The sequence below is a fragment of the Streptococcus parasanguinis genome (assembly GCF_040908565.1).
Taxonomy (GTDB): domain Bacteria; phylum Bacillota; class Bacilli; order Lactobacillales; family Streptococcaceae; genus Streptococcus; species Streptococcus parasanguinis_AC.
Genome location: NZ_JBDGEA010000002.1, coordinates 11432 through 126774, shown reverse-complemented (window position 1 = coordinate 126774; position 115343 = coordinate 11432). Strand labels below are relative to the sequence as shown.

The 115343-nt window shown below is 43.2% G+C and carries 105 protein-coding genes, 2 tRNA genes, 1 pseudogene and 1 riboswitch (1 of these 109 cut by a window edge); of the genes and pseudogenes, 24 read left to right on the top strand and 84 right to left on the bottom strand.

Translation table 11 applies throughout. The features are described 5' to 3' along the window. The 4 genes from spxB to AB5Y61_RS01715 all read right to left on the bottom strand — a co-directional run. Positions 1-1282: the 5' portion of a pyruvate oxidase gene (gene spxB / locus AB5Y61_RS01730; RefSeq protein ID WP_006148113.1), read on the bottom strand. 494 nt of this gene lie to the left of the window's left edge; the window shows 1282 of its 1776 coding nt (coding positions 1-1282); the start codon lies at positions 1280-1282; its stop codon lies beyond the left edge, outside the window. A gap of 509 nt (positions 1283-1791) precedes the next feature. Beyond that, entirely contained in the window at positions 1792-4014 is a 2223-nt protein-coding gene (locus AB5Y61_RS01725; protein WP_368402855.1) for a heavy metal translocating P-type ATPase, read from the bottom strand. A gap of 10 nt (positions 4015-4024) precedes the next feature. Then, on the bottom strand, positions 4025-4396 hold the full coding sequence (locus tag AB5Y61_RS01720) for a cupredoxin domain-containing protein (RefSeq protein ID WP_009731652.1): 372 nt from the start codon (positions 4394-4396) through the stop codon (positions 4025-4027). 18 nt (positions 4397-4414) lie between these two features. Further along, positions 4415-4810: a CopY/TcrY family copper transport repressor gene (locus tag AB5Y61_RS01715; protein ID WP_368402854.1), complete on the bottom strand. Its 396-nt coding sequence runs from the start codon at positions 4808-4810 to the stop codon at positions 4415-4417. A gap of 325 nt (positions 4811-5135) precedes the next feature. Between AB5Y61_RS01715 and AB5Y61_RS01710 the strand changes: the two are divergent. Further along, positions 5136-5623 (top strand): annotated as a pseudogene (locus tag AB5Y61_RS01710) (hypothetical protein). Positions 5624-5673: 50 nt separating this feature from the next. Then, positions 5674-6312: a TipC family immunity protein gene (locus tag AB5Y61_RS01705; protein WP_368402852.1), complete on the top strand. Its 639-nt coding sequence runs from the start codon at positions 5674-5676 to the stop codon at positions 6310-6312. Between the two features lie 163 nt (positions 6313-6475). Here the strand turns inward: AB5Y61_RS01705 and AB5Y61_RS01700 are convergent, their stop codons facing one another. The 13 genes from AB5Y61_RS01700 to AB5Y61_RS01640 all read right to left on the bottom strand — a co-directional run bounded on the left by AB5Y61_RS01700 (position 6476) and on the right by AB5Y61_RS01640 (position 18874). After that, positions 6476-7108, bottom strand: a complete 633-nt coding sequence (locus AB5Y61_RS01700; RefSeq protein WP_368402850.1) for an SGNH/GDSL hydrolase family protein — start codon at positions 7106-7108, stop codon at positions 6476-6478. Next, positions 7109-7957: a Cof-type HAD-IIB family hydrolase gene (locus tag AB5Y61_RS01695; RefSeq protein WP_368402849.1), complete on the bottom strand. Its 849-nt coding sequence runs from the start codon at positions 7955-7957 to the stop codon at positions 7109-7111. It lies immediately after the preceding gene. A 136-nt stretch (positions 7958-8093) separates the two neighbouring features. Next, positions 8094-8672, bottom strand: a complete 579-nt coding sequence (locus AB5Y61_RS01690) for an HD family hydrolase (protein WP_368402923.1) — start codon at positions 8670-8672, stop codon at positions 8094-8096. Between the two features lie 225 nt (positions 8673-8897). After that, positions 8898-9440 (bottom strand): ClbS/DfsB family four-helix bundle protein, encoded by a 543-nt coding sequence (locus tag AB5Y61_RS01685; protein ID WP_368402848.1) that lies wholly within the window; start codon positions 9438-9440, stop codon positions 8898-8900. Positions 9441-9480: 40 nt separating this feature from the next. Then, positions 9481-10323 carry an AraC family transcriptional regulator gene (locus tag AB5Y61_RS01680; protein ID WP_368402846.1) on the bottom strand — a complete coding sequence of 281 codons (843 nt, stop codon included), beginning with the start codon at positions 10321-10323 and terminating at the stop codon, positions 9481-9483. 148 nt (positions 10324-10471) lie between these two features. Further along, a complete protein-coding gene (locus AB5Y61_RS01675) occupies positions 10472-11194 on the bottom strand; it encodes a DUF554 domain-containing protein (protein ID WP_368402844.1) in 723 nt (240 codons plus the stop codon). Positions 11195-11217: 23 nt separating this feature from the next. Continuing rightward, complete coding sequence (locus AB5Y61_RS01670) at positions 11218-12882, bottom strand: MutS-related protein (RefSeq protein ID WP_368402842.1); 1665 nt, start codon at positions 12880-12882, stop codon at positions 11218-11220. A gap of 3 nt (positions 12883-12885) precedes the next feature. Further along, positions 12886-14229: a CapA family protein gene (locus AB5Y61_RS01665; RefSeq protein WP_368402841.1), complete on the bottom strand. Its 1344-nt coding sequence runs from the start codon at positions 14227-14229 to the stop codon at positions 12886-12888. 193 nt (positions 14230-14422) lie between these two features. After that, on the bottom strand, positions 14423-14626 hold the full coding sequence (locus tag AB5Y61_RS01660) for a hypothetical protein (RefSeq protein WP_118396466.1): 204 nt from the start codon (positions 14624-14626) through the stop codon (positions 14423-14425). Between the two features lie 196 nt (positions 14627-14822). Next, a complete protein-coding gene (locus tag AB5Y61_RS01655; protein WP_368402839.1) occupies positions 14823-15611 on the bottom strand; it encodes an XRE family transcriptional regulator in 789 nt (262 codons plus the stop codon). 482 nt (positions 15612-16093) lie between these two features. Beyond that, positions 16094-17029, bottom strand: coding sequence for a peptide-methionine (R)-S-oxide reductase MsrB (gene msrB, locus AB5Y61_RS01650; RefSeq protein ID WP_368402838.1), 936 nt, complete (start codon positions 17027-17029; stop codon positions 16094-16096). A gap of 275 nt (positions 17030-17304) precedes the next feature. After that, positions 17305-17661, bottom strand: a complete 357-nt coding sequence (locus AB5Y61_RS01645) for a helicase BlpT (RefSeq protein ID WP_314653281.1) — start codon at positions 17659-17661, stop codon at positions 17305-17307. Positions 17662-17938: 277 nt separating this feature from the next. After that, the gene (locus tag AB5Y61_RS01640) at positions 17939-18874 is read right to left on the bottom strand and encodes a dihydroorotate oxidase (protein ID WP_368402836.1); all 936 of its coding nucleotides are present in this window, start codon (positions 18872-18874) and stop codon (positions 17939-17941) included. 299 nt (positions 18875-19173) lie between these two features. On the opposite strand from AB5Y61_RS01640, the gene gdhA reads away from it, so the two are divergent. Both gdhA and AB5Y61_RS01630 read left to right on the top strand, forming a co-directional pair. After that, the gene (gdhA, locus tag AB5Y61_RS01635; RefSeq protein ID WP_368402835.1) at positions 19174-20520 is read left to right on the top strand and encodes an NADP-specific glutamate dehydrogenase; all 1347 of its coding nucleotides are present in this window, start codon (positions 19174-19176) and stop codon (positions 20518-20520) included. Between the two features lie 281 nt (positions 20521-20801). Beyond that, positions 20802-21122, top strand: a complete 321-nt coding sequence (locus AB5Y61_RS01630; protein ID WP_024056290.1) for a hypothetical protein — start codon at positions 20802-20804, stop codon at positions 21120-21122. 40 nt (positions 21123-21162) lie between these two features. On the opposite strand, the gene AB5Y61_RS01625 is transcribed toward AB5Y61_RS01630, so the two are convergent. Further along, entirely contained in the window at positions 21163-22011 is an 849-nt protein-coding gene (locus tag AB5Y61_RS01625; protein ID WP_254732779.1) for a mechanosensitive ion channel family protein, read from the bottom strand. 137 nt (positions 22012-22148) lie between these two features. Between AB5Y61_RS01625 and sstT the strand changes: the two genes are divergently transcribed. Continuing rightward, positions 22149-23366, top strand: coding sequence for a serine/threonine transporter SstT (gene sstT / locus AB5Y61_RS01620; protein ID WP_251457471.1), 1218 nt, complete (start codon positions 22149-22151; stop codon positions 23364-23366). 53 nt (positions 23367-23419) lie between these two features. On the opposite strand, the gene AB5Y61_RS01615 is transcribed toward sstT, so the two are convergent. The 5 genes from AB5Y61_RS01615 to AB5Y61_RS01595 form a co-directional block, all read right to left on the bottom strand. Then, entirely contained in the window at positions 23420-24751 is a 1332-nt protein-coding gene (locus AB5Y61_RS01615; protein WP_368402833.1) for an alanine/glycine:cation symporter family protein, read from the bottom strand. Positions 24752-24852: 101 nt separating this feature from the next. Beyond that, positions 24853-24947: riboswitch (glycine riboswitch) on the bottom strand. Between the two features lie 129 nt (positions 24948-25076). Then, positions 25077-26495, bottom strand: coding sequence for a C69 family dipeptidase (locus tag AB5Y61_RS01610; RefSeq protein WP_368402831.1), 1419 nt, complete (start codon positions 26493-26495; stop codon positions 25077-25079). A 596-nt stretch (positions 26496-27091) separates the two neighbouring features. Further along, complete coding sequence (locus tag AB5Y61_RS01605; RefSeq protein WP_368402830.1) at positions 27092-29431, bottom strand: endonuclease MutS2; 2340 nt, start codon at positions 29429-29431, stop codon at positions 27092-27094. Between the two features lie 73 nt (positions 29432-29504). Further along, the gene (locus AB5Y61_RS01600) at positions 29505-30059 is read right to left on the bottom strand and encodes a CvpA family protein (RefSeq protein WP_368402828.1); all 555 of its coding nucleotides are present in this window, start codon (positions 30057-30059) and stop codon (positions 29505-29507) included. Between the two features lie 10 nt (positions 30060-30069). Further along, a complete protein-coding gene (locus AB5Y61_RS01595) occupies positions 30070-30360 on the bottom strand; it encodes a hypothetical protein (protein ID WP_049471900.1) in 291 nt (96 codons plus the stop codon). A 136-nt stretch (positions 30361-30496) separates the two neighbouring features. On the opposite strand from AB5Y61_RS01595, the gene rnhC reads away from it, so the two are divergent. From rnhC to recD2, 3 genes are all read left to right on the top strand, one after another. Then, a complete protein-coding gene (rnhC, locus tag AB5Y61_RS01590) occupies positions 30497-31393 on the top strand; it encodes a ribonuclease HIII (protein ID WP_368402826.1) in 897 nt (298 codons plus the stop codon). A gap of 3 nt (positions 31394-31396) precedes the next feature. After that, positions 31397-32047, top strand: coding sequence for a signal peptidase I (gene lepB, locus AB5Y61_RS01585; protein ID WP_014713905.1), 651 nt, complete (start codon positions 31397-31399; stop codon positions 32045-32047). 67 nt (positions 32048-32114) lie between these two features. After that, positions 32115-34547, top strand: coding sequence for an SF1B family DNA helicase RecD2 (gene recD2, locus AB5Y61_RS01580; RefSeq protein WP_368402824.1), 2433 nt, complete (start codon positions 32115-32117; stop codon positions 34545-34547). 231 nt (positions 34548-34778) lie between these two features. On the opposite strand, the gene dinB is transcribed toward recD2, so the two are convergent. Beyond that, positions 34779-35885: a DNA polymerase IV gene (dinB, locus tag AB5Y61_RS01575; protein WP_254727495.1), complete on the bottom strand. Its 1107-nt coding sequence runs from the start codon at positions 35883-35885 to the stop codon at positions 34779-34781. A 261-nt stretch (positions 35886-36146) separates the two neighbouring features. Between dinB and pflB the strand changes: the two genes are divergently transcribed. The 3 genes from pflB to AB5Y61_RS01560 all read left to right on the top strand — a co-directional run bounded on the left by pflB (position 36147) and on the right by AB5Y61_RS01560 (position 40109). Further along, positions 36147-38462 carry a formate C-acetyltransferase gene (pflB, locus tag AB5Y61_RS01570; protein ID WP_045759873.1) on the top strand — a complete coding sequence of 772 codons (2316 nt, stop codon included), beginning with the start codon at positions 36147-36149 and terminating at the stop codon, positions 38460-38462. Positions 38463-38878: 416 nt separating this feature from the next. Next, positions 38879-39637, top strand: a complete 759-nt coding sequence (locus AB5Y61_RS01565) for a threonine/serine exporter family protein (protein ID WP_254727498.1) — start codon at positions 38879-38881, stop codon at positions 39635-39637. Positions 39638-39641: 4 nt separating this feature from the next. Beyond that, entirely contained in the window at positions 39642-40109 is a 468-nt protein-coding gene (locus AB5Y61_RS01560; RefSeq protein ID WP_031575574.1) for a threonine/serine exporter family protein, read from the top strand. A 127-nt stretch (positions 40110-40236) separates the two neighbouring features. Here the strand turns inward: AB5Y61_RS01560 and AB5Y61_RS01555 are convergent, their stop codons facing one another. After that, entirely contained in the window at positions 40237-41493 is a 1257-nt protein-coding gene (locus AB5Y61_RS01555) for an MFS transporter (RefSeq protein ID WP_368402821.1), read from the bottom strand. 709 nt (positions 41494-42202) lie between these two features. Here AB5Y61_RS01555 and AB5Y61_RS01550 point away from each other — a divergent pair. The 4 genes from AB5Y61_RS01550 to AB5Y61_RS01535 all read left to right on the top strand — a co-directional run bounded on the left by AB5Y61_RS01550 (position 42203) and on the right by AB5Y61_RS01535 (position 46515). Continuing rightward, entirely contained in the window at positions 42203-42823 is a 621-nt protein-coding gene (locus AB5Y61_RS01550; protein ID WP_368402819.1) for a tetratricopeptide repeat protein, read from the top strand. Positions 42824-43663: 840 nt separating this feature from the next. Next, complete coding sequence (locus AB5Y61_RS01545) at positions 43664-43888, top strand: hypothetical protein (protein ID WP_368402818.1); 225 nt, start codon at positions 43664-43666, stop codon at positions 43886-43888. A gap of 192 nt (positions 43889-44080) precedes the next feature. Then, positions 44081-45253, top strand: a complete 1173-nt coding sequence (locus tag AB5Y61_RS01540; RefSeq protein ID WP_368402816.1) for a hydroxymethylglutaryl-CoA synthase — start codon at positions 44081-44083, stop codon at positions 45251-45253. Next, a complete protein-coding gene (locus tag AB5Y61_RS01535; RefSeq protein ID WP_368402814.1) occupies positions 45253-46515 on the top strand; it encodes a hydroxymethylglutaryl-CoA reductase, degradative in 1263 nt (420 codons plus the stop codon). Before AB5Y61_RS01540 ends, AB5Y61_RS01535 begins: the two co-directional genes overlap by 1 nt. 49 nt (positions 46516-46564) lie before the next feature. On the opposite strand, the gene AB5Y61_RS01530 is transcribed toward AB5Y61_RS01535, so the two are convergent. The 9 genes from AB5Y61_RS01530 to AB5Y61_RS01490 form a co-directional block, all read right to left on the bottom strand. Beyond that, complete coding sequence (locus AB5Y61_RS01530) at positions 46565-47392, bottom strand: PrsW family glutamic-type intramembrane protease (protein WP_368402813.1); 828 nt, start codon at positions 47390-47392, stop codon at positions 46565-46567. Continuing rightward, a complete protein-coding gene (locus tag AB5Y61_RS01525) occupies positions 47385-49046 on the bottom strand; it encodes a C69 family dipeptidase (protein ID WP_368402811.1) in 1662 nt (553 codons plus the stop codon). The genes AB5Y61_RS01530 and AB5Y61_RS01525 overlap by 8 nt, the downstream gene beginning before the upstream one ends. A gap of 165 nt (positions 49047-49211) precedes the next feature. Further along, the gene (fni, locus tag AB5Y61_RS01520) at positions 49212-50216 is read right to left on the bottom strand and encodes a type 2 isopentenyl-diphosphate Delta-isomerase (RefSeq protein WP_368402809.1); all 1005 of its coding nucleotides are present in this window, start codon (positions 50214-50216) and stop codon (positions 49212-49214) included. Next, positions 50213-51220 (bottom strand): phosphomevalonate kinase, encoded by a 1008-nt coding sequence (locus AB5Y61_RS01515; protein WP_368402808.1) that lies wholly within the window; start codon positions 51218-51220, stop codon positions 50213-50215. The genes fni and AB5Y61_RS01515 overlap by 4 nt, the downstream gene beginning before the upstream one ends. After that, on the bottom strand, positions 51210-52160 hold the full coding sequence (gene mvaD / locus AB5Y61_RS01510; RefSeq protein ID WP_368402807.1) for a diphosphomevalonate decarboxylase: 951 nt from the start codon (positions 52158-52160) through the stop codon (positions 51210-51212). Before mvaD ends, AB5Y61_RS01515 begins: the two co-directional genes overlap by 11 nt. Then, a complete protein-coding gene (mvk, locus tag AB5Y61_RS01505; RefSeq protein WP_368402805.1) occupies positions 52142-53020 on the bottom strand; it encodes a mevalonate kinase in 879 nt (292 codons plus the stop codon). Before mvk ends, mvaD begins: the two co-directional genes overlap by 19 nt. 148 nt (positions 53021-53168) lie before the next feature. Next, positions 53169-54110, bottom strand: coding sequence for a serine hydrolase domain-containing protein (locus AB5Y61_RS01500; protein ID WP_368402804.1), 942 nt, complete (start codon positions 54108-54110; stop codon positions 53169-53171). A 10-nt stretch (positions 54111-54120) separates the two neighbouring features. Further along, positions 54121-54888 carry a CppA N-terminal domain-containing protein gene (locus AB5Y61_RS01495; RefSeq protein WP_070675424.1) on the bottom strand — a complete coding sequence of 256 codons (768 nt, stop codon included), beginning with the start codon at positions 54886-54888 and terminating at the stop codon, positions 54121-54123. A 106-nt stretch (positions 54889-54994) separates the two neighbouring features. Next, positions 54995-56272 carry an HdeD family acid-resistance protein gene (locus AB5Y61_RS01490; RefSeq protein WP_023919173.1) on the bottom strand — a complete coding sequence of 426 codons (1278 nt, stop codon included), beginning with the start codon at positions 56270-56272 and terminating at the stop codon, positions 54995-54997. A gap of 101 nt (positions 56273-56373) precedes the next feature. Here AB5Y61_RS01490 and AB5Y61_RS01485 point away from each other — a divergent pair, with 101 nt between their 5' ends. The 3 genes from AB5Y61_RS01485 to AB5Y61_RS01475 all read left to right on the top strand — a co-directional run bounded on the left by AB5Y61_RS01485 (position 56374) and on the right by AB5Y61_RS01475 (position 59908). Further along, complete coding sequence (locus AB5Y61_RS01485; protein ID WP_368402802.1) at positions 56374-58662, top strand: Xaa-Pro dipeptidyl-peptidase; 2289 nt, start codon at positions 56374-56376, stop codon at positions 58660-58662. A 104-nt stretch (positions 58663-58766) separates the two neighbouring features. After that, a complete protein-coding gene (locus tag AB5Y61_RS01480; protein WP_003008835.1) occupies positions 58767-59261 on the top strand; it encodes a DUF536 domain-containing protein in 495 nt (164 codons plus the stop codon). A 53-nt stretch (positions 59262-59314) separates the two neighbouring features. Beyond that, positions 59315-59908 (top strand): 3'-5' exonuclease, encoded by a 594-nt coding sequence (locus AB5Y61_RS01475; RefSeq protein WP_368402800.1) that lies wholly within the window; start codon positions 59315-59317, stop codon positions 59906-59908. A 206-nt stretch (positions 59909-60114) separates the two neighbouring features. Here the strand turns inward: AB5Y61_RS01475 and AB5Y61_RS01470 are convergent, their stop codons facing one another. From AB5Y61_RS01470 to AB5Y61_RS01460, 3 genes are all read right to left on the bottom strand, one after another. Beyond that, a complete protein-coding gene (locus AB5Y61_RS01470; RefSeq protein ID WP_368402798.1) occupies positions 60115-60414 on the bottom strand; it encodes a YbaB/EbfC family nucleoid-associated protein in 300 nt (99 codons plus the stop codon). 180 nt (positions 60415-60594) lie between these two features. Beyond that, positions 60595-61290, bottom strand: coding sequence for an LrgB family protein (locus tag AB5Y61_RS01465; protein WP_368402796.1), 696 nt, complete (start codon positions 61288-61290; stop codon positions 60595-60597). After that, positions 61283-61663, bottom strand: coding sequence for a CidA/LrgA family protein (locus AB5Y61_RS01460; RefSeq protein WP_368402795.1), 381 nt, complete (start codon positions 61661-61663; stop codon positions 61283-61285). The genes AB5Y61_RS01465 and AB5Y61_RS01460 overlap by 8 nt, the downstream gene beginning before the upstream one ends. A gap of 237 nt (positions 61664-61900) precedes the next feature. Here AB5Y61_RS01460 and AB5Y61_RS01455 point away from each other — a divergent pair, with 237 nt between their 5' ends. Beyond that, positions 61901-63073 (top strand): NAD(P)/FAD-dependent oxidoreductase, encoded by a 1173-nt coding sequence (locus AB5Y61_RS01455; RefSeq protein ID WP_368402794.1) that lies wholly within the window; start codon positions 61901-61903, stop codon positions 63071-63073. A gap of 123 nt (positions 63074-63196) precedes the next feature. Next, the gene (gla, locus tag AB5Y61_RS01450; protein WP_254727544.1) at positions 63197-64069 is read left to right on the top strand and encodes an aquaglyceroporin Gla; all 873 of its coding nucleotides are present in this window, start codon (positions 63197-63199) and stop codon (positions 64067-64069) included. Positions 64070-64115: 46 nt separating this feature from the next. Here gla and AB5Y61_RS01445 read toward each other — a convergent pair whose 3' ends face one another. The 9 genes from AB5Y61_RS01445 to tsaB form a co-directional block, all read right to left on the bottom strand. Then, entirely contained in the window at positions 64116-64778 is a 663-nt protein-coding gene (locus AB5Y61_RS01445; protein ID WP_368402792.1) for a hypothetical protein, read from the bottom strand. A 98-nt stretch (positions 64779-64876) separates the two neighbouring features. Next, positions 64877-65203: an AzlD domain-containing protein gene (locus tag AB5Y61_RS01440; protein ID WP_368402790.1), complete on the bottom strand. Its 327-nt coding sequence runs from the start codon at positions 65201-65203 to the stop codon at positions 64877-64879. Further along, positions 65193-65885, bottom strand: coding sequence for an AzlC family ABC transporter permease (locus AB5Y61_RS01435; protein WP_368402788.1), 693 nt, complete (start codon positions 65883-65885; stop codon positions 65193-65195). The genes AB5Y61_RS01440 and AB5Y61_RS01435 overlap by 11 nt, the downstream gene beginning before the upstream one ends. A 109-nt stretch (positions 65886-65994) precedes the next feature. Continuing rightward, the gene (locus AB5Y61_RS01430; protein WP_368402786.1) at positions 65995-66552 is read right to left on the bottom strand and encodes a hypothetical protein; all 558 of its coding nucleotides are present in this window, start codon (positions 66550-66552) and stop codon (positions 65995-65997) included. Positions 66553-66585: 33 nt separating this feature from the next. Further along, the gene (locus tag AB5Y61_RS01425) at positions 66586-67254 is read right to left on the bottom strand and encodes a DUF443 family protein (protein WP_368402784.1); all 669 of its coding nucleotides are present in this window, start codon (positions 67252-67254) and stop codon (positions 66586-66588) included. A gap of 96 nt (positions 67255-67350) precedes the next feature. Continuing rightward, complete coding sequence (locus AB5Y61_RS01420) at positions 67351-68436, bottom strand: hypothetical protein (protein ID WP_368402783.1); 1086 nt, start codon at positions 68434-68436, stop codon at positions 67351-67353. 18 nt (positions 68437-68454) lie between these two features. Continuing rightward, complete coding sequence (gene tsaD, locus AB5Y61_RS01415; RefSeq protein ID WP_368402781.1) at positions 68455-69465, bottom strand: tRNA (adenosine(37)-N6)-threonylcarbamoyltransferase complex transferase subunit TsaD; 1011 nt, start codon at positions 69463-69465, stop codon at positions 68455-68457. Then, positions 69455-69892, bottom strand: a complete 438-nt coding sequence (rimI, locus tag AB5Y61_RS01410) for a ribosomal protein S18-alanine N-acetyltransferase (RefSeq protein WP_368402780.1) — start codon at positions 69890-69892, stop codon at positions 69455-69457. The genes tsaD and rimI overlap by 11 nt, the downstream gene beginning before the upstream one ends. Next, positions 69889-70572, bottom strand: coding sequence for a tRNA (adenosine(37)-N6)-threonylcarbamoyltransferase complex dimerization subunit type 1 TsaB (gene tsaB / locus AB5Y61_RS01405; RefSeq protein ID WP_368402778.1), 684 nt, complete (start codon positions 70570-70572; stop codon positions 69889-69891). Before tsaB ends, rimI begins: the two co-directional genes overlap by 4 nt. A 292-nt stretch (positions 70573-70864) precedes the next feature. Here tsaB and AB5Y61_RS01400 point away from each other — a divergent pair, with 292 nt between their 5' ends. Further along, complete coding sequence (locus AB5Y61_RS01400) at positions 70865-71095, top strand: DNA-directed RNA polymerase subunit epsilon (RefSeq protein WP_031576344.1); 231 nt, start codon at positions 70865-70867, stop codon at positions 71093-71095. 3 nt (positions 71096-71098) lie between these two features. Further along, complete coding sequence (rnjA, locus tag AB5Y61_RS01395; RefSeq protein ID WP_003015245.1) at positions 71099-72781, top strand: ribonuclease J1; 1683 nt, start codon at positions 71099-71101, stop codon at positions 72779-72781. A 102-nt stretch (positions 72782-72883) separates the two neighbouring features. On the opposite strand, the gene glnA is transcribed toward rnjA, so the two are convergent. The 16 genes from glnA to rsgA all read right to left on the bottom strand — a co-directional run bounded on the left by glnA (position 72884) and on the right by rsgA (position 92531). Further along, positions 72884-74230 carry a type I glutamate--ammonia ligase gene (gene glnA / locus AB5Y61_RS01390; protein ID WP_003008870.1) on the bottom strand — a complete coding sequence of 449 codons (1347 nt, stop codon included), beginning with the start codon at positions 74228-74230 and terminating at the stop codon, positions 72884-72886. Positions 74231-74269: 39 nt separating this feature from the next. After that, a complete protein-coding gene (locus AB5Y61_RS01385) occupies positions 74270-74629 on the bottom strand; it encodes a MerR family transcriptional regulator (RefSeq protein WP_014713966.1) in 360 nt (119 codons plus the stop codon). Between the two features lie 67 nt (positions 74630-74696). Then, positions 74697-75230 (bottom strand): aromatic acid exporter family protein, encoded by a 534-nt coding sequence (locus tag AB5Y61_RS01380; protein WP_368402777.1) that lies wholly within the window; start codon positions 75228-75230, stop codon positions 74697-74699. Between the two features lie 265 nt (positions 75231-75495). Beyond that, the gene (locus tag AB5Y61_RS01375; protein ID WP_368402776.1) at positions 75496-76695 is read right to left on the bottom strand and encodes a phosphoglycerate kinase; all 1200 of its coding nucleotides are present in this window, start codon (positions 76693-76695) and stop codon (positions 75496-75498) included. A gap of 203 nt (positions 76696-76898) precedes the next feature. Then, entirely contained in the window at positions 76899-81695 is a 4797-nt protein-coding gene (locus tag AB5Y61_RS01370) for an endo-beta-N-acetylglucosaminidase (RefSeq protein ID WP_368402775.1), read from the bottom strand. A gap of 228 nt (positions 81696-81923) precedes the next feature. Beyond that, entirely contained in the window at positions 81924-82934 is a 1011-nt protein-coding gene (gene gap / locus AB5Y61_RS01365) for a type I glyceraldehyde-3-phosphate dehydrogenase (protein WP_006151032.1), read from the bottom strand. A gap of 288 nt (positions 82935-83222) precedes the next feature. Further along, on the bottom strand, positions 83223-85304 hold the full coding sequence (fusA, locus tag AB5Y61_RS01360; protein WP_368402773.1) for an elongation factor G: 2082 nt from the start codon (positions 85302-85304) through the stop codon (positions 83223-83225). Positions 85305-85549: 245 nt separating this feature from the next. Continuing rightward, positions 85550-86020, bottom strand: a complete 471-nt coding sequence (gene rpsG, locus AB5Y61_RS01355) for a 30S ribosomal protein S7 (protein ID WP_003003105.1) — start codon at positions 86018-86020, stop codon at positions 85550-85552. A gap of 19 nt (positions 86021-86039) precedes the next feature. After that, positions 86040-86453 carry a 30S ribosomal protein S12 gene (gene rpsL / locus AB5Y61_RS01350; RefSeq protein ID WP_001142332.1) on the bottom strand — a complete coding sequence of 138 codons (414 nt, stop codon included), beginning with the start codon at positions 86451-86453 and terminating at the stop codon, positions 86040-86042. Between the two features lie 206 nt (positions 86454-86659). Then, the gene (locus AB5Y61_RS01345) at positions 86660-87196 is read right to left on the bottom strand and encodes a hypothetical protein (RefSeq protein ID WP_368402771.1); all 537 of its coding nucleotides are present in this window, start codon (positions 87194-87196) and stop codon (positions 86660-86662) included. Between the two features lie 22 nt (positions 87197-87218). Next, the gene (purR, locus tag AB5Y61_RS01340; protein WP_368402769.1) at positions 87219-88034 is read right to left on the bottom strand and encodes a pur operon repressor; all 816 of its coding nucleotides are present in this window, start codon (positions 88032-88034) and stop codon (positions 87219-87221) included. A 133-nt stretch (positions 88035-88167) separates the two neighbouring features. Next, complete coding sequence (locus tag AB5Y61_RS01335; RefSeq protein ID WP_368402768.1) at positions 88168-89115, bottom strand: 3'-5' exoribonuclease YhaM family protein; 948 nt, start codon at positions 89113-89115, stop codon at positions 88168-88170. After that, the gene (locus AB5Y61_RS01330) at positions 89102-90352 is read right to left on the bottom strand and encodes a DNA recombination protein RmuC (RefSeq protein WP_368402766.1); all 1251 of its coding nucleotides are present in this window, start codon (positions 90350-90352) and stop codon (positions 89102-89104) included. Before AB5Y61_RS01330 ends, AB5Y61_RS01335 begins: the two co-directional genes overlap by 14 nt. A gap of 1 nt (position 90353) precedes the next feature. After that, positions 90354-90986 carry a thiamine diphosphokinase gene (locus AB5Y61_RS01325; protein WP_368402765.1) on the bottom strand — a complete coding sequence of 211 codons (633 nt, stop codon included), beginning with the start codon at positions 90984-90986 and terminating at the stop codon, positions 90354-90356. Continuing rightward, a complete protein-coding gene (gene rpe / locus AB5Y61_RS01320) occupies positions 90979-91638 on the bottom strand; it encodes a ribulose-phosphate 3-epimerase (RefSeq protein WP_315377180.1) in 660 nt (219 codons plus the stop codon). Before rpe ends, AB5Y61_RS01325 begins: the two co-directional genes overlap by 8 nt. A 14-nt stretch (positions 91639-91652) precedes the next feature. After that, on the bottom strand, positions 91653-92531 hold the full coding sequence (gene rsgA / locus AB5Y61_RS01315) for a ribosome small subunit-dependent GTPase A (protein WP_368402764.1): 879 nt from the start codon (positions 92529-92531) through the stop codon (positions 91653-91655). 198 nt (positions 92532-92729) lie between these two features. On the opposite strand from rsgA, the gene AB5Y61_RS01310 reads away from it, so the two are divergent. Both AB5Y61_RS01310 and AB5Y61_RS01305 read left to right on the top strand, forming a co-directional pair. Next, positions 92730-92812: transfer RNA gene (locus AB5Y61_RS01310), tRNA-Leu, on the top strand. A gap of 4 nt (positions 92813-92816) precedes the next feature. Further along, positions 92817-92905, top strand: a tRNA-Ser gene (locus tag AB5Y61_RS01305). A 43-nt stretch (positions 92906-92948) separates the two neighbouring features. Here AB5Y61_RS01305 and rsmA read toward each other — a convergent pair. From rsmA to AB5Y61_RS01195, 22 genes are all read right to left on the bottom strand, one after another. After that, positions 92949-93824, bottom strand: coding sequence for a 16S rRNA (adenine(1518)-N(6)/adenine(1519)-N(6))-dimethyltransferase RsmA (gene rsmA / locus AB5Y61_RS01300; RefSeq protein WP_368402763.1), 876 nt, complete (start codon positions 93822-93824; stop codon positions 92949-92951). A 63-nt stretch (positions 93825-93887) separates the two neighbouring features. Continuing rightward, positions 93888-94514, bottom strand: a complete 627-nt coding sequence (locus AB5Y61_RS01295) for an immunity protein Imm33 domain-containing protein (protein WP_368402761.1) — start codon at positions 94512-94514, stop codon at positions 93888-93890. A 20-nt stretch (positions 94515-94534) separates the two neighbouring features. Next, entirely contained in the window at positions 94535-95119 is a 585-nt protein-coding gene (gene rnmV / locus AB5Y61_RS01290) for a ribonuclease M5 (protein ID WP_368402922.1), read from the bottom strand. Next, positions 95091-95861: a TatD family hydrolase gene (locus AB5Y61_RS01285; RefSeq protein ID WP_368402759.1), complete on the bottom strand. Its 771-nt coding sequence runs from the start codon at positions 95859-95861 to the stop codon at positions 95091-95093. The genes rnmV and AB5Y61_RS01285 overlap by 29 nt, the downstream gene beginning before the upstream one ends. A 125-nt stretch (positions 95862-95986) precedes the next feature. Further along, positions 95987-96121 (bottom strand): 50S ribosomal protein L34, encoded by a 135-nt coding sequence (rpmH, locus tag AB5Y61_RS01280; RefSeq protein ID WP_003003086.1) that lies wholly within the window; start codon positions 96119-96121, stop codon positions 95987-95989. Between the two features lie 153 nt (positions 96122-96274). Beyond that, the gene (locus tag AB5Y61_RS01275) at positions 96275-96898 is read right to left on the bottom strand and encodes an HI_0552 family protein (RefSeq protein ID WP_368402757.1); all 624 of its coding nucleotides are present in this window, start codon (positions 96896-96898) and stop codon (positions 96275-96277) included. Between the two features lie 78 nt (positions 96899-96976). Continuing rightward, entirely contained in the window at positions 96977-97924 is a 948-nt protein-coding gene (gene jag, locus AB5Y61_RS01270) for an RNA-binding cell elongation regulator Jag/EloR (protein ID WP_368402755.1), read from the bottom strand. 15 nt (positions 97925-97939) lie between these two features. After that, positions 97940-98755, bottom strand: a complete 816-nt coding sequence (locus AB5Y61_RS01265; RefSeq protein ID WP_003015944.1) for a YidC/Oxa1 family membrane protein insertase — start codon at positions 98753-98755, stop codon at positions 97940-97942. A gap of 1 nt (position 98756) precedes the next feature. Beyond that, entirely contained in the window at positions 98757-99098 is a 342-nt protein-coding gene (gene rnpA, locus AB5Y61_RS01260) for a ribonuclease P protein component (RefSeq protein ID WP_003002960.1), read from the bottom strand. Between the two features lie 78 nt (positions 99099-99176). Further along, a complete protein-coding gene (locus tag AB5Y61_RS01255; protein ID WP_368402753.1) occupies positions 99177-99854 on the bottom strand; it encodes a lysostaphin resistance A-like protein in 678 nt (225 codons plus the stop codon). 86 nt (positions 99855-99940) lie between these two features. Then, a complete protein-coding gene (locus AB5Y61_RS01250) occupies positions 99941-100834 on the bottom strand; it encodes a TDT family transporter (protein ID WP_368402752.1) in 894 nt (297 codons plus the stop codon). Between the two features lie 394 nt (positions 100835-101228). Beyond that, positions 101229-101453, bottom strand: a complete 225-nt coding sequence (gene asp5, locus AB5Y61_RS01245) for an accessory Sec system protein Asp5 (RefSeq protein ID WP_368402751.1) — start codon at positions 101451-101453, stop codon at positions 101229-101231. Between the two features lies 1 nt (position 101454). Next, positions 101455-101655 (bottom strand): accessory Sec system protein Asp4, encoded by a 201-nt coding sequence (asp4, locus tag AB5Y61_RS01240; RefSeq protein WP_412180392.1) that lies wholly within the window; start codon positions 101653-101655, stop codon positions 101455-101457. After that, positions 101639-102994, bottom strand: a complete 1356-nt coding sequence (gene gtfB / locus AB5Y61_RS01235; RefSeq protein ID WP_368402750.1) for an accessory Sec system glycosylation chaperone GtfB — start codon at positions 102992-102994, stop codon at positions 101639-101641. The genes asp4 and gtfB overlap by 17 nt, the downstream gene beginning before the upstream one ends. Then, a complete protein-coding gene (gene gtfA, locus AB5Y61_RS01230; RefSeq protein ID WP_368402748.1) occupies positions 102978-104492 on the bottom strand; it encodes an accessory Sec system glycosyltransferase GtfA in 1515 nt (504 codons plus the stop codon). Before gtfA ends, gtfB begins: the two co-directional genes overlap by 17 nt. Positions 104493-104503: 11 nt before the next feature. After that, entirely contained in the window at positions 104504-106888 is a 2385-nt protein-coding gene (gene secA2, locus AB5Y61_RS01225; RefSeq protein WP_368402921.1) for an accessory Sec system translocase SecA2, read from the bottom strand. A gap of 25 nt (positions 106889-106913) precedes the next feature. Continuing rightward, positions 106914-107384 (bottom strand): accessory Sec system protein Asp3, encoded by a 471-nt coding sequence (gene asp3 / locus AB5Y61_RS01220; protein ID WP_223355971.1) that lies wholly within the window; start codon positions 107382-107384, stop codon positions 106914-106916. Continuing rightward, positions 107381-108925 (bottom strand): accessory Sec system protein Asp2, encoded by a 1545-nt coding sequence (gene asp2, locus AB5Y61_RS01215; protein ID WP_368402747.1) that lies wholly within the window; start codon positions 108923-108925, stop codon positions 107381-107383. The genes asp3 and asp2 overlap by 4 nt, the downstream gene beginning before the upstream one ends. Continuing rightward, complete coding sequence (asp1, locus tag AB5Y61_RS01210; RefSeq protein WP_368402745.1) at positions 108918-110507, bottom strand: accessory Sec system protein Asp1; 1590 nt, start codon at positions 110505-110507, stop codon at positions 108918-108920. The genes asp2 and asp1 overlap by 8 nt, the downstream gene beginning before the upstream one ends. A gap of 8 nt (positions 110508-110515) precedes the next feature. Continuing rightward, the gene (gene secY2 / locus AB5Y61_RS01205; protein WP_368402743.1) at positions 110516-111733 is read right to left on the bottom strand and encodes an accessory Sec system protein translocase subunit SecY2; all 1218 of its coding nucleotides are present in this window, start codon (positions 111731-111733) and stop codon (positions 110516-110518) included. A gap of 224 nt (positions 111734-111957) precedes the next feature. Continuing rightward, positions 111958-112962, bottom strand: coding sequence for a sugar transferase (locus AB5Y61_RS01200; protein WP_023919263.1), 1005 nt, complete (start codon positions 112960-112962; stop codon positions 111958-111960). A gap of 196 nt (positions 112963-113158) precedes the next feature. Beyond that, positions 113159-115343 (bottom strand): LPXTG cell wall anchor domain-containing protein (locus AB5Y61_RS01195; RefSeq protein WP_368402741.1); only part of this gene is annotated, 2185 nt, incomplete at its 5' end.

Sequence of the window (115343 nt, the reverse complement as noted above, 5' to 3'; positions counted from 1 at the left end):
TCTTAGCAGCGATACCACCAGGAAGGGCAATACCCATTGTCGCAAAGAGTGGAGATGTACGCCACATGTTCTTAGGTGTCATGTGAAGGTGACGAGTAGATGTTTGAGTAGTGTCACCTACGTCGATTGAGTAGATAGCGTCTTGATCAGCATGTTTGTTGATTGCATTGTAAACTTGATACAATTGCAATTCACCCTCAGTTTTACCTTCGAGTTTGTTCATGTAATCACGCCAGTTTTGGTTGTTCTTCACGTTTGCACGCCACCACGGAGTAGACTCAACTGGGTTTACTTTATCAAGGATAGCTTTAGCTGCTTGACCTGCATCACCAAGGATAGAAGCGTCAAGAGCATGGCGTTTACCAAGTTTGTAAGGGTCGATATCCACTTGGATGAATTTTTCAGTGTTTTTGAAGGCTTCGTATACTTCAGCAAATGGGAAGTTTGAACCAAGGAAAAGAACTGTATCTGCTTCAAAGACCACTTCGTTGGCTGGTTTCCAACCAACACGGTAAGCAGAACCTGTCAATCCTTCGTAGTTCCATTCAAAGGCTTCAAAGTTTTTACCAGTTGTAATGATTGGTGCTTTGATTTTACGTGACAATTCAGTGATCACTTCACCAGCTTTAACACCACCGTAACCAGCATAGATAACTGGACGTTCAGCATTGTTCAAGATTTCAACAGCTTTGTCAATTTCAACTTCGTTCAAAGCAGGAGCGATGAATGAACGCTCATATGAACCTGATCCATAGTATGAGTTTTCGTCGATTTCTTGGAAACCGAAGTTTACTGGGATTTCAACAACAGCTGGGCCTTTTTTAGAAACGGCAGCACGGCAAGCTTCGTCAATAACTTTTGGCAATTGCTCAGCGTAAGCTACACGTTTGTTGTAAACAGCGATACCGTTGTACATTGGGTTTTGGTTCAATTCTTGGAAGGCATCCATGTTCAATTCGTTAACTGGACGTGATCCAAGGATAGCAAGGAATGGAGTGTTATCCATAGCTGCATCGTAAACACCGTTGATCAAGTGAGTTGCACCAGGTCCACCTGAACCAACTGCAACACCGATAGATCCGCCAAATTTAGCTTGCATAACCGCTGCAAGAGCACCTGTTTCTTCGTGGCGAACTTGCAAGAAACGGATATCTTTGTCTTCAGCCAAAGCGTCCATCAATGAGCTAAGTGTTCCTGATGGGATTCCGTAGATAGTGTCTACACCCCATGTTTTCAATACGTTGAGCATTGCTGCAGATGCAGTAATTTTCCCTTGAGTCATTCTAACTCTCCTTTAAATCTATTTTGATCCTTTAAAAATGTAGCATAGCGCTTCTACTCCATCTTTGCGATCAGGTTTCGTTTTGAATTTGAAAATGAGTTTTTTCTGACATTTCTCATGAAAACGATTTACAAAACGATTACAGTATTAATTTATCACAAAGAGATTCACATGTATAAGAATCTGCTCAGAGATGCTCAATCCCTATTACATAACAGATGCTCTTTTTTGAGAAAATTTCACAAACTATAGTAGAATAGGATATTTTATTATAATTTGCATGCACTTCTAAGACTTGTAGCTGTAGGAAATCGAACAAAAAGAGGCTGGGACAAAAGTCCTAGCCTCTTAATTGTTTTTGAATTGTCGAGCAAGACGCAGTGGTTGAGTGGGTTCTACTACGCTGATTTCATCAGCTTTTAAAGCCCTACTCAACTGTGCGGAGGTGAGACGACGAAATCGAATTCTAACGAATGACCGATTTCTGTCCCACTCTCTTTTTATTTCATTTAATCAATTTTCGCAACATTGAGAAGCAGCGAGCTAGTCAAAACAGACAAAGAACTAAGGGCCATAGCAAGACCTGCTAGTTCTGGATTGAGGGTCAATCCCAGTCCTACAAAGACTCCAGCAGCAATTGGAATCCCAAGGATATTGTAGATAGAGGCCCAGAAGAGATTGAGTAAGATCCTGCGGAAGGTCTTTTGACTCATGTCAAAGGCGCGCACAACGCCAAGCAAATCATTTTGCGTGAGCACGATGCCACCGGACTCGATCGCAATATCCGTTCCAGATCCCATAGCGATCCCCACATCCGCGATCGAGAGAGCTGGAGCATCATTGATCCCATCTCCAACAAACGCGACCTTGCTATCTTCTTGCAGTTTTTGGATGGCGCTAGCTTTTTCTTGAGGAAGGACATCAGCAATGACGGTGTCAATTCCCACTTGCTTAGCAATAGCTTGGGCCACCCGTTCATTATCCCCCGTTAACATGACCGTTTTCAAGCCCCGTTCTTTGAGCTTTTTGATAGCTTCTTTTGAGCTGGCCTTCGGAGCATCTTGAATGGCAATCAAGCCAATCACTTGCCCATCCACAGACAAACTGATCACTGTTTTGGCCTGCTCTTGCAACTCTACCATCCGTTTTTCAAGCTCCGGATCCATCGCTGTCCCGTCATGAAGTTTGCCATTTCCCAAGGTCACCAACTGCTGGTCGATCTGACCTTGGACCCCTTTTCCTTTAATCGCTTGGAAGTTTTCCACAGGGGATAACACCAAACCTTTTTCTTCTGCTTGGGATAACACCGCTTGGGCTAGTGGATGTTCTGAAAAAGTTTCAAGACTAGCAGCCAGTGTCAAGACACGCGCTTCATCTCCTACAACATCGGTTACAAGTGGTTGGCCAATGGTAATGGTCCCTGTCTTATCAAACACAACGGTTTGAATCTTTTGCACTTCTTGAAGAACTGTTCCATTTTTAATCAGAACCCCCATCTTGGCACTACGGCCGGTTCCGACCATCAGGGCTGTTGGGGTTGCTAAACCAAGGGCACAAGGACAGGCAATAATGAGGACAGAGACTGCATAGAGCATGGCCTCTTGAAGCGACGCGCCCAGAAGCACGGACCAAACCCAGAAAGTCGCAATGGCCAAAATCGTCACCACTGGAACAAAGATACCTGAAATCTTATCCGTCAAATCTTGAATAGGAGCACGACTGGATTGGGCCATTTTGACAAAGTCCACAATTTGAGATAAGAGGGTCTCACTACCGACTTTTTCAGCCTTAAAGAGAATGGTCCCATTGCTGTTGATAGTGGAGCCGATCACTGCATCACCAACTGATTTTTCCACAGGCAAGCTTTCACCTGTCACCATCGACTCATCAATGGTCGTACTTCCTTCTACAATCGTCCCATCAACCGCGATCTTTTCCCCAGGACGGACCCGAATCAAGTCATCAATTTGGATATCTTCTGCCGCCACCTCGACATAGTTCCCATCACGAAGAACTTGAGCCGTTTTTGCCTGCAAATCCAACAACTTTTCCACAGCCTCGGAGGCATTGTTACGCATCCGTTCTTCAAAGATTTGCCCTAAGAGGATAAAGAAGATGATAAAACCCGCAGCCTCAAAGTATACTGGCTGACCAGTAAAAAGGGCAAATACACTATAGACATAGGCTACCAGGGTTCCAAGAGCTACCAAGGTATCCATATTGGAATGGTGCTTCTTAAATGAGGCCCAGGCACTCTTGATAAAAGGTACTCCTGCTACCAACATGATCGGCGTTGTCGCTAGAAAAGTCCCCCAGCGACTGACTGGATGGGAGACAAATCCTGCCCACATCCCAATCATCAAGATCAATAAAGGAAGGGTAAAGATACTAGTAATCCAAAAGCGATCCCGTAAACTTAAGACACGACGGCGTTTTTCCACAACCGTGTAGGAACCCTTTTGCATCTTCATTCCACATGAAAACTCAAAGTCCCCTGTTTCTGTCGGGGTAAAGGATATCACCTTATCCACACCGACTTCCAAAGGCTCTAAAATCCCCTGATCTTCAAACAAAATTTCCTTGTAACAGCCGGAAGGATTGACCCGATGGAAGGTGATTTCAGCAGGGATCCCTTTTTGAAGTTGAAATTCCTTTGGACTATAGCCTTTTTCTGCTGTAATACGGATCTTTTGCACTCCGTTTTCCACAACTGCTTTTTGTTTTTCTACCATACCTACTCCTTTATTCCACAATCATGTGACCATGCATCATGTTCATTCCACATGAATACCCATATTCGCCCGCTTTTTCTGGCGTAATTTCAATGACATGTTTTTCACCTAAAGGCAAATCTTCATGAACGCCAAAATCTGGAAAGATCACTTGAGCCAGACATGAAGATGGATCCTTGCGATTAAAGATGATCCGGGCTGGAACATTTTTTTTCAGGACAATGGTTTCAGGCGAATAGCCCCCCATGACTTCGACTTCAATTTCTTGATAACCTGATTTCTGACGAGCGTGGCCGCTTACCTTTTCATGCTCTGCAAAGAACCACCAAGCAATAAAAGCAACCAAAAGTAAACAAACAATACTAATTAACAATCCAAACATGGAATTTCCTTCTTTCTATTACATACAATTGCAGCGGACTGTTTCGACAGCCTCTGCTTTCTTTTCTTCCAGGACCTGCTGCAGCTGATTAAGATCTGCAAGCGTAAAGTCACTCGCCTGAATCAAGTTTTCAAGCACCTGGACAATTCTTTTTGAGCAAACCTTGTCTTTCACATCCTCAACCACCAAGTCTAAACTCTGGTCCTGCTTCAACAAAGCCGAGTAGACAAAGGCTTTGCCTGATTTTTCTCTGGTCAGACAGCCTTTCTCCACCAAGCGCGTCAAGAGGGTCTTGATGGTCGACTTTGACCAATCAAAGCGCTCGGACAAGACGACGATCAAATCCGTGCTGGTCTGCTTACCTTCCATCCAGATAATCTTCATGATGCGCCATTCCGCATTAGAAATTTGCATGGTTTCTCCTTTCAAAATCTACATTTGTAAACCTTATGATGCTATTTTACCTCTAAGATTTACATTTGTCAACCAAAAGTTTTAAAAAAAAAAAAAAAATCTTCCTTTGAAGATTTGTCTGGTTGGGATTTTTGCTATATCATTCGTATCTCTTCTACATGGAATTTAGAAGGGATTTTCGGAAGATTCTTGAAGTGAATACAAATATAATTATTTCAAAATGGGACAAATTATGATATAAGTTTATTAATGGAAATTATGGAGATAATCCAGGTGATGCTCAGATGATTCAAGACGGAATTAACGACTACAAGGAGAGGTACAAATGAGCATGAAGAAAAAATCGAATTGGAATTTAGGTTGTAGTTTAGTACTTGTTGTAGTCCTAGCAGCTAGTTTTCTGTTTTATCTATGGGCACAAAAGCTTGGTAAATATACTCTGCAGCCAGGAGAGTCGGTAAACTTCACAGTAAACCCTCGGATACAAGATGTAGAATACTACTCAGAATTAATCTTGAAAAAAAAGATACTAATAGTCTTAAATTATCAGGTTCAGGAGTTTGGTTTGAGATGCATGGCGATATTTTTTATGATGTTGAAGGGCAAAAACTTGTTCGAAACCATCATTCAGAAGATACTGATGAAGAGTTGCCCAATAATCAAAAAGGTATCCATTTAGTTCATGATGGAATTGTTGTCAGTTACCAGGGGGAAAAAGTTTTTAATGTAACCAATAACAAGCACTATACAATAACCATCACCAATGTAGACGACAAGCCAGCTAACTTTGAAGCGCGAGTGGTGGATCGGTAAACTTGAGAGGCCGTAATATGCCCGAAGAATAGATGCGTGAGAGAAGAATGATGAAGAAAAAAAGACTACTACTTATTTCAATTTTTATAGCCTTGTGTTTATCTTTTGGTGGCTTTCAGTACTATAAGCATCAGCGGATTCACAATATTTTTGATGAAATATATTATGAGAAGAGTGATTACCAGAATATTGAATTTTTATGGCGTAAAAGTGTATTTAATAATTTAAATGATGTCCATATTACGGATAATGATTCAAAGGATGTTTATAAACATAGTGTTGAATACACAGCATCATCCTTGCCTAGAAACATTGGGAAATTAGGTTATCAATTTTATTTTTCGAATTATAGAGCACCTGAAGTTTTTATTTTTATGAGAATAAAACTCCCTGAGACAAAAAATACAATAAATGTAAGTTATACATATAGTGTAACAAATAAAAAAATGGAACGCTATATGTGGTATCACGATGAGAATAGCGTGAGATATTATCGCAAGTCTCAAGTGGAAGCATTTCTGGCGAAGCATGGAAAGACTGTTGAAGACATTCGTAAGGAAGCAGATGACGTACTCCGTAATAAAGTCCTGAAAGATTGGACCTCCATCTACTCCAGCCGCTTTAGCACTAAAAATTGGGGCGATGTGACCGTCAAGGATACTTGGAGAGATGATTTATCGAAGAACTAGAAAATAAGTTATTTCTTTCATAACAGAAAAAGCGAGCTTTGTCATGAAGCTCGCTTATTTGTATGCATAAAAAATTGGGTTAACTCTAATTATAGACAAGCCAAAAACCATGTAAACCATGGCTTTTACTGTTAACACTAGTTGCCCGCTACAGACGCTATCCCTATACTATCTCCTGCAGAGCTTGGGCTAGGATGCGATACCCAGCCACACTTAGATGGAGGCCATCTGTCGTATAGGCTTCTGCTAACTGCCCCACTTCATCCAATAAAGACGAATACACATCGACATAGCTGACCTGGTGGTAGGCTTGTGCCAATTCTTGATAAGCCTGATTGAGGGCTTGAATTTTTTCATTGGTCCGCACATAGACCTTTTGTTTGTACCACTCTTCTTGACTCACCGGTAGAACCGAGATCAGGTTGATGTGGGTCAGCGGAAAATCTCTCATAATTGCTTGTAAGACCGTTTCTACGTTGTCCAAGGTTTCCTTTTGAGGAATTTCTTTTCCGATATCATTGGTCCCGATCAAGAGAAAGATCTGATCCACCGCCGTTCCAAAGACATGGGCGTCTAGATGCTTACGAAGGAGATCCGTCTTATAGCCTCGTACACCTCGATTGACCATGTGTTTGGGACTTTGTAATAGTTCATGAATAGGAAAATACTCCATGATAGAATCCCCGACAAAGATCAAACCAGGCTCTTTCAGAGGGGCTTGATTGAGCTCCCGATAGGTTGTTAAAATTTTCTCCTGCTCCTTTAAGAGCCAGTCTTCTAAAAGTTGTACCGCCATCTACTTCTTTCCTTTCACTTGTTCCCAGGGGGTCAATCCTAGATACTCTTCGATCACTTGGTAGACACCACCTTCTTGATGGCTCGGTGCTAGGTGTTTGGCAACAGCCTTGACAGCTTCTTCTGCATTGGCCACCGCATAGGAGTGAGCTGCCATTTCAAGCATTTCGATGTCGTTTCCGCTATCCCCAAAGGCCATGACCTGACTAGCATCGAGCTGCCATTTCTCCATTAATTGAGCCAGTCCCCAAGCCTTGTGAATACCTGCTTGTAAGAGATCCATGCTCCCAAAACCGCTCGAAACCGCCATGAGCTGATCTCCAAAAGCCTGTTGGACTTCCTGACTCACTTGATCAAGACGATCCAAGCCAACCACCAAGCTCATTTTAAGCACCTGGTCAAACAAATCGGCTGTCAATTCCGGAACAAACTTCATTCGCTTGTACAAGGCTTCAATCACCTCCGGCTGCATGAATTTTTCAACTTCCGTAAAGACCGTTCCTTCCTTGACAAAGCCACCATTGACAGCTGATACAACCAACTGATCTGAAATTTCCCGGCCCTTAAAATAAGCAAGGACCGCCTCCACCAATTCCCGATCCCAGAATTTTCCTAGAACCATCTGATCATCCTCAAAAATCCGAGCTCCGTTGGCGACGACCAGGGTCACCCGCTTGACCAAGGGACCCAAGAGCTGGCGCATGTGATGGATTTCATTTCCCGTCGCAATGACAAAGCGAATCCCTTTTTGATCCAAGTGGTCCAACAGCCTTTCCAGACGCGGAAGGTCCACCTCTCCTCGTTCATCTAATAAGGTTCCATCCATATCTGTTGCAATCAACTTAATCATACAATCTAACCTTTTCCCTTTCATAGGGTGCAAACTATCTGTTCCCATTATACCACAGATCAAGTAAGTCAAAACCACCCGTGAAAACAGGTGGTTTACTTTTAGTCTGAAAGTTGCTACTAAAGACCAAGTGATATCATAAATATAATCCCTTTTCTACACTTTCCTGAACCAACTCTTCCGTCAGTTTCCATAACTCTTTGGACTCACTTTTTATAAATTTTTTCTTTTCTAATACCATCTCTGAACGGATATGATCGGGATTGTAGTTTACTTCTGATGCTTCCAAATGATTGATCAGTGGTACCAATGCATCAATCACTCTTGCATATCTTGCCTCAGGACTCTGCCCTTTTTCAAACTCCAACCACGAATTTTTCATATTCAAATAGGTTGCTTCTGGAAGGAGGCTCATTGTTTTTTCTATAGATGCTAACTCTCTATCATGAGAATGAACCTTTTTTTCATCATCAAACACCCAAGTATCTCCAGCATAAATCTCACCTAAATCATGAATCAATAACAGAAACATGACCTTTTCCATATTCAATTTTTCGGGGTAATAATCTTGCAGAACCATCGCAGCTATCGCACCCTGCCAGGAATGCTCGGCACTATTTTCGAACCGTCCATCAAGGGTTCTATTAAACCTTGTTACTGACTTTAATTTCTCGATTTCTTTAATAAATTCAACTGTCTGATTCAAATCACTCATGGCGACTCCAACCTCCCTATTCGAAATTATGACTATCATACCAAAAATCAGGGTTTCCATAAATGAATTCCCGTATTTGCAAAAAGATAATGCCCCTCTTTTTCTAATTCCGAGAATTGATTTGAAATGAAAAAGAATGCTGATAAATCAACATTCTTTTTAAGTATTATTTGCAAAAAACAAGATATTTTGTCTGTTTAGCTACCAAAAAGATACCATATCTGCTTATTTTTTCTTACAATTTTTTTGATGTGCTTTTAATTTCTTCATCGCCCAATCATAATGACTTGAAGTAGCGCTTACAAAATACGAACCAAGTACACTTCCTCCTACCCACTTATAGACATCTTTTGAAAACAATTCTTCGTTTGTAAATCTCTCAGCTAATTCTAAAACATCTTTATGGGATTTATGAAACATTTCTTTTGCATCTTCAAGAGAAGTATTTTGATGTTTTTTCCAAAACTCGACATTCATATCTCCATAAGTTTTCCAATTATATGGAGCTGGAATAAAAGGTTTTGCCACTCCCTTTAAATTTGTATCTACCCAATTCAAAAGAAGTTGGTGCCATTCATATAAATGAATCAAAATATCTCTTAAATTTTTGTCTCTTTTCCAATGAGCCTCTTTCTTTTTTTCATCACTTGAAAAGTCAAGAGGTGTGTTTAATTCTTCGTCAGATAGCTTAGCAATTAATACGTTCAACTTATCATAGTTTTCTTTCGCTGCAATCATTAAATCTTCTTTTGTTCTTGGTCTTGGCATAATATTTCCTCCTACTTTACGCTATATCTCAATATGGTTTTTAAGCTTTAGTTATCGGAATCCAAAGTTCCATTTTGTAGTCTTTGCTGTGCATATCACCTTCATAGTAATATTCAAAGTCAGATTTTCCTGAATGAATATAGCCATGCTCAGGGAAGAATACTTCCATTGCATATTTCCACCCGTTATGAATGCACTCCGGAACACTTCCTACTAATTCTACAACTGCATACTCTGCTTCTTCCACTTCCAAAACATCTAAGCCCATACTTGTGGCTTTATCTACATCATTAACGATATAACCAGCCATATAGTTTATTGTGCTTGGGTTTTCCACATCATGGCAAACGCCAACACTTTGACCGCTTCCCAAACTTGCAAGTTCATCGTGGCTATATTTTTCATATAGCTCATCCCAAATACTCGGACATAATGATGAATTGATGTTTTGTTCATTGATTCCTGCAACTGTAAATGCTTGTTTCTTTTGAATTGTAATGTTCATGCTTCTTCCTCCTCTTACACTTAGTGCTAATTGCACCCGTGAAACTAATTTAAATGGTTTCCCGTTTCTCACCTCTGAAGGAGTAAATCCATGAAAATTCTTAAAAGCTGTTCCAAATGAATCCGATGACTCGTATCCGAATTTGAAAGCAACATCAATAATCTTTTCATCCGTATCTCTTAATATAACGGCTGCTTCCGTTAATCTTCTACTTCTTAAATATTCTGAGAGCGTTGTTTCAGTCAGAATAGAAAACAAGCGACTGAACATTGAATACGAATATCCTGATAACTGAGTTACTTTCTTTTCATCAATCTCATCATCAAGAACTGTTTCAAGGTAATCAATCGTATTGTTAAACGACTTGATAATATTCATTTCGATTCCTCCTTTCTTTCGGTTTATTTTAGTATAGAGGAAGATTTCTTTTCTTACCCTACAATATCCGTACAAGTTTTGTAGGTTTCATTTCATAGAAATTTATACCTTGCTAAATTCAACAAATTCAAATAACACTTTTGTTTTATCAATAAATCCATCGAAAGGTCCAAATAATGGCAATCAACACTGCTGGAAGGAGGTTTGCGACCTTGATTCGTTTGCCCCAGATGAGGTTGATCCCGACACAGAGAATAAGGCTGGAGCCGACCAGTGAGAGATTCGACAGCGCTTGTGGGGTCATGATCGGTGCGATCAAATGGGCCAACAGCGTAATCGTACCCTGAAAGATCACGAGTGGGACCACCGCAAAGATGGCACCCTTTCCTTTCGAAACAGTCAAGACCAGAACAATGACCATATCCAGAATAGCCTTGGCCAACAAGGTCGAAGTGTCCCCTGTCAAGCCATCCTGGACAGCTCCGACTACCGCCATAGCCCCGATACAAATGGTCAAGGCCGTGGTCATAAAGGCATCAACAAAGCTGGAATCGCCTTGGTTGCCCGTCTTTTCCTTCAGCCAGGTTCCCAGGCGCTCAAACCCCTCCTCAATCTTCAAGAGTTCCCCGATTACGGTCCCGATTACTAGACTCAGAATCAACATCATACTGCCGTGACTCTCCACATGACTTCCATGCACCACCAGCATCTTTTCCAAGGTCCCTGCAATACCCAAGACAAAAACAGCAACTCCTGTCACTTTCAGAAGGGTCTCATGAAAATCTTCTGATAAACGTTGACCGATGAGCAGTCCTAAAAGCCCACCAAATACAACTCCTAAGGCATTATAAAAGGTCCCTAAACCGATCATTTACAAACTCCTTCGTGCATTTTTCATTCTTTTTCAATTTCTTTCAAAGACCAGTGTCCCGTCTCTTCATACTGGTCAATCAAGTCCTTGGCTGTTTGCGTAATCAACTCTGGATAATGCAAGCTTTCTAGAGTATTGACCGCATTTTTGGTCACCGCTGACCCTGGCTTGATCTGGTAGTCAAAGACGATCTTGCCATCCACATAGCGACTGTCAAAATGGTAATTATCATTGACTTCACCGGAGGCTGCGACCAGCTCAATATCATGGCTGGAAATCATGTAGAGACAGTTTTGGGCAGCCAACCAGCGGACAATTCCAAGGCCTGATCCGATCCGCTCGATGGTATTGGTCCCCTTAAAGAGCTCGTCAATAAAGAAGTAGTGAAAACCAGGCTTTTTCAGATGCTGAATCATACGCAAAATAGCTTTGCTCTCCGTGATAAAGTAGCTATCTCCAACTTCAATATCATCGCTTACATCCATAGCCGTTAGGACATGACCGTAAGGCAGGGCCAAGCTTTCTCCATAGGCAAGGCCCAGCCCTTGAGCCAGAATAGCATTGATAGCGACGGTCTTCAAATAGGTCGATTTCCCAGACGCATTGTCCCCACTGATGACCATATTTTTTTGAAAATGCACATCATTTGCAATCGGATTAGACAGCAAGGGATGATAGAGCGTCTCGCCTTCAATCCCACCCGTCTCTGTAAAGACTGGCTGACAGACCACTTCTAGATCCCGCTTATGGCGCAAGAGACTAATAGCGACTTCCATCTCCCCTAGCAGATCCAGAAGCTTCTGGGCCTCTTTTTGATAAGCCTTCACCTGATTGTAAATATAAACCTGAGCGATCTGCGGGAGTAAAAAGAGGACATTGAGGTAGAGGAGAATAATTTCCATCTCAGAGGTCCCCGTTGGACTCTGCAAGACACTGGCAAGGATCCGCGTTTTCTTAAAGGGTTTGACTGCCTGCTTGAGCTCTTCTTGTTGTGGCAAGGCTAGATGGCTCAAGCGTTCTGCCGAAGCAAAGATGCGGACCAGGTAGCTAACATTGTCCAGACGGATTTTATTGGACCAATTGCGCAAACTTGAAAAGACGATATTAAAGACCACACTGATCACCAAGAGGGTAATCGCCCCAACCGGCTCAAAGGGGATGGCAAAGAGACAGAGGATTGGAAGACAGGCCAAGGCTATATAGAGGGGCAAACCTGCATAATGCTTGCCAGGTTTTGCGACAATGCTACGCGCCATATTGTGGTTCTTCTTGCCCAGTTGGTTGAAAATGACCTGAACCTTGAGCCGCAAATCGGGATGCTCTTCAAAGAAGGCTTCTAAGTCATGAAGTTGATCCTGAGGCTGGAATTCCAGCAGGCGCATTTTTTGATAGAGAGCTTCTGCCCCAAGGCTCGATTGGGTGTAATTGAGCTGATCAAAGACTGCGTCCAAAGCCAAGTCATGCCAGGTCTGATCATCCACTTGGCTATCGTTCGTCCTTCCCTTAGCTGGATAAGCCAGACTGTCAATCAAACTTTCTTCCGTGTCTTTCTTGCGAAAGAAAGGCGCTCCATCCCAAGCTTTTTTCAGCTTTTGCGCGAGGCGGATGGCCGTCAGAAATTTGGTTGCCCAAATCACCACCATCAATCCTAGAATCCCAAGCGGAATCCAGTTCACATTTCCTTCCATGCTCTATTCCTTTCCATTCTGAGGCCAGTCCAAGTGAACATGTTCCTTCATTTCTCGGTAGGCCGTGTCCACTCTCTCCTTGGTCTCCTCATCCAGCTTGTCGCGGTATTTGCCACCCTGGATAAAATCTTCCAAAATATAGGTCTGGTACTTGTACAACTCATAGCCTTCAGGAGAATAGGTCCCCTTCGGAGTTCGACTAACCCAGGTTGGATGAGCAGTCGCTGTCTTAATCTTTGTCTTGCGGCCGACCTTTTCGATGGTCACATCCATCAAGACTCCTCGCTCTGTCCACTGGGCAGTCTCCACGTCCTCCATGGTTTCCAGACGCTGATTAGAAAGGAAATTCCCCATCGAGTAGATGATGAGCTTGTTTTGACCATCTTTATTGACCACTTCAGCAGGCTCTACAACATGAGGATGTCCGCCAAAGACAATATCAGCTCCCCATGAAATCATCTTATGGTAGAGCTCTTTTTGCTCTTCTGTCGGCTCCAACTGGTACTCGATTCCCATCTGGGGCATGACAATGGTGATATCAGCCTCTTGCTCTGCCTTTTGGATCTCCGCCTTCATCCGCTCTTCATCCAAATCAGACAAGACATCTGCTTGCTCTTCTGGAGTGAGCGTCGTTTCCATCCCATTAAAGCCGTAAGCATAGGCTAGAATAGCAATCTTGATGCCATTCACTTCCTTGATCACCAAGGGAGCTTGCCCTCTCTTTTCATGCGTGTAGACACCGACAGGTGTGATGCCTGCATCTTCAAAGGCCTTAGCTGTCGAATAGACCCCATCTAGGCCTGAATCCAAGATATGGTTGTGTCCCAAATCCATGACATCATAACCAGCATCCTTGATGGCTGGTACGACTTCGCTCGGCGCATTAAAGAGAGGATAACCCGACAAATAGTAATCCGGGTTAATGGTTCCCTCAAAATCGCCCAAGGCCAGATCTGCTTTTTGTAGCCAGGGTTTGACATACTCATAATTTTCATGAAAATCATAGCTTCCGTCTTCTTTTTGTGCACTCATATAGACCAGATCATGATAGAGCTGGTCTCCATTCGCCATGATTCGAGCTGTATGAGGAATCTGATCAGCCGGTGTTTTTGCCTTGTACACAACTTCCGGTCGTTCGGTTGCGGTGATCGGAAAGCCTTGGAACTTTTGCACCCACAAGATGGCATTGGCCACGATAAAAACGATGGACAAGAGCACATAGACAAACTGTTCATTGGTCAGCTGAATCCTTGAAAAGAGACGATCAAAAGCACAATCAAAGGCCACTGACAACTCTTTTCCCATCGTTTTGATGGTCCCTTTCACATTCTCCCACTTCTCTAACATTCCTACCTCTTCTTCATATCCAGTTTCTCCAATGATCCACCAACAAATTGAGCTGTCATTGAAATACTTTCTCTTCATTGTATCACAAATTTTAAGAAGAGAAAAAAGAGAGCAGGACAGAAGCGCCATTGTTTAGAAACGCTTCATCGTCCTACTCTTGCACAGTTGATTGATTCATATAAATGGTCGCAAATCACTTCTTATCGTTTGATTTGGACAAGCTGATCGCAATCATGACAAGACTTAGGAAAAAGGCCGAAAGCAACCCTTTTGTCGTCCGATTCATAAAAGGTTGATGAAATACAAAATGATTATAGGCAGTAAATCCTAATCCAATTAGAGTCACCAAAGCCGAAAGCGCAAAAATTGTTCGCCATAAATTTCTATTTTTCATCATAAACTCCTTTTCTCTAAAACGAATGTTTGGGAAATGAATCAACTAAAAGATCGTCCTACAACATCCAAAATATACCGATTCAACAAACAGTTATATATCCTACTGTAGGAAATAAAGTTTTCTGATATCTTTGCCTTTTTTATGATTTCAGTCTAACATAAAATGAAAAAAGCAACATGACTTAAACGTCGGGTTGCTAAAAATCGTTCTTTTTTTCTTCTAATAATCTTTGTACCAGCACTTCATCATCCAATAATTCAGCAAATGTAATTGCCTTTTCATACAACTCCTCAGATTTCTCCTTGCTCTTTTCCACATGGAGCATATATTTTGCTTTAAACATATAAATAAGAGGTTTGTAATAAACATGTCTCGTCTTATCAATTACATCTTCGAAAGTTTGAATATATTTAAGCGTACATTTTTCTTCCAACTGAGCTAGCAAAACAAGCAATATTTTTTCCAACTGTGTCAGGTATTCCTTGTCCCTATAATCTATGTCAAGCATTACTTTATCAGCCAACTCCTGAAAATACCTTTTATCTTCTAATCCTACAGCACAGCAAAAAAAGTAGAGTTCGATAATTAACAAGTCATTAACCGTATAAATTGTTTTCTTTAAGATTTGTTGAAAGTATTCTTCTAAAAGAGCAAGACCATATCTCACATCAGAACTATTATAAATATCTAGACGCGCTTGAATCACATCTATAAGTAATTGTTCATCCTCTGGAAGACGATCGTAGTAACATTCCCCAATTTCTTCTAAAATCGCTTGTTTCCGCTCAATTCGTTCTCGATCCGCATAGGTCGGACTATCTACCAATTCTTTCTTTAACCTTAGATAATCTTTTGGTATTTCAATTTTGTCAATATCAACAAAATACTGAACTTCGACATTCAGTTTTTTCGCTAAATATATTAATTTGGGTACAGTTGGCATAGCCTGACCATTCTCAATTCGGGCTAATTGCCGAATAGTCAATTCAGTTTCATCATCGCAAATATCTGCTTGTGTAGATTTTCTATCTAGTCGTGTAGATTTTATTTTTTTCCCAATCTCTTTTTTAAATCTTTCATCATCAGTACATCTCTACTAATTAAATCTTATACTAATTTTAACACATATTTTGTTAGAATAACGAAAACCTTTTCATATTTTCCTTAAAAAGCATTCTAACTTGAAAATCATGCTCTTTATTTATAAAAGTGGCTTCTATCTCTCAGAATGTGGATTTTTTTCTTACCTAAGGCAACCCAAGTGGTATTGCAGAAAACATCATCACGATTTTCAACTGATGCAAGCATCTACTGAAACTTTCCGCTGTGAGAAAAGTGCCTGAAACAATGATGTTTCAGGCACTTGGGAGTTTTGAAACCTTAGGTTCAAAACTAAGTCATGGAACTTCTATGAAGTTCGCTGACGTCCGTACTCACCTAAGGAAAGTTTCTAAGATGCTTTTTCTATTATTTCAAAGCTTTTAACAAATATCCATAACCTTCTTGCTCCATCTCTTCTTTTGGAATAAAGCGCAAAGAGGCCGAATTGATGCAATAGCGAAGGCCACCCTGGTCTTTTGGTCCATCGGTGAAGACATGGCCGAGATGGGCATTGCCTGAGCGGGAACGAACTTCGATCCGCTCCATCCCGTGGCTATGGTCCTGGTAATAGTGGACGACGTCTTTGGCAATGGGACGGGAGAAACTTGGCCATCCACAGCCAGACGCAAACTTATCCTTGGCAAAAAAGAGAGGTTCCCCCGTCGTAATATCCACATAAATCCCCTCTTCAAAGGTCTGATCATAGGCATTGTGGAAAGGACGCTCCGTCGCACTTTCTTGAGTGACTTGGTACTGCTCTGCTGTCAGTTTCGCCTTTAGGATTTCTTGATCTGGCTTCTGATAAGCTGCTGGATCAATCAAGGGCTGATCAGCATCTGTCACATCGATATGGCAATAGCCTCCAGGATTCTTCTTGAGGTAGTCTTGGTGGTAGTCCTCAGCTAGGATGTAGTGGCGCAAGGGTTCCAACTCAACCGCGATTTTGCGTCCCAGTTGCTTCTCTTCTTCCGCAAACACTTGGGTGATCACTTCACGATCTGCCTCGTCTGTATAATAGACACCCGTCCGATATTGGCGGCCTCGATCATTTCCCTGTTTGTTAATGGACAAGGGATCAATCACCCGGAAATAGTAGAGCAGAATCGCTCTTAGGGTGATTTTATATGGATCGTAGATGACTTGTACAGTCTCTGCATGATCCGTTTCCTTGATAAGTTGGTAATTGGTCGTTTCTACCTGGCCATTGGCATAGCCCACCGTCGTCTGTTCTACACCGGGGATCCGTGAAAAATATTCCTCTAAACCCCAAAAACAGCCACCTGCTAGATAAATCTCTGCCATCTTTTTTCCTCGCTTTCCGCATTCCCTAAAAGGAACACTTCTTATCTATTAGCTCCATCATAATCCAAGAGCCTCAGATTTTCAAGGATTCTGCATCAAAAATCCCTTCTACTATATGTAAAAGGGATTCAATCCTTCTTATTTTTCAAATAAGAAAAAGAGCGAGTAATAAAAGTTCCAAAACGATAGGCTTAACTGATGTAGAAAATCATGAAGAACTACCATGACCAACACCTCCTCTGAATATCTGTGGACAAACACAAAGCTAGTATCAACTACAAAAGCACCGTCGGTCCATAGACCTGTAACTGAGGCTTCACAACCTCGTAATGCCAGTGATCATAAGCTCGCCAAGCTTGAAAGGCTTCTTCGTTCAATGCTAGCCCGCCCAGACCAATCAATAGACTGGCGGTCTGATAAAACTTTTCCAACTCGATCAACAAGCGATTGTCTACCCGCCTAGCCTTTCGTAAACCTTTCAACATCTGATCTAGATTTTCTCGAAATCGAAGGGCATCTGGACTGGGGGTGCATCCTTTCAAAAAGGCTGTTTGAAGAAGGCTGACCGTCGTTCTTGCCTCTTGAATCACGTCCCTTTCTTCCATAGAAATCACCTTCCTTTTCACCTCCATTGTACACCTTTTTCTCTTTATAAAAATGGAAAATTCCTAAAACTAGGAACAGAATGAGGCTGGGACAAAAGTCCTAGCCTCTCAATTGTTTCTAGATTGTCGAGCAAGACGCAGTGGTTGAGTGGGTCTACTACGCTGATTTCATCAGCTTTTACAGCCCTACTCAACTGTGCGGAGGTGGGACGACGAAATCGAATTCTAACGAATGACCGATTTCTGTCCCACTCTCATAAAAAACTCCCCCAAGTTTCCACTTGAGGAAGTTCTTTTCGAAAAATTAGTCAATGTAGTGTAATTTCCCACGGAAATCTTCCAAGCTTTGGTAGCCTTTTTCTTCCATGATGGATTTGAGTTCCGCAGTAATGCGTTCAAAAGCCTCCACTCCTTCTTTATGAAGCGTCGTTCCGATTTGCACCATACTAGCCCCACATAGAATATGTTCAAAGGCATCACGACCGGTCAAGACACCACCAGTCCCCACAATCTGAATTTCTGGATTCAGACGTTGATAAAAGGCATGGACATTAGCAAGGGCTGTTGGTTTGACATACTCTCCACCAATCCCACCAAAGCCGTTCTTCGGACGAATCACAACGGATTCATCCTCGATATAGAGACCATTTCCGATCGAGTTGACACAATTGACAAACTTAAGCGGGTATTTGTTAAAGATTGCTGCTGCTTGATCGAAGTGAACAATATCAAAGTAAGGTGGCAATTTAATACCAAGCGGTTTTGTGAAATAGGCAAAGACCTCGGACAAGATCCGATCGGTCGTATCAAAGTCATAAGCAATTTGAGGTTTTCCAGGGACATTAGGGCAAGAAAGGTTCAGTTCTGTCAAGCCTTTAAAGTCGCTGTCTTGCACCTTTTTCAAGATGGTATGGGTCTCTTCAGGAGACATGCCGACGAGAGATAAGAAGAAGGTCCGGTCAGGATCTGTTTTTTGCAACTCTAATAGGTAATCCAAATAATAATCCAAGCCTTGGTTGGGAAGGCCCATCGAATTGATCGAACCAAGTGGCACATCATGATAGCGTGGTTCGGGATTTCCCGCACGGAATTCTAAGGTCGCTGTCTTGGTCACAAAAGTCCCAGCAGCTGAATTCTTCACTTCTTCCAACTCTTCCTTGGTCATACAGGCCACGCCTGCCGCATTCATCAGGCAGTTGTCAAATTCAAAACCAGCAATTTGCGTTTTTGTCGATACCATCTTGTACTCCTTTTTGAAACACCCATCAACAGAATCGTTCGGGATGCTCTCTATTTTCTTCTTTCATTATACCATCACTTGGAAGCTTCCGGACAAACAAAGCGAAAAATTCTTGCAAACATTCGGACTTTCCTAGTCGCAATAAAATTTTCAGAAAATTCAACTTTTTTCTTTACAAGCCAAAAAAAGTCTGCTATAATGATCCATGTAATAAAACGTGACATTGTTTGTCAACTGTCTCAAAGCCAATCCCCTAGCGGGTTTGCTGGTTTTTGTTTCATTTACAAAGGAGAATTAACATGACAACTGCTAAAGAATATATTCAAAGTACCTTCGAAACTGTAAAAGCTCGTAACGGCCATGAAGCTGAATTCCTTCAAGCTGTTGAAGAGTTCCTCAGCACTTTGGAACCTGTTTTTGAAAAACACCCTGAATACATCGAAGAAAACATTTTAGCTCGTATTACAGAACCTGAACGCGTGATTTCCTTCCGTGTTCCTTGGGTTGACCGTGAAGGAAACATCCAAGTAAACCGTGGATACCGTGTTCAATTCAACTCTGCTGTAGGTCCTTACAAAGGTGGTCTTCGTTTCCATCCAACTGTTAACCAAGGGATCTTGAAATTCCTCGGATTCGAACAAATCTTCAAAAACGTTTTGACTGGTCTTCCTATCGGTGGTGGTAAAGGTGGATCTGACTTCGATCCTAAAGGAAAAACTGACGCTGAAGTGATGCGTTTCTGTCAAAGCTTCATGACTGAATTGCAAAAGCACATCGGTCCTTCTCTTGATGTCCCAGCTGGTGATATCGGGGTTGGTGGACGTGAAATCGGATACCTTTACGGTCAATACAAACGCCTTCGCCAATTCGATGCTGGTGTCTTGACTGGTAAACCTCTTGGTTTTGGTGGTAGCTTGATCCGTCCAGAAGCAACTGGCTATGGTTTGGTTTACTATACTGAAGAAATGCTCAAAGCCAACGGTGACAGCTTTGCTGGTAAGAAAGTCGTGATCTCAGGTTCTGGTAACGTTGCCCAATACGCTCTTCAAAAAGCAACTGAACTTGGTGCAACTGTTATCTCTGTATCTGATTCAAACGGTTACGTGATCGACGAGAACGGTATTGACTTCGACCTTCTTACAGACGTGAAAGAAAAACGTCGTGCACGTTTGACTGAATACGCTGCTGAAAAACCAACTGCTACATACTACGAAGGATCTGTATGGACTTACGCTGGTAACTATGATATCGCTCTTCCATGTGCGACTCAAAACGAGATCAACGGTGAGGCAGCGAACCGCTTGGTTGCTCAAGGGGTAAAAGTTGTTTCTGAAGGAGCCAACATGCCTAGCGACCTTGATGCCATCAACGTATACAAAGAAAATGGTATCTTTTACGGACCTGCTAAAGCAGCCAATGCTGGTGGGGTTGCTGTATCTGCTCTTGAAATGAGCCAAAACAGCCAACGTCTTTCATGGACACGCGAAGAAGTAGACGGACGTTTGAAAGACATCATGACCAACATCTTCAACACTGCTAAAACAACTGCAGAAACTTACGGACTTGGTAAAGATTACCTTGCAGGTGCCAACATCGCTGCCTTTGAAAATGTCGCAAACGCGATGATTGAACAAGGTCTTGTATAATCAATCGATATTTTTCTTTGAGACCTTCGGGTCAAAGCCTCTCAACTCCTGAAACTAGTGTGTTTCAGGAGTTTTTTGTAGCTACTGATCTCTTTAAGGACAATTGGTCTCAAGGGAAGAAAGTCATTTTTAAAGAAAGGAATCTTAACCATCATTAGTGATGAGAGATTTGAGCCATCTCTTTTTCTGTATCTTTTTCTAAAAAAATTTTATTTTTTTTACTTTACCCCCTTGCATTTTTAATAAATTAGTATTAAACTATAGCAAAAGGAGGTGCGCTTATGTTTCATTTTGCTCAAGACAAGTCAACTACCATTGAATTCCTTAAGTCTGAATTGATGCAACTGCTTTCTGATATGCGTCAGGAGATTGCAGCAAGCCGTCAAGCACAGACTTGTACTGCTTGCCAGCATATCCAACACTGCATTAATAAGATCCAAAGGGCAAAAAGTTCCGTAGCCATAGCCCTTCCGATCGAATCATTGGATCTCGAAATCACTGCCCTATTGCGCAAGCAATTATTGATCTTGCCACCTGAGGCTCGAAAGATTTGGGATCAGATTAAATATTTGGATGACAAATACTGCCACTTAAGATCGTAACATCGATTAAAAAAGCTCAGAAAAATATTTCTGAGCTTTTTTACATGATCCCGTTCTTTCCTGTCGGTAGGTTAATCCCTGCTTCCATCAAGGCATCATGGTAGAGTTTATAGTAAGTATGATAAACAGTCGTCTGGGTTCCATTTTGCGCAGTCATCGCAATGCGGAAGGAATAGCGGCCATTTTTTTCGATCTGTGGGCCTAAAATGGTAGGGCCTGTCAACACTTCTGGGTGCTTGTCTTGTTGAGACTGATTGACCTGAGCGATGACCTGGTAGATCTTGTCAAGATCGGTATTCGCATCTAGCGGAATATCTACCAGCACGCGCATATCGCCGCGAGAGAGGTTGCTGACGACAGTGATATTGCGGTTTGGGACAAAGTGGAGAGTCCCGTCAAAATCACGTACTTGAGTTGTCCGAATTCCCACACTGCTAACGATGCCGGCAATATTAATAGAACCATTGGTAAGTCGGACATTGTCCCCCACATCCAGCTGGCGTTCTAAAAGGATAAAGAAACCATTGACCAAATCGGAAAGGAAGCCCTGGGCTCCCATCCCGATAGCCACCCCAGCAATCCCAGCACCAGCCAATAGACTAGAGACTGGAAGACCGAGGATCGACAAGATCCAGTAGATCAAGATAAAATACAAGCAGTAGTTCAAGAGACTCTCTACTAAACGGAGAATGGTTTTTTTACGGGCTTCATCCTGCACCGTATACTTAAAAGAAGGGGTTAATATCCGCTTGACCAGGCTATGGATGACCTTTTTAGCGATAAAAAATAAGAGAAAGACAAAAATCAGGGAGATGCATTTTGAAATTAGGTCATCAAAAATCTTTGTCCAGTCTATTTTACTGAAATAACGTTGGAAAGCTTGACTCATTTATTCGGGCCTTTCTAACAAAGAATAGTATAATTATATCAAATATTCGGAAATAAGGCTATTTTTTAAAAATTTCATTGCTTTTCCCCCCTAACTATCGTATAATATTCCTTAATTATTTTTTAAGGAGGCCTTACATGATTCATCGACTGATTACCACTTGGAATAAAACCAACCTTATGAAAAGAATCGCAATCGGGATTGTACTTGGTGTCGTTCTAGCACTTGTATTTCCGAAAGCAACTGGGATTGGACTCTTAGGAGAGTTCTTTGTCGGGGGGCTCCGTGCCATCGCACCCCTTCTGGTCTTTGCACTCGTCGCAAATGCTCTCTCCCAACACCAAAAAGGGACAGAGACCAATATGAAAAAGGTCATCGTCCTCTATCTCCTAGGAACCTTTGCAGCCGCCTTCGTCGCTGTTTTGGTCAATTACATCTTCCCTATCACCATTACTCTGACTGGAAAGGCCGCTGAAGGATCCTCTCCAAACGGGATTGGTGAAGTGATTAGTAACCTCTTGCTCAAGATCGTCGACAACCCGGTCAACGCCTTGCAACAAGCCAACTACATTGGGATCCTTTCTTGGGCGACTGTCTTTGGGATCGCCATGAGAGAGGCCAGTGAACATAGTAAAGACCTCCTACAAACCCTAGCAGACATCACTTCAAAAATTGTCGAGTGGATTATCAACCTAGCTCCATTTGGGATCTTAGGTTTGGTCTTCACGACCATCGCTGGCCAAGGACTTAGCGCCCTTAGTAACTACGGGATTCTCTTAGTAGTATTGGTGGGAACGATGGCTTTTGTCGCTCTGGTCATCAATCCATTGATCGTCTTTTTCATGATCCGCAAAAATCCCTATCCCCTTGTTTTTAAATGCCTCCGTGTCAGTGGGGTAACAGCCTTCTTCACCAGAAGTTCTGCAGCCAACATCCCTGTCAACATGCGTCTCTGTGAAGAGCTGGGGCTCAATCCAGATACTTACTCTGTTTCTATCCCTCTTGGATCTACCATTAACATGGCAGGCGCAGCCGTGACGATCAATATTTTGACGCTAGCTGCTGCCAATACCTTACACATTCAGGTTGACTTTGGAACAGCGCTTATCCTCAGTGTTGTGGCAGCCATCTCAGCCTGCGGGGCATCCGGAGTTGCGGGAGGATCTCTCCTTCTCATCCCTGTTGCTTGTAGCCTCTTTGGCATCACCAATGATTTGGCCATGCAAGTCGTCAGTGTCGGCTTTATCATCGGGGTCATTCAAGACTCTTGCGAAACAGCCCTCAACTCTTCGACAGATGTGCTCTTCACTGCCATCGCTGAAATGAGCAGCTGGCCAAAGGAAAAACGCTATTAAAAGATCCTATCTCAAATAGACTAGAAAACCCAGACCTCGCGATCTGGGTTTTCTTATTTCTTAAAGTAGCGTTTGCTTTCTTTGATAATGACAGGTGAGAGGGCCAAGAGCGCAATCAAGTTGGGTAGAGCCATAAGCCCATTGACGATATCTGCAATCACCCAGACCAGATCTAATTTTAGGAAACCACCTAGTCCAACCATTAAGACAAAGAAGGTCCGGTAGAGGTTGATATGTTTGACACCAAATAGGAATTCGAAACACCGTTCTCCGTAGTAAGACCATCCAAGAATGGTCGTTGTCGCAAACAGCACCAAGCACAGCGTTAAGATAATGCCTCCAACTGGGCCAAAGACTCCTGTAAACGTATCCTGGGTCAAGGTACTCGTGCTGCCCTTCGCCATCCACTCACCTGAAACCAAGAGCGAAAGTCCTGTCAAACTACAGATGATAATGGTATCAATAAAGGTTCCTGTCATCGAGATCAAGCCCTGCTCGACAGGTTCATTGGTCTTCGCCGCCGCTGCTGCAATGGGTGCAGATCCGAGACCAGATTCATTGGAGAAAACTCCACGCGCCACCCCTTTTTGGATGGCCATTTTGACCGTTGCTCCTGCAAAACCTCCTATGGCTGCAGTCCCTGTGAAGGCACCTGAAAAGACCGATTTTAAGGCTGGAAGCAATTGATCCAGATGCAAAACAATAATTGCAACCGTCGCAAAGATATAGGCAGCAGCCATAAAAGGAACCACTTTTTCAGAGACTTTGGAAATCCAGTGAATCCCACCAAAGATGATAGTCGAAACCACCAGAGCAATCACTACGCTAGCCACTTCTGGAGCCGTTCCAAAACTCGCTTGGAGGGATCCCGTAATGGAATTGACCTGGGTCATGGTTCCGATCCCAAAGAGAGCCACCAGAACACCTGCAACTGCAAAGAAAATAGCTAGTGGTCGCCACTTCTCCCCCATCCCGTGAAGAATGTAGTACATCGGACCACCCGAGATGTGCCCATTGTCATCCTTAGTCCGATAACGAATGGCTAAGAGCCCTTCTGCATACTTGGTCGCCATTCCAAAGAAGGCCGCCATCCACATCCAAAAGAGGGCACCTGGGCCACCTGTCTGAATCGCTGTCGCTACCCCTACGATATTCCCTGTCCCTACAGTTGCAGCTAGGGCCGTCGCAAGGGCTCCAAAACTCGAGATATCCCCGTGTTCCTCATCTTCTGTAAAGATCAGGCGGAAGGCTTTTGGAAGGTAGCGTATCTGAAGCAAGCCCAAACGAAGGGTCAGGTAGATCCCTGTCCCTACCAAGAGCACCAAAAGTGGGGCGCCCCATACTAAATTATCGAGTTGCTGAAAAAATTGCAATACATGATCCATTCTCTGTCTCCTTTTTATCGACCGCTCGACAGAAATGAGAAAAAGAAAGAGTACATGTCAAACATGTACTCTGGTCCTGCTTAAAATAGGGGACTTCCCCTATTTTTCGCTCTGTCCTTTTACCTGAGAGTTTGAGTAGATGCATCCTCTACCTTGCCCCTTCGGTGCCATTTCTGGTCTCTCCAGAGTTCCGTCCATTCACAGTCACTCACGCTCCTGCAAACTTCATTCGGTCGTATGTAATTTTCTCTATTTTAATCGATTTTCAATACTTTGTCAACGATTCATGAAAATATCTTGCAAGCTTTCTGTAAATGCTCGGTTTTTAATCACTCAAAGAGAAGTGATTGGTCATAAGGTTGCTAGCATCGAGCAAAATCTTGTCCAAGAGTTGATCTGTCGCTTCCTGGATTTGATCACTCATAGCTTGGTTTTCCGCCTCAAAATCAACGGTTTCACCTGCTGCAAGGGCACGATCGACTTTATTGATGCGCGCATGTCCCCAGGCCATTGTCGTTTCTTGGTAATCGTCCAAATCACCAACATGGTGAGCATAGTGAGGGTCTGCTAGTCCGGCAATAATCCGGTTGGCCCAGTAGAAGGAATCCGTTGTCACCTTAGCCGTCGTATTGGCAAAGTAGTCTGGCGTTGTATCCACTTGGGTAAAGAAAGGGACAGCTGTGTTGTATGGCATGGAGCCGTATGAAATCCATTGGATGCCTGTCGTTTCTTGCGGCTTGTTGGGACGCAATTGCAGAATCGCTGTTTGACTGGTCCGGTTGATCCCGATCGTCCGGAAAGTCCGCTGACTCACCTGGTCTCCTTCCGGTCCATACGGATCGTAGATGGTATCTTGGTAGTGATTGCTCAAGACATATTTGACATCCTCAATCGTCACCTTGCGATAGGGTTTTTGACACCAAGGAATCTCAAAGCTCCGTGGATCCTGCTCAATTTCAGGATTAAGGAAACGCTGGATGGCCCAAGCCCGCGGTGTATTGTAGTGACGGTCCTTGTCCTTTTGACTACCAAAGGCATAGCGTGGATTAAAACCTTTTCCTTCTTGATCCAGAATCAAATGGTGCTCTGTGACAAAATTTTCAAGATCTGGGTCACAGAGAAACTCGTCTGGATTTCCAAATTCAAAATAATCACTTCCCAGTTGGTTCGGGTTGGTCACATAGGTATCATCTGGAACACGGCGCGCCATCCAGTGGTGACCTCCGATAGTTTCCAACCACCAGATTTCATTCACATCTGAAATCGCAATCCCGTTAGATTCATAGGTTCCGTACTCTTCTAAAATCTTTCCGAGACGCAAAACCCCTTCGCGGGCAGTCTTGACATAAGGCAAAACCAAGGTCAGCATGTCTTCCTCACCGATGCCACTCTCTACAAGAGGATCGGCTCCTAGCACACGGCTATTGGTCGTAATGGTCTCTGTCTCACTCATGGCGACATTATAGACATTGATCCCAGCTTCTCCCCAGATCCCGTCTTTAGGAATGGCATCTGGAACCGCCGTATAGCGAACTGGATTATCTGGTAAATCGATTTCAAAAGTTGATAAAACAGACTTGTAATGACGCGGTTGATCTTCTGGTTTGACCACGATCAATTTCTTAGGCGTAAAAACGCCATTTTGAGAATCCTCTGTTCGTGCTACAATGGTCGAACCATCATAGCTAGCATTTTTTCCGACTAGAATCGTTGTACACGAATCTGCACTTTCACGTTTACGCATGCGTATCCTCCCAAATCATTCATTGCCTCTATTATAGCACTTTTAAAAGGGAGGACCTACTGAAAATCCAATTTGAAAACGGATCGTTTTCAATTTCTTTTAATCCGGTTCATTATGTAAAATTTAAAAAACCTAGCTGTTTATCAGCTAGATTCAGATTGAAGAAAAAGTTATCTTAGAAACTTTCCTTAGGTGAGCACGGACGTCAGCGAACTTCGAAGAAGTTCCATGACTAATTATTGAGCCTAAGGTCTCAATAATTCCGAGTGAGACTGGGACAAAAGTCCTAGCCTCTTAATTGTCTTTGGATTGTCGAGCAAAACGCAGTGGTTGAGTGGGCTTTACTATGCTGATTTCATCAGCTTTTACAGCCCTACTCAACTGTGCGGAGGTGGGACGACGAAATCGAATTTTAACGAATTACCGATTTCTGTCCCACTCTCACTTTTCTCACGGCGGAAAGTTTCGGTATTTTCTTAATTAATTCTAAAAATGGGACAGATTTATATTTCTTTGCAGAATTTCTTAACTTATTTTTCTTTTTAAAAATTTAGTCTACGTTCTAAACCCTAGCTAATGAAAAGCTAGGGCTTACCTTATCCTTTAAACGTGACAATGGTTGCGCCGCTTCCACCTGCATTTTGTGGGGCATATTCAAAACTCTTGACATGCTTGTTGCGGCGGAGGTATTTGGTCACCCCTTCACGGATGACCCCTGTCCCGATCCCGTGGATGATATCGACTTGGGCCATGTTGTTGAGCAGAGCCTGATCGATAAAACCATCTAGCTCTTGCATGGCCTCTTCATAGCGTTTCCCACGGAGGTCCAGACGCGCTCTCGGCCCGCTCGTGTTTGAGCGCTTGACGACATTCACCTGGCGTTTCTTAGGTTGAGCCACTTCTTTTTCAACCTTGATAAGGTTGAATTCTTTCTCTTCCAAGGTCATCTTGATCAAGCCGACTTGCGCCTCCCAGCGCCCATCTTTGAGTTGCTTGACCAGGGTTCCACGTTGGCCATAGCTGATAACCAGGATCTCATCTCCTACCTTAGGAGCACGCGCCTTCTTGGCTTTTTTCAAGACCTTGTTTTTAGACAGGTCCACGGTCTCAGGAGCTAGTTTTTTCAACTGAGCCTTGGCCTCAATGATCTCATGTGGTTTCAACTGGGATTTAGCATGAAGACCTTGAAGGATGCGGTCACTCTCTGAAAGTGCCATGTCCACAATTTCCTTGGCCTCTTCTCTTGCCTTATTGAGCTCCGTTTCCCTCTCCCGAGTTAGTTCATTATAGAGCTTTCGAAGAGCGCGATTGAATTTGAGATTTTCTTGCTCCACTTCTTGAATGGTATCCAAGCGCTTGCGACTCTCTAAGGTCTGCGCCTCCAGTTTTTCAATAATCTGATTGACATCATTGTCCGTATTGGTCATCTTCATGGCATCCTGGATAATGGTCTCAGATAAGCCCAAACGACGGGCGATCTCAAAGGCATTGGAGCGACCAGGCACCCCTTGCATGAAGCGATAGGTCGGACGAAGACTCGCTGTGTCAAACTCCATGCTGGCATTTTGCACCCCTGCAGTCTCAATCCCGTAGGCCTTGAGCTCTGGATAGTGGGTCGTCGCCATGGTCTTAATTCCGCGTAAGCGCAGGTCTTCTAGGATGGCAATAGCAAGGCCAGCCCCTTCTTGAGGATCGGTTCCAGCTCCTAACTCATCCAGAAGGATCAAGGAGGCAGTATCTACTTGATGTAAGATAGATACGATATTGGTCATATGACTGGAGAAGGTCGACAAGCTCTGCTCGATCGATTGTTCATCTCCAATATCTGCAAAGACTTGTGAGAAGATGCCCACACGACTACCTGGATCCGCTAGGATGGGAAGACCAGACTGGGCCATAATTTGCGCTAGTCCCAGCGTTTTTAGCATGATGGTTTTCCCACCTGTATTGGGACCGGTAATCACGATTTCCGTCAAGTCCTCGGTAAAATGCAGGTCATTCGCGACGGCATTTTCAATCAAGGGATGACGTAGTTGCAAAAGCTGAATAGAGCGATTACTGCTAACCTCTGGTATCACTGCCTTGAAATCACGCATAAACCGATACTTGGCCTTGATCAAGTCCAAGTGACCGATAATCCAGGCGTTGTTAGCAATCTCTGCCGCATGGGGGCGCAGGCTGTCAGACAATTCCTCCAGAATCTGAATGATTTCATACCGTTCATCTGCCCTGTGGTTGGCGATTTCTTCATTGAGATTGACCACTGCACGAGGTTCAATATAAACGGTATTCCCACTGGCTGAGATATCATGGACCACCCCTGCAATCCGGTTGCGATAGGTGTTTTTTACGGGTAGAACATTGCGTCCATTCCGACTAGCAATCACAGCATCCGCTAGCATATCGGCCTTGGTTTTCAACAGGTCTTGCAGAATCTCTCTGACCTGGTGTTCATTCTCTTGGATGCGGCGACGGATTTTGGCCAATTTTTCGCTGGCAAAAGACTCGACAAAACCTCCTTCGTTGATAGCTTGAAGCCCACCTTGTAGGCGAGGAAGATCCACCAAGTTGTCAAAGAGGCGATGGAGCCTTTCCAGACGGACATTTTCCAAGTTGTCGTAGAAATCCTTGAGCTCATGTGTTACCCGAAGGACTGCTTTTAGCGCTAATAATTCATCGATATTGAGGGCCGCCTCCATCTCCAAACGCTTGGCCACTGGACGGACATCTTGAATGGTCGACACGGCAAAGCGAGGATCTTCCAAGAGGATCTGCTCCATATCTTCTAGCTCCATAAAGGCCGTTTCGATGGTTTCTTTTTTATCGGTTGGAGTAAGGACTGCTAGCTCCATCTCCCCTTGTTCTGTCTGTAGATAGGGTTCAAAAAGTTGCTTGACCTTGTCAAACTCCAGAGTATCTAAGATTTTTTTATTCATGTTTCTCCTACAAAAAAAGTGAGCGTCCTTCCTTGAATCGGACTTGTCTCACTCCTTTCTTCATTTTTGCTCCTTAAGCTCCGATAATCGCAGTCACCCACAAGTTGTGGAACAGACTGGAACTGATCGGGGTATGAAGGATGATAAAGCGGATCAATCCACTTGCATTTAGTCTATTTTGGATGGAAGCCATGGGAACTGTTGAGAGAATAGTCAAGCCCATCTGGATCACCAAGAGGGTTATCACGACAGCGATCACACCTGCTCCAATTTGATACTTGCGATCCTCCAATTTTTCTGGCTGGGGAACCAAGTGCATAAAGATTCCAATCACGCGGCCGATCAAATAAACCAGCACAAAAATCAACACATAAGCTAACCCTGCATAAAAGATGTCATCTAATTGAAACAGGTAGCGGTTGGCATAAAAATAATTCACCGATTGCTGAGTGGGACTCGAAAAAGGAACCCATAGAGACAAAACCTTAGCCAGTCCCTTGTAGCTACTACCTGCAATCAAGAGGGCCACCAAGGTCACTAGAAAGTAATAGGACTGGAGGATGATGCCTCTTGCATAGCCAATATAAAAGCTCCATGCCAAAATCAATAAGATTAAGAAAGTTAACATGTATCTCCTCTTATTTAGATGATTTATCCTTTAAGTCGTCTAAAGCTTTGCGACGAAAATCATCTAATTCTGTTTCTTTGTCGTCAAACTCAATCTCGCGATTCAGTTGCATAGACAAACTATTTACTGCCAATAAGATAGCGATGGTTTCATCATCTGCTTCTGGCATTTGTTCCTTAATTGCTTGGTATTTTTCTTTCGCAACACGTTCGACTTCTTCCATAAACAAATTATCATGGTTGGTTGTTAAAGTGAGCGCTTTGTTTCCAAATGTAAATTTATATCTATTTAAGCTCGCCATAAAAATCACCTCACGGTATTATACCAAAAAAGGCTAGCTTTGTCAGTAGCAAAGCCCCTCTTCACAGGGATTTTCCAGTGGATTCTTTCTTTCTTTTTGCTCCCTCTCTCCCTGAATTTGTGGTACAATAGTGGTTATGGAAAGTATGACACTCACTCCAACACAGGAGCAAATCCTTGATTTTGTCCATACCTATCGCAGTTCTCTCACTCAAAGTAAGAACCCTCATATGGATTATTTCTTTCGACTAGAGGGAGCGACCGTTTCGATCTACAAGTCTGGAAAGGTCCTGCTCCAGGGCAATGACCTCACTCCTTACCTGACCTTTTTCGGGCAAGATGCTGGGAACCTTAAGCGTCCTACTTCATCTGCACGACAAGATCTAGCCATGATCGGAACCGATGAGGTCGGAAACGGCTCTTATTTTGGTGGACTCACCGTCGTCGCATCCTTTGTCACACCTGACCAGCACGACTGGCTCAAAAAGCTTGGTGTTGGAGATTCGAAGACCTTGGATGATCGAAAAATTCAGCAATTGGCTCCTCTCCTTGAGGAAAATATCCAGCACCAAGCACTCTTATTGTCTCCAAAGAAGTACAATGAAGTGATCGCTTCTGGTTACAATGCTGTTTCGGTCAAAGTAGCCCTGCACAATCAGGCCATCTACCTTCTGTTAAATAAAGGAGTCCAAGCAGAGCGGATTGTGATTGATGCCTTTACAACTGCTAAAAACTACCAAAAATACGTAAAAGCTGAAAAAAATCAGGTCACGCAAGCCATTGAGTTGGAAGAAAAAGCCGAAAGCAAGTATCTAGCTGTGGCAGTTAGCTCCATCATCGCCCGCAATCTCTTCCTTCAAAATCTGGAGGATTTGGGCAAGGAACTGGGTTTTAATCTCCCTAGTGGAGCAGGGGCCAAATCAGACCAAGTCGCTGCTAAATTGCTCCAGACCTACGGGATGAAAGCTCTGGATTATTTTGCCAAACTCCATTTTAAAAACACAGAAAAAGCAAAGAAATTACTAGAAAGATAAGTCATGTCAAAAAGAAGTTCAAAACATACATCGAGCTCACCTGTGGTGAGATTCCTTAAAGAATGGGGCCTCTTCAGTATCATTGTTGGTCTCATCATCGCCTCTCGCATTTACCTCTGGGCTCCGGTCAAGGTGGATGGCCATTCGATGGATCCGACCCTAGCCGATAGCGAGTACCTCCTTGTGGTCAACCACCTCTCGATTGATCGTTTCGACATTGTTGTTGCCAGTGAAAAAGACGACGACGGCAAAACCAAGGACATCGTCAAGCGGGTCATCGGTCTTCCTGGGGATACTATCCAGTACGACAACGATACCCTCTACATCAATGGGAAAAAGACTAATGAGCCTTATTTGAAAAACTATATCGCTCGTTTCAAAAAAGATAAATTGCAATCGACCTACACTGGAAAAGGCTTTGAAGAAAACGGAGAACTCTTCCGTCAATTGGCCAATACAGCTCAAGCCTTTACAGTGGACAAGGATGGCAATCCTAAATTTACCTTGAAGTTGCTTGACGATGAATATCTCTTACTTGGAGATGACCGGATCGTTTCAAAAGATAGCCGTCAGGTCGGAGCTTTCAAGAAAGAACAAATCAAGGGGCAAGCCGTCTTTAGACTATGGCCTATCTACCCTTTCAAAACTTATTAGTATAGATCAACAGACTGAGGCTGAGACAAGTATGTCCCAGCCTTGCTTTATAAAAAGGAAAGAAATGATGGAATATTATTTTTCTGGTACTATTGAGCGCATTATTTTTGAAAATCCCAGTAGTTTTTTTCGAATCCTCCTGCTCGACATTAGCGATACCGATGCCGAAGACTTTGATGATTTTGAGATTATTGTGACGGGCACCATGGCAGATATCATGGAAGGCGAAGACTACACCTTCTGGGGGGAGCTGGTCCATCATCCTAAATACGGAGAACAGCTCAAAATCAGTCGCTATGAACGGGCTAAACCCTCTAGCAAGGGCTTAGTGAAGTATTTTTCCAGCGATCACTTCAAGGGAATCGGTCTCAAAACGGCTCAAAAAATCGTGGACCTATATGGGGACAATACCATTGACAAAATTCTGGAGGCCCCTGAAAAATTAGAAGAAATCACAGGTCTCTCCAAGAAAAACCGCCTGGCTTTTGTGGATAAACTCCGTCAGAATTACGGAACGGAGCGCATTCTCGCCCAACTAGCCAATTATGGCATTCCCAATAAACTAGCCTTTCAGATCCAGGATTTCTACAAGGAAGAAACCCTCCAGATCGTGGAGCAACAGCCCTACCGATTGGTGGAAGATATCCAAGGCTTGGGTTTTAAAATCGCGGACCAACTAGCAGAAGAATTGGGCATTGCAAGTGATGCCCCCGAGCGTTTCCGCGCGGGTCTGATTCACAGCCTCTTTATCTACTCTATCGAGACTGGAAATACCTATATTGAAGCCAAGGACCTCCTGCGCTATAGCATTGACCTTTTGGAATCAGCGCGTCCAGTAGAATTGGATCCCTCCACTGTCGCCCAAGAATTAGGCCACCTCATCGAGGAAGACAAGGTCCAAAACGTGGACACCAAGATCTTTGACAATAGCCTTTTCTTTGCGGAAGAAGGAATTCGTAGTCACATTGGTCGATTGCTGGAGAAAGGAAAGCAGACTTCATTTGACCCTGAGAAAATCAACCAGGCAATTAAAGAGGTTGAAAAAGATATGGGGATTCACTACGATGCGATTCAAAAAGAGGCGATTCACCAGGCGATTCAAAACAAGGTCTTTATCCTCACTGGGGGACCGGGAACAGGAAAAACCACCGTTATCAATGGGATGATCAGTGTCTATGCCCAACTCCACCAGCTGGATCTGCGTAAGAAAAAAGACCTGCCGATCCTGCTGGCTGCCCCGACGGGACGGGCAGCCCGGCGCATGAATGAGCTGACAGGACTTCCGAGTGCCACCATCCACCGCCATTTGGGAATGACAGGAGATGATGATACCAGCCACTTAGAGGACTATCTAGATGCAGACTTTATCATTGTGGACGAATTTTCCATGGTTGATACCTGGCTAGCTAATCAATTACTTAGCAACATCGCAACCGATACCAAACTCTTGATTGTGGGAGATGCTGACCAATTACCATCCGTCAGTCCTGGACAGGTTCTAGCGGATCTCTTGCAGATCCCAAGCATCCCTCAGACCAAGCTCGAACATATTTTCCGTCAGAGTGAAGATTCGACCATTGTCTCACTTGCAGGAGACATTCGCCAGGGCAAGCTTCCTCAAGATTTCACAGAACGAAAAGCCGACCGCTCTTATTTCGAAGCCGGAAGCGAACACATCCCTAAGATGATCGAACAGATCACCTCTGCTGCCCTTCGCAGTCAGATCCCAGCTCGAGATATCCAAGTCTTGGCACCTATGTACAAGGGCCAGGCCGGCATTGACAACATCAATACACTCATGCAAGACCTTCTCAATCCAGCTGTCAAAGACCAGGTCGTCTTTGACTCGCCAGACTGCCAATACCGCGATGGAGACAAGGTTATCCATCTGGTCAATGATGCAGAAAGCAATGTCTTTAATGGAGATATTGGCTACATTACCGATCTTCTCCCCGGAAAATATACAGAATCGAAGCAAGATGAATTGACTATCCAATTTGATGGCAATGAAATCGTCTACCCGCGCAATGAATGGTACAAGATTCGCTTAGCCTATGCAATGAGTATTCACAAATCGCAAGGAAGCGAATTTCCTGTGGTGATCTTACCCATTACTAATCAAAGCCACCGGATGTTGCAGCGTAATTTGATCTATACCGCCATCACGCGCTCTAAGAGCAAACTGATCCTCTTAGGAGAATACAGCGCCTTTGATTTCGCTACTAAAAATACAGGTACAGCGCGCAAGACCTATTTGGTTGAACGCTTCAAGAACCTGGACGGAGGCGAAGCAACCACAGACTATTCTTCATCCGTTGCAACGGCTTCTGCTACAGTCGAATCTGCACGAAGCAAGGAAGAAACTGTTGAAACGAAAGCAGAGACGTCTAAGCCTACTGTCTATCGACTGACTGAAGACAATCTCCACACTATCTCCCCCATGATCGGACTGACAGAAGAAGAGATTGCAGCCTTTTTTGACGTCAAACAACCTAATTGATACCCCAAAAATTAAAATAATATATTTTTTAAGACTCATTCAAATACAACTGAAACTTTCCGCCGTGAGAAAAGTGCTAGAAACACTATGGTTTCTAGCACTCGGGAGTTTTGAAACTTTAGGTTCAAAACTAAGTCATGGAACTTCGTAGAAGTTCGCTGACGTCCGTACTCACCTAAGGAAAGTTTCTAAGATGACTTTGTCATCAATCTCAGGCGACTAGTGAACAAACTAGTCGTCTTCTTTTTCTTCCACCAAAGGCAACTCGGTATGATCAACAAAGTTGGTCATGGTGACACCCAAGAGGCGGATTCCTGTATTTATCGATTCGATTTCTTGAAAAATGTGACGCGCTGAACGATTGATGCGCTCAGCATCTCGCGTTGGCTCCGTCAAGGTGATACGCTTAGTCAAGGTGGTAAAGTCTCCATAGCGCACTTTTAAGACCAAGGTCTTTCCTTGCTTACCATGTTTTTCCAGCGATTGGGCCACCTTACTGGACAGATTGGCAATTTCTTCTAAAATATCATCTTCTGCATAAAGGAGCTTGCGGTAGGTCCGCTCTTTTCCGATCGACTTGCGGATGCGGTGACTTTTGACAGGGCTATTATGAATCCCTCGCGCCTTTCGAAAGAGATCATAGCCAAATCGCCCAAACCGATCAATCAAAGTCATCTCCGGGATGGCTAAAAGATCCGCGCCAGTATAGACACCCATCTCATGTAGTCTCTCTACTGTCTTCTTTCCTACTCCATGAAATTTGGCAATGTCCATTTGGCTCAGGAAATCCTCAGCGTCCTCCGGTAAGACCACCGTTAGGCCACGGGGTTTTTGGTAGTCACTTGCCATCTTGGCCAAAAACTTATTATAAGAAACACCCGCTGAAGCTGTGAGATGCAGCTCTTCCCAGATAGCATGCTGAATCAAGCGGGCGATTTTGACAGCTGATTTGCTCTGGATTTTATTTTCCGTCACATCTAGATAGGCTTCATCAATACTCATCGGCTCGATTAGATCTGTATAACGCTTGAAAATCTCACGGACCTGCTCACCTACTTCTCGGTATTTCTCATAATTTCCAGAGATAAAGATGGCTTGAGGACAAAGGTCCAGCGCTTCTTTGGAACTCATAGCTGAATGAATGCCATATTTCCTTGCTTCATAGTTACAAGTCGAGACAACACCTCTCCCTCCTGACTGACGAGGGTCCTGGCCAATCACGACAGGCTTGCCCTTCAAACTAGGGTTGTCTCTTTCTTCGACGGCAGCAAAAAATGCATCCATATCAATATGAATAATCTTGCGACTGGTATCATTCACTAATGGAAATATCAGCATTTTTCACCCTCCTTTCTTTCTATTATAGGAAGAAAATTTCAGAATTGCAAAAATCGGCTCTCCAGAAAACATGAAAATTGATGAAAAACTGTGTTTGTTTTCAAAAATATAGTACAGTATCGCAGAGGATTTGAAACTGTATTACAAAAGAATCTGCTGTTTTTCGCAATTCGCCTTTGTGTAACCGATTTCTGTATGGTATACTACTATTGTAAGTGCAACAGATAGAGTTGCTAGAAAGACAAATAGAGGAAAATACACATGGTTGTTAAAACAGTTGTTGAAGCACAAGATATTTTTGACAAAGCCTGGGAAGGCTTCAAAGGTGAAGATTGGAAAGAAAAAGCAAGCGTTTCTCGCTTCGTTCAAGCTAACTACACACCTTATGATGGAGATGAAAGCTTCCTAGCTGGTCCAACTGAACGTTCTCTTCACATCAAAAAAATTGTTGAAGAAACAAAAGCACACTACGAAGAAACTCGTTTCCCATACGATAACCGTCCAACATCTATCGCTGATATCGCAGCTGGATACATCGACAAAGAAAACGAAGTGATCTTCGGTATCCAAAATGATGAATTGTTCAAATTGAACTTTATGCCTCGTGGTGGTATCCGTATGGCGGAAACTACTTTGAAAGAAAATGGATACGAACCAGATCCAGCAGTTCATGAAATCTTCACAAAATACGTTACAACTGTAAACGACGGTATCTTCCGCGCTTACACTTCTAACATCCGTCGTGCTCGTCACGCTCACACTGTAACTGGTCTTCCAGATGCATACTCTCGTGGACGTATCATCGGGGTTTATGCTCGTTTGGCTCTTTACGGTGCTGACTACTTGATGGCTGAAAAAGCAAACGACTGGAACTCTATTACTGAAATCGATGAAGAATCAATCCGCCTTCGTGAAGAAGTAAACCTTCAATACCAAGCACTTCAAGAAGTTGTTAAATTGGGTGACCTTTATGGTGTAGACGTACGTCGTCCTGCCTTCGATACAAAAGAAGCGATCCAATGGACAAACATCGCCTTCATGGCTGTCTGCCGCGTGATCAACGGTGCTGCTACTTCTCTTGGACGTGTGCCAATCGTTTTGGATATCTACGCTGAACGTGACTTGGCTCGTGGTACTTACACTGAATCAGAAATCCAAGAATTCGTTGACGATTTCGTTATGAAATTGCGTACTGTTAAATTTGCTCGTACAAAAGCTTACGACCAATTGTACTCAGGTGACCCAACCTTCATCACAACCTCTATGGCTGGTATGGGTAACGACGGACGTCACCGTGTTACTAAGATGGACTACCGTTTCTTGAACACTTTGGACAACATCGGTAACTCTCCAGAACCAAACTTGACAGTTCTTTGGACTGACAAATTGCCATATAGCTTCCGTCGCTACTGTATGCACATGAGCCACAAACACTCTTCTATCCAATACGAAGGTGTTACAACAATGGCTAAAGACGGATACGGTGAAATGAGCTGTATCTCATGTTGTGTATCTCCACTTGACCCAGAAAACGAAGAACAACGCCACAACATCCAATACTTCGGTGCTCGTGTTAACGTGCTTAAAGCTCTTCTTACTGGTTTGAACGGTGGTTACGACGATGTTCATAAAGACTACAAAGTATTTGATATCGATCCAATCCGTGATGAAGTTCTTGAATTCGAATCTGTTAAAGCAAACTTCGAAAAATCTCTTGACTGGTTGACTGACACTTATGTAGATGCTTTGAACATCATCCACTACATGACTGATAAGTACAACTACGAAGCAGTTCAAATGGCCTTCTTGCCAACTCACCAACGCGCTAACATGGGATTCGGTATCTGTGGATTCGCTAACACTGTTGATACATTGTCAGCTATCAAGTACGCTACAGTTAAACCAATCCGTGACGAAAATGGTTACATCTACGATTACGAAACAATCGGTGAATACCCACGTTGGGGTGAAGATGACCCACGTTCAAACGAATTGGCAGAATGGTTGATCGAAGCTTACACTACTCGTCTTCGCAGCCACAAACTTTACAAGAACGCTGAAGCAACTGTTTCACTTCTTACCATCACTTCTAACGTTGCATACTCTAAACAAACTGGTAACTCTCCAGTCCACAAAGGGGTATACCTCAACGAAGATGGTTCTGTGAACTTGTCTAAATTGGAGTTCTTCTCACCAGGTGCTAACCCATCTAACAAAGCGAAAGGTGGATGGTTGCAAAACTTGAACTCACTTGCTAGCCTTGACTTTGGTTATGCAGCTGACGGTATCTCACTTACTACTCAAGTTTCACCACGTGCTCTTGGTAAGACTCGTGACGAACAAGTTGATAACTTGGTAACTATCCTTGATGGTTACTTCGAAAACGGTGGACAACACGTTAACTTGAACGTTATGGACTTGAACGATGTTTACGAAAAGATCATGTCAGGTGAAGACGTTATCGTTCGTATCTCTGGATACTGTGTAAACACGAAATACCTCACTCCAGAACAAAAAACTGAATTGACACAACGTGTCTTCCACGAAGTTCTTTCAATGGATGATGCATTGAGCTAAGATTCAAATAGATGAAAAAACCAGTCAGAAACGGCTGGTTTTTTCATTCTCATCGCAAGATTATTCTGAATTTTGAAAGAGTTTAAGAGCCTGCTATATAGGGTTTGACAGCGTTTTCTCCAAGTGTTATAGTAGAGCTGTAAATAAGATAGAAGGGGTGATCCTATGTTTTTAACATTTATTTTCGCTATTATTTGGCTCTTTATCCTGATTGCACTGATCTTTTTAGCAACCCTTCTCGTCCAGGATATGACCGTGCAGCACCACCACCCGAGTTAGCGAATCTCAGGGCTAGACAATAGCTATTCTAAACGAATTCATAAGGACAAGAAACAAACTAGAATTGTCAAATTTTAGTTCTGTCTCTCGTCCTTTTTTGCTATAATAGAAACAGATTATTTAGTAAGTAGGAAATTATGGAAGAGTCAAAACAGATCAACCAAGTGATCGACGTCCTGATGTTAGCTGGAACCCTCCTTATAGAGAGCGGTTCTGAGATTCACCGGGTCGAAGATACCATGATCCGGATCGCCCATTCACAGGGAATCGTCGATTGCAATGTTTTAGCGATGCCAGTCGCTATTTTCTTTTCAATTGAGAACACCAATGTCACGCGCATGAAACGGATCTTGCGAACTAATTACAATATCGAGAAGGTCTGTGACGTCAACCAGATCTCTCGTCAACTAGTCTCTGGAGAGATGGATCTCGAGCACGCTTACCAGGCCCTGAGTGAGTTAAAAAATAAGCGTGTTCCTTATACCAATCTCCAGTTGACCATTGCAGCAACCCTCAGTGCGCCTTTCTTCTCCATCATGTTTGGTGGAAATTTCTATGATGCGATTGGAGCGGGCATTGCAACTGTATTTGCCTTTGCTTTTTCACTTGTCGTAGAGAAATATGTTCGCATTCCTTTTGCCACTGCTTTTGCGGCAGCCTTTGTCTTTGGTTTTTTAGCCCATATTTGGACGCGCTATAGTGGTTTTCCTTCCAATACCGATCTCATTATCGCAGGCTGTGTCATGCCCTTCGTTCCTGGGATCGCTATGACCAATGCCGTCCGCGATCTCATGAATTACCACCTCAACTCTGGGATGAGTAAGCTCTTTGAGACTCTCCTCATTACTCTTGCCCTTGGTGCCGGTACAACCGTTGCCCTCGTCCTTATGAAATAAAATCATGAACTTAACTGAATTTTTAATCCAAGCGGTGGCTAGTTTGATTGCCATCATCACCTTTTTAATTGTCCTAAATGTGCAACGCTCCATGTTGATTCCTGGAGGAATCCTAGGGATGGGCATCTGGCTACTTTACTATATCCTGAAAGGGCCTACCAATGTCATCGTTGCAACCTTTATCGCAGCCATTGTCGGCTCCTGTATCAGTCAGATTTTAAGTATCATTCTCAAGACGCCTGTCGTGGTCTTTATGTTGTCCATTCTCGCCCCCTTGGTTCCTGGATATATTTCCTATCGGACCACTTCCTTCTTTGTCAGTGGCCAATATCGACAGGCAGTAACCAGCGTGACCCTAGTGGTTATTCTGGCCTTGGTGATCTCCATCGGGATGGCTAGCGGGTCTGTCGTCTTGAAACTCTACCATTCTTACCAACGCTATCAAAAAAGAAAAATGACCAATGCCAACTAGCATATGTCATGTTGGTGACAAAAGCTTCTTAAAAACTTTCCTTAGGTGAGCTTAGTATTTAAAAAAGACAAGGTGTTTTATCCTTGTCTTTTTCGTTTTACGTTTTAGTACTGCTTATGTTTCAATGTCAATAAATGTGTTCTTTTTGGAGTATTCTATATATTCTAGGTAACATTATCATGGTATAGAGCAGGAGAGAAACACCTCCAAATATGAATATCAGACCTCCGTTTATATCCTTTTGAAATAGATAAGTAAATACAATGGTACCTATCGGCATGATAGACGTATTTAGTGTGAACAAAGTACTCATTACTCTTCCTAAATAATTTGTTTCAATACTACTTTGAAGATAGGTCATGACGACAATATTTAGAATAACAAGAGTAAATGCTATAATTCCCATAAATAAACCGCCAACGGAAGAAATAATCACCTGGGTGTTACTAATTGCAAATGTAATACCCAAACCAACGATAGCGATGGTTAGAAGAAAAAGTGGAATGCGAATTCTATTAGAGAGAAGTGTGTTATCTTCTTTTTTGTCTGGTAGTAGTGACATAGACACACTGGCTAATAACATTCCAACCGCAGACATAGTTTCTAAAATACCTACTGTCGCATTATCTAATAAGAGTTGCTCTTTGACTACAAATGGTACTCCAATGCTAATGGAAGTATAGAAAAAATTCAGTACAACACTAACAAGAATAATATATTTGACAATCTGATTTTCTTTTAAAAATCGGATAATTTCTTTAACCCCGTGTTGATGGTTTTCATTCTGTTTGATCTCAGCTTCCTGCCCATCGTGTTCATAGAAGAATTTCATGGTAAGTAAGACACCTAAAGCAAGGAGATTTGCAATGATTTCTATGAGAATAAAGCCTGAGAAGCCTAACCAATTATAAAAAATGACTCCAATAGCTGGGGAAAGCATGGTTGCGATAGCAATGGCGGTTTGTGTAACAGAACTTAATCGTTGAATTTTTTTATCGTTTACTAACTCGTGGATAGAGGCTGAATAACAAGTATCATTGATGTTAACTGTAATAGAGTGGAGTATGACAAACGGGATTACGAGGTATAAGATAGTAGATGAATTCGTTAAAAAATAAAAAGCATAAAACAGAAGAAAGATTATAAGCCTAAAGATAAAATTATAAGTTAAGATCTTTTTATGACGGTATCGGTCTACTAAATTACCGATTGGAACCAAGAAAATCAAACTAACTAAAGGATAGATGATCATATTGATTCCAAAACTCATTGCCGATTTTGTTTGGTCCAGTAACATTAATCCTAAAGCAAAATTAAAAGCTTTTCCACTTAAAGAACTAATAAAACTACTAATAAAGTCTTTGATGATTTGTCTATTAGACATTTGATCACTTATTAAATTCTTAATATTAATCCCCTCCATTCGTTTCAACATTACTTCGGTTATCTAATCCTATTCAATCAACCTGTGTTGTAAGGTAATTGGAATATTAGATAAGCCAAATTTTTGTTAATTAAGATTTTATCAATTATACTAATAAAAGTATATTAAAAAATGTAAAAAATATTGTATTTATGTTTACTCATTATATTTCTCTCTTGCTTTGACATTATCTAAATTGATAACTTCATACGTACCTCTTCTAAAATAGGATATATTTTACAATCGTTAAAGGATTTCAAAATGAAACAGATTGATTTATTTTGATTTTTATAGGCTTTAAATTTATTCCAGATGTTGATACTATTTATCACAACATTTGACACCGCTTTCAAACGGGAGTACAATAATATTGAGGACAAGATGGTTAATCTCTTTTATTTAGGAGGTGTCAGATATGCAAATCTATTTTGTTTATTCTATTTTCTATCTATTATCACGCGTAGTAGCACTTGTAGTTCTAGCTTATCTTATTAAGTTACTCATTGCTCGTTTAAAAAGAAACTAAGTAACATTTTTCCCAAATAGTAGTTATTTGGGCTTTTTGCTATACTTTAGTTTAGTGGATTAAATCTGTAAAGGTAGGATTTAGTATATTCTTGTTGAGTGATTTTATTTTATGAAGGTTGTTTATAGTTGAAGGGGGAAATAGATGGTCTCTAAAATCGATGTAGCTTGGGACTTGTTCCTAGAAGGAAATATATTAGAAGCTAAAAAGTTAGTTGAACAAGATTTTTTTATTGATACCTGTACAGATTTTAGTCTTTTAAATCTGATGGGATATGTATTGTTAGCAGAAAAAGACTATGCTTCATGTACCCATATCTTTGAGAAATACATTTTATTAGCTCAACAAAATGAAGATAAAGAACATGAACACATTGGTTTACATCAATTAGCGATGATCTACAGAGAGCAGGGTGATTTTCATAAGGCTTTAAAACTCATTGAAGACGAAGAGAAGATAGTTGAAGAGCATTTTCCAAATGATAATCTAAAGAAAGCTGTGAATAACTACGAACAAGGCTATTTGAGATTGAAATTAAACAACCTTGATGAAGCTCTTACATTCATGAATCTGTCACTGGAACAATCTTTAGAAACTGATGATGTGATTTCTCAAGCTTGTAGTTATAGAGGGATAGGTGAGATCTATTTAGCCTTGGAAGATAAAGGATTAGCCAACACACATTTCAAACGAGCTATAGAACTTTTCGAAAGTGTTGGAGAGTTTGAAGGGATAAAGGAAATTGCGGAATTGATTAATCGATGATTTTGCATTTAGATTTTGTCATTAGTTTGCTTAAATAAAAAGTTTTAATATGCTATAAATCATGTATTTGATTAAGGGGAATAAGATGAGAGGTTGTGATAGAGATGGAGTTTCTATTTATTTTAATTATTTATATACCTTCTTTCTTTTATTTAAACTGGAAGGATAAGCCTAAACAAAAAAATAAGTCCTTTTACTATCTTTATAAGTTTTACATGATTTACTTGTGGTTTATCCTCATAATTTCCATAATGGCTATTGGTATTTTTTCCCTTGGAGTACTAGCTGTTAGAGGTGAAAAACTTACGTCTGGTTTCTTTGTTTTATCTTTCTTAGGTATAGTTCTATTTAGTTTCTATATTTTTAGTATTCTAAAAGAGATACAGGACTTAAAGCAAATAAAAGGTAAGTAAAAATTAACTAAGAGAACTAGCTAACTAGCTTAAGTAAAATATAACACGGCCACGATTAATGAGCCGTGTTTTTGTATGAATGTACATTTGAAAAATTTTTAGTTTCAGGTTCATTGTCAAAATGTACAATTTAAAAATTTTTAGTTTTCCCTTAAATAAAGTACATTTTACAGAAGATGAACAACTTTAAAAATTTCCAGTATTCACTTAAATAAAGTACATAATTGACAATGATTAGCTCAAAAAATTTTTTGGTTACTAAAGTAATCGCTTCACTTATCTTAAAATAGTTTTTCTCCATTCAAACTAATGAAAAATAATATTGGTTTTTAAATTTCTCTAAGTGTCATTGCTTGCATTTCCACTCAAAAGGAGTACAATGATAGTGAAAAAAACAAATCCTTTAAAGTATGTGAGGTGCTGTATGATGATAAACAAGTATATCAAGTATCTTCCTTGGACTATCCTAGGAGCCCTCTCCTCCTATCTATTAGCGACTGATTATGCCCGCAATTCATTTGACTTGTTCTATCTGACCTTGAACTTTATGATTGTGAACATCGCTATACTCATCTTCTTCGAAAAAGTTCTAAGAGACAAATGCAAAGAACTCTTCATACGGGTCATGAGTAACCCTAAAAAAGATAGCTAAACATAAGATTTGAAAAGCCATCTGAGGATGGCTTTTTCTTATAGATTCTCTATTTTTCTTTGAAACATTGCAAAATCGGTCCCGAGAATGATTTCCTTGCTGATCTAGCTTTTTCAAGGGAGTTTTACCCTTAAATATGGTAAAATAGTAACGAAATATACTAGTAGATATCAAATAAAAAAGAGGTTAAGAATGACAATTGGGATTGATAAGATTGGTTTTGCGACGAGCCCTTATGTCTTGCGTTTAGAAGATTTGGCCGCTGCTCGTGATACCGATCCCGAAAAACTGAGCAAGGGTCTTCTCTTAAAAGAACAAAGCGTGGCACCGATCACAGAAGACATCGTCACATTGGCTGCGACTGCAGCAGATGATATTTTAACAGATGAAGATAAAGAAGCGATCGACATGGTGATTCTTGCGACAGAATCTGGAATTGACCAGAGTAAGGCTGCTGCTGTGTTTGTCCATGGCTTACTAGACATCCAGCCTTTCGCTCGCTCTTTTGAAATGAAAGAAGCCTGCTATGCTGCGACTGCTGCCTTGGATTATGCTAAACTCCATGTTGAAAAATTCCCACAGAGTAAGGTTTTGGTCATTGCCAGTGACATTGCTAAATACGGAATTGGGACTCCTGGTGAACCAACACAGGGGGCTGGAGCGGTTGCCATGCTAATCAGCCAAAATCCTCGTATTCTATCTTTTAACGATGATAATGTTGCCCAAACACGCGATGTCATGGATTTTTGGCGTCCAAATTACGCGACAACTCCCTTCGTGAATGGGATTTATTCAACGCAACAATATCTAGATTCTCTGAAAACAACCTGGGCGGAATACCAGAAACGGACTGGCCTTACCTTGACAGACTTTGCAGCCGTCTGCTTCCACTTGCCTTATCCGAAATTAGCTCTCAAGGGCTTGAAAAAAATCTTGGATAAGTCAGTATCAGAAGAGAAAAAAGATCAATTACAATACAATTTTGATCAATCGATTCTATACAGCCAACGAGTGGGAAATATCTACACTGGATCTCTTTTCTTAGGCTTGCTATCACTACTGGAAAATCGTCCCCAACTCAAATCCGGGGACCGAATCGCCCTCTTTAGCTATGGAAGTGGAGCAGTTTCTGAGATCTTTAGTGCCAATCTCGTTCCTGGTTTTGAGCAACTTTTAGATCACAAACGTATGGACAAACTAGATCAACGGACGGTTCTTAGTGTTGCTGACTACGAACGACTCTTTTATGAGGAAGTGGATTTAGACTCTAGTGGCAATCAAGTATTTGAACCTGCTACGCTTCAAACTTATGCTTTGACAGAGATCAAGGAACACCAACGCACTTACCAGAAAGTAGAAAAATAATGGCACGATTACCAGGTTTTGCAAAACTTTCGCCCACAGAACGCATAGAGGCCTTACTAAAGGAAGGCCTCTTAACTTGGGATGAAGCACAGATCTTAAAAGAACAAAAGGGACTCCCCCTCTCTATTGCAGATCAACTGACGGAAAATGTCTTGTCGACCTTTGATCTGCCTTTTAGCCTCGCTCCTTATTTTCTGATCAATGGTCGTGACTATGTCCTTCCTATGGTCACAGAAGAGCCTTCCGTAGTTGCTGCAGCCAGCTTTGCAGCCAAACTCATCCAACGTTCGGGCGGTTTCACCACCCAAGTGCACCAACGCCAAATGATCGGTGAGATTGCTCTGACAGATGTTAGGGATGTGGAAATGGCTAGCAAGCGCATCCTAGAAGACAAGGAAACTCTTCTTCAGCTAGCTAATGAAGCCTATCCTTCTATCGTCAAGCGTGGAGGCGGAGCAAGGGATCTTTGGGTCGAAAACAAGGGGAACTTTCTCATTGTCTACTTGGCGGTTGATCCTAAAGAAGCCATGGGGGCCAATATGCTCAACACGATGCTGGAAGCTCTGACCGATCGCATCCAAAAACTCTCTGGTGGTCAGGCCTTAATGGCGATTTTATCCAACTTGGCCACGCGCTCTTTGGTGAGTGCAAGGTGTGCCATTGATTTTAAAGCACTGAGTCGAAATCCTGAGGAAGCCATTGAGATTGCCCACCGGATGGAGCTAGCTAGCCAACTGGCTCAAGTGGATCCTTACCGCGCAGCCACTCATAACAAGGGGATTTTTAATGGGATTGATGCTCTTGTTCTCGCGACGGGTAATGACTGGCGGGCCATCGAAGCTGGAGGCCATGCCTATGCTGCACAAAGTGGCCGATACAAGGGCTTTAGCCAATGGAAAAGTCAGCCGGAAGAGAAAAAACTCTATGGTGAGATCACCTTGCCAATGCCAGTTGCAACAAAAGGAGGCTCCATTGGCCTCAACCCTACGGTTCAAGTCAGCCACCGTTTACTAGGAGAACCTTCTGCTATCGAATTAGCCGGTATTATCGCGTCGCTCGGTTTGGCGCAGAATTTTGCTGCCCTAAAGGCCCTAGTCACCACAGGGATTCAAGCAGGACATATGAAACTCCAAGCACGCTCTCTAGCCCTTCTAGCAGGAGCTAAGGAAGAGGAAGTTCCCCGTCTGGTCAGCCAACTCCTTGAAAACAAACCCTTCAATTTAGAAAAAGCAAAAACACTCTTACAAGAATTGAGAAAATGAAAGAACTAAGACGCACGTCTTAGTTCTTTTGTGTTTGAAAAAATTTACCTTATTGTTTTAAAAATGGCAGATCGGGATGTTTCTTGGTATAGAGAATCACTTCGATAAAGGTCCCTACTTGGACGGCAAAGAGCAGTCCGACGAGAAGATTGATCCGATGGTCTGTTTCATAAAACGGAGAATTCCATAAGAAGTGATTGGCTACTGTCGAGACAACACACCAGAGTCCAAAGAGTTTTGCCTTTTGCTGGGTCACTTGAGACAACAAGAGGAAGACACCGACCGATACAACCGCTGTATAGAGAGCGTGTGAAGCTAACCCACCAGAAATACGATTAATAGCCTCAGTAACGGCGGCTAATTGGCTCGTTTTTGTTTGGCGGGCAACGTACCCTAAATCCTCAATGATTTGAAAACCAAAGCCAGAGCCCAAGCCGGCAATTAAAATCGCTTTTAGATCTTTTTTTCCAACCATCAAAACTACCCAAAAGGCAACTAGAGCCTTAAAGAATTCCTCTGAGAATGGGGCTGTCAAGGCATCGGTCCACTTGTTAAAGACAGTGGCATCCTTGATCACATGGCTATTCATAATATCAATCAAGCTATTTCCTGAAAAGCTCAACCAGCCTGCTACAAAGGCACCCCCAAACATAGCAATCCATAAGAGATAGGTTGGGACAGACAACTGCTTGGCCAATCGTTTTGAAAAGAGATAGAGTGGGATAATAATAGCAGCTAAAACAGACAAGTTCAAGACCAAGTCTCTGCCTGCAGACTGGCTAAATTCTTCTTGAGAAAGATGACCGAGTTCAAACTCCAAGCCAATTCCTGCAAATAGTAGAAAGAGATAGATCGAGGCTCTTTGAATTTTAGTCATCTTGTTTTCCTCCCTTTTGTTTCTTTGAGCGAATTAGGTAGATCACAATCGCTAGAAGGGTTGCTCCGAACAAGCCTGCTGCTAGAATGTAATCATAGTCAAAATCAACGAGATCAATTTTCTCTTCATAAGCAGCATCTTCTTCGTCATCTAGATCTTGCAGAGCACTTTTTCCGTGTTCATCTGCTACCTTTTGTTCTGCTTCTTTTCTAATTTTTTGCAAGCGTTCGAAGGTTTTCTCAGCTCTCGCTATCCCTTCCTCTGTTGCCTTCTTACTCGCTTCTTCAGGCTGAGAAGCAAGGGCAATTTGTTCCTGATCACTCAGATCTTGTTCAACCATCCACTGGGATTCCAATCGTTCCATTTCAGTACGAATCGCCCCATCTTCGAATAAATCAGGATACTTGGCTACAAGGTCATTGATTCTTGAAATGGTCCAATACCAGGAGCGGTCATTGTAATGATCCCCTAATTCTTGGTAGGCTTGATAGGTGTTGAGAATATTGCCATAGTACGGTAGGTAAGGAGCATTTCGCGGACTACCCATCGACAGCCACATGGTGCCTCCACCCGCACTTGCTGGGACCTCGTCTTTCAGTTGGAAAATATGGGCCTCCATGACATTTGGATTGGAGATGGGGTATTTATAAACGGCATCAAACTCTCCTTTTTTCGGGATGCCTTTTCCATCCAGCTCCATTTGATCCTGTGGTTTGTATTTGGTTCCTTCCAAACGATTGCGCTGGAGATTCATGGCATCGCGGAGAGTTAATTTCCGATCAGTTGTATGAAGAAGGTCAAAGGACGCATCGTCATATTTAACAGGAGAGTTTGGGTCTAGAGATTTGATCCCCGACCAAACCCGCGAGCGATCCGCTTCTTGCAAAGGCGGATTATAGGATTGAGAAACGTGGAATTTTCCATCCACTTCCTTATAGCTATTTGCGTCCTTGGCGACTTTTTCAAGATCTTTTGAGACAATCGTACGCTCTGTATCCGATAAATCAACATGACCTAAGAAGAAAGTATTTGGAAAGACTGCAAAGCGGTCTTCTGGAAAGAGAATGGCCGCATATTGGTGACCAGATAGGATTTCCATATACCAGACGCCTTCTTTATCGGCAATGGTCACAATATTTCCTTCTGCAGCGCCTTTTTCTTCGACGATTTTAGCAATGAGTTCAACCCCTTCTCTTGCGGTTTTCACACTTGGGAGAACAATGCTGGTTAAGCCGGATTCTGCCAAACCATCCTTGACATAGGGATCCACTTTTTGGATCTTGTCATTTGCTGAAGCAGACACAGTAGCAGAAATGGAAACCCCATATTCATTGAATCCTGCTTCATCAAAAATTCCCTGATCTGGGGTGACATCTGGGACCGCTGTATACTTATAGCTAATCTCTGGCAAGGGATATTGAAAACCGTTGGCGGCATCCTCAAAGATGGCACCTTTTTTATTGTAGACGCGCTCTCTGACCACAAAATTTTTATTATGGTTGGGCTCTAAATCTTCGGTACGCCCTACCAAGGTCGAGCCGTCGGCCGTCAGTTTCTTTCCGATGATGAACCCCGTACAGGCCTCAACAGGTTGAGCAATCAACAAAAGCGGAAGCATGGCTGCTACAGCTGAGCGAAAATAGTGCTTCTTCATCCTAAACTCCTTTTTAAAAATGTTTTTCCTTATTTAGTATACTCTTTTACGATCCTGTTTTGCAAGCGATTCCAGCAACCGTAAACGATTCGTAAACTATCAGAATTTTTGAGGGGAAACACTTTTTCAAAAAAGAAAGGATTGGCTTTAAAAAGTCAATCCTTTTCATTTTCTCTGTTGCTGAGCTTGCCATAATTTTCCATAGAGGAGATAGTCGACTTTACGGAGCTCTTTCAGGTTCTGACAACCGAGCGCACAAAGGAGTAATTTAAGATCTTCTTTCCAGCCTTGGACAATGGCGATCACTTCTTCAATGCTCTTAGTCTCTACCATCTCAAGAAAAACGCGGGAAAGTCCTACGCCACGCGCTCCAAGGACCAAGGCCTTGACCATATCAAGGGGATGACGGATGCCACCACTCGCGAGGATCTCAACCTGATCTATCTGATCTTGTAATTGTAAGAGACACTGCGCAGTTGATTGTCCCCAATCATCCAGATAAGCGCGATTGCCTCCACGACGATTCTCAATATAGGCAAAACTAGTGCCACCACGGCCAGAAATGTCAACTGTTTTAATCCCAGCCTCTAGTGCCAGCTGGACTGTTTTAGGATCCATGCCAAAGCCTACTTCTTTCAGGACTACCGGCACAGGAAAGGCCTGCCCATAGCTATGGAGATGGTCTTTCCAAGTGTGGAAAATCCTCTCCCCTTCAGGCATGAGCAACTCTTGCATCAGATTCACATGGACTTGAAGAAAGAGGGGTTGTAGCTCTTCTACTGTTCGCAAGCCCAAGTCTAGCTCTTTATCGATGCCAATATTGGTCGCTAAAAGAAGATGAGGATGGTCTTTTTGGACCGCATACGATTGATCGTTCGGATCCTTCAGTGCTGTGCTGTAAGAGCCAGTCACAAAGAGAATCCCACAGGCTTCGGCTACTGCTGCCAACTTTTGATTGATCTCTTTGGCCCGTTTACTCCCGCCTGTCATAGCATTGATATAAAAAGGGACCTTCCAATCACGGCCTGCGAAATGGGTCGTTAGATCAATCTCCGCTAGATCCACACGTGGGAGGGAACGGTGAATTAGCTCGATCTCATCAAAGCTATTATAGGAGGAGCTTTGCTCCAAAGCATAGCGAATATGCTGGTCTTTTCGATTTTCGCTCACGAATCTCCCATCCTTTCTTGGTAAATGACTTCAATATCCTGTTCCTTCCAGCGATCTATCAAGGTCTGAGTCTCAACTGGGTCAAAACTAAGGGCAATCCCACAGTCGCCTCCTCCAGCACCACTGGATTTGGCACAAGCCGTTAGGCCATCTGTCGCTTGCTGCAGGACTTTTAGAGCCGGGGTATAGATCAGATGGTTTAAGGATTTTAGGTTCTGATCTGCACGTTGGATACTGGCCTCGATCTCCCTTTGGTTTCCATCACGGAGGCCTTTTTCAAGATTCTTCACTGCAGTTTGACTCTCCTTGAGAAAGGCTTCATTGATCGCACCCTTGATCTGGCGGATCAAATCACTTGAAATCGCTGGTTCCTTGGTCCAGCCAACCAGAAAATCATAAGCGATGGCTGGATGGATCGAGCAGATCTTGTAGTCCCAATCCAGGTCTAAAACTTGTGAAAGGGGCTGGGAAATCAAGACTTCATGCAACCAAGCCCGATCAAAGGATTGGTAATAAATCAAGTCCTCGTAGGCTATACAAGCCAAATCGCCCATGGAGCCATTGTCCCCTCTTTGCACCAAGACGACTGCTGCTAGTCGAAAAAGCAGATCGGGGCTTAGGTCTATTTCATACAGAGCGGCCATGGCCTTGATCACGAGCAAAACCACACTTCCGCTGGAACCAATCCCATACTTCTTCCCCTCTTCACCCAATGTCCCCCTAAGATGAAGATCAAAAGGTTTAGGGGCTATTCCCTGATCTTTCAGCCACTCTTCCATGAGCTGAATGGTCTCTTGAATCAAGGCGTAGTCCTTATTTGAGGTCAAATCCACCTTGTAACCAAAGAGATCTGAGACCAACTGGTAAGTGTTAGCTTCTTGAATGGTAGCTGACAGATAAATGGGAATAAACTGAATCACGGCTCCACACCCAGGCGTTAACACCGCGTATTCTCCAGCTAGATAGAGCTTGCCTCCGGTCTGTACTTGATACTTAGTCTTCATCTTGAGGGTCCTTTGTCTTAGATACGATGGTCCGATAGCGGGCGTCAAATAAAGGCACCAGCTGATCCAAGTCTTCTTCTAGACAGAGGACTTTAACATTTGGCCCTGCATCCATGGTAAAGTAACAAGCATGGCCCGCTGCGCGGAGCTCACGGACAAAATCCATGGCTTTGTAGCTTTCTTCTGTCAAGTAGCTAAAGGCTGGAGTGGCTGTCCTGGTCGTTCCATGCATGGCAAGGGCATTGTGCTCTGTCAAGTGGCCGACCCGTTCAAAATCATTGGTAGCTAGATAGCCCAGCATGTCCTTGTAATCTTGACAAGACTCCTCCACCCATTCTTTGAAATTGCTCGAGGTTTCCATGCAGCGTTTCATCCCTTCGCGGCTAGAAACGGGCTTTTGCTTATCATTGAGAACCAGCATAATCATAGCCAGTTTCAGGTCTGTTTTGACCTTATAAATCTCTCCACTTTCTTTGTCCCAGGCTGCTAAGGGACCAAAGAAAGACCGTGAAGAGGAACCTGAAGCAAACTTGGCTTTTTGAGCTAATTCCTCCTGAGTTAAGCCCAAATCATAATACCGATTGCAGGCCTTGACAAGAGCAGAGAGGCCGCTTGAGCTAGAGGACAAGCCTGCTGCGGTTGGCATGTTGTTGCTGGTATCCACCCGAACAAATCCTGCTTCATCTGCTGGCTTCAAACCATCAATGACAGCCCCAATTTTGGCCTGCTCAGCTGGATGTTGGAATTCCCCATCGATGTAAAATTCATGCGCTGTCGCATCTGCTGGCAAGGGAGAGAGAATCGTCTCTGTATACATATTCTCTAAGGTCAACGAAATCGAACTAGTCGAAGGAACCATTTGTTTGGCATCTTCTTTTCCCCAGTATTTGATAATCGCGATATTGGCATAGGACTTAGCCTTTACAGGTTTTCGATCCATGTATGGTGCGCTCCTTCTTTTTCTAATGCATGGGCAATGGTTTCTGCTTCACGAGAATCCTTGACGAGGGCAATCACACAGCCTCCAAGACCGCCCCCACTCATTTTAGCCCCTAAGGCCCCATTTTCAAGGGCAACGGCGACCAGGTGATCTGCTTCTTTACAGCTGACACCGACGGCTCTCAAGTGGTCATGACAAGCCGTAAGAGCCTGCCCAAGGCCAATGAGATCTTTTTCTTTCAGAGCCCCTTCTACCTGCTGGGTCAACTGACCAATCTCATGGAAATGGGACAAAACTTCCTGCCCTTTAGCTTCAACCTTTTGAATCGCCTCACGGGTATTGCCGTGAATCCCCGTATCCGCAATCACCAAACTCGCTTTTATACCCAGCTCCAGCGGGTAAAAGCCGACATTCCGGATGAATTTAATGGCTTGATCGCTCAAACAGGTCTTGGCATCAAGCCCGCTTGGATTCATATGGGCAATGGTTTCTGCTCGATTGACCAGGATTTCTAAGGTCTCATCATCCAGCTCCTCTTGATAATAGTCAAAAACTGCACGAATAGCTGCGATACTGACCGCCGCAGAGGACCCCATCCCCCGTTTTTCCGGTACCATAGACTGAATCCGGCAGCGAATCCAGGCCTCACGAATCCCGAGGTGCTCAAGAGACGCAAAAACCGCCATGGACAAGGTGTCGTCTTCAAACAAAATCCATGGACTGTCTGCTGGGATAATCTGGCAGGTCACTTTGATATGATGGAGAGGCAGGGCAATAGCTGGATAGCCATAGACCACCGCATGCTCTCCAATTAAGATAATCTTACTATGCGCCTTTCCGACGCCTATCTCTTTATGCATATTCATCTCGCTCTATTAAGGTCATTACTATTTTAATATAAATCAGCCAAAAAAGCGATGCTTTTGAAGGAAATCCAACCTAAGACGGAGTTGAGTTCTATCTGACAGACCGTAAAAGGCCAGGATCCATCATCCTAGCCTTCCATTTCTATTTTTCAAATTCTTGTTTGATCAAGTCCATCAAAGAGTTGCGGTCGAGGATCCATTGGGCCCGTTCGTCCTTCTCATAGGTCCGGTTGGACAAAAAGATCACCGCTTCCTGCCTCTTTCGATTGTACATGATGAAGGTTCCAGTATAGCCCGTATGATCTAACCAGTCCCCCTCTAGATTCCATCCGAGAGCGCGGGTCTTGCCCTCTTCACGCGCAAAATTCTGAGACAAGTCACGCGCAAAATCCTCCTTCAGATAACGCTCTAAGAAGCGCTCTAGATCTGAAACCGTTGAAAAAAGTCCAGCACTTCCCGCATGACGACCCAATACTCTCGCTTTGGGATCATGAACACTTCCAGAAGCCACTCCACGGACCGTTGGCACCGCCTTTTCGACCGGTCCAAACCGTGTCTCCGTCATCTTCCAAGGTGTAAAAATCAGCTCTTCAAATAAGCGATCCAAGGGCTGGCGAAACCTGTCTTCTAACCAAAAGCCCAGCAGAAGAAAATTGACGTCGGTGTAATGAAAACTCTTGTCTTCTTTTAACTGCAAATTTTCAAGAGCTGTTTTCAACTGTCTCGCATCCAATTGATCCCGGTTGGGGATAAAAGGATCGAGCCCAGAAGTATGGGTCAAGAGTTCCCGGATGGTCGTCTTCTCATGAGCAAAACGCGGGTAAAGCTCTTTAAAGGGGCGATCAAGCGCAAGCTCCCCTTTCGCATACAAAAAGGCACAGATGGTAGCAACTCCAACGACCTTACTGACACTAGCCAAATCATAGACCAGGTCAGCCACTACTGGCTCTCCTTTTTCAGGATCCGCTAGTCCCAGATAGTGCTCACTCCACTGACCATCGCGGTAAAGCGCAAGAGAGGCACCTGGATAGATGCCTTCTTGGATTTGTTCGGTAATTTTTTCGATGATTGCATTCACGCTCATCACTCCATTCTTATTCTTCATAAGAAATATGGACCTGATCTTGATTGGCTTCAAACCAGAGTTCGATCTGGCTTGGATCCTTGGCAATCAAGAAAGTTCCCTTACGGTGCACAAAATCGACAGTTTCTCCTAAGCTTTCTTTCAAGTCTTCCACATCAAAAGATGCCAATTCGACCTTGATCATGCTCAAATCCCAAGTAACCTTGTTCTCAACTTGGAGATCTTTTCCTTGGGCTTCTTGTAAATGGATAAAGTGGGCCAAAGCTGGCAAGTTGCTATAGAACTTCTCAGCCTCAGCAAGATCGGCCACATTGACCTCAAGAAAGTCCACATCAAAGCTGGTCAAACCTTTGAAATCTTCTGGAAGCTCAACAAGAGGCGCTTTCTCCAAAGGTTCTAGGCTTTCAAGATTTTCTTCCGCATGCACGAAAATGGTATCTCCTTGAGGAGACACAACTTCAAAGGCGCGACCATTAGCTCCTTGGTAAAGGGCGCTTGTCTCTGGCTGGCGGGCCAACAAATAATCAATTTCTTGAGCTTGTGCCACTTTCACCACGATGCGACCCAATTTCTTTGGACCTTCGACCTTACGCGAACGCATACTCGGTGACTCTTCTAAGACGATTTTTTCTACTTTTGAGGCATCTCCTAAAGACAGGAGAGCTCCTTCTTCCACTAATACTTTCATTCCCAATGTCTCTTCATAAAAGCGTTGATTGACATTTCGGTTATTCACTTTCAAGACTGGGATCACTCTTACGATCTGATTTGCTGTCATACTTTCCTCCAAGCACTTTTTATTGTAAAAGATTTTCTGGCTTTTTACAAGAAATCTTGTGCAAAAAAGACAGATTTTTCAAAAATAAAAATCTGTCTTTCTTTTTTTAGTATACTGTTCGTGTATGGACCCGCCCGTTTGGAGCTTCAAATTCGTATTCTAAGTAATCCTGATAGGTCCCTGGTGCAATCACTCCACGCACATCTAATACAGCCGTTCCTGCCTGTCCCACAATGGAATCTGCTAACAGGCAGCAATTAGTAGACAGAACAAAGTAAGATTTAAAACGCGAAGAAGTAAATTTATATAGCTCAGCCCCTAAATCATATTTCAATTTGTAAGCGTAGGTCGGCTGACCGTCTTCCAGTAACCTCCTAGGTGGATCCCAAGGTTCTAACAACTGATCAATTTCAGCTAGACGCTTCTCTACTGCCTGATTCTCTTCTTCGGTAAGGGATAGGCTGTAGCCAAACAGCGTCTTTTGACTCTCTTTTTTACATAGTTCGATGTATGGTTCCTTATCCACTTTAAACAGTACGCCATCCCCAATCGTCCCAAATAGACGCTCTGAAAAGGGATCGTAACTTCCGTAAGAAATGACCTTCCCCTGATAACAAATATCTACATGCCCAATCGCTCCAAATAAGTTGCTGTCAGAAGTATGAACCAAAATTTCTAATTCCCTTGCCTCTTCTTCTTTTTTCACCAATCGATAAGGGCCTGTGTGTCCCGCCGAGCTCCCTTTTTGAAGAAACTGGTTAAACCGTTTTAACTCCTTAGCAGGGATAAAGGCTGCAAAGATAACCGGTAGGCTAATACGAAAGCGACGTTTTAACTCTTGGCCTTGTTGGTCTTTGTCAAATAAAATACCATCTCGAATATTAGAAATCCCCAACAAGACCAGATAAGCCCCCAAGAGGATAAATTGGAAGTGCCCATCTGAACCAGGTTCCAAGACAGTTGCTAGACCAAGCCCACCGTTTAAAAGCGCATCCCATAAATAGAGCCAGCCTCCTTTTACCCGATTGGCCTTATAAAGCCAAAATGTGATCCCATAGACAATGGCACTCCCCAACTGATATGCCCCTAAACAAATCACAACTAAGTTTACGGGCAGACTACTCAGTCGATTCAACCAGATCAACGCAAGTGAAAGAAAAATAAACCAAATAGAGTGGCTATAGGAAATAGACTTGCTACGTAACAAAAAGCGAAGAAGAAAGCTTCCTAGTCCATCAACTAAAAAGTAAATGGCTAATAGATCCAAGGAAAATTTTGTGAAACCAACACCGTTTCGAAAAATGAGGATCCCAAAAATGACGGCAAGAACCCCAAACAATAAGGTCCTTCTTCTTGCAACTTGTTCAAAAGATATTTTTTTCAATATTCCTTCTCCTTATAGACGAAAGGTCTTTAGACAAATACTATTTTATCAAGTATAATATAAGAAGTAAAGAAAAAAGAAACTGATAAAAGGAGCAGTCTATGAAATACAATCAATATAGCTATCTATCTGTTGACCAAAAAGACATTCTTAAGGAACTAAAAGAAATTGGGTTTGACCTTCCCACCCACCTCCCAGAAAAAGAACTGTTTGAATGGTTTGTCCGCAAGGTTTACTTCACCTATAAAGATACAGATTATCCCCTCTCTAACCTAGTGGTGGATTCTAAAACAGACTTTTTAACGTATATCCAATCTGACTGCGAATGGTCTCCGAACATTTTTTACACAGTAGCCCTCCAATTACTCGGTTTCCGCTATTTTATTGATTTTGAAGATACGGATAGCTTCTTGAAAGAAGTCCAATTTCCGATTGAGTATGGAAACTTGGTAGAAAACCTCTATCACCTTCTCAATACTCGAACAGTAAAAGGAAATTTACTCATCGATCAGTTGGTCAGCGATGGCTTGATTCCTGAAGATAACCAGTATCACTATTTTAACGGCAAGAGCCTCGCAACCTTTACGAGCCATGATGCCATCCGCGAGGTCGTCTATGTGGAAAGTCGGGTCGATACCGACAAAGATGGTCTGCCAGACTTGGTCAAGGTCAGCATTATCCGTCCTCGCTATGAAGGCAAGATTCCAGCTGTTATGACCGCAAGTCCTTATCACCAAGGGACCAACGATAAGGCCAGCGACAAGGCCCTCTACAATATGAATGTCGACCTCGAGGTCAAAGAACCTCATACCATTCAACTAGAAGAACCTCAATTAACAGTAGTCGAACCTGTCGGTCAAGCTGAAGAGGTAGAGGAGGCCGAAGAGCTCCTAACCCATATCAACTCCAGCTACACCCTCAACGACTACCTGCTTCCACGCGGATACGCCAATCTCTACGTATCAGGAGTTGGAACAAAAGATTCGCAAGGCCTGATGACCAACGGAAATTACCAACAAATCGAAGCCTATAAAAATGTCATCGATTGGCTCAATGGCCGTTGCCGTGCCTTTACAGACCATACACGCAAACGCCAAGTCAAGGCTGATTGGTCTAATGGAAAAGTCGCAACCACAGGGATCTCCTACCTTGGAACCATGTCTAACGGCCTTGCGACCACAGGTGTGGACGGCCTAGAAGTCATCATTGCAGAGGCTGGGATTTCTTCTTGGTACAACTACTACCGCGAAAACGGTCTCGTCACAAGTCCTGGAGGCTATCCAGGTGAAGACTTTGATTCCCTTGCCGAATTGACCTACTCGCGCAACCTTCTAGGTGGAGACTATTTGCACCATAATGCGGCCCACCAAGCCGATCTAGACATCGTGAAAAAAGAGCTGGACCGCGCTTCTGGAGACTACAATCAATTCTGGCACGACCGCAATTATCTCTTACATGCTGATCAGGTTAAGGCTGAGGTGGTCTTCACTCATGGTTCCCAAGACTGGAACGTCAAACCGCTTCATGTCTTTAATATGTTCCAAGCCCTTCCAGCAAGCATCAAGAAGCACCTCTTCTATCACAATGGTGCCCATGTCTACCTCAACAACTGGCAATCCATTGACTTCCGAGAAAGCATGAACGCCCTCCTCTCTAAAAAATTGCTGGGCTACAATTCAAACTATGAATTGCCTACTGTCATCTGGCAGGACAATACAGGAGAACAAAGTTGGACTTCCTTGGATGATTTTGGCAACCAAACAAATCAGCGGACCTTCTCCCTGGGAGACGACGAAAAAGTCATCCAAAACCGCTACGAGACAAAAGATTACGAGCGCTATGGCAAGGCTTATCCGACCTTCTTAACGGACCTCTACCAGGATAAGGCGCAACAGGTGACCATTGATCTTCCAATCGAAGAAGACCTACACCTCAATGGGAAAGCTCGCCTTCACCTGCGACTTCACTCCAGCACCAATAAAGCCCTGCTTTCAGCACAACTCTTAGAGCTTGGAAGCAAGAAATACCTCCAACCCTATCCTGCTGTCTTGTCGGTCCGTACGCTGGATAACGGCCGCTACCATATGCTAGACAATTTGACCGAGTTGCCTTTCAAAGAAGCTGGCCAACGAGTCATTTCGAAAGGTTATCTCAACCTCCAAAATCGTCATGATCTCTTAAAGGTTGAGGCCGTGACGCCAGGCGAGTGGATGGAATTTGACTTTGATCTTCAACCAACCATCTACAAGCTCGAAAAAGGAGCGACCCTTCGTCTGGTCCTTTACACGACAGACTTTGAAATCACTGTTCGCGATCAAACCGATTACCAACTGACCATTGATTTAGCACAATCCAGCCTCCATCTTCCTGAAATGACAGAGGCCCGCTAATCGTGGTCTCAAGGCTTGCCCTTACTCGGCTTCATTTGACAGCTTAGCCTACTTATGTTACTATCTAATAGAGTATTTCATAGAAAAAGATATTAGAGGAAGTTATGGCGATTGAAAAAACTGTCAGCGAAATTGCTGAAATTTTAGGAGTCAGCCGCCAGGCGGTCAATAACCGTGTCAAGGCGCTGGCTCCAGAAGATACACAAAAAAACGAAAAAGGGGTTACCGTTGTAACCCGTAGTGGCTTGATCAAGCTCGAAGAAATCTACAAAAAAACTATTTTTGAAGATGAGCCAGTCAGCGATGATGTGAAGCAACGCGAATTGATGGAAATTTTGGTGGATGAAAAAAATGCTGAAATCGTCCGTCTCTACGAGCAACTCAAGGCCAAAGACGAGCAACTCGCTAAGAAAGATGAGCAGTTGCGCGTGAAAGACGTTCAAATTGCTGAAAAAGACAAGCAATTGGACCAACAACAACAATTGACTTTACAAGCAATGAACGACCGCGATACCTTGAAACTTGAACTCGAACAAGCCAACGAAAAAGTTCAAGAGCAAGAAAGCAAAGGTTTCTGGGCACGCGTTTTCCGTCGATAATCCGGGGCTGGATCCTACCAGTCCCTTTTCTTTTCTAGCACAGGAGATTTCCCATGAAAGCATTAGAAGATTATATCGCCTTTGATCTCGAATTTAACCAATACGAAGGCGCCTATCAGATCATCCAGGTGTCTGCCGTACGCTTTACGGACGGTAAAGAAGTCGCCCACTACGACTCCTACGTATACACCGATAAGCCCCTAAAAAGCTTTATTAACGGCCTGACTGGCATTACCCAGGACAAGATCCAAAATGCCCCACAACTAGAACAGGTCCTCAGCGAATTCAAGGCCTTCGTTGGAGACCGGCCCTTGATCGGATACAATGCCAAAAAAAGCGACCTTCCCATCCTGCTTGAAAATGGCTTGGATCTAGAAGACCAGTACGCTGTCGATGTCTTTGACGAGGCTTTCGAACGTCGTCCATCTGACCTTCATGGCATTAAAAATCTCCAACTCCACACCGTTGCAGAATTTTTGGGAGTTGCAGGAAAATCACACGATAGCTTAGAAGATGCCCGCATGACATCCCTTGTCTACGAACAATTCCTCGAATTTGATCAAGGCCGTACCCTCCTTAAAGAGCAAGAGAACTTCTCCACCAACCCCTTCGGAGGCTTGGACTTATCCGGATTCTTTTATGAATAAAAAGAGAGAGTGGGACAGAAATCGGTCATTCGTTAGAATTCGATTTCGTCGTCCCACCTCCGCACAGTTGAGTAGGGCTGTAAAAGCTGATGAAGTCAGCGTAGTAGAGCCCACTCAACCACTGCGTCTTGCTCGACAATTCAAAAACAAGAAGAGGCTAGGACTTTTGTCCCAGCCTCTTTTAAGTTAATGAAAATTTCCTTAGCTTAAAATGGCAATTTCCCTGCGAAAGCACCGAGTTTTTTCTTGGTAGCCGCATCAATTTCTTCAATGGCAGCATTGATGGCTTGCACCGTCATATCAGAAAGCGTTTCTGTATCTTCTGGGTCAACCACTGCGGCGTTGAAATCGATGGAAACGACCTTCTTATCGCCTGTCAGGGCTGCAACAACCAAGTCCTGAGCAGATTTCCCTACAAATTGAGTTGCAGCTAATTCTGCTTGGCTTTGCTCCATTTGCTTTTGCAATTTTTGAGCTTGCTTCATCATATTTTGCATATTCATCATAGCAATTACATTCCTTCCAACTTCTGAAATTTACAGTTCATTATACCATTTTTTAAACGCTTGGAAAAGCTTTGAATAGTAATCATGAAAAGCTTCTTTCACACTAGATTGATTTTTGAGCTTTCACTACAAAATGAAAGAGACACTTCTTCAGCCTCTCTCAGAAAAAAATAAATTGTATTAGGATAAAATCATCGAAGCCACGATTGGACTAATGAATACATACAAAATTCCTGTGATCCCTATTGCCAATCCTGCCATAGCACCAGCCACATGACCATACTTAAATGCCGTCCCTGTTCCTACTGCATGTCCTGTTCCGCCAAGGGCTAAACCAATAGCTACTGGATCTTTTATTTTTAACAGTTTCAATATCGTTGGACCCAAGACACTTGTTAATAATCCAGTTGCTACAACTACCACAAGAGTGATGGTCGTAATTCCTTGCATTTTCTCAGTAATTCCAACTGCCATTGCAGTCGTAACCGATTTTGGAAAGAGCGAAATGGCTAGAAAGTACTTCATTCCAAATGCTTTCGCGATCAAGGCTGTAAAAATGGTATTCACAACAACTGCCAATGTCGAGCCGACTAGAATACTCCGTACATGATGCTTCATCAAATGGAAACTTTTATAAAGAGGAATCCCTAAAGCGACAGTTGATGGGCCAATCAACTGATTTAACAGGGAACCACCGACATAGTAATCTTTATAAGAAATTCCTGTAATCATTAAGAATAAGATAACGATTACTGTAGCCACTAAAAGTGGCGTTGTTATTGGATGGGAATACCTGCGGAAAATTAACATCCCAATCAAATAAGCCCAAATAGATAAGACAATCCCAAATAAAGGATTACTCGCAAAATTAGCCACGCTCGCGTCCCCCTTCTGGATAATCACCTTCAAAACGATTTTTTATAAAACTAACCACGATTGCAATTAAAGCCACATTGGTGACCAAGGCTCCAAGTAGAATCAACATGATTGGAAACAGATAAGGCGCAATCACATGAAACTTATCCATAATACCGACAGCAGGGGGAAGAAACAGAATCGTCATGTTTGCTAATAAAAAATTTCCTACCATATTTACATGGCGAATACGTAATAACTTAAACTGCAATAATAAAAATAAAATCAACAGTCCGATCATACTTCCAGGAATTGGTAAGTGCAACCCATCAGAAATGATTTCACCAATTAATGAAATCGTGAAAATAATCGTCAGTTGTACATATAATTTCATCTCCATCTCCCTTTTTATGGATCATTTCCAATAAGGATTCGTATCCTCGCTTCTGCCTACTTATAGGTAAACATCCTCTTATTCCCTATCAGTTTACTCCTTTTCGGAAAATTTGCAAGCTTTTTTCTAAAAAAATAAAACAAATTACCAAAAATTGAAGCTACTATTTTGATTCATGACATCCATTTTATGATACAATGAAACCAAAAACGATTAAATTACCAAGAAAGGATCTACATGACTCACTTTCACACCATTGTCATCGGTGGTGGCCCAGCAGGTATGATGGCGACCATTGCCAGCGCCTCCTATGGCCAACCTACGCTACTGATCGAAAAAAATAAAAGGCTGGGCAAGAAGCTCGCTGGTACCGGAGGAGGCCGCTGTAATGTCACGAACAACGGGACCTTAGACGATTTGATGGCCGGTATCCCTGGAAATGGCCGTTTCCTTTACAGTGTGTTTTCCCAATTTGATAATCATGATATCATCCAATTTTTCACCGATAATGGCGTCAAGCTAAAAGTCGAAGATCATGGCCGGGTCTTTCCTGCTAGTGATCAATCTCGCACCATTATTCAAGCCTTAGAAAATAAGATCCTTGAGCTAGGTGCTAGCATGGCCACCAACTGCGAGGTGGTATCTGTCACTAAGCCCGAGGACGTCTTTATCGTCAAGTCTGCTGAAAAAACATGGACAGCTGACAAGCTGATTGTCACAACTGGGGGCAAATCCTATCCTTCTACCGGCTCTACTGGCTACGGACACGAAATTGCCCGCCACTTCAAACACACCATCACCGATCTCGAAGCGGCAGAAAGTCCTCTTTTGACAGACTTCCCACACAAGGCCCTCCAAGGGATCTCTCTGACAGATGTGACCCTCAGCTACGGCAAACACATCATCACCCATGACCTGCTCTTTACGCATTTCGGTCTTTCTGGCCCTGCAGCCCTTCGGATGTCTAGCTTTGTCAAAGGTGGGGAAATCTTAACTTTAGATCTCCTTCCAACCACTTCTTCTCAAGAGTTAAAAGATTTTCTAGAAGAACATCGAGAAAAGTCCATTAAAAATAGCCTCAAAACCCTTCTTCCTGAACGGTTAGCTGATTTCTTGGTGCAAGGATTCCCTGAAAAAGCCAAGCAACTCACTCCTACTCAGACAGAAGAGATCATTCAAAAAATCAAAGAGATGCCTATTCCTGTCACTGGGAAGATGTCCCTAGCTAAGTCCTTTGTAACCAAGGGCGGCGTCAGCCTCAAAGAAATCAATCCTAAAACCCTAGAAAGTAAGCTGGTTCCTGGCCTCCACTTTGCCGGAGAAGTCCTCGATATCAATGCTCATACAGGTGGCTTTAATATCACATCTGCCCTCTGTACCGGTTGGGTCGCAGGAAGTCTTCATTACTGATAAATCATTCTCCATACTTTTTTCTCCACCTATTGAAACAAAATTTTGAAAAAATCTTTACAAGTTAGTATTTACTTGATAGAATGGATTGGTATAAAATTTATAAAGGAGATTATTAGAATCATGGATTTTGATTTTAGTGTTAAACTCATGACTGAGTTTTTCGGGACAGCTTTGCTACTTATCCTCGGAAACGGTGCTGTTGCAAACGTTGAATTAAAAGGAACTAAAGGTCATCAAAGTGGATGGCTTGTCATTGCGATCGGGTACGGAATGGGTGTTATGATGCCAGCCTTGATGTTTGGTAATGTTTCAGGAAACCACATTAACCCTGCCTTTACTCTTGGACTTGCGGTTAGCGGACTCTTCCCATGGGCAAATGTTTTACCATACATCGCTGCTCAACTTCTTGGAGCTATGTTTGGACAATTGGTTGTCGTTGCAGCTCACCGTCCATACTACATCCAAACTGAAAATCCAAACAACATCTTGGGAACATTCTCAACGATTTCTAGTTTGGATAAAGGAACTCCTGAATCACGTAAAGCTGCTACAATTAATGGCTTCATCAACGAGTTTGCCGGATCATTCGTACTTTTCTTTTGTGCACTTGGTTTAACTAAGAATTTCTTCGGAGCAGAGGTTGCTGGTCTAGCTCAAAAAGCAGCGGCTGAACAAGGAGGAGTCTTTGATGCTACTTCAACAGCAGCCAAATTGGCTTTGTCACAAGCACATGCTTCAGGACTAGGAATTGCTCACTTGGCTCTTGGCTTCCTTGTTATGGCTCTTGTTACGTCACTCGGTGGTCCTACTGGACCTGGTTTGAACCCTGCACGTGACTTTGGTCCTCGTTTGGTCCACGCCTTCCTTCCAAAATCTGTATTAGGAGAACACAAAGGTGATTCAAAATGGTGGTATGCTTGGGTACCAGTTGTAGCCCCAATCCTTGCTGCTATCTTAGCTGTACTATTGTTCAAAGTAATCTACCTTGCTTAATCTAACTAGTAAAAAACGAACTCGATTTTCCATCGAGTTCGTCTTTTTATTGTTCTTTGGTTAATGAAAAACGGAAATCATTGTATTTAGTATAGTCAAATTCTGTATTGAGATCCGTTGTGAAAACAATCGGTGTATAGTGTCCTTCTTCTAAGACAAAACCAGGCTCAAATCGGAAGTTTGCTCCACCTAAGCCTGTGATCCCAGGGAGCAAGGCATCAGCCCCATCAAAGCCTTCAACATTCCAATAGTAGATATTTCCACTTGCTTGGACGGCTCTTGCCGTATAGGTCGCTGTTCGAGTCGGTTCGCTGTCATTTTTGAAGCTTACCACTGTTGTTACATCCCCATTGGCATCGACGGTCATTTTAATCGAATCCGCTTGTGGACTAGATCCTACCCAAGTTCCCACCAGTTCTGCAGGGACAGTAGCTTGCGTCGCAGCAGACGCATTCTCGGTCTTACTAGAGTCTTTTGTACCTGTCGCGCTACTGGTTTGAGTTGAAGAGCTAGCTGTATCTTTTGCCTGAGCGGAAGATGCTGCACTCTTTTTGCTATTACTTTTGGCTTTTTTCTCTACCTTACTGGTAGATGCTTTTGCGGAGGAGGATGCTGTCTTTTTATCCTTAGCACCACAACCACCGAGAGCTAGACCAAGTGAAGCAGCCACCAGAACAGCGGCACCCCAACGGAAGATTGATTTTTTCATACGATCACCTCTTTATCTTTCTGACTCCCATTATACCCTAATTGTTACAAAAATCAAGTTTTTTGTAATAATTGTAACTTTTTTGTAACATATTCCGTTTAAAATGCCAATCGTAATAGAGCGATCAAAACAATTCCAAACAAAACGGTTCCCATAAGGTTTTTGTAACGAAAGGCTACAAAGAGACTGGGAATGGTCACCACGAGGTCCAACCAGTGGAACTGCGGGAGACTTCCGATTTTCCCCTCTACTAAACTCGATAAAACCAAGGCAAAGATAATGGAAATGGGCAGGTATTTGAGAAAGCGGGTCACAGGAGCCGGCAGTCCCTTGTATTTAACTAAGAGGAAGGGCAAGATCCGAGGAATCCAGGTAACGAGGGCTGAGGCCAGAATGGCCATGAAGATAGAACTATTAACGCGCATCACAAACCACCCCCACAAAACAGCCAATCAAGGTCGCAGCTAGCACAGCAAGCGGTTGCGAAACATAAAAGAGTAAGAGCAAGAAACTCACTGCTACTGCTAAGAGCACCAAGAGCATGGTCTTGGTCTTTTCTGTCAGTTGCATTCCTTGGAACTGGGCTGCAAAAATCCCAATAAACATAGCCACTAAGGCAAAATCAAGCCTAAAAGCCTTTGGATCTGGTAGGAGAGATCCCAGAGCTGTTCCGATAACCGTCGCACTGATCCAAGCCACATAGCCTACTAGATTGTTCCCATGCATCCAAGGAACTGTGATGGTATCCGTCTTTAACTTCTCACTCAAGTAGACCCCATAACTCTCATCGGTCAAGAGGCTTCCAATCCCAATGGTATGAGCGAGACTCGCATCCTTAAAATCAGAGGACGTATGCAGACTCATCAACATATTCCGGAGATTGATCAAACACACGGTCAAGGCCATATTCAAGATCGAAGAGTGGGTCGCAATCAGAGAGATCATCGCAAACTGAGCCGCCCCAGCATAGACTAGAATACTCATCAAGGCCATCTCCAAAGGAGAAAGATAGGGAGACGCCACCACACCACAAGCCAGGCCAATACTGATATAGCCCAAAGCCGTCGGCAGTGCATCCCTCACCCCCTGCCAAAAATCTTTTTCCATACTCTCACTCCTTGCTGAATCATTGACCTCTATTATAACACAAGAAAAAAGTTGAAAAGGGACCGATGAGAGAGAATGGATAAGCCCTCGATATATTTCTATCTCTCCCCTACTGATTCACTTTTAAATCCGACATCTCTAATGACATCTTTTCTTCTTGTGTCATGGTCTCGACAATTTGTTTTTGCTCACTGGATATTGGCAAGGTCAAAATTGTGGCAGATTGATTCGGCAATACTCCACTGTCACTAATTTTATAGCCAATCCGTTGATGTTGATAAATGAATTGCCCATCATATTTCCAACTCAATGAAAACTCAAAATCCTTATCAATTTGAAATCCAGCTTTGTTAATCAATAGAAAAACGGCATATTCTTGTTGATTGGATGAGAAAGTTGCGCCAGTATAGTTGATCGATAGGTTTCCTTGATTTCCAAGTTCTGGATGTTCCTTGGTTAATTTCTTCCCTAGTTCAATTACATTTGATTCTTTTCCTTCATATTGTGGTCCCACCACAAACTGCAAGCCTTTTTCATTTTTAACAGCCGAGGACTCTTTTGAAGTCTGCTCCGTTTTCCTCGGCGAAGAATCTTTTGATTCCTGTCGAGGCTGGGCGCATGCTGTTAATGATAGAAGCGCTACTAACAAAACGATTGTTTTTTTCATGATTTCTACTCCTTTATTCTTGTCCATTCTATTCTAGTTACTTTTTTCAATGATGATCTCTTCTACACTATCAAGACTTAAATTCCCTGTTTTAGCTCCCAAAAGAACTGGAACTTTGCCAAATTCGAAGGTCAATAGAAAAGCTGTAAGAATACCGCCTATCACTAAAAAGATCCCTTCTTGACCATTATTATTAAATAAATACATAGCTAAACAGGCCAATAAGACAATATTTAATAGATGGGCATCAAAAATTTGCTTTCTTTCTGGTATCGGCTTGAAAGTCACAATATATCTCTTCCTTGCTGTAGGAAATAGATTCTTAACCTTTTTACGTGCCTTTTCTACAGAACATCGGAAGAGCACATAAGATATAAGCATGGCAACCACAAATAATACCAGTTTAAGGAAAATTTGTTGACTAATGGCATATTCTCTGAATAGCTTTTTTAAGAGACTATAAACCACTCCAACAAACGGCTGGACTATAATGGCTGCTGTCCCCCCATTTAATTTATTGAGGGGTGTGCCTGGAATTTCAACTTTTTTATCTACTTCCATCATCTCAACAGTGATCGCTTCCGTTGGCAGCCCCCAATAATAGAGCTTAGGCTTCATGGTACTAGCATCTAACAGAAATTTTTTGCCATCGTACTCTACCAGTTGGTGACAGAAAATACTTGTTTCTTTATATTCTAACATCCTATTTACTTCCTACATGCTTTCAGGATAGCATCCTAGACCATGTAAAGCAGTCAAACTCAGCTTCCTTCGACTCCCGTTCTTCCAGAAGAAGCTTTACTCAGCCAATTCCCCACCTTGTCCGTTGTAGTATTGTTTAAACTCATCATAGGAATGAATCTCATGTTCTTGACCATCTATAGAATACTCTGCTGGTATCGTAACATTTTTAAATAAATTCGTTTTATGACTCACTAAAAGTTGAAGTATAGGAATGTTCGTATCCACACTAGGTCTATCTACCAAAATCCCTATCATAGAATGATTTTCGGAAAATAAATCTTTAGTATTTGGGTACTTATCAAACATTACAGCATCGGATTCAGGAAATTTTTTGGTTTTATCTAATGAGATTCTACGATCAGCCATTGTTAACTGCTCATGAATAGGTAAAAATGAAATATAGTTGGTTGAATCATTCACAACTTCTTTTTCGCTTGCATCACCTTGATCAATTACCTTCCCTGATTGTAAATCAATGGATTTAATAATTTCCTTCTTATAATGATCCTTGGAACTTTTAAAGTAGACATCCAACAATTCTTTACCCTTACTAATATAGATAACATTGTCAATTCTATCTGGTACATATGATTTGTTGTATTCACGAGTCATTTTAAAAAGATCATAATCCTTAGGAGTTAATTTCTTATTTTTTATATTGTATATAGTAATACCCCAATACTCTTTCCCATCCGGAATATTATGTTTAATATAATTAATATCCTTTAGTTTATGGTATTCTTTAACTATTTTCGTTTTCCCAACAATTGGATAAGATCGTAAAACGCCCCCATTATTCTTTGTCATATAATAATCGAGTTTATTTGAATAATCCCATTTTGTTACGATAACCTTCCCATTTTCAATAAAATCATAATCGACAATTTTTTCTTTCAAATCAATAAACGTATATGGTTTTATATAAATAGAGATATAAGTCATATAAGACAAACTCAATACAAAGCCTAGGCCAATCATGCCAAAGATTAGTTTTTTGACTCGATTCGGTAACTTTAACATGCGCTCGTTCCTCTCTTCCACCTCAGTTTCATTCCTTCTATCATACCGAATTTTCTTTCGACTCGCAAATCCGCTACTAGTTGGTGAGATCCCAACAAAAAAGCCATTGGAATCGCACATCCAATTGGCTCCTTTTTCTTATTCAATTCCTTCAAAGGCTAGGCTTGGTTTGGCATTGAGGTCCCAGCCTGCAAAGTTTTCTTTGTTCCATTCGCTGACGCTAGCATAGGCAATCATCCCTGCATTGTCCCCGCAGAGACGTAGAGGCGGAATGATGACCTTGACATCTGTGATGTCAGAAGCCAAGAATTCACGGAGACCTTGGTTGGCTGCGACCCCACCCGCAACGACTAGGGTTTTGACTGGATATTTCTCCAAAGCCTTCTTGGTCTTGGCCATGAGAATGTCTAAGACGGCTGCTTGGAAACTCGCTGACAGGTCTGCATTTGAGAGGGTTTCTCCTTTTTGCTGGGCATTGTGGTGCAGATTGATAAAGGCCGATTTGAGCCCTGAAAAAGAAAATTCCAGATTGTCTTCTTTGATCATGGCCCGTGGGAAATCGTAGATATCCTGTCCCTCGTGTGCTAACTCGTCAATCTCACGTCCTGCTGGATAGGTCAAGCCCATCACGCGCCCGACCTTGTCATAGGCCTCACCAACAGCGTCATCACGGGTCTCTCCGACGATCTTATAATCCCCCGCTTCACTGACATAGACCAACTCGGTATGTCCTCCACTCACCAGCAAGGCTAAGAGCGGAAATTCTAAGGGCTCGACGCTTTGAGCGGCCATCAAGTGCCCTGCCATATGATTGACTGGAATCAAAGGAAGACCGTGCGCCCAGGCAAAGGCCTTGGCTGCAGCCAAGCCGACTAAAAGAGCCCCAACCAGGCCTGGGCCGTAAGTAACAGCTACAGCGGTGACCTCGTCTTCTGTGATCCCTGCTTCTTCTAGGGCTTCTTCAATACATGCCGTAATGACTTCCACATGGTGACGAGAGGCTACCTCAGGCACCACCCCACCAAAACGCTTGTGACTTTCGATTTGACTGGCAATGACATTGGACAAGAGTTGGTCGTCATTTTTCAAGACAGCCACGCTGGTCTCATCACACGATGTCTCAAAAGCCAAAATATATCTATCTTTCATTCGGGTTCCTCTTCATGATCACGGCATCCTCTATCGGATCGTGATAGTAGTTTTTCCTCCGTGCAATTTCTTCAAAGTGCATTTTTTTGTATAGGCCTTGGGCCGGTTGATTGGAAACGCGCACTTCTAAAAAAATCTCTTTTTGGTCCGGCAACTGCGCGAGTAACTGCTGAGCTAGGCCTCGGCCTTGAAAGGCGCGCTTGACCGCAATCTGCAAAACCTCTGCTTCATAGAGAGTCTCTTGAATGGCGACAAACCCAAGGACTTGCCCCTCATCCATAGCTAGGAAATAGGAAGTTGATTCCTGCTCTATATCGGCTTGGATCTGCTCCAACTTCCAGGGGCTGTGGCCATAGACATCTTCCATCACAGAGAGAATAGCAGCCGCATCCTGGACGCTCCCTTTCTTGATTGTTCTTTTCATCATAGACGCTTGATGTAGGAGATCGTTGTTTCCGTGTGGTCTTTGAGCCAATTTTCCTCCGCTTCGACCCGTTTGAGATAATTGGGGACAAAATCATGGAGGCTAGCAGGCGCTTGTTTAAGGCCGAGACGTCCGATTTTCACTGCATCAGGCAGCGTTTCAGAGCAAGTAGCACTTGGGAGGCTAGAGGCAATCTGCTCCTTAAAAGCCGTGATCTCTCCGACAAAGGTGACCTGCTCACTCGATGCTGCACGCTCTAAGACCTCTTCAAACGGAATATGCCCTTCAGGTGCGACCAGCTGATCTTCTTGGTAAAAACCCGCATAGACGTTGTTCCGACGAGCATCCATGACAGGTACTACCAAACCTTCTAGATCATCCGGCACTAGAGCTAAGAGGCTTGAGACCCCGACCAATTCAATCCCTAAAGTATGAGCCAATGTCTTTGCGGTTGCGACTGCAATGCGCAGTCCAGTATAGCTCCCAGGACCTTCTGCCACCACGATGCGGTCCAAGTCCTTGGGTGTCAAGTCGATTTGTTGCATCAAAAAATCGATGACCGGCATCAAGGTGATACTATGATTCTTTTTAATGGTTAATGTTGTTTCTGCAAGTAGAGTCTCATCTTCTAAAATCGCTACAGAAAGAGCCTTACTCGAGGTATCAAATGCTAATAATTTCATTTCCTACTCCTCTTGAACTGGATTATATTATACTACAAATTCCCTTCAAATCCCAGCGAAACTCTCCCTTAAAGCGCAGGATTTTCATATCCAAAACCTCTCAAAAGCTTCTCTATTATAGGTCTTTGCCTCTCTGACTTTTCCAGTCTATCTTTTACTTACAGGCAAATTTATGATATAATGATAATTAATTGTATCGAATCAGGTCCACTAGTTGCGAGTAGAAAACTCTAGTGATTGCACTCCTTCGCAGCTAACAAATGGACCGAAATAATGAAAGGAAAATTACTTCATGATTTACAAAGTTTTTTATCAGAAAACAAAAGAACGGAACCCTCGTCGTGAAACGACGCATGCACTTTATCTCGATATTGATGCACCAAATGAACGCGAAGGACGCATCCAAGCTCGTCAATTGGTTGAAGCAAACACAGATTTCAACATTGAATTTATCACACCACTTTCTGAGCAACACCTTGCTTACGAGAAAGAGTCAGGTGCTTTTGAACTAACGGAGTACTAATCCATGGCTTATACCTTAAAACCTGAAGAAGTTGGTGTATTTGCCATTGGTGGACTTGGAGAAATCGGGAAAAATACCTACGGGATCGAGTACCAAGATGAAATTATCATTGTCGATGCCGGGATCAAATTTCCAGAAGACGACCTCCTTGGGATCGACTATGTAATCCCGGATTACTCTTATATCGTTGACAATATTGATCGTGTCAAAGCGGTCCTCATTACCCACGGACACGAAGACCACATCGGTGGGATTCCTTTCCTTTTGAAGCAAGCCAATGTCCCTATCTATGCTGGACCTTTAGCGCTTGCCTTGATCCGTGGAAAATTAGAAGAGCATGGCCTTCTTCGCGATGCCAAACTCTATGAAATCAACCAAAACACTGAACTTCAATTTAAAAATCTTAAAGCAACCTTCTTCCGTACGACTCACTCTATTCCAGAACCTTTGGGAATTGTGATTCACACCCCACAAGGAAAGATTGTCTGTACCGGAGACTTCAAATTTGACTTTACACCTGTTGGGGAACCAGCTGACCTCCATCGTATGGCAGCTCTTGGAGAAGAAGGCGTTCTCTGTCTGCTCTCAGACTCAACCAACGCGGAAATCCCAACCTTTACCAACTCTGAAAAAGTGGTTGGCCAATCCATCATGAAGATCATCGAAGGCATCCATGGGCGCATCATCTTTGCTTCCTTTGCCTCGAATATCTTCCGTCTCCAACAGGCAGCTGAGGCCGCTGTCAAGACAGGTCGTAAGATCGTCGTCTTTGGACGCTCCATGGAAAAAGCCATCGTCAATGGAATCGAGCTTGGCTACATCAAGGTCCCTGCTGGAACCATTATCGAGCCAAACGAGATTAAAGACTATGCGGCCAATGAAATCCTGATCATGTGTACAGGAAGCCAAGGAGAACCAATGGCAGCCCTCTCTCGGATTGCCAACGGAACGCACCGCCAAGTGCAACTCCAACCAGGAGATACCGTTATCTTCTCTTCTAGCCCGATTCCTGGAAATACAACCAGTGTGAACAAACTGATCAATACGATTTCTGAAGCGGGTGTCGATGTCATTCACGGGAAGATCAACAACATCCATACCTCTGGACACGGGGGCCAACAAGAACAAAAACTCATGCTCCGCTTGATCAAACCAAAATACTTCATGCCTGTCCATGGTGAATACCGGATGCAGAAGATCCACGCAGGACTTGCGCGTGATTGCGGAGTAGAAAAAGACAATATCTTCATCATGAGTAATGGTGATGTCCTCGCTCTTACAGCCAACTCTGCTCGTATCGCAGGAAGCTTCAATGCCCAAGACATCTATGTCGATGGAAATCGCATCGGTGAAATCGGAGCTGCTGTTCTTCGTGACCGGAGAGACCTTTCTGAAGACGGTGTCGTACTTGCTGTTGCGACTGTTGACTTCAAATCGAAGATGATTCTGGCAGGACCAGATATCTTGAGCCGTGGTTTCATCTACATGCGTGAATCAGGAGACCTGATCCGTGAAAGCCAACGCATCCTCTTCAATGCCATTCGTATCGCCTTGAAGAACAAAGATGCCAATATCCAAACCGTTAATGGTGCGATTGTCAATGCTCTTCGTCCATTCCTGTACGAAAGCACGGAACGTGAACCCATCATTATTCCAATGATTCTCACACCAGATGACGAAAATTAAAAAAATAACCAGTTGAGACCACTGTTTCAACTGGTTTTATTGTTGCATTTTGAAGAGCAAAGAAGAGCTTGGAATATTTCCCAAGCTCTTTACTCTTGTTTCTTAATAAAGATCTAGATAGTTGTCTACTTCCCATTGTGATACGAAGGTAGCGTAGCTTGCCCATTCAATTCGTTTGGCTTCAAGGAAGCTGGTGTAGATGTGCTCACCCAAGGCAGCTTTCACCACTTCGTCTTCTGTCAAGGCTTTCAAGGCATTGTGAAGGGTAGAAGGGAGATCTGTGATTCCAGCGGCTCTACGTTCTTCCGGTGTCATCACATAGATATTTTCTTCAATCGGAGCAGGTGCTTCGATTTTGTTTTCGATACCGTGAAGGCCGACTTCAAGCAAGACTGCCAAGGCTACATAAGGATTGGCCATTGGGTCTACGGAACGCAATTCCAAACGAGTTCCCATACCACGTGATGCTGGCACACGTACCAATGGGGAACGGTTGCGGCCCGCCCAAGCGATGTAAACGGGTGCTTCATATCCTGGAACCAAACGTTTATAAGAATTGACAGTTGGATTTGTCACTGCTGTAAAGTTGTAGGCATGCTTGATCAAACCACCCAAGAAGTGATAAGCAGTTTCTGACAATTGCATTCCACGTGGATCTTCTGGATCAAAGAAGGCATTGTTGCCATCTTGGTCAAAGAGAGACATATTACAGTGCATACCTGATCCGGCAATTCCAAATTTTGGTTTGGCCATAAAGGTTGCATACAAACCGTGTTTACGAGCAATGGTTTTCACAACGAGTTTAAAGATTTGGATCTTGTCACAAGCGCGGAGCACTTCGTCATACTTAAAGTCGATTTCATGCTGACCAACGGCTACTTCGTGGTGACTGGCTTCTACTTCAAAGCCCATCTTGGTCAAGACATTTACGATTTCACGACGAGTGTTATCTGCAAGGTCTGTTGGAGCCAAGTCAAAATAGCCACCTTTGTCGTTTACTTCAAGAGTTGGATCTCCATTTTCGTCCAACTTGAAGAGGAAGAATTCTGGTTCTGGACCAAGGTTAAAGGATTTGAATCCAAGCTCTTCCATATGACGAAGGGCACGTTTCAAGTTGCCACGTGGGTCTCCTGCAAATGGTTCTCCTTCTGTCGTATAGACATCACAGATCAAGCCAGCTACGCTACCATTTTCATCTCCCCAAGGGAAGACTGTCCATGTATCCAAATCTGGGTAAAGATACATATCTGACTCGTTGATACGGACAAATCCCTCGATAGAGGAACCATCAAACATGGCTTTGTTTGAAAGAACCTTGTCCAGTTGCTCATCGGTAGCTGGAATTTCGACGTTCTTCATAGTTCCCAAAATATCAGAGAACATCAAGCGAATAAAAGTAACATTTTTTTCTTTTACTTCACGGCGAATATCTGCAGCAGTAATTGACATTTTTGTCTCCTTAAAATAGATTACAAGCTTATGAAATGATCAACGAAATTGACCATATGGCGATGGGGAAGATGTGAAGCGACTTTGCTGAAGAATGTCACGATGAAGAGCCTTACGAATGGCTTCTTGGCTGACCACCTTGGTTTGCTCTTGCTCTTTTTCCGCATATCTCTTCTTGATATCCGCAATATTCAAACCATCTGAAATATAATCTTTGATCTCAAGCAGGCGGTCCATATTGTCCAATGAATACATGCGACGATTGCCTTCTGTTCGATCAGGAGAAATTAACCCTTGATCTTCATAATAACGAATCTGACGAGCTGTCAAGTCGGTCAGCTTCATAACACTTCCAATTGGAAAGACTGCCAGTGAGCGTCGTAATTCCTTTTCCTTCATACCATTCCTCTTTCTATTCTATTATATCGAAAAAAAAATCTATGTCAAGATTAAATGTTATATAATCTTACATAGGTTTTTTGTGCTTCTTTAGAAAATCTCGAATGCGATCGACATCCGAATTGACCAAAATCGCAACAAAAACGCCGATAAAGGTCTCAAATATTCGGGCAAAAACATACAAGAAGGTTTCTCCGTTAGGAATCGAGAGGGTAATAATCAGCATTGCCGAAACTCCTCCGATAATTCCTGCTTTATTATTCATAGCGACATTTGTCATAATGGTTAACATGGTCGCAATTGGGACAAAAATCAGAGTCACCCAATACGCTCCATGAAAGAGCGTTTTTAAAAGGAAGAACAAAACAGCATAAAAACCTCCGATACTATTGCCCATAACACGCGAAGCCCCGAAGTGGACACTCTTATCAAAGTCTTCCCTCAAACTAAAAACAGCTGTCAAGGTCCCGATCTGAAGGCCGTGCCAGCCAAATATTCCAAAAATAAGTAGTACAATAAAAACGGCAATCCCTGTTTTAAAGGTTCTCATCCCCAAACGGAATTTGGACCAATCAAATTTGTGTCGTTTAAAGTAATCCATGGTCACCTATCTTTCTATCTCTATTATTCTACCATATTTTCAGAAAGGAGAGAACAGGTAAAAATAGAAAGAAAAGAGAGTGGGACAGAAATCGGTAATTCGTTAGAATTCGATTTCGTCGTCCCACCTCCGCACAGTTGAGTAGGGCTATAAAAGCTGATGAAATCAGCGTAGTAGAGCCCACTCAACCACTGCGTCTTGCTCGACAATGCAAATACAATTAAGAGGCTGGGACTTTTGTCCCAGCCTCTTAATTCTAATTTGATTATTTATCTGTAAGAGCAGCCAATCCTGGAAGTTCTTTACCTTCAAGGAGTTCCATAGAAGCACCACCACCAGTAGAGATCCATGAGAACTTGTCTGCACGTCCAAGGTTGATCGCTGCGGCAGCTGAGTCACCACCACCGATGATTGATTTAACGCCTGGTTGTTTCACGATAGCGTCCATCACACCGATTGTACCAGCTTGGAAGTCAGGATTTTCAAATACACCCATAGGTCCGTTCCATACAACTGTTTTCGCACCAGTCAAGGCTTTATCGAATTCAGCAATTGATTTAGGACCGATATCCAAACCAAGGAAACCTGGGTCTACTGCTTCACCTTCAGTGTCTTTCACTTCAGTGTAATCAGCAAATGCGTTCGCTTCTTTTGAGTCAACTGGCAAGATCAATTTGCCGTTTGCTTTTTCAAGAAGAGCTTTAGCGACATCCAATTTGTCTTCTTCTACAAGTGAGTTACCGATTTCGATACCTTGTGCTTTGTAGAATGTGTAAGTCATACCACCACCGATAAGAACTTTATCAGCTTTTGCAAGAAGGTTTTCGATAACACCAATCTTATCAGATACTTTAGAACCACCAAGGATAGCTACGAATGGACGTTCTGGAGTTTCAACTGCTTCTTTGATGTAAGCAATTTCGTTTTCAAGAAGGAAACCAGCAACAGCTTTATCAACGTTTGCAGAGATACCAACGTTAGATGCGTGTGCACGGTGAGCAGTACCAAATGCATCGTTTACAAAGATACCATCTCCAAGTAATGCCCAGTATTTACCAAGTTCAGGATCGTTTTTAGATTCTTTCTTGCCATCAACATCTTCGAAACGAGTGTTTTCAACCAAGAGAACTTGTCCATCTTCAAGAGCGTTAACAGCTGCTTCCAATTCAGCACCACGTGTAACACCTGGGATAAATTTTACTTCTTGACCCAATTTAGCAGCTAAGTCAGCCGCTACAGGAGCAAGTGATTTACCTTCTTTATCTGCTTCTTCTTTTACACGTCCAAGGTGAGAGAAGAGGATTGCACGTCCACCTTGTTCAAGGATGTACTTGATAGTTGGAAGAGCTGCAGTGATACGGTTATCGTTAGTGATCACGCCATCTTTTACAGGAACGTTGAAGTCAACACGAACGAGAACTTTTTTCCCTTTCAAGTCAACGTCTTTAACAGTCAATTTTGCCATTAGATATGACTCCTTCTTTTTTTAATACATGATAATTATATCACAAAAGCTGTAAAAGAGGTAGAAAAATCCAATGCTTTTCCCCTCTAATTCGCTGGATCCGAACGACACTTCTAGATACAAGATCAAACCTCTCTAGTTTTCACCAGAGAGGTTTTTTTGAGAATGACTTTTTAAGCGAACAAACGAATCTTTTGAAAGAATTACTCTTCTTTCTTCTTACCAGCTAAGAGGAAGCCTCCTAAAGCTGCTAAAAGAACAGCTTCAGCTGCAAAGGAAATTTCTAGGCTTGCCGTATTTGGTAAGTGTTCCGATTGACCTTCTTTGCTTGCATCTTTTATTTCTTGCTGAACCGTTGGCTGTGAGTTTTGGGCACTTAACAACTGGTGGATCTCTTGATCGACCACATCCTTGTGATCCCCCTCTTCATGAGCATGTTTAGTAGAAATTGTTGGGACAGACTGATTCGCTTGAGATGAAGCTGTAGGCTTCAACGGATTAGCTGGATCCGGATTCGTTGGGGTACTTGGTTGGACTGGTTGATCTGGTTGAATAGGCTGATCTGGTTGAACAGGCTGATCTGGTTTAGCCGGTTCCTCTGGTTGGATCGGTTGATCCGGTAGGACTACTGGACTTGTTGTCTTATAGACAATCGCATAGTGGGTGAAGTGAGGAGCTGTAAAGATAACCACATCTCCAACTCTCTCAAAAGCCAAGGATTGAGGAGCTTGACCATCTAGGAAGAAGAGGACTTGCTCCACTTCTTTATCCTTATCCACAGGAATTTTCACAAGGGATGGATGGTGGGTATCGACATCCTGACCGCTTGCATCGACGCCTTCAATATCAAAGACGATTCCTTCTCGGCCCTTCAGCTCTTCTTTTTCTGCCTGATTGGCTTCAACTTTCGCAACTTTTAGTCCTTTAATAGCAGTAGGCTCTAAGTTGGAGAATTGAACTTCGACTCCAGTCGCAGGGTCTACAAAGACAGCTGGCTTATCTTCTTTCAGGAGTGCAATCAAGGTCTCTAGACCTGTCTTAGCTGTTCCAAGCGCTTCAGGAGTGAGCTCTGAAGAAGTTAGAAGCTCTTTATTTTTCTCCAGGAGTGCCTGCAAAGCGTCACCAGAAGGGTGATTTGGCTTGCTTGCTAATAGAGCGGTCGCTTCTTCTGTCAGAGCAGAAAGATCTTCTTTTTCTTTAACTAGATTGGCTTGACCATCCAAGGCTTTCAAGAGAGCGGTCAATTGGTTCAACTGCTCATTGACCTGATCTTGTGTGCTGCTATCATGCTCTTTCAAGACTTTTTCAGAAGCAGCCATTCCAGCCAACAAGGCTTCTTTGACTTCAGGACTGGCAAATGTAAAGTCTACTTTGGATTTTGCAGCTTCAGCTTCAGCCAATTTTTGCTTGAGGTATTCATCGTTGAGAGCTGGTTTTGGATTGACGAGGACATCAAAGCTTGTGCTAGCTCCCTTGTAATGGACGGTGATAGTTTGACGACCTTCCTTGGTCGCATCAAATCCAGTTACTTCCACACCTTCATCTGTCAAGGCATGCGTTTCGGTCGTTTCATCTTCAAAGACGACTGTAAAGCGTCCGCCTTCTTTCTCCAATGCTTCCCCGACAATATATTCCACTTTTGGTTTATCGGTCAATTCCAGACCAGCAACTGCTTTTTCACCCGCTTCCTCTGCACTAATCACAAAAACAGTGAGCGTCTTATCCAATTTCTGACCAAGGTAAGAAACTTCTAAGTGTTGTTCTCCAAGCTTGCTACTGTCAAAGCCTTGAACCTCTACTCCTGAGTTGGTGAGGTTGACCAGTTGATCTGCTTGGCCATCTTTATAATGAACACGGAGTGTTGCTCCTTTCAAGGAGAGGACATCCCCTTCCCGGTAGACTTTCTTAGTCAATCCATCTTCGAATTGGAGTCCCGCAATTTCTTTATCATTCTTTGGAACTTCGATCGCCAAGACATTACTGATATCTTTACCAGGTTCTTGCGCACGATAGTAGAGAAGAGACGGAGTTGATTCAAATCCGAGTGGTTTAAAGATGAGATTTCCAGCTTGATCGGCAGTCATGGTCGCAATTGGACTAGTGGCTTCTTTATCGGCATAAAGAGTCAGTGTGGTATTGGCCGGAACATCTTTGAAGCCGACTTGGACAAAATGATTACCTAGATTTTGCGCTGCAGCATGTTTCATCGGGATGTTGACCGTTTCAGTATCCAGACTTTCATACATCTTCCAGTTGTAAATCCGTATGGCTTGCCATGGGGTACCGTTATCTGCTGTAATGACATGGAGGCGCCAGTCTTGAGCCTTGATCGGATGATCCAGTGTAATGTCAGATACATGGGCTTTATTGCCACGAACTTCCTTGGCGAGCTTCCACTCACCCGCTTCGTCCTTGTAGTAAAGGTCGAAGTCACGGGTATTCATCTTGCCATCATCAACGGATTCCCCACCAGCACCGGCATGGTCCATCACCCAACGAACAATGGTCCGAGGTTGTGTCAAGCGGATATCGACGGTTCCACTCAATTGAGCAGAAGACCATTTATCTGAAAGACTGGTAATAGTCCCATTTAACATGCCTTCAATGCCTTCACTACTATCCGCATCTGGGAAGCTCGAACCGATCACTTTGGCTCCGATGACCACGTTTGGTGCTAGGGCTTTTGGAAGACTGGTATCTGACACGTTCATCCCCCAATCAAAGGCTACAGTTCCCGCATCCGAACGTTGACCGTTCTTCCCAACTGCCACAACCTTGAGTTCCTGAGTGGTTCCTTCAGCACTTGCTGAACGACTAACTTTTGGTAGATAGACGGTTGTCGCAGAAGACCCTGTTAAGAGACGCCAGTTGTCGCCATCTTTTTCATAGACTTCATAATAATCCGCATCTGCTACCCCTTTAAAATTGAGAACTGCTTCTGCTTCTTGCGCATTTTGTAGGCGTTTTGCCCGAACGGTGACTTCTGCTGGAGTCGCTGGTTTCTCTTGGTTTGACGTAATCGACAATTGGCCGAGGTTGAACTTGTAATCTTTGACATCTGTATCATGGTCAAAAAACATCTTCACAGCATAAATGGTCTTGCCAGCCAAACTTCCCAAATCAAAGGTTTGAGTAGACCAATCCGCACTCGGTGTCAATTCTTTCCATTCGTATTCAGAGTAGTCTTCTTTGGTGGCAACAGCTACCCAAGCTACTGCTCCGACCCCACCTTTATGACTGACGCTCAATTTGGTCGTTTCTGTCACAGGAATCTTGGTCGAATAGAGCATGACATTTTGACTGCTATTGGCTTTTAAATCTCCTTCAAAGGCTAGAGAATTTCCTCCATTGTAGGCTTGATCAAAATCATAGCGACCTTTTAATGGCGTACTATCTTCACTATGCTCTACCCACCAACGCCAGGTTGGAAGGTAGCCGGAAACAGAACGGTAGTTCCACTCCCCTTCTTTAGAAATCTTGCCATCCACAAACCAGTGTTTCCCGTGTCCAGTATTGAAGGAAGTATTGAAATCTTCACTTGTAATAGGGGTTTTGTCCACAACCAAATTAGACATTCCGTACCAAGATTGGTCTGCTGGTTTTCCTTTAGTCGGATCTCCTTGGAAACCTGTCCAGAATAGATCTTCATGAGTATGGTAACCTTCTCCCGTCTTTCCTAGACCTGTAATGGTATCAGGTGCATAAAGCCCAAGAGATAGACGCAACTTACCATGTTCATCTAAAATAGCATTCCAGTCGACATTGGTCTTATAAGATCCCCCTTTTTGGAGTTCCAGTCCAGCTAGAACATCATAAGGATTGCGCTGGATCCATTTAGCCGTACTGATCGAATAATCGACTTCTGATTTGCCCCAGTTAAAGTTGGCAAAGAAAGTATCAACTGGATTTTCCCCATTTTCAGGCTGCATGAAATTGTAGTTGTATTCACCCAGTGCATTTTCATGGTAGCGACCATATTCATAAGTCATAGCATCATACCAAGAGTACTTGATCGGATAGTTGATGCTCTTCGCATACTCCTTGGTATAAAGAAGGAAATCTCTTAATTTTGGCCCTAAAGGCTCTACTAAGTTCCCTGTTGTTTCTTGGTTGATAAAGTAGCCATCGAAACCATAGTACTTGGCAAGTTCGACTAATTTACGGGCGATCGGGAAGGTCTTAGATCCCTCACTATCTTCTTTCAAGGTTTCTGCAAAATGTTCTTGATCCTTGATGCTGCTAGACCAGTTATAAAAGATTGTCCCATAAATAGGAACCCCATTTCGGTGGGCTGCATCAATCACATCTGCTGATGGCACCAAGCCTTCCCAAAAGACCATGGAATCCAAATATTGCCAGTAATCAAAAGCATAGGCCTTAAATTCCTCCCCACCGACGGAAGCATGATCCTTAGCTTTTGAGTTCATGTTAGAAAGGGCTTGGATCTTTGCATCTGGGTTGGCTTGCTCGTTGATTTGCTTCCCTTGAAAACGACTCGCAAGTGGGACGCTTGCTCTGTTCATATCGTCATCCACTCGTTTTCCTGGTTCCCACTTCAAGAGATCGTCCCAGGTATCGAACTTAACTTCTTTCGGTCTTAATTGTTTTTCTTCATTGGTTGGTAAATCTTCCACTTTTTCTGCGACTGCTTTTGGTTGTTCCGTCGCTGAAACGGCTGGAGTATCTTTCGTCGTCGGGCTAGCTTCTGTGCTTGCAGGACTAGCCTCTGGAGTGACCGTTTCTGCTGTAGCTAGTTTTGCAGGATCAACTGTAGGAAGTGCTGCATCTGCAGTGTAGACTCCCGCTTCCCTGATCAAATGATTGATATCTTCTGTCGATGCTGAAGATGCTTCTAAAGGTTGTTCACTAGTAGAAATGGTCTCATCTGCTGAGACAGCACCTGTTCCTAAAAACGCTAAGCCAATTAATGCAGAGCAAACTCCCACACTAAACTTTCGGATACTAAAACGTTGTTGTTTTTCAAATTGGTGACTTTTCATCTTGACCTCCATTTTATTTTACTGATTTCCAATCTCCTAAAACACTCCTCCTCCACTATATTGCAACCGCTTTCATTTTTCTTGATTGGAAATCTTCACTCAGATTTAGTTTACCCCTTTAAAGAGAGGTCTGTCAATTCATTTCAGCCAATCCTATAATAAGGTGAGGAGAAACTAAATAAAGTACAAAAAAAGAGGAGGTTACCCTCCTCTCATCATACAGATGAATTATTTAGCAATTTTTGCAAAGTATTCAAGAGTACGTACAAGTTGTGCAGTGTAAGACATTTCGTTGTCATACCATGAAACAACTTTAACCAATTGTTTACCGTCAACATCAAGAACTTTAGTTTGAGTTGCGTCAAATAATGAACCGTAAGACATACCTACGATATCTGAAGATACGATTGGATCTTCTGTGTAACCGTATGATTCGTTTGAAGCTGCTTTCATAGCTGCGTTCACTTCATCAACAGTAACGTTCTTTTCAAGAACAGCTACCAATTCAGTAACTGATCCAGTTGGAGTTGGAACGCGTTGTGCAGATCCGTCAAGTTTACCGTTCAATTCAGGGATTACAAGACCGATAGCTTTCGCAGCACCAGTTGAGTTAGGAACGATGTTAGCTGCACCAGCGCGAGCACGACGAAGGTCACCACCACGGTGTGGTCCGTCAAGGATCATTTGGTCACCAGTGTAAGCGTGGATAGTAGTCATCAATCCTTCAACAACACCGAAGTTGTCTTGAAGAGCTTTAGCCATAGGAGCCAAACAGTTTGTAGTACATGAAGCACCTGAGATAACTGTTTCAGTTCCATCAAGAACGTCGTGGTTAGTGTTGAATACAACTGTTTTAACGTCGTTTCCACCAGGAGCAGTGATAACAACTTTCTTAGCTCCACCTGGGTGCAAGTGTTTTTCAGCAGCTTCTTTCTTAGCAAAGAAACCAGTTGCTTCAAGAACGATTTCTACGCCGTCGTTAGCCCAGTCGATTTGTTCTGGATCACGTTCAGCAGAAACTTTAACGAATTTACCGTTAACTTCGAATCCACCTTCTTTAACTTCCACAGTACCGTCGAAACGACCTTGAGTTGTGTCATATTTCAACAAGTGTGCAAGCATAACTGGATCTGTAAGGTCGTTGATGCGAGTAACTTCAACACCTTCTACGTTTTGGATACGACGGAAAGCAAGACGACCGATACGACCGAAACCGTTAATACCAACTTTAACTACCATTCGTGATTTCCTCCTTATGAAAATCAAAAAAAATTTTTGTGAAAAGAGTAACTTGACACAGTGCCAAACATCTTTTAACAGTCTCTATTATATACTTTATTGCATTAAAAAGCAACTATTTCCCAACGAAAAGCAAGATTTATCATAGAGCACGAACATATTTATACGTGTTTTTCACAAAGTCTACATCCCATATAATTTGCCTTTTTCTATTTATATACAAATTCTAGAGCTATAAACAAATAAATGCTCCCCCCTATTTGGGAGGAGCATTCAAGCTTCGATAAATTATGCTTCACCTTTAGCTTTTTTAATGATTTCTTCTTGTACTGATTTTGGTACATCTTCGTAGTGGTCAAATACCATCATGAAGGTACCACGTCCTTGAGTTGCAGAACGAAGAACAGTAGCGTAACCGAACATTTCAGCAAGTGGCACATAAGCACGAACGATTTGGCTTGCACCGTGTGCTTCCATACCATCTACACGTCCACGACGAGCAGTTACGTGACCCATAACATCCCCAAGGTTTTCTTCAGGAACTGTGATGGTTACAAGCATCATTGGTTCAAGGATAGCAGGTTGTGCAGTCTTAGCAGCTTCTTTAAGTGCAAGAGATGCAGCGATCTTGAAGGCAGTTTCAGATGAGTCGACATCGTGGTATGAACCATCGTAAAGCTTCGCTTTCACGTCAACCATTGGGTATCCAGCAAGGACACCGTTCGCCATAGATTCTTGAAGTCCTTTTTCTACTGCAGGGATGAATTCACGTGGAACCACACCACCGACGATCGCATTTTCGAACTCGAATCCTTTACCTTCTTCGTTTGGAGTAAATTCGATCCAAACATCACCAAACTGACCTTTACCACCAGATTGACGTTTGAAGAATCCACGTGCTTGTGTAGAAGCGCGGAATGTTTCACGGTAAGATACTTGAGGAGCACCAACGTTAGCTTCAACCTTGAATTCACGTTTCATACGGTCAACAAGGACATCCAAGTGCAACTCACCCATACCAGAGATAACTGTTTCACCAGTTTCAGGGTTTGTTTCAACGCGGAATGTTGGATCTTCTTCAGCCAATTTTTGAAGGGCAATACCCATCTTGTCTTGGTCTGCTTTAGATTTAGGCTCAACCATCAATTGGATAACTGGTTCTGGAACTTCGATTGATTCAAGGATGATTTTTGCTTTTTCATCTGTCAATGAGTCACCAGTTGTAGTATCTTTCAAACCAACGGCAGCAGCGATATCTCCAGAGTAAACTGTTTCGATTTCTTTACGAGTGTTGGCGTGCATTTGAAGGATACGTCCGATACGTTCACGTTTACCTTTAGAAGTGTTCAATACGTATGAACCTGAGTTCAAGACACCTGAGTAAACACGGAAGAATGTCAAACGACCTACGAATGGGTCAGTCATGATCTTGAAGGCAAGAGCTGCAAATGGCTCTTCATCAGATGCTGGACGTTCTTCTTCTTCGTCTGTATCTGGGTTTACACCCTTGATTGCAGGGATATCAAGTGGGCTTGGAAGGTAGTCAAGGACTGCATCCAACATCAATTGAACCCCTTTGTTCTTGAAGGCAGAACCACAAAGTACTGGGTAGAATTCAACGTTGATTGTTGCTTTACGGATACCAGCTTTCAATTCTTCGTTAGTGATTTCTTCCCCTTCAAGGTATTTCATCATCAAGTCTTCATCAGTTTCAGCAACTGCTTCAATCAATTTTTCACGGTATTCTTGAGCTTGTTCAAGGTATTCAGCTGGAATATCTTCTTCAAGGATATCTGTACCAAGGTCGTTCGTGTAGATTTCAGCTTTCATCTTGATCAAGTCAATGATTCCGCGGAAGTCATCTTCAGCACCGATTGGCAATTGAATTGGGTGAGCGTTTGCTTGAAGACGGTCATGAAGTGTGCTTACTGAGTAAAGGAAATCAGCACCGATTTTATCCATCTTGTTTGCGAATACGATACGTGGAACTCCGTATTCAGTTGCTTGACGCCAAACTGTTTCAGTTTGAGGCTCAACACCTGATTGTGAGTCAAGAACGGTTACAGCACCGTCCAAAACGCGGAGTGAACGTTGAACTTCGATCGTGAAGTCCACGTGTCCTGGTGTGTCGATGATGTTTACTCGAGTGTCTTTCCATTGAGCTGTTGTAGCGGCAGATGTGATGGTGATACCACGTTCTTGCTCTTGCTCCATCCAGTCCATTTGTGACGCACCTTCGTGAGTTTCACCGATTTTGTGAATCTTACCAGTATAGTAAAGGATACGCTCAGTTGTAGTTGTTTTACCAGCATCGACGTGAGCCATGATACCGATATTACGAGTTTTTTCAAGTGAAAATTCGCGTGCCATGAGGTTTGTTTCTCCTATATTTTTTATTTCTATCTTCTATTATAACATGATTTAATAAAAACGGATAGGCAGGACCTACCCGTTCTCAGTGTTTTCATGCTAAGTTTTTGTTCCAACTTGTAAGAAAAGTTGAATTGAACTCGGGCTAAAAGCTTGGAAAATAGATAAGCTTTCCTAGAATCTTTGATTCTTCATCAAGCTTCCTAATTTTCAGTCGCTTTCTTAACGCCCTCAGTATCTTAATCTTACCAGCGGAAGTGTGCGAATGCACGGTTAGCTTCAGCCATACGGTGAGTATCTTCACGTTTCTTAACTGCTGCACCAGTGTTGTTCGCTGCATCCAAGATTTCTTTTGCAAGACGATCAACCATTGTGTGTTCACCACGTTGACGAGCGATGGTTACCAACCAACGAAGTCCAAGGGTTGTACGACGTTCTGGACGAACTTCAACTGGGACTTGGTAGTTAGAACCACCGACACGGCGAGCACGTACTTCAAGTACAGGCATGATGTTTTCCATAGCTGTTTCAAATACTTCAAGAGCATCGTTTCCAGTAGCTTCTTTAATTTGTTCGAAAGCTCCGTAAACGATTGAAGCAGCTGTACCACGTTTACCATCAAGCATAACGCGGTTGATAAGACGAGTAACTAATTGTGAATTGTAAAGCGGATCTGGCAATACATCGCGTTTAGGCGCACGGTTTTTACGACTCATTTCTCTTTATCCCCTTTCCTTATGCTTTTGGACGTTTAGTACCGTATTTAGAACGGCCTTGTTTACGATCGTTTACACCTGCAGTATCAAGTGCTCCACGGACGATATGGTAACGTACCCCTGGAAGGTCTTTTACACGTCCACCACGAAGAAGAACCACGCTGTGTTCTTGCAAGTTGTGTCCGATACCTGGGATATAAGCAGTTACTTCGATCAAGTTGCTCAAACGTACACGAGCGAATTTACGAAGGGCTGAGTTAGGTTTCTTAGGTGTCATTGTTCCAACACGAGTTGCAACACCACGTTTTTGTGGTGAAGAAACGTTTGTTTGAACTTTTTTATGACTGTTGTAACCAACGTTCAAAGCTGGTGATTTAGATTTTTCTACTTTTGATTTACGCGGTTTGCGAACCAATTGGTTAATTGTAGGCATCTACATTCTCCTGTGAATTTTTTTTATTTTTGGTGATGATACACTTGGTGACAGCTACCATCTGTGTGTACTTTTGCAACATTTGTCAGCACGTCCCTGTACACTCTTGAGAGACCAAAAGTAAAAAGTACCGTCTATTATTATAACATGACGGCACTTTGATTGCAAGATGTTTTTTTATTTTTTAAAGAAGTCTAAAAAGTTCATTATTGCCCAGCTTCAGCAGGTTCTTCAGCCCCTGTATCTGCAGCCGGTGCATACTGTTGTTGCTGTTGTGGTTGAACTGTCGCATTAGCTCCAGCTACTCCAGCATTGGCATTAGCGTCTGTTTGAGTCTGCTGTGTTGCCGCTGTGTCACTCTCATAGGTCAGTCCATAATAGTTAGCGATGTATTGGATGCGGGCTTCAAGCGATTGCTTTTGAGTCGCATCTTTGACTTTCTTCACAGCAGCCTGGGCAGCGTTCACAGAATCTTGACTTGGAGTTGTTTCCATTTGAACGACTGCTTTTTCAGCAGCTTCTGTATTTTTCTTTTCTTCCTTCTTTTTTTTTTCTTCCTTTGTTTCCTTTTTTACTGGAAGGGAGCCTGTTTTTTTAGCAGGTTGAATTTCTGTCGTTACCTGGGCAGCCGTATTCTTTTTAACGGTATACAAACCAGCTACCAAAATAAAGGATAGAGACAGAACTGTCACCAAGCGAATCCACAAAGGACTATTATCAAATCGATCTAAAATTCTTTTCACTTTTGATCCTCCTTTGTTGCTCTTAATCAAAGATATTCCCAACTTCGACGCTCAATTTATTTTCTTTTACATCGATGTTGGTCACGCGCAATAAGGATTTGTGTTCGAAGAATTCACGGTCGGTTGCAGCATTATCCGCAAAGACAGCTACACCTGCTAATTCAGAATCGAATTCAGACAAGAGGCTGACCATCCCGTTAACCGTTCCGCCACCTTTAAGGAAGTCATCGACAATCAAGACCCGACTTCCTGCTTTTAGGCTCCGTTTTGAAAGGAACATTTTCTCAATGCGATCTCCACTTGAGCCTGAAACATAGTTGACACTAACGGTTGACCCTTCTGTGATTTTCAAATCACGACGGACAATGACGAATGGAACATTCAAGACATTGGCCACTGCATTGGCTAGAGGAACTCCCTTGGTCGCTACGGTCATGACAGCATCAATCTTCTTATTTCGGAAGGCTTTAGCAATGATGCGGCCAATACGATTCAAAATCTTTGGATTGCTCAAAAGATCAGACAAGTAAATGTAGCCACCAGGAAGGATACGATCACTTTCTGATAGTTGCTTGCAGAGATCTTCAACAATTTCTTTGGATTCTTGATCCGAGATAGATGGCGTAAAGATCACGCCTCCTCCAGCTCCTGTGATGGTTTCAATATTTCCAATTTCCATCTCTTCAAATGCCCGCTTGATAATCACGATATCTTCTGAGATGGAAGATTTGGCAGACTCATACTTTTCCGCAAATGTATTGAGGCTGGTTAATTCATAAGGATGGTTGATCAAGTAATTAGAAATCACGACCATCCGTTCACTTCTTCTTAATTTCATTTTCTCACCATGTAGTTTTTTCTATCATTATACCATAAGAATAGAAAAAAACGAACATTCTGATTTACAGAAGGCCGTTTTTCCCTAATTTTTTTCTTTTTTTTTGGAATAGTTTCCGTATTTATCTCTGTTTTTACTGATCGATATTCGGTTTATAGAAAGATCGGTTTTCCATAGCAAAGATTTTATTGGTCATCTCACCAGGGCCGATTAAGCCAAGTGCTGTCGTCATCATCATCATCTCTGCATCCAAATTATCGATCATATGAATAATCTCTGCTTCCATGATTTTGGGACGAACAGGACTGCCGTATTCCAGCAAGCCATGGTGACTCAAGACCACATGACGAAGGACAATCACTTCTTCTTTTTGATCATCAATCTTCAACTCTTGCAAAGCCTTGGTGATTTCTTCATCGATCAGCGCAATATGGCCAATGAGGTTGCCTCGAACAGTGTACTCCGTATTTTCTGGTCCTGTCAACTCGATCACTTTGGCCAAATCGTGTAACATAATCCCTGCAAAGAGCAAGCTTTTATTCAACTGAGGATAGATATCGCCGATACTATCTGCCAAGCGGACCATGGTCGCCGTATGATAAGCGAGACCTGCTTCAAAGGCATGATGGTTGGTCTTAGCAGCTGGATAGCTATAAAACTCTTTCTCATATTTTCCATAGAGGGCACGGACAATCCGTTGCCAGACTGGATTTTCAATTTTGAAAATCATGTTTGACAAGTATTCATGCAATTCTTTAGGATCTACTGGTGGTTTTTCCTTGAAGTCTGCTGGATTGTTGGGCTCTCCTGCTTGTGGCAAGCGCATGTTTAATTGGTTGACTTGCGGAGTATTATTGTAAACTTCTCGACGTCCAGACATATGGACCACGCGCCCAGCCATAAAACTTTCTACATTGTGAGGTTGAGCATCCCATAGTTTGCCTTCGATCGTACCGGTCTCATCCTGGAAGACAAAGGCTAAGTAGTTCTTCCCAGCCCGCGTTTGACGCACTTCTGCTGTCTTGATCAAATAGAATCCTTCGAACAATTCATCTTTTTTCATTTGGTTAATTTTGACCATCATCTTCTCCATCTTCTATATATACATCTAGTCCCAGCAGGTCTTCATCGCTTTCGATTTGGCGGAGCGTCCGCTCGATGGCACTGGTCCGTCTGGTTAGCAAATCATCAATATTATTGGAAGCATTCTTTAAATGACGCTGGGTCTTAGCGAGAATCCCTCCAAACTTATGGAATTCTGATTTGACCGATCCTAACACTTTACTGATATCGTCTGCACTTTTTTGAATATTGAGCGTTTTAAAGCCGACAGACAAGGAGTTCAAAAGGGCAGATAGCGTGCTTGGACCAGCTACTAAAATTTGTTCTTCCCGACGCAAGCGATCGAAGAATTCTGGATTGCGAACGACTTCCGAATAAAGGCCTTCGGTTGGCAAAAAGAGAATTCCAAAATTAGTTGTCGCTGGCGGAAAGAGGTATTTTTGTTGGATATCTTTGGCAAAACGCTTGATACTAGCAAGAAGGGCCTTGCGGTAACGCTCGATCTCCTCTTTCTCTCCTGATTCATAAGCTTCTTCCAGACGATAGTAGTCTTCCAGTGGGAATTTAGAGTCAATCGGCAGATAGACTGGCTCCTCTCCTTGTCCCGGAAGCTTAATGGCATATTCCACGCGCTCACTGGATTGAGGAACGGTGACAAACTCCCGCTCATACTGGGCTGGTGTCAAGATATCTTCAATGATTTGACCCAGTTGCAATTCGCCCATAATCCCACGGGTCTTGGTGTTCGAAAGAACTTTATTGAGAGTTCCAACATCTCTCGCCACCGTCTGCATTTCTCCCAACCCTTTGTTGACCGACTCCAATTGTTTTGAAACCGTCTCAAAGGAGGTCTGCAAGCGGTGTTGTAAGGTTTTCTCCAACTTTTCTTCTACCGTTTGGCGCATCTGTTCTAGCCGCACTTCATTGGACTCTTGGATCTGGCGCATGCGCTCATCTGTTTTGTCCCGATTTTTGGTGAAGTGCTCATTCATCTCAGCGCGCAGAGCTGTCGTCTGCTGGTGGATCTCCACTCGCATCTCGGTCAAGCGATCTGTCAGGGCAATCTCTAACTGTTGATTGGCAATCTGGCTTGCTTGTCTTTCTTTTTCAAAACGATAGTCCAACTGGTCTGTCAAATGATCCTCGTGGTCTTCCAGCATCTCTCGTAAAGCCGGTCTTGTATCATCTGACCGTTGCAAGAGATAGATGAGGAGGCCCAGATTGAGCAGGCCAATCAGAAGCAGAATGATATTCATATTAACCTCTGTCTTTACTATAAACTATGACAAGATAGCCACGGTCGAGACTCACTTGAATCGGTTGATCTAAAAATTCATTGGAGCCATACATGGCCTTCAAAAAATAATTCTCCGGATGGAGCGGATACTTGGCCCCTGTGATCTCTACGCGACCTTGTCCGACAGGCATAAAACCAACATAGGGCTTAGTAGGATCTGGCTGAATCTCATGACAGCCAACTGGTCTGTAAATCAGACGATTTTGACCATCGACTAATTGGATCTGCTCCATATAGGGAGCTAGGTCTGGATCGGTCGGCAAAAAGATATTAGACAAAAAGTGATCCAAGCGACCACCAAAGGCACCGTAAACTGTGACTGTAGCATCTGGATAGGCTTCAAAGACTGCTTTCAAGGCCAATTCCAAATCCGTATCGTTCTTTTCAGGGACGGACTGAATCACTTGCTTGGCTTGGGTGCGGATCTTGCTCAAATCAGTTTCAGAAATGGAATCAAAATCCCCCACAGCCATATCTAAAGACAAGCCTTGTTCCAGCAACTTCAAACAGCCTCCATCGACACCTACGTATAGCTCTTGATCTTTTGGTAGTAGTGAAGAATCTCCACCTGCCAATACTCCTATATTAACCATTGATGGCATCTCGGAGCGTTTGCACACGCTCATTGACATCGCCGTTAAAGACATAAGAGCCCGCTACAAAGACATTAGCTCCTGCTTCTTTTGCTTGGGAAATACTTTGGCCATCAATTCCGCCATCGACTTCGATATCAAAGTCTAAGCCTTTCTCTTCACGAAGAGCTGCTAATTCGCGCACCTTGTCCATTGTTTCTGGAAGAAAGGCTTGGCCACCGAATCCTGGATTAACGGTCATGACCAAGACTTGATCCACCAAGTTCAAGACGTGTTTGATACTGTCTACAGGAGTTCCTGGATTAATTACAACACTAGCTTTCACACCGGCTTGACGAATTTTTTGAAGAGCTCCATGGATATGAGGAGTCGCTTCCACATGAATGCTGATGATATCCGCACCTGCACGGGCAAATTCTTCAATGTGGTGTTCGGGATTGGTTACCATCAAGTGGCAATCAAAGACCAACTTGCTATGCGGACGCATACTCTCTACGACTCCAGCTCCAAAGCTGATATTTGGCACAAAATGACCATCCATGACATCGATATGAGCATAGTCAGCTCCAGCTGCTTCTAAGCGTTTCAACTCACTTTCAAAATTGGCATAATCTGCACTCAAAATTGAGGGTGCTAGTTTCATTGTTTTCATTCTTCTATTGTCTCCTATTTTGGCATTTTTTTCGAAACTTTTTTATAGGTTTCGCGACGGTTTTCAATCTCACTTAGAAATTGCAAGTAATCCTCATATCGGAAAGTCGCAATTTCTTCTGTTTCAACAGCTGGTTTCACTGCACAAGCAGGCTCATGCGTATGAGTACAGGTACGAAATTTACAAGAGTGGCTCACGTCTGCGATTTCTGGAAAGGCTTGATTTAAATCTTCACTGGTTGTCACTTCATAATCAAGGGATGAAAAACCTGGTGTATCCGCAATCTTTCCTCCATTTAAATGGTAAAAGCTGACAGCTCGGGTCGTGTGTCGACCACGCCCCAGACTATCTGAGATTTCACCCGTTTCAAGTTCTAAATCCGGAGCGATTTTATTGAGCAAGGTTGATTTTCCGACACCGGTCTGTCCCATAAAGACGGTGGTTTTATGGGTTAAAAGGGGCAAAAGTTCCTCAATCGACAAGACAAAATCATAGCCAATGGCCTGATAGATTCCTTGGTAGTAGTGGATATCTTCCATATCTTCTAACAAGTCCAGTTTTGAAATATAGACAATGGGATGAATCCCCTTGTGTTCTAGAAGGACCAGAAAACGATCCAAGAGATTGGCGTTGAAATCCGGCTCCTTAGCCGACATGATGACTACTGCCTGATCAATATTGACAATTGGAGGGCGCACGAGGCTATTTTTTCGAGGGGCAATACTCAAAATGTAGCCTTCCGAATTCTCTTCAGCAGAGAACTCCACCTGATCCCCCACATAAGGAGTCTCTCCTTTTTTTCTAAAATTTCCACGAGCCCGTGTCTGGTAAATATGGCCGTCTGACTCCACATAGTAGAAGCCAGCCAAGGCCTTGACGATGGTTCCTTGCAAATCGCACTCCTTTGAGATTAATACTATCTATTATACCAAAAAATGAGAAATAAGGCTGGATTGCTTGATAAGAAAATCTGCAAACACTTCCCGTAACAGGTTGTAGTCTCATATTGTCTATGGTTTTCATGTTAGGGACTTTGACGTGTTTCCTTTTTTTCCTTGGCAATTTTCCTAAAAAGTGTATAATAGAACTATGCGGAGGTGGTGGAACGGCAGACACGCATGCTTCAGGCGCATGTGCCCCTTCGGGCGTGAGGGTTCAAATCCCTTTCTCCGCATCTTGGAAAGGTGGCCCAGCTTGGTACGGCACCGGACTCGAAATCCGGCAAGTGGATTTTCTTCACGCGCGGGTTCAAATCCCGTCCTTTCCTTACGATGCAAATAAGCCATAGGTTATAACCTATGGCTTTTCTGTTATTTTATTCCTGCTTCTAGAAGGCCATCTGCTAAGCGGGCGAAGTCTTCTAAACTAAGAGCTTCTCCTCGTACAGATGGTTGCAGGCCTGCAGCTTCGATCCCGGCTTCCAGTTTGGCTTTGATTTCTTCGGTCTTGCCAAAGCGACTGGTCAAGTTGTTCCAAAGCGTTTTGCGGCGGTGGACAAAGCTAGCCTTGCTGACAGAGAAAAAGAAATCTTCATCCTTGACGGTTACTGCTGGTTCTTCACGACGGACCATCTTGAGGATGGCAGAGTCGACATTTGGCGCTGGCACAAAGACAGTGCGAGGCACAATAAAGGCTACCTTAGCCGTCATATAGTATTGGACTGCAATGGACAAAGACCCGTAAGCCTTGGTGTTGGGCTCAGCTGAGATGCGATCTGCTACCTCTTTTTGCATCATGACCACAAATTCTTGGAAAGGAATTTTAGACTCGATCAAGTGCATGAGGATGGGAGTCGTGATGTAGTAAGGAAGGTTGGCTACTACCTTAATTGGAAGCTCTGGATTTTTAAACTCTGCGATGTACTGGTTGAGGTCTACCTTGAGGATGTCTTGGTTGACAACCGTGACATTGTCAAAATCACGCAAGGTATCCGCTAAGATAGGAACCAAACGGTCATCAATCTCAAAGGCCATGACTTCTGCGGCATTTTCTGCCAAAAACTCAGTCAAAGCTCCAATTCCGGGACCGATTTCGATAACATTGACCTGCTTATCAATCTCAGCCGTATCCACAATTTTTTGAAGGATGTTGGTATCGGTCAAGAAGTTCTGACCGAAGGATTTTTTAAAGGTGAAGCCATGGCGTTCAAGGACTGCCTTGGTCACGCTATAATCTGCAATTCTCATTTTTTCTCTTTTCTAATCCGTTTAGTGTGAGATATACTCTCTCTTTTTTCTCCGCAGGCTAATCTAACAGTCTTCCACAAAGGCATTCTGCTCCGCTTGATAAACATAAGCCTCCCCGTTCTTATCTAAGATGGTTTCCAACAAGGGCTCCATTTCCAAGGCGTCTTCAAGACTGATAATGGTGATCTTAGATGAATCATCCAAATCTTCCTGGGACTCAAAGCCTGTAAAGAATTGCCAACCACTATCTTGTGGATGATGAGGGGCATCGTGAATCGCCCAATTAATCTCACGTCGTAGGAAGCAATCCTTGGTAATCATGGCTCCTTTTTGTGTATCAAGATTCAGCGGAGGAACCATCAGGCTTGCAATATGTTCCCGTGCAAAATCCAGCTCATCTCCAAGCTGGATGGAGGTAATATAAGCGGGTTGATTGGTTAAACGTCCTTTGAACTTCCCATCGTGGATTTCAGTGAGTTCGACCCACATACGCTCTGCTCGACACCCATTCTCCAAGACTGTATCTAGCACAAAGATAAGGCGAACCTGGTCCCCAAGCTTCAATTGGTTGATTTCTTCTTGGCTCGGAATCAAAAAATGTCGCGGGTTCTTATGGTGCTCTGCTTGAACATTCTCCAAAGAAAAGCCTATCGCTTTTTTCTTATCTTTAAATAGGTCGAACAATCCCATCTTCTACCTCTATCTCTTTTTTAATAACTGGCCATCGTTTCTTCGACTTGGGCCAAACAAATTCCAAACAACTCCAAGCGTTTGAGCAATTGCTTGCCATTACAGTAGCCGATACGCAAGGATTCGCCTAGATATTCCCGTCGTTTGCGACTGTCACTGCCCATCAGCAGACCGAGCCGCATCAAGTCCGACTTGGTAATATCAAAGAAATGCTCATCTTCATAAGAACCTACGAGTCCAGATAGGGCCTTCTCTAAGTCTTCAAAGCTGGCATGCTCCACTCCCAAGGAACGCCCCTTGGTTCTGGATTTTGGTACTGCTTCGCCACGATTTAAAAAGGCATGCTTGGCTTGCGGAATTTCTTGCATGATAATCTTACGAATGCGCTCCCCATTGTAATCCGGATCCGTAAAGACAATGACTCCACGCAACTCTTGCAAGATAGCAATTCGTTCTAGGTCATCCTGGTCAATCGCAGAGCCTCGCGTTTCATAGGTATCCACCTCGTAATAGCGTTTCAGATTGGCCGTATCGTCCTTGCCCTCCACGACAATCACTTCTGGTATTTTTCTTTTCTCAGTCAAGGCCAAATACCTTTCTTGCATTGTCATAGGTTGCCTGAGCCACTTCTTCTGTTGTCACTCCACGAAGCTCTGCAATAAAGTCTACGACATAACGGGTATAGGCTGTTTTATTTTCACGGCCCCGCTTAGGAACAGGAGCGAGATAGGGGGCATCTGTTTCGACCAAGATTTTGTCCAAAGGTAACTCTTTGGCTGCTTCCTGAATGTCTGTCGCCTTCTTAAAGGTCACCACGCCAGAAAAAGAGATCATCATTCCCAGATCCATGAAGCGTTTAGCTTCTTCTAGACTTCCCGAGAAAGAATGCATGATCCCACCTCGAGGTCCCACTCCTTCACTCTTGATAATGGCATAGGTATCTTCTAGCGCATCACGCGTATGCACTACAAAAGGCAAGTCCAGTTCCTTAGACAGCTGAATCTGACGACGGAAAACTTTCTCCTGTACTTCTTTAGGTGCTGTCATCCAGTGGTAGTCCAGACCGATTTCTCCTAGCGCAACGACCCTGGGATGTTTCAATTGTTCAAGCAAGTAGGCCTCTACCTCAGGACTATAATCGCCCGCCTCAGTAGGATGCCAACCAAGGGTGAGATAAACTTCTGGGTGCTGGTCTGCCAATTCTAAAGCTCGCTCAATGGTCGGTTTGTCAAAACCAACGATATTGTGGGCTACAACACCCATTTCTTTGGCCAAGTCGAGCTCTTCTTGTTCTTTTCCTGCGAATTCTTCCACATTGAGATGGGTGTGGGTATCAAAAATCTGCATGATCTTCCTTTTCTTCCGAGTTTTTCTTCTTTCTATTATAGCAGAAAGCGCCTCTAAATTCACTTTCGGACAAAACAAAAACCAGTAGTCTCGAGTTTCTACTGGTTTTTAGGTTTTTATCTGAATTAGGCAGCCAAAACTTTGCGTCCTTTACGACGACGAGCTGCCAATACGCGACGACCATTTTTAGTTGCCATACGGTGACGGAAACCATGTTTGCGCGCACGACGAAGTTTACTTGGTTGATAAGTACGTTTCACGATGAATACCTCCTCATAGATTTTGTATTCGTTTAGCCGGCTAGTTGTGATCAGTTACTAAACATACTTTACTATTCTATCGGATTCAGCGCTATTTGTCAATAGCTATGAGAAAATTGTTGCAAATGGAGCTCTGAGAATTCTTTAGTATACCTAACGCGTAGCTAAATAATAGGGTTCCAGAGCCACCAGCGCCTCTTGCAACTGATCTAGGATATCCTCAAGAGAACCCTCCTTGACTAGAGAAACATCGTATTTGACGAGAACCTTACGAACCACCCCTTCTGCTACTGCTTGCAACAGATCATGGCGATTACTTTCTGTCCCTTCTACTCTTCGACTCTCCCCGTTTTCCTGAGCTAGATAATAGACTGGCTGAGTGATGGGTACAGATAGAACCTTGTGTTGCTTTTGTATGCTCTGCTCATCTTTTTTTCTCTCAATGAAGCTCACCTCTAGGGAAACACCAAAATCAGTTGCGTCTCCATAAAGTCTCAAAGCAAACATGGGTTCTGCCATCGTCCCTTCACCTTTTAGATAGGCCCAAAAATGAGGCCGCAAGATCTGAGCCTGATTCATCCACTGGCTGGTTCGATTTTGCTCCAAGTAGGGGTGACGCTGCTGAAAGGCTGAGACCAAATTAGTGAATTCCTTACGAGCTGCTTGAGCTAGGGCGCGATACCGCTCCATCTCTGGGGCTAGCTCCCCTGCTTTTGCCGGAGCCTGGTATTTCATTCCTTGAAGTTTTAAAAACTCTCGAATCGCTATAAATTCCATTTGCTTCCTTTCTAGTCCCAACAAAAAGGGAGAGATCGGCTCAACCCCGTCTCTCCCTTATGGGAAATAATAGCTAGATTATCCTTCGATGTCTACCACAACGTAACGGTTTGGTTCTTCCCCTTCAGAGTAGCTAGTGACTCCTTCCATCTTAGAGACGATACGGTGAATGATTTTGCGTTCACTGTTTGACATCGGATCTGTCTGTTGGGCTTGCCCATCTTCGAGGGCACGCGTTGCCAACTTCTGAGCATAGCTTTGAAGAACTTCTGCCCGGTGTTCTACATAATCATTAACATTAATGGTAATGTAAAAATTCTTCGAGTAGCGATTATAGAGGTAATTTTGCGCCAAGAGTTGAAGAGCCTTCAAGACTTTTCCGTGGTAACCAATCACGCGCCCTGGCTCATTGGTATCAATCTGCATATTAACCGTACGGCGGTTGTGGCTACTTGAAATAGTTGCATCCACATCCATCTCATCGACCACTGTTTGAACATAGGCTGTCACATCCGCAACGACTTCTTCAACATTGTAGTTTTCCTCTACTTCGATACCAAGGTTTGAGAAATCCGACTCATTTGTTTCTTCCACCGTCGACTCTTTGACCTTCTCAAGGATATGTTCATGCCCTTTTTCTTCAAGAACGGTATCTGCTTCTTTGTCATGCTTTAGGATTTCTGTCTTGATTTCTTCAGAGACAACTTCTCCCTCTTCTTCAACCTTCTTGATCGCTGCTACGACACGGCCAAGATCGACCGTTGCTTCGCTCACCGTCTTCACCGGTTCGTTTTGCGCATTGATCTCGTCTGGTACTCCTTTGACAGCTTTTTGGTTAGCTTTCACAACAGTTGTTTCTGCAATGGGCTCAATCTCTACTTGGGCTGGTTTTTTCCCAAACAAGCCAAGAAATCCTTTCTTCTCACGTGCTACAACCGTAATATGCGCCTTCAAACGGGGAATATCTAAATCGTTTAGGCCTTTTTGAATGGCTTCTTCAACAGTTGCTCCAGTATATAGGACCATATGTCCACCTCTTTCTTATTTTTTCTTTTTCTGTGCTTTGTTTAGGGCACGACGTTTTTGTTTTTCCATATCTCGTGAAGCTTGCTCTTTTGCTTCACGCTCTGCAATAATCTTGAAGGGGTTATTCAAGAGATAGGTTTGCCCGACTTGGTAAGCATTGGAAGTCACCCAGTATAGTGCGACCCCACTGGCTGAGAACAAGGCAAAGAAGAAGATCATCACAGGCATCACATACATCATGGTTGTCGCACTACCATTGCGCTCTGGCATGGCTTTATTGGTCAACCAACTGCTGAAAAATGTGAAGAGTGCTGCAAGAACTGGCAAGATATAAGTCGGGTCGATCGCGCCAAGGTCCAACCAGAGGAAGTGACCGACTTTAAGAAATTCGACACGGCTCAGCGCTTGGAACAAGGCCATCAAGACCGGCATCTGGATCAAGAGAGGAAGGAAGGCTGAAGATGTTTTGACGCCTTTTTCCTTGTAAAGGGCCCGCATCTCCTCTGAAAGCTTGGTCCGACTATCAAGATCCTTCCCAGGATACTTAGCTTGCAATTCCTTGAGGAGGGGTTGAATTTCCTGCATCTTGCGGGTTGAATTCATTTGATACTGGAAGAGGGGCAAGAGGACCGTCCGAATCACAATGGTGAAGACGATAATCCCCACACCGATACTTCCTCCAAAGGACAAGAAGCGGATGGCTTCTGCAAAGAAGTAGACGAAGCGTTCCCAACCACCTGTCGACTGAGCTGTCACTTGAGAGGTCCCACAAGCCGTCAAGACCAATAAGGCCGCTCCTAATAATCCAGTTAACTTCAGTTTCTTTTTCACTTTATTCCCTTTCTTGGTAGACATGCGCTAATTTTAAGACATGTACAAGATTTTTCTCTACTTGATGAAAGTCGAGCTCCTCCACTCCTTTACGAGCAATGACAACAAAATCATCGGTCGTAAGGAAGGCTTGGTGTTTGATCAAAACATGGCGAATCAAACGTTTGATGCGATTTCTAGTTACAGCATTTCCCAGCTTCTTACTAACAGACAGGCCGACTCGAAAATGCGGTTGGTCTTTGCGCAAGCGGTAAACAACGAATTTCCGATTGGCAACATTTTGACCACTTTTAAAAATAGCATTAAAATCTTTGTCACGTTTGACGCGGTAGCTTTTTTTCAAACCTCAACTCCCTCTTTTAAATTTATTCTATTATACCATATTTTCAAAAAAAACCAATCTCCCTTAGGAAATCGGTTGCTATTTGAATACAGATAAAAGTAAAGGCAAGGTGTAGTAGAGATTGAGCAAGATATGAGCTAAAATTGGAGAAAGGAGCGTCTTACTCCTATAATAAAGAGTCCCAAAAATCAAACTCGGCAGGAGATAGAGGATAGAAGCTCCTAGCGAAAAAGGAGTGTGGAGAAAATGTAGGCCACTGTAGATGAGGGCTGGAAGCCAAATCTCAGCATAGAGTTTCCAGCCTTTGAAGTAGGCATTTACCAAGGCTCCACGAAAGATCAGCTCTTCTGTCACCGGTCGGATGACGACCATTGCAATCACCAGGATGAGCACCCCTGTGGAACTTATTTCCCTAGGAAAGAGACTCAAAACAGCTGCCCGTCCTTGAACAAAACCACTGATGAAGTAGTCCAACCAGTAAACCAAACAGGCCGCAAAAACGCCTTCTATCAAAGCTCGAAGAGGGTCCTTTCCCAGCTTAAACTGCGCTTTTTTAGAAAAACGGTAGACCAAAAATCCTGTAAAGACTGCATAGAGGCCTTCTAGGCCAAATAAGGTCCAATAATAGCTATTGGCGCTTGCTACACTATTGGAGACATACTGGGCCAAAGGGCGGAATTGTGGCCGAACATAAAAGTAAAACAAGAGTAGAAAGAGGGGGTATAGTAGTGAGAGCTTTCCTTTGATGAATTTCATAGAGACCTTTCTTGTAGAGGATGACAAATCGTATAGTGCATCTTACCATAATCGCGTCCAGGAATCAATCATAAGGATGCCTACCCTTACTCTTTAAGAAAAGCTACATAACCTCCTAAAACAGCGACTAAAATCAAGAGACAAAGAAGAGTTTCCATCCATACGAAAGCTGTCAAGAAGGGCAGTTGCAACAAGCCTTGGGCCATTTTCAAAGAGGTCGCTGTGATGACCGTTGGAAAGGTAAGAGCTGAAAAAGCAGGTTGAAAACCTTCTTTGATCATTCTTGGCAGGCGCGTCAAAACAAAGAAATAAAAACCTTGCGATGCCATCACCATGATTAGTAAGAACCAGGTGGGCAAGCTCGCTCCACCCACACGAACCAGGGCTGCTAAAAGAAGGGAAAAGGGAGCGCAATAGATGCCTTCTTGGCCCAACAGGTGAGTGGGTAAGGGGGACTGCTTCAAATCATGATAGATAAGGGGATAAAGAAGAAAGGTCAAACCAAAACCAATCACTAGAGCGAGATAAGCAATCTCTCTTATTCCTACAACGGGGTAGGTCAAGGCTGCTACTGCAATGCCCACATAGAGAACGGTCCAACTGGGAGTGGCATTGGCTCTTGGCCGCGCCAGGACATGGGTCTTGGTAAAATAGAGAATTAAGCCTAGATCCAAGAGAAAGGCAAACCACCAGACCAACTGAGATAGACCTCCAAAGGCGGGAAAGAGGCGAAAAAGATAGGTGGATAGAATCATCCCTGCCATGGGAAAGGTCGCCATCCCAGATAACAGGGCTGGCTGTTGGAGTTCTATCTTGGTTTCTTGCCAGCGAATCGCATGATAGACTACAAAGAAAAACCAGAAGAACAAACCTGTCAGACTAAAGGCATGGGCAAGAAGAGGCAAAGAGTCTGCAAGAAGGTTTCCAGCGCCAACTAGTCCTAACAGACAACCTGAAAATACTAAGGGAATCTTTTTCATCGGAAGCTCCAATCATTTTATCGCTTTCAGTATACCATAAAATCAAAGGGAACATCATCAAAAAAAGAAGTTGGTAAACCAACTTCTTTTAGAATGTAATACACCTGTTTCTTACATAATACATCCTAAATGATGCTTAAAAAATTAAAAAGATATCAACTATTAGGCTCACTTAGACATCTACTGAAACTTTCCGCCGTGAGATAAGTGCCTGAAATAATTATGTTTCAGGCACTCGGGATTATTGAGACCTTAGGCTCAATAATTAGTCATGGAACTTCCTCGAAGTTCGCTGACGTCCGTACTCACCTAAGGAAAGTTTCTAAGATGACTCTATCTACAATTTGAAAGAAGTTGGAGAATACCAACTTCTTTTTATCCATTCTATTAGAAACTAGGCCTGTACGACCATCATATAAAGAAACAAAGATACGAGAAAGACGATACTAACGGCAAGGGTTGCTAGCTTGAGCCCGCGGTGGGAGCGCCAATAGCTTGGCTTCCCTAAGTTACTGGTTGCATCTGTTGAGAGCGATTGTTGCTGGCGAGGTTGCAGAGTAATGAGAACCACCAGAGCAAGGGAAAAAATCGAGATGAAGATTGCAAATACCATTTCCATATTAGGATCCTCCTAATACTCTCAAGAGGGTAAAAATAACACCCAACAGAATCACCAAACCAATGATCACATTAAAGGTAACATTGATCTTTTCGGAACGCGTCGCTTTTTCTTTTTCAGAAGGACGGCGTTTGAGAGACTCCATCCGCCCTTCTACTTCTTTGTAAAATAAATCTTTCTTACGATCACTCACCTTGTCCACCGATCCCTTCTTGCAAGCGAGCTTTGAAAACTGCTGGATCAACGCTACTTGATTGAGCAATTTGTTGCGCGACAGCTTCTCTATAGGCATCTACAGATTGGTAGATTTCCTGGATACGAGCCACCATATCCGCTTCTTTTCCTTTTTCAAAGACATTGGTTTGTGCGAGGAAGTGGCGGTCATGCAGGGTGTGGCTAAAGGCAAGAATGACTTGCTGGTGTTCGAAGGCCTTGCGAACAATGCCTTGTACCTCTGCATAGTGGTTAATGTCCAGATAAATACTAGAGACCTTAAGCAACTCTTTGATCCGCTCTTGGCTGATATTTTGATACAAGACCACATTTGGATAGCGAACCATAGATAGAAGACTAGCAGACATCTCTGTCAAAGCCGCTACACGGAAGGTCACATCCGGCAAACTCTCTACTAAGTAAGTCAGGGCTTCGATCTGATCCGAATTGGTCAAGACAAAGGCGTCTTTACGGATATCGTCTTTTACCTTGAAATCATACAGATAGCCAAGGGGACCAAAATAGGCGTGCTGGTCTTGGGAGGTCAACTGCAAAGCGCGATGATAGGTCTCGTTTTGCGGAATCAAGATCTTCTTGGTCCGGATTTCTGGGTTCTGTAGAATCAACTGCATATTGCCTGGAAGGCTGTCATGAAGAGGCTCTTGCCACACCAAGACGTCGCGTCCTTTGATCCCTTTATTGCCCAACTGAAGACTAATGCTAAAGGAGGTGGCAAGGGTATTGTAGACCAAACCATCCAGATCAAACCCACGATGCTCTAGATAAAAGACAAAATATTCTAAGCGATTCTTGAAAATTCGCATGGGTTGATGATCCAAAGTTAAGATCAAATCTCCTGTTTGGTGATTCTCTGTCAAGCGCTCGATGTCCCCTTCAAAATAAGTGGTCACTAAGTGCTGGCCTTGATCACCACAAGTCGTCACAGCAATCTTACGACCGTATTGGTCGTAGCGCTCGATCATGACTACTTGTCCCTTGTCATCCAACCATTCTAAGCGCTCGACAATGCGTTTATAGGAAGCAACATGATAAGCAATCCGAGCTTTTACCTGACCATAGTAAGTCACTTTCCCCGAACTGTTATCTCCAGAAACTTCCCAAAAATCGGGAACTGGAACTTCATTAAAGTAGCGTCCTCGCTTCTCTCCTTTTGGTTGGCCTAAGAAATAGATAAAGGGAGACTCAACACCATCGGGCAAAAAGCCATTCGGCTCCAAAATGACCGTTGGATGATCAAAGCCAGATTCTTTCATAGAGTGGAGCAAATCCTGGCTCTCACGAGAATAGCTATCAAATACGTTCAGCATGTGTCACCTCTTCTATCAATTGTGTCCAAGCTTCTTCTACTCGGCTGGTCAAAAAGTCTTCTGCACGCGCATAAGATGCTTGACGCATGCTGGCTAGATCATCTTTTTTGTAAAGCTGGATGATTTTATCTGCAAAGGCAGAAGCGATCTGGTCGACCACTTGGTCTGCTGAAGGCGGAATGAGATAGCCATTTTTACCTTCTGTGACAAAGGTCTGGTTGCCATAAGGAACGTCAAAACCGATAATCGGTAGACCCGAACCGATCGCCTCCATCAAGGTCAAACCAAATCCTTCACTGGTCGATGCTGACAGGTAAATCTCATAGTTCTTATAAATTTCCTCGAGATTGGCATGCCCTTTGAGATGGATATAATCTGTCGCCCCCAATTCATCAATCAGAGAGCGCAGCTTGCCTTCTTCTCCACCTTTTCCATAGATGTCAAAGGACAGCTCTGGCAATTCTTTTTTGGCCCGAACCACTGCTCGCACCAACCAGTCAATATGCTTTTCAGTCGCCAAACGAGAGGCGGTAATCATAGAGAATGGGGTACGATTTTCGTTTTGAGGCAAGCTTGCAAGACTTCCAACTGGAATGGTATAGATAGCCGGCTGATGGTTGGTGTATTTAGCAAACTGCTCGGCCAAGATTTCTTTTTGACGGTCGGTTGCAACAATAAAGAAGTCCACCTTGTCAGCATTGGTAAATTGGTACTCGTAGTAGTTGTTCCACAGGATATATTGATCGTCAACATTATTGGCACTGAAGTGCTCTGCGTGAACGACCACACCTAGACGCGCTTTTTGCGCTTCTTCAAAGATAGGTTGCCCAATATTGGTTTCCCGATCCAAAATCACCAAATCTTGTTTGGTCAATTGAAGGGTCTGCATGAAGTAGCGGATCAATTCTTGGCGACCAACCAGATAACGATCTGGGAAACGATAGATTTCGCGGCCATCTGCCATCTGCATGCTGTAGGCAACCGTCCCGTCTTCATTGTAAAAACGACGCTCAATCAAGTTGGCTTGATTGTTCTTAGGAATGAAATACTCTGTACAATAGCGGGTATAGGAGAAATAATCCTTTCTTACCAAGATCCCTCTAGACACGTACTCGCAACGTTCGACATAGGGACTGTTTTCTGAGCGCAAGTAGCAGGTCAAAAAATTGTCCTGGTCCTCATAAAAGAAGCGCTTGATCTTGCCATCGACTTCTTCGCGCGTCGGCTTCCCGGCAAAACCTGCTAAGACCTGGTCAATGGTATAGGTCGTTGGTGCAATTTTTATATCTGTAAAATGGCTGTAGAGCCAGATGATTTCATCATTTTTAAAACCGATATTTTCTGTTAAATGTTGGATATTATCGGCTAGAATCATATCCATAAAGACAAATTTAGCTGGTTGATGGATATTGCGTAACAACTGGGCCCGGTAGGCCTGGGCGTACTCAACACCACTGCTGGCCCAACCGATTCCAAGGTTGATATTGTATACTGTCATAATGTCCTCTTTTATGGGAAATGCAAGACAATTTCCCCTTTTTTATTGATTTCTACTCGACTCAGTAAAAGATTGCGGACCATTTGTTCTTTGGCCGCCCCTTTCATTCGATCAAAGGATTGGTAGGCTTCTTGGAAAAATTCTACCAAAGGATTTTTCTGACTGGTGTACTGACCAGAAAGAGCCATCCGCAATTGTTGCAGATAGTCTACCTGCTCGACCCAGTTTTCATCAATGGCTTTTAAGACAGCCATGCGTTGGAATTGCGCGATCACCTCATCGGTGCCCAAGATCTTATACTTAGCCTCTAACTCGCTCTTCGCGATCTCCCACAAGAAATTCCCTTTGGTTTTCTTGCTACGGAAGGTTTGGTGGGCCTTTTCAGGATCCACTTGGTAGCTAACATTGTCTAAAATATAGCGATAAAAAGCTACCGGTTCCTTGTATTCTTTTTTATGGACTACGCTTGAAAAGACGGAACGAAGCGCTTTTTCAACGACGTCGTCCAAGCGCCCCTCTTGTTTGATCAAGCGGTCACGCTCTTCGTAGACGATGGCACGCTGAATGTTCATACTCTCCGCAAATTCTAGCGTCATCCGTCGACTAGCCTGACCAGAACTTTCACTAGCATTTTGAGCTCGTTCCACCAAGTTTCTATACTTGCGCTTGGTCAGAGCTTTGGCTGAACCAATTCGCTCATCCACATCATAGTCTTGATAGGTATCCTGGATCCAGTCTGGTCCCCAGTTTTTCATCAAATCGTCTTCCAAAGAGACAAAGAACTTGGTCAAACCAGGATCTCCTTGACGACCTGAACGCCCCCGAATTTGAAGGTCAATCCGCTGGTTCATCATCCGCTCAGTCCCTACAACCACCAAGCCACCTAACTCAGCAACTCCTGGTCCCAACTTGATATCCGTTCCCCGACCAGCCATGGAAGTTGCTACGGTCACGGCTCCTTTTCGGCCTGATTCTTTAATGATTTGGGCCTCCCGAGGTGCATTGTTGGCATTGAGGAGATTATGAGGAATTCCTTCCCTCAAGAGAAGATTCGAGTAAAGGATCGACATCTCAACGGAGCCAGCAAAGACTAGAATCGGATTGCCCTTTTCGTGGACCTTCTTCACATAGTCCAAGGAAGCTACGATTTTCTCCGGCAAGGTTTGATAGATTTCATCCGGCAAATCTTTGCGGATCTTCTTGCGATTGGTTGGGATCTTGATCACTGACATGGCATAGGTATCAAGAAACTCTGCCTCAGCAACCTTCCCAGTCCCCGTCATGCCTCCCAATTTCCGAAACATCTTAAAAAGGTTTTGGTAAGTAATGGAAGCCATGGCCCGTGTTTCTTGGGTTAGCTTGAGACCTTCTTTAGCTTCAATCGCCTGGTGGAGTCCTCCTTGCAAGCGCGTCATTTCCATCAAGCGCCCCGTCGCCTGGTCTAGTAAGACAATCTCTTCTTGTCCATCGGGATTAGGGTGGATAACATAATCCTTATCCCGAATAAAGTTTTTATTGGCCTGCAGGGCTAGGCTGATATGGCGAACCAAGTCCCGGTATTGGGGATCATAGAGGTTGGGAATAGCTAGAAAGGCTTCCGCTGCATGAGCTCCTTTCCGAGTCAACCAAACCCGTTTCTTTTCTTCGTCAAACTTGAAGTCTTCCCCCTCTTTGAAGGTTTGGATCAAGGTGTCAATAATCCCATAAAGGTTGGACTGAACCCGAGGAGAACCAGAAATAATCAAGGGGGTCTGAGCACTATCTAGAAGCACCGAATCAATCTCATCGACAATGGCGTAATTGAAGTCTGCCAAAAATTGGCCATCTGCTGAAGCCGTCAAGTTCTCTGTTAGATAGTCAAAGCCCAGACTGGTATTGGTCGTATAGATGACGTCTGATTGGTAAATTTCGCGTTTGACTTCTGGATCTAATTCTTCGTCTTCAGATTGTTTCAAGGGAACTCCAACAGTCAAGCCCAAAAAGCGGTAGACCTGTCCCATCTCTTCTGCATCCCGGGTTGCCAGATAGGTATTGGTCGTAATAACCATGACCCCTTTGCCCTCTATTGCATTGAGATATACAGGCATGGTCGCTGTTAAAGTCTTTCCTTCACCGGTATTCATTTCAGCGACATTGCCCTGGTGTAGGACGATTCCTCCCATGACTTGCACGTCATAAGGAAACATGCCCAAGACCCGTTTATCGGCTTCTCGCGCAACCGCAAATGCTTCTGGCAAGAGATCATCCAAGGTCTCTCCCTCTGCTAGACGTTCCCGAAATTCTGCAGTCTTCTCCTGCAGCTGACGATCCGTCAAACGGGCCATGTCATCCTTCCAGCTATTGACTTCTTTTAAGATTTTTTTGATGTTTCTTAATTTAACGTAATCCAATGTAATCCTCTTTTTTTGCAGTGATGTTCGTCTATTCGAGAACTTCTGCTCCCTCAGACGATATTGGTTGAATCGTGAAATAGTGGAAGGTAAACTCTTGCAAACCTGCACTAAGCAAGCGTACTTCATAGGCGTATGCTTGATCTGGATAGGTAAACGGCAAGCGACCTTCTGCAGTTACTCGACGGTCAATAACGTCTCCAAAGCGATCTTTGAAGACGATTTCTACCATAACGGTATGAGCAGGAGTTGATTCGATTTCGATTACCAGTTCATAGTCCTGCTCTCGTTTGAGCAGTGGCAGACTAGGAATTTGACGTGTTGCACCAAAATTCGTCTGCGAGTGCCAAGTTTTCAGCACTTGACCAGATGGCATGAGGGGATTCTGAAATTGAACGCTACCTTGGGCAGTTGCCTGAATGGTCGACCCCCAAAGATAATCTGCTAAAACTGTATCACCCCAGTAGATCCGTCTACTTTCATTTTCTTTCATTTTTATCATTGGCTTTTTCCAAAGTCTCTTTCCATGATTTCATTGTACTGGGTCATAAACCATTCAATGATTGGAGCACTCGCGTCATTGTGCCGACCGGCGCGACTGGTACTAATAATGCGAACCGGTAATTCATACAAGGCTTCTAAAATATCTGGATAGGCCTGCTGGTCGTAGTCATCATCCCGCATATAGGCAAGGGCTAGAATCGTATCCTTAAAGTCCGCCTGTTTAAATCGTTCCCAGAAACGTTGATTGAGCTGGTCGATCCCCTCTTGTGACACTTGACCGATGATCAACTGCATCATATCTAGAGACGTTCCAAACTCATCTGGACGTCTAAATTTCAGGTTGGCAGCGACATCCCCCAGGTTGACAATAGGTTTACCGACTAAGATCGCATGTGGGCAGTATAGTGCCCCATAATAAAGAGCACCAAAGGTCCCCATGGACAAACCTGAAAAATTCATATCTTTGGTCTCAAATCCGAGCAAGTCCAAGTGCTGGTCAATAAAGGCAGTGATTTGATTTTCCAACTCTTCTGAGCCCATATAGAAGGATCCACCTTCTAACCTAGGGTCCGAAAAGAGAATAAAGGGACTACCCATAGCACGCATCATCCCAAATCCTTCAAATCCTTCGGCCGGACGATACCCAGAAAAGTAAATGTTTAAAGGGGGCTTCATATCGCCAGGATGGAAATAAGCAAAGATCTCTTGGCGTTTTTGGTCCCGTAGAGTCTGAGCGCCTACTGTCATGCCTCCTAAGGGACCATGTGACAAGCGCTTATGCAGGGCTCCGATTGTAAGCATCCCCTCTCCTTTTGCTTCCAGCGAAAAGGCTAGGTAATAAGGTTCTGCGCCGTCCAATTCTAGTGGTTGCTCCATCTCTTCTTCTGAAAAGACTGCATCTTTGACCCACTCTCCCAGAGCACCAAAGCGGTAAAATTGGATCCGCAATTGCAGCTGACAGCTTGGATCTTTTTCGTATTCCAACCAAAAATTGATGGGACGACTAGCATCATACACATAGTTGTAGACCCACTGAGCAATCGGTGTAAACTCTTTACCGTATGGTCCATCCAGCTGAAGAAAATGTTTCCCCAGCACTGTTTGCTGACCAGCAAAATCAGGTCTCACTCGCAGGTCACGAACCGTAAAGGCATCTCCATATTGATTGTCGTATAAAAAGCGCTCTAAGACATAGAGAAATTGATGCTTGTTTGAGAAGTCCCAGGGTCTCGCTTGCTTGAGACTTAAGAGGTGGGCTAACTCTTCAGAAGGTGCCTCTACCCCACGGCTCTCATCATAAAAAATAGTATAAGGTTGAAAATAAGTCAGGTCTTCTCCTAAAGCCAACAAATCTTCTGGATTCTCTAGGATCAAGGCTTTAAATTTAGAGATTTCCTCTTCTTCCATATACTCTTTGAGCTTTGGAAGAGCGGTAGCTTGAAAAAAGTGCCAGCCTAGTCCAGCAGGAAGTTCCACCTGATCCTGCCAACTGCTTGATCCGATTTGGAGAATATGGGGAATTTGTAGTTTTTTATCCATGACGTTCTTTCATCCATCCTTCCCATTTCTCGATCAGGCGCTGACCGGTGTATTCTTGAATTTTTTCGATCGAGTAGACCAAGGCTTCATTCCATGGCTTCAATTCCAACAAAAAGTGAGTAATTGCCTTCTCTAATTCCTGGTCTCCCATAGACAGGACATAACCATTTTTCAGATGATCGACATACTCTGTTTGGACACGGTTGACCTGAGGAATCCCCGCAGAGATCCCTGCGATCTGCGTATAGAGGTTGGGTTCCTCGCTTAAATCGACAATCAAGCGTGTTTTTTCCAACTCTTGTATAATATCATTTTCACTTGAAAAATTCTTAACCACAAAACGGTAATTCGGTGCGTCTTGTTCATACTCCTCATCAATGATCTGATTTTCACCAAGCCCTTCTGACTGACTTGGCGACTGAACAAGATGCAAGTCCTGCTCACTAGCAATCAATTCCTCAAGTTGCCCTTCTAATTCTTTCACCCGCTCTGGTGAACCATTATAAAAAGAAAAAACAACTTCAAATAAGGGATATTGCGCCAAAATTTCCAGAACCTTCTTGAGCTGGCTCTTACTTGGAAGCTCGCTTTCATTGACATAATAGTAAATCTTTGATTCCTTGCGCTCCTGACTAGAGCCCAAACGGAGACGGGAGTCAAAAGAGGTAATCCGATGTGTCTTCTGAGCCAAACTAGGAGAAAAGACCGCAATCGCTTCTTTGGTTTTTTCACTATCTGTAATCAAGAGCTGGGCATCTATCATATCAAAATAGAGGGCAAAGTTTTCAGCAGACAGGGGCTGGCGATCCCCATAGAAAGATAGGACTTTCTTAACTCTACTCGCTGTATCTTGTAAAAAAGCCAAATTAGCTGGGTGAGCAGCCAATACCAACTGATCTCGCCCTGGGACTAAATTCAGTAAATGTTCCTTCATTTTTTCAGAAACGACTTCGCCCATATCGGCATAACTTTCTTTTTTGAATGCATGGTAGAAAGCCTCATTAACCAGTACAGATCGACTTTGATCGGTTAGCAATTCCCTCAGTATCCATTGCCCATCAAAATGGAGATATTCTTGAAAATAAGGTTTCTCATCCTTATAGTAAACTCTACTAGAGATAAACCCGCGGTCATCTAAATATTCAACGTAGAGGATTTCGTCCTCCTTATAACGAGTCAAGGTAAGGATATTGCCGTCCACTCCCGTGTCAATTTTCGCTAGACATTTCCCTTTTCGAAACGCCATCACCAAAAAGGGAGTATAGGAAAATGTAGTCTCACTTGGCCATTCAATATCCTGGAGCTGGACCGGGCGCATGGCCAAATCAGACGGAACTCCTTGGATCTCATCAAAAACCGAAAGGACATCTGTCTCAAGTAAATCTTGGCGATGTAAAAAATAACGCAGCTGGGGACTGTATTGAGGTAACAACAATGTTCGATCCATTCCCGCTTCTTGAAAAATACGAACTTGATTAATGGTATCATCAAATTCAATGGACTCTCGCATCCAGTACCAAGGGGTAGCTGTCTGCTGCCAGATACGATCAGTTCCATACCAGGCTGGTACAAAATAATACATAGTCTCTCCTAGAATATTCTTGTATAACGTTGGTTCACGCGAAGGGCGCGAATTTCTTCTCGGATATTGTAAATCATTCCGACAAACATGAGAAAGGTCCCTGGGATCATGGTCAAACGTAGAAGCTCTTTATCCCATAGCAAGATAGAAAAAGGAAGCGCAGTAAAGAGGATCAGATACAAGGTTCCAAAGACTGTCAAGCGTAGCACAATACCATTGATGTAGCGACGTGTATCTGCTCCAGGGTAGACATGATCGATATATTCTGAAGCTTTCATCATCTTATCTGCAATTTCTTCTCCATTCACATTGACAAAGGCAAAGGCAAAAGAAAGAAGAGCGATCATTAGAATGTATAGAAGAATCCAAATCGGATCTCCCATGACCAAACGCTTAGCTAGATGAGCAGCCCATTTGGCATTAGGATCCATTGATAAGACCAACAGCATGGCATATTGAGGAATCGATACCAAGGTCATAGCGTACATGAAGGGCATACCTCCTGCTGGATTGATCTTGATATCTAAAAAAGTATAACTTTTAAGATTATTATGGATGCCTAGTTTATTGACAGGAATCTGATACTTGGAATATTCAACTAAGACGGCTACATAGACAAAAATTAAGAGGAAAATCACACCTAGAATATAAGCGATTCCCGGAATATTATTGACATTTGAAAGGGCCTGCATTACATCTTCTGGAAGGTACATAACCATTCCCGCCATCATGATGACGATAGAATTTCCAAGCCCCAAAGCAGCATTTAGATCGGATAACCAAACTAAAAAGAAAGCACCAGCTACCATAATCATGGTATTGACTGCAATGACAAGGCCTGAATTCAGTCCTGTTTTCAATGGCAAATACATAGCCACTGCCAAGGACTGGACAATAGCGAGCACCAAAGTCACATACATCTTTCTACGCTCCACAATCTCTGAGCTGGTTTTTTCAAGGTTAAAGCGTTTTGAAACGGTAAACATCCGCCATAAAATCATGGAGGACATCCAAGGAGATAGACCGATCGAAAAGATCGACATCCCACGGAGATTCCCCCCCATCACAGCACTTGAGAGCTGTAAACCGGTTGTCGTTCCCTCATTGAGTCTCAAGGCTTTTGATAAGTCAACAAAAGGCAAGGAAATTTTACTTCCCAAAACATAAATAAAGACGAAAAATATCGTCCAACAAAATCTCTTTCCTACTTCAGATCGTTTTAACATTTCTTTTAAACTTTCTCTTACTCATTTTGGCTGGTTCACTTGAGAAATAGCCTTTAAAGATGTGTGTCTATAGTACATTATCTCAACTTATTTTACCATAATTTGCTTATTTTCTAAACATATTTGTCACTAATCCTTAATATTGTAAAAAAAATATGAATTTGATACCGTATTCAATAAAAAATTCTTCAGATTTATGTCTGAAGAATTCTTTTTTATCCTATTTATTTCTCTAAAGCCATAATACTATCAATAAATAATTTCTTTGTAAAATAGCCATTGCGGATCAAATAAGAAGTATATTGAGCCTTTTGGACCATTTGGGCATACTCTTCTTCTGTGCAGTCTTGAACCAGACGATTAGCTTCTTCAAGACTAGATGCTACAAAGCCAAGCCCTTTTTCTCGAATATAGTCTGCATTTGACAAATAGTCTGGCACTACTACCGGAAGACCTGCAGACAGATAAGTCGATAATTTGTAGGAAATATTTTCTTTGTAGTAATCCCGCTCATCCTCAGGATTCTCTGAATTTCCCCAGACAAGTCCAAAACCACCCTTAGAAAGCTCCAAAAGCAACTCTTGCTTGGTCCGCCAGCCTTCAATATGGACCTTAGAATAATCAACTCCTTCAACTGGTTCGGTATAGACATGAAGGGGTGTATCATATTTCCAGTCGATGATATGAGGGAAACGCGAAGGATTTCCTGAGAAGATCAACTTTTTCTCAAATTGCGGAGTGTAGAGTTCCAAACTGTGGGTCAAATCCCACAACTTTTGGACCACATATTTTTTAACTGTAAGCCCTTCTGATACTAGACGATGGTACATCTGTTCTGATGGGACAACAACAAGGTCGCTCTTATTATACATCTCAATATAAGCAGGCATGAGATAATAATTACTTTCAAACATGAGAGGTGGGACATCATGGATAAACATGACTAGTTTCGTCTGAAGAAGTTTTAACTTATCCACCAAACGATTATCCCACTCAATTCCGTTCCAAGAAGGTGATTGAACGAAGACGATATCTCCAAAAGCTACACCTGCTAAAATACCATCCATCCGTGAATTCAACTCACCAGCCGGTTCATTGGTTTGATCATAAAAATAGATTCCAAGTTCATTGACCCCAAGTTCACGAACCACATTCATAATATCATTTTGCGCCATCAGAGCAACACTTTGCGAAGATTGCCCAAATAAATTTGTAAAATGGATTTTCATTTCTTCCCTCTAACTCTTCTTTTTGATCCATATTCGTAATTCCATATAGCAGGGATAAACTTTCGCAAATACCCTTCCCTATATCGTTTTACCGAAAACTTCCTTGACCATTATAACATATTTTACAACTTCTTTAACCTTTTTAATCAATAAAAGACCGGTGGTATCCCGATCTTTTATCATTACATTTAATACCTTATTTGCTATCTTTTTTCCGGAAGCCAAATAGGGCAAAGCCTGAGAGGAGAAGTGAAACTATCCTAGCAAGGATACTAGATGAAGAAACTGTTCCTGTCTTTGGCAAAGCAGATTCTGAAGTATGTAACGAACTTGGCGATGCAACCTCTGAAAGGAATGTCGTATGAGGTGTATTCGTTACAATTTCCGAATGGCTTGTCACAGGAGAGAAGCTAGACGCATAAGATACGTGGACCCATTCAGAAGTTTCATGCAACAGGGATTGACTCTCCAACGCCAATGTGCTTATAGATTCTGAAGAGCTGGTCAAAGGTAATTCAGATGTTGACACTAAAGATTCTGAATGAGATGTCCATTGTGAAGTAGATAGGCTCTCAAAAATAGATTGAGAGCGAGAGTTCGATCTGGACTCTTGGAACTGCGATTTTAATTGACTAGCTGAAATCGATGCTTGAACCTGAGATTCTGATTGACTGGCTGAAACGGATTTCTGAACCAAGGAGTCTGATTGACTGGCGGAAACGGACGCTTGAATCAACGAGTCTGACACACTTGCAGAAACTGATTCTTGAACCTGAGATTCTGATTGGCTCGCTGAAACGGATGCTTGAACCAGCGACTCTGATTGGCTTGCCGATACAGATGCCTGAACCAAGGAGTCAGACTGACTGGCTGACACGGATTTCTGAACCAAGGATTCAGATTGACTGGCGGAAACAGAGGTTTGTACAAAGGAATCGGACTCACTCGCCGAAACTGATGCTTGAACCAGAGATTCTGATTGACTTACAGAAACTAAGGCTTGAATCAATGAGTCTGATTGACTGGCCAAAATGGATTCTTGTACCAACGAGTCTGACTGACTAGCGGAAACCGATTCCTTAACCAAGGATTCTGATTGACTCGCCGAAACTGATTCCTGAACCAAGGAGTCTGATTGACTTGCAGAAACTGAGGCTTGAACCTGAGATTCTGATCGGCTCGCTGAAACGGAGGCTTGAACCAGCGAATCTGATTGGCTAGCCGATACAGATGCCTGTACCAACGAGTCTGAATGACTGGTTGAAACGGATTCCTGAATCAACGAGTCTGCCTCACTCGCAGAAACTGAGGCTTGAACCAGAGACTCTGATTGGCTCGCTGAAACGGAGGCTTGAACCAGAGACTCTGATTGGCTAGCCGATACAGATGCCTGTACCAACGAGTCTGACTGGCTAGACGATACAGATGCCTGAACCAAGGAGTCTGATCGACTGGCGGAAACTGATTCTTGGACTAACGACTCTGATTGACTCACTGAAACTGAGGCTTGTACCAACGACTCTGATTGACTTGCAGAAACGGATGCTTGAACCAAGGAGTCTGATTGACTTGCAGATACAGATTCCTGAACCAAGGAATCAGACTGACTCGCGGATATGGATTCTTGTATCAAGGAATCGGACTGACTCGCTGAGACTGACTCTTGTACCTGCGAATCAGACTGGCTCGCTGAAATTGATTCTTGTACCAAGGACTCAGACTGACTTGCTGAAACTGATTCTTGGACCAACGAGTCTGATTGGCTTGCTGAAACGGAGGCTTGAACCAGTGATTCAGATTGACTCATCGAAATAGATTGCGACAAGGAAATCAGTTGAGAAACCACTTCTTCCGATCCAACCGCCGATGTTGACTGCGATTGAGACAAAGAAATTGATTTGGATACCAAATTAGATAAGGATACCGACTGACTCAACGAAACAGATTTCGAGGCTTTTTCAGACTCACTCTTAGATGCTGATGCTGCTTTTGATTGTGAGTCTGACTGACTGGCTGAAACTGACTCTTGGACAAGCGACTCAGATTGGCTTGAAGAAACTGATTCTTGAACCAAGGAATCAGACTGGCTGGCCGAAACGGATTCCTGAAGCAACGACTCAGACTGACTTGCAGAAACGGAGGCTTGAACCAACGAGTCGGATTGACTGGCAGATACTGATTCTTTAATCAATGACTCGGACTGGCTGGCAGAAACCGAAGATTGAACCAAGGACTCTGATTGACTCGCTGAAACCGAGACTTGGACCAGCGAATCAGACTGGCTAACAGAAACGGACTCTTGTACCAAGGAATCAGACTGGCTGGCCGAAACGGATTCCTGAAGCAACGACTCAGACTGACTTGCAGAAACGGAGGCTTGA

Bases quoted from the DNA above. Each gene is read 5' to 3' on its own strand.
- asp5 (WP_368402751.1), bottom strand. From the start codon at position 101,453: ATGGAAATGGTATTTGCAATCTTCATCTCGATTTTTTCCCTTGCTCTG.
- asp2 (WP_368402747.1), bottom strand. From the start codon at position 108,925: ATGGATAAAAAACTACAAATTCCCCATATTCTCCAAATCGGATCAAGC.
- asp1 (WP_368402745.1), bottom strand. From the start codon at position 110,507: ATGTATTATTTTGTACCAGCCTGGTATGGAACTGATCGTATCTGGCAG.
- AB5Y61_RS01600 (WP_368402828.1), bottom strand. From the start codon at position 30,059: ATGTTAACTTTCTTAATCTTATTGATTTTGGCATGGAGCTTTTATATT.
- AB5Y61_RS01375 (WP_368402776.1), bottom strand. From the start codon at position 76,695: ATGGCAAAATTGACTGTTAAAGACGTTGACTTGAAAGGGAAAAAAGTT.
- AB5Y61_RS01690 (WP_368402923.1), bottom strand. From the start codon at position 8,672: ATGAGTGATTTGAATCAGACAGTTGAATTTATTAAAGAAATCGAGAAA.
- AB5Y61_RS01455 (WP_368402794.1), top strand. From the start codon at position 61,901: ATGACTCACTTTCACACCATTGTCATCGGTGGTGGCCCAGCAGGTATG.
- AB5Y61_RS01685 (WP_368402848.1), bottom strand. From the start codon at position 9,440: ATGCCAAGACCAAGAACAAAAGAAGATTTAATGATTGCAGCGAAAGAA.
- AB5Y61_RS01605 (WP_368402830.1), bottom strand. From the start codon at position 29,431: ATGAATAAAAAAATCTTAGATACTCTGGAGTTTGACAAGGTCAAGCAA.
- gdhA (WP_368402835.1), top strand. From the start codon at position 19,174: ATGACAACTGCTAAAGAATATATTCAAAGTACCTTCGAAACTGTAAAA.
- AB5Y61_RS01275 (WP_368402757.1), bottom strand. From the start codon at position 96,898: ATGGAATTTATAGCGATTCGAGAGTTTTTAAAACTTCAAGGAATGAAA.
- AB5Y61_RS01560 (WP_031575574.1), top strand. From the start codon at position 39,642: ATGAACTTAACTGAATTTTTAATCCAAGCGGTGGCTAGTTTGATTGCC.
- tsaD (WP_368402781.1), bottom strand. From the start codon at position 69,465: ATGAAAGATAGATATATTTTGGCTTTTGAGACATCGTGTGATGAGACC.
- rpe (WP_315377180.1), bottom strand. From the start codon at position 91,638: ATGAAAACAATGAAACTAGCACCCTCAATTTTGAGTGCAGATTATGCC.
- gtfA (WP_368402748.1), bottom strand. From the start codon at position 104,492: ATGACAGTATACAATATCAACCTTGGAATCGGTTGGGCCAGCAGTGGT.
- sstT (WP_251457471.1), top strand. From the start codon at position 22,149: ATGATTCATCGACTGATTACCACTTGGAATAAAACCAACCTTATGAAA.
- AB5Y61_RS01400 (WP_031576344.1), top strand. From the start codon at position 70,865: ATGATTTACAAAGTTTTTTATCAGAAAACAAAAGAACGGAACCCTCGT.
- glnA (WP_003008870.1), bottom strand. From the start codon at position 74,230: ATGTCAATTACTGCTGCAGATATTCGCCGTGAAGTAAAAGAAAAAAAT.
- AB5Y61_RS01565 (WP_254727498.1), top strand. From the start codon at position 38,879: ATGGAAGAGTCAAAACAGATCAACCAAGTGATCGACGTCCTGATGTTA.
- AB5Y61_RS01720 (WP_009731652.1), bottom strand. From the start codon at position 4,396: ATGTTTGGATTGTTAATTAGTATTGTTTGTTTACTTTTGGTTGCTTTT.
- msrB (WP_368402838.1), bottom strand. From the start codon at position 17,029: ATGGCAGAGATTTATCTAGCAGGTGGCTGTTTTTGGGGTTTAGAGGAA.
- AB5Y61_RS01715 (WP_368402854.1), bottom strand. From the start codon at position 4,810: ATGCAAATTTCTAATGCGGAATGGCGCATCATGAAGATTATCTGGATG.
- mvaD (WP_368402807.1), bottom strand. From the start codon at position 52,160: ATGGATCGAAAACCTGTAAAGGCTAAGTCCTATGCCAATATCGCGATT.
- AB5Y61_RS01425 (WP_368402784.1), bottom strand. From the start codon at position 67,254: ATGTTAGAATATAAAGAAACAAGTATTTTCTGTCACCAACTGGTAGAG.
- rpsL (WP_001142332.1), bottom strand. From the start codon at position 86,453: ATGCCTACAATTAACCAATTGGTTCGCAAACCGCGTAAATCAAAAGTA.
- rimI (WP_368402780.1), bottom strand. From the start codon at position 69,892: ATGATGAAAAGAACAATCAAGAAAGGGAGCGTCCAGGATGCGGCTGCT.
- AB5Y61_RS01705 (WP_368402852.1), top strand. From the start codon at position 5,674: ATGAAGAAAAAAAGACTACTACTTATTTCAATTTTTATAGCCTTGTGT.
- AB5Y61_RS01625 (WP_254732779.1), bottom strand. From the start codon at position 22,011: ATGAGTCAAGCTTTCCAACGTTATTTCAGTAAAATAGACTGGACAAAG.
- AB5Y61_RS01475 (WP_368402800.1), top strand. From the start codon at position 59,315: ATGAAAGCATTAGAAGATTATATCGCCTTTGATCTCGAATTTAACCAA.
- AB5Y61_RS01640 (WP_368402836.1), bottom strand. From the start codon at position 18,874: ATGGTATCGACAAAAACGCAAATTGCTGGTTTTGAATTTGACAACTGC.
- AB5Y61_RS01550 (WP_368402819.1), top strand. From the start codon at position 42,203: ATGGTCTCTAAAATCGATGTAGCTTGGGACTTGTTCCTAGAAGGAAAT.
- AB5Y61_RS01615 (WP_368402833.1), bottom strand. From the start codon at position 24,751: ATGGATCATGTATTGCAATTTTTTCAGCAACTCGATAATTTAGTATGG.
- AB5Y61_RS01325 (WP_368402765.1), bottom strand. From the start codon at position 90,986: ATGGTTAATATAGGAGTATTGGCAGGTGGAGATTCTTCACTACTACCA.
- AB5Y61_RS01430 (WP_368402786.1), bottom strand. From the start codon at position 66,552: ATGAAAAAAACAATCGTTTTGTTAGTAGCGCTTCTATCATTAACAGCA.
- secY2 (WP_368402743.1), bottom strand. From the start codon at position 111,733: ATGTTAAAACGATCTGAAGTAGGAAAGAGATTTTGTTGGACGATATTT.
- AB5Y61_RS01285 (WP_368402759.1), bottom strand. From the start codon at position 95,861: ATGCAGATTTTTGATACCCACACCCATCTCAATGTGGAAGAATTCGCA.
- pflB (WP_045759873.1), top strand. From the start codon at position 36,147: ATGGTTGTTAAAACAGTTGTTGAAGCACAAGATATTTTTGACAAAGCC.
- AB5Y61_RS01435 (WP_368402788.1), bottom strand. From the start codon at position 65,885: ATGGAAAAAGATTTTTGGCAGGGGGTGAGGGATGCACTGCCGACGGCT.
- AB5Y61_RS01445 (WP_368402792.1), bottom strand. From the start codon at position 64,778: ATGAAAAAATCAATCTTCCGTTGGGGTGCCGCTGTTCTGGTGGCTGCT.
- AB5Y61_RS01250 (WP_368402752.1), bottom strand. From the start codon at position 100,834: ATGAAAAAGATTCCCTTAGTATTTTCAGGTTGTCTGTTAGGACTAGTT.
- AB5Y61_RS01255 (WP_368402753.1), bottom strand. From the start codon at position 99,854: ATGAAATTCATCAAAGGAAAGCTCTCACTACTATACCCCCTCTTTCTA.
- AB5Y61_RS01545 (WP_368402818.1), top strand. From the start codon at position 43,664: ATGATAAACAAGTATATCAAGTATCTTCCTTGGACTATCCTAGGAGCC.
- AB5Y61_RS01535 (WP_368402814.1), top strand. From the start codon at position 45,253: ATGGCACGATTACCAGGTTTTGCAAAACTTTCGCCCACAGAACGCATA.
- AB5Y61_RS01330 (WP_368402766.1), bottom strand. From the start codon at position 90,352: ATGAATATCATTCTGCTTCTGATTGGCCTGCTCAATCTGGGCCTCCTC.
- AB5Y61_RS01295 (WP_368402761.1), bottom strand. From the start codon at position 94,514: ATGGGATTGTTCGACCTATTTAAAGATAAGAAAAAAGCGATAGGCTTT.
- AB5Y61_RS01660 (WP_118396466.1), bottom strand. From the start codon at position 14,626: ATGATGAAAAATAGAAATTTATGGCGAACAATTTTTGCGCTTTCGGCT.
- AB5Y61_RS01695 (WP_368402849.1), bottom strand. From the start codon at position 7,957: ATGATTAAGTTGATTGCAACAGATATGGATGGAACCTTATTAGATGAA.
- AB5Y61_RS01370 (WP_368402775.1), bottom strand. From the start codon at position 81,695: ATGAAAAGTCACCAATTTGAAAAACAACAACGTTTTAGTATCCGAAAG.
- AB5Y61_RS01515 (WP_368402808.1), bottom strand. From the start codon at position 51,220: ATGAAGACTAAGTATCAAGTACAGACCGGAGGCAAGCTCTATCTAGCT.
- AB5Y61_RS01540 (WP_368402816.1), top strand. From the start codon at position 44,081: ATGACAATTGGGATTGATAAGATTGGTTTTGCGACGAGCCCTTATGTC.
- AB5Y61_RS01555 (WP_368402821.1), bottom strand. From the start codon at position 41,493: ATGTCTAATAGACAAATCATCAAAGACTTTATTAGTAGTTTTATTAGT.
- AB5Y61_RS01595 (WP_049471900.1), bottom strand. From the start codon at position 30,360: ATGGCGAGCTTAAATAGATATAAATTTACATTTGGAAACAAAGCGCTC.
- AB5Y61_RS01700 (WP_368402850.1), bottom strand. From the start codon at position 7,108: ATGGCGGTACAACTTTTAGAAGACTGGCTCTTAAAGGAGCAGGAGAAA.
- AB5Y61_RS01670 (WP_368402842.1), bottom strand. From the start codon at position 12,882: ATGGAAGGAAATGTGAACTGGATTCCGCTTGGGATTCTAGGATTGATG.
- AB5Y61_RS01200 (WP_023919263.1), bottom strand. From the start codon at position 112,962: ATGAAAATCCATTTTACAAATTTATTTGGGCAATCTTCGCAAAGTGTT.
- asp3 (WP_223355971.1), bottom strand. From the start codon at position 107,384: ATGATAAAAATGAAAGAAAATGAAAGTAGACGGATCTACTGGGGTGAT.
- gap (WP_006151032.1), bottom strand. From the start codon at position 82,934: ATGGTAGTTAAAGTTGGTATTAACGGTTTCGGTCGTATCGGTCGTCTT.
- AB5Y61_RS01495 (WP_070675424.1), bottom strand. From the start codon at position 54,888: ATGACAGCAAATCAGATCGTAAGAGTGATCCCAGTCTTGAAAGTGAAT.
- purR (WP_368402769.1), bottom strand. From the start codon at position 88,034: ATGAAATTAAGAAGAAGTGAACGGATGGTCGTGATTTCTAATTACTTG.
- AB5Y61_RS01680 (WP_368402846.1), bottom strand. From the start codon at position 10,323: ATGAATATTATCAAGTCGTTTAACAATACGATTGATTACCTTGAAACA.
- mvk (WP_368402805.1), bottom strand. From the start codon at position 53,020: ATGCATAAAGAGATAGGCGTCGGAAAGGCGCATAGTAAGATTATCTTA.
- rnjA (WP_003015245.1), top strand. From the start codon at position 71,099: ATGGCTTATACCTTAAAACCTGAAGAAGTTGGTGTATTTGCCATTGGT.
- AB5Y61_RS01480 (WP_003008835.1), top strand. From the start codon at position 58,767: ATGGCGATTGAAAAAACTGTCAGCGAAATTGCTGAAATTTTAGGAGTC.
- fusA (WP_368402773.1), bottom strand. From the start codon at position 85,304: ATGGCACGCGAATTTTCACTTGAAAAAACTCGTAATATCGGTATCATG.
- AB5Y61_RS01530 (WP_368402813.1), bottom strand. From the start codon at position 47,392: ATGACTAAAATTCAAAGAGCCTCGATCTATCTCTTTCTACTATTTGCA.
- AB5Y61_RS01500 (WP_368402804.1), bottom strand. From the start codon at position 54,110: ATGAGCGTGAATGCAATCATCGAAAAAATTACCGAACAAATCCAAGAA.
- AB5Y61_RS01645 (WP_314653281.1), bottom strand. From the start codon at position 17,661: ATGGAGGTGAAAAGGAAGGTGATTTCTATGGAAGAAAGGGACGTGATT.
- AB5Y61_RS01470 (WP_368402798.1), bottom strand. From the start codon at position 60,414: ATGATGAATATGCAAAATATGATGAAGCAAGCTCAAAAATTGCAAAAG.
- AB5Y61_RS01460 (WP_368402795.1), bottom strand. From the start codon at position 61,663: ATGAAATTATATGTACAACTGACGATTATTTTCACGATTTCATTAATT.
- rnhC (WP_368402826.1), top strand. From the start codon at position 30,497: ATGGAAAGTATGACACTCACTCCAACACAGGAGCAAATCCTTGATTTT.
- AB5Y61_RS01665 (WP_368402841.1), bottom strand. From the start codon at position 14,229: ATGTTAGAGAAGTGGGAGAATGTGAAAGGGACCATCAAAACGATGGGA.
- rsmA (WP_368402763.1), bottom strand. From the start codon at position 93,824: ATGAGAATTGCAGATTATAGCGTGACCAAGGCAGTCCTTGAACGCCAT.
- AB5Y61_RS01420 (WP_368402783.1), bottom strand. From the start codon at position 68,436: ATGTGCGATTCCAATGGCTTTTTTGTTGGGATCTCACCAACTAGTAGC.
- AB5Y61_RS01385 (WP_014713966.1), bottom strand. From the start codon at position 74,629: ATGAAGGAAAAGGAATTACGACGCTCACTGGCAGTCTTTCCAATTGGA.
- lepB (WP_014713905.1), top strand. From the start codon at position 31,397: ATGTCAAAAAGAAGTTCAAAACATACATCGAGCTCACCTGTGGTGAGA.
- AB5Y61_RS01440 (WP_368402790.1), bottom strand. From the start codon at position 65,203: ATGCGCGTTAATAGTTCTATCTTCATGGCCATTCTGGCCTCAGCCCTC.
- rnmV (WP_368402922.1), bottom strand. From the start codon at position 95,119: ATGCAAGAAAGGTATTTGGCCTTGACTGAGAAAAGAAAAATACCAGAA.
- AB5Y61_RS01380 (WP_368402777.1), bottom strand. From the start codon at position 75,230: ATGGATTACTTTAAACGACACAAATTTGATTGGTCCAAATTCCGTTTG.
- AB5Y61_RS01485 (WP_368402802.1), top strand. From the start codon at position 56,374: ATGAAATACAATCAATATAGCTATCTATCTGTTGACCAAAAAGACATT.
- tsaB (WP_368402778.1), bottom strand. From the start codon at position 70,572: ATGAAATTATTAGCATTTGATACCTCGAGTAAGGCTCTTTCTGTAGCG.
- AB5Y61_RS01725 (WP_368402855.1), bottom strand. From the start codon at position 4,014: ATGGTAGAAAAACAAAAAGCAGTTGTGGAAAACGGAGTGCAAAAGATC.
- AB5Y61_RS01335 (WP_368402768.1), bottom strand. From the start codon at position 89,115: ATGGTCAAAATTAACCAAATGAAAAAAGATGAATTGTTCGAAGGATTC.
- gtfB (WP_368402750.1), bottom strand. From the start codon at position 102,994: ATGCTGAACGTATTTGATAGCTATTCTCGTGAGAGCCAGGATTTGCTC.
- AB5Y61_RS01610 (WP_368402831.1), bottom strand. From the start codon at position 26,495: ATGCGTAAACGTGAAAGTGCAGATTCGTGTACAACGATTCTAGTCGGA.
- AB5Y61_RS01525 (WP_368402811.1), bottom strand. From the start codon at position 49,046: ATGAAGAAGCACTATTTTCGCTCAGCTGTAGCAGCCATGCTTCCGCTT.
- AB5Y61_RS01630 (WP_024056290.1), top strand. From the start codon at position 20,802: ATGTTTCATTTTGCTCAAGACAAGTCAACTACCATTGAATTCCTTAAG.
- jag (WP_368402755.1), bottom strand. From the start codon at position 97,924: ATGGTCCTATATACTGGAGCAACTGTTGAAGAAGCCATTCAAAAAGGC.
- rpsG (WP_003003105.1), bottom strand. From the start codon at position 86,020: ATGAGTCGTAAAAACCGTGCGCCTAAACGCGATGTATTGCCAGATCCG.
- AB5Y61_RS01675 (WP_368402844.1), bottom strand. From the start codon at position 11,194: ATGATCGGTTTAGGGACCTTTTATAATGCCTTAGGAGTTGTATTTGGT.
- dinB (WP_254727495.1), bottom strand. From the start codon at position 35,885: ATGCTGATATTTCCATTAGTGAATGATACCAGTCGCAAGATTATTCAT.
- recD2 (WP_368402824.1), top strand. From the start codon at position 32,115: ATGGAATATTATTTTTCTGGTACTATTGAGCGCATTATTTTTGAAAAT.
- gla (WP_254727544.1), top strand. From the start codon at position 63,197: ATGGATTTTGATTTTAGTGTTAAACTCATGACTGAGTTTTTCGGGACA.